The sequence below is a fragment of the Thalassotalea castellviae genome (genome assembly GCF_031846185.1).
Classification (GTDB): domain Bacteria; phylum Pseudomonadota; class Gammaproteobacteria; order Enterobacterales; family Alteromonadaceae; genus Thalassotalea_H; species Thalassotalea_H castellviae.
Window position 1 is genome coordinate 519,040 of the sequence record NZ_JAVRIF010000001.1, and the last position, 115,343, is coordinate 634,382.

General features: G+C 37.4%; 86 protein-coding genes (2 of these 86 only partly in view). 33 read left to right on the plus strand and 53 right to left on the minus strand.

Features of this window, described 5'->3' with window-relative positions; translation table 11 throughout:
- The 3 genes from arfB to RM573_RS02360 all read right to left on the minus strand — a co-directional run.
- Positions 1–301, minus strand: the 5' portion of a protein-coding gene (arfB, locus tag RM573_RS02350; RefSeq protein WP_311576628.1) for an alternative ribosome rescue aminoacyl-tRNA hydrolase ArfB. 119 nt of this gene lie to the left of the window's left edge; only the first 301 of its 420 coding nucleotides appear in the window; its start codon is at positions 299–301; its stop codon lies off the left edge, out of view.
- Between the two features lie 70 nt (positions 302–371).
- Positions 372–728, minus strand: coding sequence for a ribosome hibernation-promoting factor, HPF/YfiA family (gene hpf / locus RM573_RS02355; protein WP_311576632.1), 357 nt, complete (start codon positions 726–728; stop codon positions 372–374).
- 288 nt (positions 729–1,016) lie between these two features.
- Positions 1,017–1,526, minus strand: coding sequence for a GNAT family N-acetyltransferase (locus RM573_RS02360; protein ID WP_311576635.1), 510 nt, complete (start codon positions 1,524–1,526; stop codon positions 1,017–1,019).
- Positions 1,527–1,841: 315 nt separating this feature from the next.
- On the opposite strand from RM573_RS02360, the gene RM573_RS02365 reads away from it, so the two are divergent.
- Positions 1,842–2,171: a DUF3718 domain-containing protein gene (locus RM573_RS02365; protein WP_311576638.1), complete on the plus strand. Its 330-nt coding sequence runs from the start codon at positions 1,842–1,844 to the stop codon at positions 2,169–2,171.
- A 188-nt stretch (positions 2,172–2,359) separates the two neighbouring features.
- Entirely contained in the window at positions 2,360–3,469 is a 1,110-nt protein-coding gene (locus RM573_RS02370) for a 1-acyl-sn-glycerol-3-phosphate acyltransferase (protein WP_311576641.1), read from the plus strand.
- A 106-nt stretch (positions 3,470–3,575) separates the two neighbouring features.
- Here RM573_RS02370 and RM573_RS02375 read toward each other — a convergent pair whose 3' ends face one another.
- The 3 genes from RM573_RS02375 to RM573_RS02385 all read right to left on the minus strand — a co-directional run bounded on the left by RM573_RS02375 (position 3,576) and on the right by RM573_RS02385 (position 6,219).
- Positions 3,576–5,015: a zinc-binding metallopeptidase family protein gene (locus RM573_RS02375; RefSeq protein WP_311576645.1), complete on the minus strand. Its 1,440-nt coding sequence runs from the start codon at positions 5,013–5,015 to the stop codon at positions 3,576–3,578.
- 212 nt (positions 5,016–5,227) lie between these two features.
- Complete coding sequence (locus RM573_RS02380; protein WP_311576648.1) at positions 5,228–5,539, minus strand: AzlD domain-containing protein; 312 nt, start codon at positions 5,537–5,539, stop codon at positions 5,228–5,230.
- Positions 5,539–6,219, minus strand: coding sequence for an AzlC family ABC transporter permease (locus RM573_RS02385; protein ID WP_432280203.1), 681 nt, complete (start codon positions 6,217–6,219; stop codon positions 5,539–5,541). Before RM573_RS02385 ends, RM573_RS02380 begins: the two co-directional genes overlap by 1 nt.
- 229 nt (positions 6,220–6,448) lie before the next feature.
- Between RM573_RS02385 and RM573_RS02390 the strand changes: the two genes are divergently transcribed.
- Together RM573_RS02390 and RM573_RS02395 are read left to right on the plus strand one after the other, a co-directional pair.
- Entirely contained in the window at positions 6,449–7,198 is a 750-nt protein-coding gene (locus RM573_RS02390; protein WP_311576656.1) for an SDR family oxidoreductase, read from the plus strand.
- Between the two features lie 36 nt (positions 7,199–7,234).
- On the plus strand, positions 7,235–7,624 hold the full coding sequence (locus tag RM573_RS02395; RefSeq protein WP_311576660.1) for a ribosome recycling factor family protein: 390 nt from the start codon (positions 7,235–7,237) through the stop codon (positions 7,622–7,624).
- A gap of 99 nt (positions 7,625–7,723) precedes the next feature.
- On the opposite strand, the gene topA is transcribed toward RM573_RS02395, so the two are convergent.
- Positions 7,724–10,396 (minus strand): type I DNA topoisomerase, encoded by a 2,673-nt coding sequence (gene topA, locus RM573_RS02400; RefSeq protein ID WP_311576664.1) that lies wholly within the window; start codon positions 10,394–10,396, stop codon positions 7,724–7,726.
- Between the two features lie 403 nt (positions 10,397–10,799).
- Here topA and RM573_RS02405 point away from each other — a divergent pair, with 403 nt between their 5' ends.
- Positions 10,800–11,906, plus strand: a complete 1,107-nt coding sequence (locus RM573_RS02405; protein WP_311576667.1) for an arginase family protein — start codon at positions 10,800–10,802, stop codon at positions 11,904–11,906.
- 96 nt (positions 11,907–12,002) lie between these two features.
- Here RM573_RS02405 and RM573_RS02410 read toward each other — a convergent pair whose 3' ends face one another.
- A complete protein-coding gene (locus RM573_RS02410; protein ID WP_311576670.1) occupies positions 12,003–14,576 on the minus strand; it encodes a hypothetical protein in 2,574 nt (857 codons plus the stop codon).
- A gap of 174 nt (positions 14,577–14,750) precedes the next feature.
- On the opposite strand from RM573_RS02410, the gene RM573_RS02415 reads away from it, so the two are divergent.
- A complete protein-coding gene (locus RM573_RS02415; protein ID WP_311576673.1) occupies positions 14,751–16,094 on the plus strand; it encodes a dicarboxylate/amino acid:cation symporter in 1,344 nt (447 codons plus the stop codon).
- Positions 16,095–16,182: 88 nt separating this feature from the next.
- Here the strand turns inward: RM573_RS02415 and RM573_RS02420 are convergent, their stop codons facing one another.
- The 3 genes from RM573_RS02420 to RM573_RS02430 form a co-directional block, all read right to left on the minus strand.
- A complete protein-coding gene (locus RM573_RS02420; RefSeq protein WP_311576677.1) occupies positions 16,183–16,872 on the minus strand; it encodes a class I SAM-dependent methyltransferase in 690 nt (229 codons plus the stop codon).
- A gap of 11 nt (positions 16,873–16,883) precedes the next feature.
- Positions 16,884–17,939 (minus strand): protease SohB, encoded by a 1,056-nt coding sequence (gene sohB / locus RM573_RS02425; RefSeq protein ID WP_311576680.1) that lies wholly within the window; start codon positions 17,937–17,939, stop codon positions 16,884–16,886.
- A 151-nt stretch (positions 17,940–18,090) separates the two neighbouring features.
- Positions 18,091–20,493: a VolA/Pla-1 family phospholipase gene (locus tag RM573_RS02430; RefSeq protein ID WP_311576683.1), complete on the minus strand. Its 2,403-nt coding sequence runs from the start codon at positions 20,491–20,493 to the stop codon at positions 18,091–18,093.
- Between the two features lie 232 nt (positions 20,494–20,725).
- On the opposite strand from RM573_RS02430, the gene RM573_RS02435 reads away from it, so the two are divergent.
- Positions 20,726–21,463, plus strand: a complete 738-nt coding sequence (locus RM573_RS02435) for a YciK family oxidoreductase (RefSeq protein WP_311576685.1) — start codon at positions 20,726–20,728, stop codon at positions 21,461–21,463.
- Positions 21,464–21,552: 89 nt separating this feature from the next.
- Here the strand turns inward: RM573_RS02435 and fadD are convergent, their stop codons facing one another.
- The 9 genes from fadD to RM573_RS02480 all read right to left on the minus strand — a co-directional run bounded on the left by fadD (position 21,553) and on the right by RM573_RS02480 (position 30,398).
- Complete coding sequence (fadD, locus tag RM573_RS02440; protein ID WP_311576688.1) at positions 21,553–23,220, minus strand: long-chain-fatty-acid--CoA ligase FadD; 1,668 nt, start codon at positions 23,218–23,220, stop codon at positions 21,553–21,555.
- A gap of 216 nt (positions 23,221–23,436) precedes the next feature.
- Positions 23,437–24,348 (minus strand): alpha/beta fold hydrolase, encoded by a 912-nt coding sequence (locus tag RM573_RS02445; protein ID WP_311576691.1) that lies wholly within the window; start codon positions 24,346–24,348, stop codon positions 23,437–23,439.
- Positions 24,348–24,932, minus strand: a complete 585-nt coding sequence (locus RM573_RS02450; RefSeq protein WP_311576694.1) for a Slp family lipoprotein — start codon at positions 24,930–24,932, stop codon at positions 24,348–24,350. The genes RM573_RS02445 and RM573_RS02450 overlap by 1 nt, the downstream gene beginning before the upstream one ends.
- A gap of 105 nt (positions 24,933–25,037) precedes the next feature.
- A complete protein-coding gene (locus RM573_RS02455) occupies positions 25,038–25,703 on the minus strand; it encodes a M50 family metallopeptidase (RefSeq protein ID WP_311576697.1) in 666 nt (221 codons plus the stop codon).
- Positions 25,704–25,730: 27 nt separating this feature from the next.
- Positions 25,731–26,129: a hypothetical protein gene (locus tag RM573_RS02460; RefSeq protein ID WP_311576701.1), complete on the minus strand. Its 399-nt coding sequence runs from the start codon at positions 26,127–26,129 to the stop codon at positions 25,731–25,733.
- A gap of 57 nt (positions 26,130–26,186) precedes the next feature.
- Positions 26,187–26,885, minus strand: a complete 699-nt coding sequence (tsaB, locus tag RM573_RS02465; RefSeq protein WP_311576706.1) for a tRNA (adenosine(37)-N6)-threonylcarbamoyltransferase complex dimerization subunit type 1 TsaB — start codon at positions 26,883–26,885, stop codon at positions 26,187–26,189.
- Between the two features lies 1 nt (position 26,886).
- Positions 26,887–28,827 carry a DNA repair helicase YoaA gene (gene yoaA, locus RM573_RS02470; protein ID WP_311576710.1) on the minus strand — a complete coding sequence of 647 codons (1,941 nt, stop codon included), beginning with the start codon at positions 28,825–28,827 and terminating at the stop codon, positions 26,887–26,889.
- 97 nt (positions 28,828–28,924) lie between these two features.
- Positions 28,925–29,713: a tetratricopeptide repeat protein gene (locus RM573_RS02475; RefSeq protein WP_311576713.1), complete on the minus strand. Its 789-nt coding sequence runs from the start codon at positions 29,711–29,713 to the stop codon at positions 28,925–28,927.
- A 316-nt stretch (positions 29,714–30,029) separates the two neighbouring features.
- Positions 30,030–30,398 carry a hypothetical protein gene (locus RM573_RS02480; protein ID WP_311576715.1) on the minus strand — a complete coding sequence of 123 codons (369 nt, stop codon included), beginning with the start codon at positions 30,396–30,398 and terminating at the stop codon, positions 30,030–30,032.
- 493 nt (positions 30,399–30,891) lie between these two features.
- On the opposite strand from RM573_RS02480, the gene hisG reads away from it, so the two are divergent.
- From hisG to RM573_RS02535, 11 genes are all read left to right on the plus strand, one after another.
- Positions 30,892–31,791, plus strand: a complete 900-nt coding sequence (hisG, locus tag RM573_RS02485; RefSeq protein WP_311576718.1) for an ATP phosphoribosyltransferase — start codon at positions 30,892–30,894, stop codon at positions 31,789–31,791.
- A 37-nt stretch (positions 31,792–31,828) separates the two neighbouring features.
- Entirely contained in the window at positions 31,829–33,136 is a 1,308-nt protein-coding gene (gene hisD / locus RM573_RS02490; protein ID WP_311576721.1) for a histidinol dehydrogenase, read from the plus strand.
- Position 33,137: 1 nt separating this feature from the next.
- Positions 33,138–34,250 (plus strand): histidinol-phosphate transaminase, encoded by a 1,113-nt coding sequence (gene hisC, locus RM573_RS02495; RefSeq protein WP_311576725.1) that lies wholly within the window; start codon positions 33,138–33,140, stop codon positions 34,248–34,250.
- Positions 34,251–34,252: 2 nt separating this feature from the next.
- A complete protein-coding gene (gene hisB / locus RM573_RS02500; RefSeq protein ID WP_311576728.1) occupies positions 34,253–35,335 on the plus strand; it encodes a bifunctional histidinol-phosphatase/imidazoleglycerol-phosphate dehydratase HisB in 1,083 nt (360 codons plus the stop codon).
- On the plus strand, positions 35,335–35,958 hold the full coding sequence (gene hisH, locus RM573_RS02505; protein ID WP_311576732.1) for an imidazole glycerol phosphate synthase subunit HisH: 624 nt from the start codon (positions 35,335–35,337) through the stop codon (positions 35,956–35,958). The genes hisB and hisH overlap by 1 nt, the downstream gene beginning before the upstream one ends.
- 4 nt (positions 35,959–35,962) lie before the next feature.
- Positions 35,963–36,700 carry a 1-(5-phosphoribosyl)-5-[(5-phosphoribosylamino)methylideneamino]imidazole-4-carboxamide isomerase gene (hisA, locus tag RM573_RS02510; RefSeq protein ID WP_311576734.1) on the plus strand — a complete coding sequence of 246 codons (738 nt, stop codon included), beginning with the start codon at positions 35,963–35,965 and terminating at the stop codon, positions 36,698–36,700.
- Complete coding sequence (gene hisF / locus RM573_RS02515; RefSeq protein ID WP_311576737.1) at positions 36,682–37,458, plus strand: imidazole glycerol phosphate synthase subunit HisF; 777 nt, start codon at positions 36,682–36,684, stop codon at positions 37,456–37,458. The genes hisA and hisF overlap by 19 nt, the downstream gene beginning before the upstream one ends.
- Positions 37,452–38,072, plus strand: a complete 621-nt coding sequence (gene hisIE, locus RM573_RS02520; RefSeq protein WP_311576740.1) for a bifunctional phosphoribosyl-AMP cyclohydrolase/phosphoribosyl-ATP diphosphatase HisIE — start codon at positions 37,452–37,454, stop codon at positions 38,070–38,072. The genes hisF and hisIE overlap by 7 nt, the downstream gene beginning before the upstream one ends.
- Positions 38,073–38,229: 157 nt before the next feature.
- Positions 38,230–39,108 (plus strand): hypothetical protein, encoded by an 879-nt coding sequence (locus RM573_RS02525; RefSeq protein ID WP_311576742.1) that lies wholly within the window; start codon positions 38,230–38,232, stop codon positions 39,106–39,108.
- Positions 39,109–39,282: 174 nt separating this feature from the next.
- Positions 39,283–39,585: a DUF6559 family protein gene (locus RM573_RS02530; protein WP_311576744.1), complete on the plus strand. Its 303-nt coding sequence runs from the start codon at positions 39,283–39,285 to the stop codon at positions 39,583–39,585.
- An 80-nt stretch (positions 39,586–39,665) separates the two neighbouring features.
- On the plus strand, positions 39,666–40,133 hold the full coding sequence (locus RM573_RS02535; protein ID WP_311576746.1) for a GNAT family N-acetyltransferase: 468 nt from the start codon (positions 39,666–39,668) through the stop codon (positions 40,131–40,133).
- A 38-nt stretch (positions 40,134–40,171) separates the two neighbouring features.
- Here the strand turns inward: RM573_RS02535 and RM573_RS02540 are convergent, their stop codons facing one another.
- The 12 genes from RM573_RS02540 to RM573_RS02595 form a co-directional block, all read right to left on the minus strand.
- Entirely contained in the window at positions 40,172–40,564 is a 393-nt protein-coding gene (locus tag RM573_RS02540; protein WP_311576749.1) for an MAPEG family protein, read from the minus strand.
- A 160-nt stretch (positions 40,565–40,724) separates the two neighbouring features.
- Positions 40,725–43,034 (minus strand): CHASE2 domain-containing protein, encoded by a 2,310-nt coding sequence (locus RM573_RS02545; RefSeq protein ID WP_311576754.1) that lies wholly within the window; start codon positions 43,032–43,034, stop codon positions 40,725–40,727.
- Between the two features lie 13 nt (positions 43,035–43,047).
- Complete coding sequence (locus tag RM573_RS02550) at positions 43,048–45,675, minus strand: cadherin-like domain-containing protein (RefSeq protein ID WP_311576757.1); 2,628 nt, start codon at positions 45,673–45,675, stop codon at positions 43,048–43,050.
- A 22-nt stretch (positions 45,676–45,697) separates the two neighbouring features.
- Positions 45,698–46,849, minus strand: a complete 1,152-nt coding sequence (locus tag RM573_RS02555; RefSeq protein ID WP_311576759.1) for a FecR family protein — start codon at positions 46,847–46,849, stop codon at positions 45,698–45,700.
- 14 nt (positions 46,850–46,863) lie between these two features.
- The gene (locus RM573_RS02560) at positions 46,864–48,189 is read right to left on the minus strand and encodes a tetratricopeptide repeat protein (RefSeq protein WP_311576762.1); all 1,326 of its coding nucleotides are present in this window, start codon (positions 48,187–48,189) and stop codon (positions 46,864–46,866) included.
- Between the two features lie 367 nt (positions 48,190–48,556).
- Positions 48,557–49,201 carry an adenylate kinase gene (gene adk, locus RM573_RS02565; RefSeq protein WP_311576765.1) on the minus strand — a complete coding sequence of 215 codons (645 nt, stop codon included), beginning with the start codon at positions 49,199–49,201 and terminating at the stop codon, positions 48,557–48,559.
- Positions 49,202–49,490: 289 nt separating this feature from the next.
- Positions 49,491–51,452 (minus strand): molecular chaperone HtpG, encoded by a 1,962-nt coding sequence (gene htpG, locus RM573_RS02570; protein ID WP_311576768.1) that lies wholly within the window; start codon positions 51,450–51,452, stop codon positions 49,491–49,493.
- Between the two features lie 138 nt (positions 51,453–51,590).
- Positions 51,591–52,388, minus strand: coding sequence for a substrate-binding periplasmic protein (locus tag RM573_RS02575; RefSeq protein ID WP_311576771.1), 798 nt, complete (start codon positions 52,386–52,388; stop codon positions 51,591–51,593).
- Between the two features lie 56 nt (positions 52,389–52,444).
- Entirely contained in the window at positions 52,445–53,248 is an 804-nt protein-coding gene (locus tag RM573_RS02580) for a substrate-binding periplasmic protein (protein ID WP_311576774.1), read from the minus strand.
- A gap of 164 nt (positions 53,249–53,412) precedes the next feature.
- Complete coding sequence (recR, locus tag RM573_RS02585) at positions 53,413–54,018, minus strand: recombination mediator RecR (protein ID WP_311576777.1); 606 nt, start codon at positions 54,016–54,018, stop codon at positions 53,413–53,415.
- Between the two features lie 86 nt (positions 54,019–54,104).
- Positions 54,105–54,716, minus strand: a complete 612-nt coding sequence (locus RM573_RS02590; RefSeq protein WP_311576780.1) for a fumarylacetoacetate hydrolase family protein — start codon at positions 54,714–54,716, stop codon at positions 54,105–54,107.
- Between the two features lie 147 nt (positions 54,717–54,863).
- A complete protein-coding gene (locus RM573_RS02595) occupies positions 54,864–58,133 on the minus strand; it encodes a WD40/YVTN/BNR-like repeat-containing protein (protein ID WP_311576783.1) in 3,270 nt (1,089 codons plus the stop codon).
- 273 nt (positions 58,134–58,406) lie between these two features.
- Between RM573_RS02595 and RM573_RS02600 the strand changes: the two genes are divergently transcribed.
- A complete protein-coding gene (locus RM573_RS02600) occupies positions 58,407–59,660 on the plus strand; it encodes an MFS transporter (protein WP_311576786.1) in 1,254 nt (417 codons plus the stop codon).
- Positions 59,661–59,677: 17 nt separating this feature from the next.
- Here RM573_RS02600 and RM573_RS02605 read toward each other — a convergent pair whose 3' ends face one another.
- From RM573_RS02605 to RM573_RS02615, 3 genes are all read right to left on the minus strand, one after another.
- Positions 59,678–61,903 carry an ABC transporter substrate-binding protein gene (locus RM573_RS02605; RefSeq protein WP_311576789.1) on the minus strand — a complete coding sequence of 742 codons (2,226 nt, stop codon included), beginning with the start codon at positions 61,901–61,903 and terminating at the stop codon, positions 59,678–59,680.
- 181 nt (positions 61,904–62,084) lie between these two features.
- A complete protein-coding gene (locus tag RM573_RS02610) occupies positions 62,085–62,672 on the minus strand; it encodes a MarR family winged helix-turn-helix transcriptional regulator (RefSeq protein ID WP_311576792.1) in 588 nt (195 codons plus the stop codon).
- A gap of 89 nt (positions 62,673–62,761) precedes the next feature.
- Complete coding sequence (locus RM573_RS02615) at positions 62,762–63,679, minus strand: aldo/keto reductase (protein WP_311576795.1); 918 nt, start codon at positions 63,677–63,679, stop codon at positions 62,762–62,764.
- Positions 63,680–63,788: 109 nt separating this feature from the next.
- On the opposite strand from RM573_RS02615, the gene RM573_RS02620 reads away from it, so the two are divergent.
- The 3 genes from RM573_RS02620 to RM573_RS02630 all read left to right on the plus strand — a co-directional run bounded on the left by RM573_RS02620 (position 63,789) and on the right by RM573_RS02630 (position 66,431).
- Complete coding sequence (locus RM573_RS02620; RefSeq protein ID WP_311576798.1) at positions 63,789–64,685, plus strand: prenyltransferase; 897 nt, start codon at positions 63,789–63,791, stop codon at positions 64,683–64,685.
- 160 nt (positions 64,686–64,845) lie between these two features.
- Positions 64,846–65,631: a prolipoprotein diacylglyceryl transferase gene (lgt, locus tag RM573_RS02625; RefSeq protein WP_311576801.1), complete on the plus strand. Its 786-nt coding sequence runs from the start codon at positions 64,846–64,848 to the stop codon at positions 65,629–65,631.
- A 2-nt stretch (positions 65,632–65,633) separates the two neighbouring features.
- A complete protein-coding gene (locus RM573_RS02630; RefSeq protein ID WP_311576804.1) occupies positions 65,634–66,431 on the plus strand; it encodes a ribonuclease H family protein in 798 nt (265 codons plus the stop codon).
- 44 nt (positions 66,432–66,475) lie between these two features.
- Here the strand turns inward: RM573_RS02630 and kdsB are convergent, their stop codons facing one another.
- From kdsB to RM573_RS02655, 5 genes are all read right to left on the minus strand, one after another.
- A complete protein-coding gene (gene kdsB / locus RM573_RS02635) occupies positions 66,476–67,264 on the minus strand; it encodes a 3-deoxy-manno-octulosonate cytidylyltransferase (RefSeq protein ID WP_311576806.1) in 789 nt (262 codons plus the stop codon).
- Positions 67,265–67,299: 35 nt separating this feature from the next.
- Entirely contained in the window at positions 67,300–67,485 is a 186-nt protein-coding gene (locus RM573_RS02640) for a Trm112 family protein (RefSeq protein ID WP_311576808.1), read from the minus strand.
- A 102-nt stretch (positions 67,486–67,587) separates the two neighbouring features.
- On the minus strand, positions 67,588–68,685 hold the full coding sequence (gene lpxK / locus RM573_RS02645) for a tetraacyldisaccharide 4'-kinase (RefSeq protein ID WP_311576810.1): 1,098 nt from the start codon (positions 68,683–68,685) through the stop codon (positions 67,588–67,590).
- Between the two features lie 15 nt (positions 68,686–68,700).
- Entirely contained in the window at positions 68,701–70,407 is a 1,707-nt protein-coding gene (msbA, locus tag RM573_RS02650; protein WP_311577428.1) for a lipid A export permease/ATP-binding protein MsbA, read from the minus strand.
- 325 nt (positions 70,408–70,732) lie between these two features.
- A complete protein-coding gene (locus RM573_RS02655; protein ID WP_311576813.1) occupies positions 70,733–73,324 on the minus strand; it encodes a DNA internalization-related competence protein ComEC/Rec2 in 2,592 nt (863 codons plus the stop codon).
- A gap of 29 nt (positions 73,325–73,353) precedes the next feature.
- Between RM573_RS02655 and RM573_RS02660 the strand changes: the two genes are divergently transcribed.
- A complete protein-coding gene (locus tag RM573_RS02660) occupies positions 73,354–73,875 on the plus strand; it encodes a DUF2062 domain-containing protein (protein WP_311576816.1) in 522 nt (173 codons plus the stop codon).
- A gap of 141 nt (positions 73,876–74,016) precedes the next feature.
- Here the strand turns inward: RM573_RS02660 and lolE are convergent, their stop codons facing one another.
- Genes lolE through RM573_RS02675 form a run of 3 tightly spaced genes read right to left on the minus strand, consistent with a single transcriptional unit; the run spans position 74,017 to position 77,190 of the window.
- Positions 74,017–75,276, minus strand: coding sequence for a lipoprotein-releasing ABC transporter permease subunit LolE (gene lolE / locus RM573_RS02665; RefSeq protein WP_311576819.1), 1,260 nt, complete (start codon positions 75,274–75,276; stop codon positions 74,017–74,019).
- Positions 75,273–75,962, minus strand: a complete 690-nt coding sequence (gene lolD / locus RM573_RS02670) for a lipoprotein-releasing ABC transporter ATP-binding protein LolD (RefSeq protein WP_311576822.1) — start codon at positions 75,960–75,962, stop codon at positions 75,273–75,275. Before lolD ends, lolE begins: the two co-directional genes overlap by 4 nt.
- A complete protein-coding gene (locus RM573_RS02675) occupies positions 75,955–77,190 on the minus strand; it encodes a lipoprotein-releasing ABC transporter permease subunit (RefSeq protein ID WP_311576825.1) in 1,236 nt (411 codons plus the stop codon). The genes lolD and RM573_RS02675 overlap by 8 nt, the downstream gene beginning before the upstream one ends.
- A 281-nt stretch (positions 77,191–77,471) precedes the next feature.
- On the opposite strand from RM573_RS02675, the gene RM573_RS02680 reads away from it, so the two are divergent.
- Positions 77,472–79,544: a M13 family metallopeptidase gene (locus RM573_RS02680; RefSeq protein ID WP_311576828.1), complete on the plus strand. Its 2,073-nt coding sequence runs from the start codon at positions 77,472–77,474 to the stop codon at positions 79,542–79,544.
- A gap of 142 nt (positions 79,545–79,686) precedes the next feature.
- On the opposite strand, the gene RM573_RS02685 is transcribed toward RM573_RS02680, so the two are convergent.
- The 8 genes from RM573_RS02685 to ggt all read right to left on the minus strand — a co-directional run bounded on the left by RM573_RS02685 (position 79,687) and on the right by ggt (position 92,769).
- Positions 79,687–81,309, minus strand: coding sequence for an HD domain-containing phosphohydrolase (locus tag RM573_RS02685; protein WP_311576831.1), 1,623 nt, complete (start codon positions 81,307–81,309; stop codon positions 79,687–79,689).
- A gap of 10 nt (positions 81,310–81,319) precedes the next feature.
- The gene (locus RM573_RS02690; RefSeq protein WP_311576835.1) at positions 81,320–83,554 is read right to left on the minus strand and encodes a CHASE2 domain-containing protein; all 2,235 of its coding nucleotides are present in this window, start codon (positions 83,552–83,554) and stop codon (positions 81,320–81,322) included.
- Positions 83,551–84,393 carry an MBL fold metallo-hydrolase gene (locus RM573_RS02695; protein ID WP_311576838.1) on the minus strand — a complete coding sequence of 281 codons (843 nt, stop codon included), beginning with the start codon at positions 84,391–84,393 and terminating at the stop codon, positions 83,551–83,553. Before RM573_RS02695 ends, RM573_RS02690 begins: the two co-directional genes overlap by 4 nt.
- Positions 84,394–84,451: 58 nt before the next feature.
- Complete coding sequence (locus RM573_RS02700) at positions 84,452–87,916, minus strand: Ig-like domain-containing protein (RefSeq protein WP_311576842.1); 3,465 nt, start codon at positions 87,914–87,916, stop codon at positions 84,452–84,454.
- 58 nt (positions 87,917–87,974) lie between these two features.
- Positions 87,975–89,162, minus strand: coding sequence for a FecR family protein (locus tag RM573_RS02705; protein WP_311576845.1), 1,188 nt, complete (start codon positions 89,160–89,162; stop codon positions 87,975–87,977).
- A 10-nt stretch (positions 89,163–89,172) separates the two neighbouring features.
- Positions 89,173–90,483: a surface lipoprotein assembly modifier gene (locus RM573_RS02710; RefSeq protein ID WP_311576848.1), complete on the minus strand. Its 1,311-nt coding sequence runs from the start codon at positions 90,481–90,483 to the stop codon at positions 89,173–89,175.
- A gap of 205 nt (positions 90,484–90,688) precedes the next feature.
- Entirely contained in the window at positions 90,689–90,940 is a 252-nt protein-coding gene (locus tag RM573_RS02715) for a hypothetical protein (protein WP_311576852.1), read from the minus strand.
- Positions 90,941–91,017: 77 nt separating this feature from the next.
- Positions 91,018–92,769 carry a gamma-glutamyltransferase gene (ggt, locus tag RM573_RS02720; RefSeq protein ID WP_432280196.1) on the minus strand — a complete coding sequence of 584 codons (1,752 nt, stop codon included), beginning with the start codon at positions 92,767–92,769 and terminating at the stop codon, positions 91,018–91,020.
- A gap of 216 nt (positions 92,770–92,985) precedes the next feature.
- Here ggt and RM573_RS02725 point away from each other — a divergent pair, with 216 nt between their 5' ends.
- From RM573_RS02725 to RM573_RS02735, 3 genes are all read left to right on the plus strand, one after another.
- Complete coding sequence (locus tag RM573_RS02725; protein WP_311576855.1) at positions 92,986–94,299, plus strand: M24 family metallopeptidase; 1,314 nt, start codon at positions 92,986–92,988, stop codon at positions 94,297–94,299.
- Positions 94,300–94,532: 233 nt separating this feature from the next.
- The gene (locus RM573_RS02730) at positions 94,533–95,117 is read left to right on the plus strand and encodes a TetR/AcrR family transcriptional regulator (RefSeq protein ID WP_311576858.1); all 585 of its coding nucleotides are present in this window, start codon (positions 94,533–94,535) and stop codon (positions 95,115–95,117) included.
- A 146-nt stretch (positions 95,118–95,263) separates the two neighbouring features.
- A complete protein-coding gene (locus tag RM573_RS02735; RefSeq protein WP_311576861.1) occupies positions 95,264–95,866 on the plus strand; it encodes an MlaC/ttg2D family ABC transporter substrate-binding protein in 603 nt (200 codons plus the stop codon).
- Between the two features lie 206 nt (positions 95,867–96,072).
- On the opposite strand, the gene RM573_RS02740 is transcribed toward RM573_RS02735, so the two are convergent.
- Both RM573_RS02740 and RM573_RS02745 read right to left on the minus strand, forming a co-directional pair.
- Positions 96,073–96,843 (minus strand): tetratricopeptide repeat protein, encoded by a 771-nt coding sequence (locus tag RM573_RS02740; RefSeq protein WP_311576863.1) that lies wholly within the window; start codon positions 96,841–96,843, stop codon positions 96,073–96,075.
- Positions 96,844–97,185: 342 nt separating this feature from the next.
- Positions 97,186–97,965 carry a rhamnogalacturonan acetylesterase gene (locus RM573_RS02745; RefSeq protein WP_311576866.1) on the minus strand — a complete coding sequence of 260 codons (780 nt, stop codon included), beginning with the start codon at positions 97,963–97,965 and terminating at the stop codon, positions 97,186–97,188.
- Positions 97,966–98,224: 259 nt separating this feature from the next.
- Between RM573_RS02745 and RM573_RS02750 the strand changes: the two genes are divergently transcribed.
- The 6 genes from RM573_RS02750 to RM573_RS02775 all read left to right on the plus strand — a co-directional run.
- A complete protein-coding gene (locus tag RM573_RS02750) occupies positions 98,225–101,215 on the plus strand; it encodes a TonB-dependent receptor (protein WP_311576869.1) in 2,991 nt (996 codons plus the stop codon).
- Positions 101,216–101,315: 100 nt separating this feature from the next.
- Positions 101,316–108,497 (plus strand): pectate lyase family protein, encoded by a 7,182-nt coding sequence (locus RM573_RS02755; RefSeq protein WP_311576871.1) that lies wholly within the window; start codon positions 101,316–101,318, stop codon positions 108,495–108,497.
- Positions 108,498–109,133: 636 nt separating this feature from the next.
- Complete coding sequence (locus RM573_RS02760) at positions 109,134–111,869, plus strand: TonB-dependent receptor (protein WP_311576874.1); 2,736 nt, start codon at positions 109,134–109,136, stop codon at positions 111,867–111,869.
- A 211-nt stretch (positions 111,870–112,080) separates the two neighbouring features.
- Positions 112,081–113,487, plus strand: a complete 1,407-nt coding sequence (locus tag RM573_RS02765) for a glycoside hydrolase family 28 protein (protein ID WP_311576876.1) — start codon at positions 112,081–112,083, stop codon at positions 113,485–113,487.
- 107 nt (positions 113,488–113,594) lie between these two features.
- Positions 113,595–114,566 carry an AEC family transporter gene (locus tag RM573_RS02770; RefSeq protein ID WP_311576878.1) on the plus strand — a complete coding sequence of 324 codons (972 nt, stop codon included), beginning with the start codon at positions 113,595–113,597 and terminating at the stop codon, positions 114,564–114,566.
- A 244-nt stretch (positions 114,567–114,810) separates the two neighbouring features.
- Positions 114,811–115,343 carry the 5' end (the start) of a glycoside hydrolase family 28 protein gene (locus RM573_RS02775; protein WP_311576881.1) on the plus strand. The gene runs 916 nt beyond the window's last position, so the window shows 533 of its 1,449 coding nt (coding positions 1–533); it begins with the start codon at positions 114,811–114,813; the stop codon falls past the right edge of the window.

Genomic DNA, 115,343 nt, shown 5'->3' on the forward strand with positions numbered 1-115,343 from the left:
CGACGCTTTTAATTAACAAAACTAAACGTGCAATTGCATCTGCTTTATTTTTTTCTTGAGTACGAAATTGCTGTGCTTTAAGAACAATTTCTCCTTGATTATTTATACGTTGATCTTTCATCGCTAAGAGTCGCTCTTTATAAAAGTCAGGCAGCGATGATTGTTGAATATTAAAACGAAGATGAATTGCCGAAGACACTTTGTTAACATTTTGCCCCCCGGCTCCTTGTGCACGAATAGCGGTTAATTCTATCTCGTCAATGGCTAGCTCAACATTATTTGATATGGATAATTCAGACATTGCTAAAAATTCTCAGTTTGATCAAAAACAGGAACCTAAGTCCCTGTTTTCTTTGAATGGAAAAATGACCTTAACCAAGGTTTAATGCTTGTACTTTCTCATGGGCAATATCTGGACTTGTGGCAATAGGTTTAGCATGTAAGTTTGCTTTTAATTGTCCTTTTCTATGTTTTAAAGCGGCATCTAATTTTTTAGCTGCACTCGCAATAGCAGGATACATAACTGTATCATCACTTGAAACGGAGACTGTTGCTCCTTCATAGTTCGTGCTTAGCTCAACATGGTGTTTACCATGTTCTAAAGAAACAATAACTTCTAATGCAATAAGTGTTGGGAAATGTGTGGCGATTTTTGAAAACTTTTCTTCAATATGTTCTCTGATAGAGTCTGAAACTTCTACATGGTGACCAGAAAGATTTATTTTCATAGCTTTTCCTTTTTGTTGTTGCTCATACTAAGATTCGGGTGAAAAGCTGAAAAACGCAAGTATAAACCGTGAAAAAGTTGATAAATGTCATCAAGCGGTTATTTTTACAACAAAAATATATTAAATTTTCCACAACGCTTTCGTTTACTTCCCCAGAACATGACAAGTCGCCCGTTAAAATGAGCGCCATAAAAAATATCTACATGAAATAGAAATCCAAGAAACTGGCTAAACATACTCATTAAAAATATTTCTAGGGAAAAGCTTATAAGTTATTAATGAAAAATTTTAAATTGCTCTTTCAAATAAATTTACTTTTTGCGAAATTTGCTCAAGTGAAATTTGTTTTTTCAATGTAAAGCCAAGTTTTGTTAATAATACGGAAGACGCATGATTATCTGGATTACAAATAGCCTGAAGTGTATTTAATTTAAGCGCTTTGCTGGCATAGTTCAATACCGCTTTGGCAGATTCAAAACCATAGCCTTTTTGACAATATTTATTTAAAAATGCAAAGCCGATTTCAGGGTGTGCAATACCTTGCCTTTTTATTAAACCCGAAAGACCAATAACCTCGCCGCTATTTTTAAGCTCGCAACAATATAAACTAAAGCCAAGCGAATTCTGCATAGCTAAAGGGCCGTTTGAAATATATTCCCAAGCATCGGTTAAACTGCGAACATTTTTATCACCAATATTTTTAATAAATGAAGGTTCGTTTAATAACGTCAAAATCATCTGTTGATCATTTTTGGTAAGTAACCTCAATATTAATCTTTCTGTTTCAAGTATTATCATTTGACTTCGCGCGGTAGAGTTGAAATTTGAACGTTTAAAAGTAGTGAAAAGCTTACCCAAAAGTTATAAATATCCCAAGTGAATTCTACTCAACAAAAGTTAACAGCCAATCGCGTCACTTGAAATTTCAGCACAAAATAAAAAACCAAATTTTAGCCTTTTTGACCACTTCATTATTTATCCAACTTATTCAAGAGAAACAGAAAAACACACGAAAAACACACGAAAAACACGTAACCACATGATATTCATACAATTTAAAATATTGGCACTATGACTGCAATGCACCACTTAAGCATTCACAGGAGAAGCACTATGAAAACAGTTACTAAAATTTTAACCACTTTAACCATTTCTTTATCTTTGGCTGGTCTTGCAAACGCATCAACCCTTGTTGCAGCAGACAGTAATATTTCAACTGAATTATGTATGAAGGCGGCATCGGGCAGTCGAGTTGCTCTGAACAAAGCAATTAAAGAGTCGAGATTAAGCAACGCATACGTTGTTTATAACATCAAATGTAACGAACAAAATATTACTGACTTTGTTAGCAAATATGGCAAGTCACCTGAAAAAATGAATGCCTTACTTAACCGCGGACGCATTAAAGGGCATGTCAGTATTAACGATATCGCCGCTTTATAATTTATCCACTTTTATAATAATCTGTCATGACAATGCCGATTAAATAAGTTTTCTCCCACCCCTTATTTAATCAGCATTTATTATTGGTAAAACTTAGCTTTGCTATTCCCCTTAAAAACCCTTTTACGATATAATCTTTTCGAAATATTTAATCCTTATGCTATTAGGCATTTATATAGAGAACGTTGATGTTTGATGATATTCGACCTTATCGAGATGATGAGGTAAACCACGTACTTCATAAATTAATAAATGAAAAAGAACTGCAAGAATCTATTGCACAATTTTCACTGCCTTTTTTGAAAAAGTATCTTCCTGCGGTCGCTAATTTTATAGTGAAGTTAAGCTTAACAAGTCGTGTAAAAAACATTCATTGCATTAACGATATTCAAGCCGAAGTTGCTAAATATCTCGATAAAATCATTAAAACTAGCACCAGTGGTTTTACTTACAGCGGATTAGAAAACTTCGACCATACTAAACCTTGTCTGTTTATCAGTAATCACCGAGATATTGTTTTAGATGCCGCCCTAGTCAATTATGCGCTTCATAAAAATAATATTGATACCGTAGAAGCGGCTGTAGGTGATAATTTATTACACAAAGAATGGGTCGCCGATTTAATGCGAATTAACAAAAGTTTTATTGTTAAACGCAGCGAAAAAACTAAACGAGCAATGCTCACAGCTTCGAAACATTTATCGAGTTATATTCATCACAGCTTAACCGAGAAAAAACAAAACATTTGGATCGCACAAAAAGAAGGTCGTGCCAAAGATGGCATAGACAAAACTAATGCGGCGTTGATCTCAATGTTACTGTTAAATAAAAATAAAGAAACAAGTATTGCTGACTACCTTTGTGAGTTAAACATTATTCCTGTGTCAATTTCTTATGAATTTGATCCCTGTGATCACGACAAGGCTAAAGAACTTGCTCAAAGGCAAGCAACAGGTAGTTATCAAAAACATGAAAACGAAGATTTAAAAAGCATTACTCAAGGAATTTTAGGGCAAAAAGGAAAAGTACACGTTAGTTTTTGTCAGCCAATACAAGGCGAATTCGAAGACAGTAAGGCGATCGCACTCGCCATAGACAATCAAATAATCCAACATTATAAACTCTACAAAAGTAATTTAAGTGCATACGAACAACTAAATAATTCAAATAATATGACCAATTTAAATGATGCACTCAGCGAAAGAGTTCAACAATTAACACAAGAGCAGAAACATTGGTTACTAACGATGTATGCTAACCCTGTTTTTTCCAAAAAGTCACTAGAACAAGTGCTATAACAACTAGTTATTCAGGTAAGCTATTTAAGTTTATGCTCTTAATAATACTCAAAAAAAACCGCCAAATGGCGGTTTTTATTTCAGTACATTTTATTCAAGATTGAAATTATTTTTGACGATAAAATGCCGACATCGCTTTATACAAAGAATATAAGTCAACTTTTGAGCCAACGGCATACGGCGAATGTATTGAAAGGATTGGCACGCCAAAATCTATAACTTCCATATTATCATTCGACAAATCACTGCCAATCGTACCGCCAGACGCTTTACCTTTATAGGTTGATGTTTGCCACTTAATCTTATTGTTATCTAAATAATTGCGTGTCCACGCCATATACTCAGAGTTAGCGTTAAAGCCACCACCGTAAAGTTTTAAATTGATGCCATTACCTAAACGAGGGGCATTTCCTAATTCCCAAACATTCGACCAGGTTGGATTGACCCCTGGGTTCACATCAGCCGAAATTACTTTAGTATTACGTAAGACCTTACGGAGTAGATAATCATTATAATTGTCTGCTTTTTCGTTGTATAACATTCCACTTAGCAAATCGACTAAATAGGTCGAACTTGCACCAGTGTTATTTATATTGCCCACTTCTTCGTTATCAACTAGATAAGCAATTGAAGTATATTCTGGTGTTTTTTGCTCAAAAATAGCTTTAACCGCGGCAATAGACGAAGCTTTATCATCATGACCATATGCAGCAATTAAACTGCGATCTAAGCCAACATCACGCGGTTTAGTTGCAGGCACTAAGGCAAGCTCAGAAGAGACTAAATCTGCTTCAGTGATCCCGTATTCTTTTTCTAAATAGCTAACAACAATATCTTTCACTTTTTTATCAAAGTCTGGTTTTGCCGCAACAATGACATCTAGCTCTTCTTTACTGATAACATTTCGGCTTGTGCGACTTCTGTTGGGGTGATCAACATGTGGCGCTAGATCTGGCACCATAAAAATAGGATCATTCTCATCAAATCCAACCGAGATATTCACTACTGAGCCGTCTTTTTTATCAACACGTCCAACTAGCGCTAATGGAATATTCACCCATTGATAGGTTTTAATACCGCCATGAACATAAGTTTGAAACATGGCAAACTTTTGTTTTTCATAGACAGGACGACCTTTTAATTCTAAGCGCGGTGAATCAATATGAGCACCAACAATTCTTGTCCCTTGTTCTAACCCCTTTTTCCCTATAACAATCAACGAGATTGTACGGTCACGATTTACGTCATAAAAACGAGCCCCAGCTTTTAACTTACTTTTTTCGGTTAAACGTTTAAACCCTGCTTTTTCGGCGCGTTTAATGGTCTCTGTGACAAAAGTTAACTCTGTTGGTGTTTTGTAAATATAGTCTTTGTATTCTTCACCGTAAGCTTCAACTGCTGATAACTCTTTTTTAGAAAGGCTTAACCAACTAGACACTTGTTTCTTTTTCTCAGCTGATTTTACTTTTTCAAAAGCGTGACTTCCTGAAGAGAAAGCAACTGCGGTAATAATAGCAATACTCGATAATGTAGTTTTAATGTTCATTAAATTATTGTTCTCAAAATAAATCTCACTTGTATAATAAAAGCGATTAATTAGAGAAAACAAGAGCTAAACCTGAATTAATCGTTAAACGGTATAAAATAGATGTTAAATTGACAATACAACAATAAAATAACGTTTTATCTCCTTTAAACAATTAAAAATTCGATTTAAAAAGGTCTGGTAATTTTCTTTAAAAAACACAGAATAAAATGTTAGTAGAGCATTTTTAAAGTAATAAATAATGCGCCGCTAGTTAAAAGAATGAGGTAAATATTGACTTTTTTCGAGGCCAGCAATACAGCAACTGTTGCCGCTATTATATAAGGATTCGTCAATGAAAGCGCCAACTCTCCTTCACGAATAAAAATTATAGGCACCCAAATAGCCGTTAAAACAGCAGGCGCACTAAAACTCAAAAAACTTACTACTTTGGCATTTAAGCGTAACGGAATTTTCGGGTGTATAAATAAATATCGCGTTAAAAATGTGATCATTGCCATTAATAATATAGTCACTAATGTCATCAATTTTGCTCCTGCGATTTAGATTTAACTTTTTGTTGATAACGCAAAACATAATAACCAGCGAGCATTCCCATTAGCGCGGATAAGACGAGATCTAATTCCCAACTTAATAGTTTAAAAATCACAGAGCAGCTCCCAGAAACAATGACAGCAACCAGAATAGAACTGTTTTTAATCGAAGGGATCACTAAAGCAATAAAAGTAACCGCAATGGCAAAGTCTAAACCCAGTGACGTTAAATCCGGTAAATAACTACCCGCAAAAATACCGATAATATTCCAAAGTAACCAACAAATATAAAAACTCCCTCCTGAAGCTAAAGCATATATCAGCCTGACTTTTCCCTTAAACGCTCGGCTATGTGTTGATAAAGCAAAAAGTTCATCGGTTAACAAAAAACCTAAAGGATACCGCCATCGGCTTGGCAAAACTTTCATTTTATCTCGTAACGACAAGCCATAAAGAAAATGTCGAGAACTAATAATAAACGTGGTAAATAAAATAGTGGCTAAAGGCGCATTGCCTCCAATTAATTCAGTTGCTACCAACTGAGCAGAGCCTGCAAAAACAATCAATGGCATTAATAAGGCTTCAAGCACTGAAAAATCCCGCTGAATCGCCAAAGAGCCACACAAAATCCCCCACGGTATCACGGCTAAATTTAGCGGCATCATATCCATAAAGCCTTTGATGACAATACGAAAGACTGCATTAAAACCAATTGTGTTAGAAAAGGTGGATTGCTGTTTATTTGTCTCTGACATAGTACCTTAAGCGTGAATATTGATGAGTTAGCTGATCATGCAATGCGCTTGTCCATTAATAGTTTAACTGGTGAAAAATTAATGCTATTGATTTCATTGAATTTTTAATATTATTCATTTATCAAACATTCACGATAGGTAAATAATGAAAGAAAATATTGCGTTAATCACTGGAGCGAGTCGCGGGATTGGCGCTGCAACAGCAAAACTTCTTGCTCAGCAAAATTTACATATAATTGTTCACTACCATAAAAATCAAGAAGCTGCGTTAACAGTTGTTGAGCATATTATTGAACATGATGGCTCAGCACAAGCTATTCAAGCCGATATCTCTCAAGAATCTGATATTATTGAGTTATTTAATCAAATAGACAAAATTAACGGTAAGTTAACCATGTTGGTAAATAATGCAGGTATATTATTCCAACAATCGACCATAGCAGCTTTAAACGCTGAGCAAATCAGTAAAGTGTTAAACACTAATGTCACTGGCACACTATTATGCTGCAAAGAAGCGGTGAAGCGTATGGCAATAAAATATGGCGGCAATGGCGGTGCTATTGTCAATGTCTCTTCTGCTGCCTCACGTTTAGGTGCGCCTGGTGAATATATAGATTATGCGGCTAGCAAGGGAGCCATAGACACGATAACAATAGGCTTATCACTTGAGGTCGCAGAACAAAAGATTCGTGTGAACGGAGTGCGGCCAGGTTTGATTTATACCGAAATAAACGGTGATGGTGGAGAGCCAAATCGCGTTGATCGTTTGAGCCATAATATTCCTATGAAAAGAGGCGGCCAACCTGAAGAAGTTGCCCAAGCCATTGTCTGGTTATTATCAGACAAAGCCTCTTATGTCACCGGTAGTCATATTGATTTAGCCGGCGGAAAATAATGTAAATCGATAGCGAACTGTTTTAAAATAAAGACAATGAAACGATACCCTCATCAAACGAAAACGACCACGATTACTCTACCCTCATTTTTAAGACGGGTGATGAAAGCATACGCCATTAAAGCCATCATTCGTGAGGCAGGCTGCGAACTAGCGAGAATAGGTCGTTCTCGAAACTGGCGATTAACAGCAACACCAGAAGAAATTCATCAAGTGATTTCGTTAATAGAAAGTCAAGGTGAAGACAGTTGGTTATGGGTCGCTAAAAAATTAAAACAAGATGGTCAACAATTCTCTCACCGTTTATTAGTAGATATCGCGAAAAAAAATACGGGTATCACCGTTAATGAACTGATGGCTAAAACCGATTGTACGGTAATTCAAGCAAGAAAAGTGATTGACGAAATTGAATGGTCAGATGAATAAATCATTTAGCTTAACTGTGCAGCTACCGCTTATTTGAATAAAAATCACTCAAAAAAAAGCACTCAATTGAGTGCTTTAAAAATTATCTAAACCAAAGGGTTATGATTTCTTTTTCGGCTTTGCTTTTGCCTTAGCCTTAGGTTTAGCGGCTTTTTTCTTCGCTAAGTTTTCAACCCACTTGCCATCTTCGTATGTTGCTGTCCAACCGGTGGCTTTGCCCTCAATTTCAGTCATCACATACTGCGATTTATTTTTACGACTATATCGAACAACCGCTAAATTTCCATCAGGATCTTTTACCGGCGCATCGGCTAAATAATAAAATTTAGATGAAATTCTATCTCTAAAGCGTTGTAGTTCTTCAACCTTAGGTGCACGAGTTTCTCGTGAACGTGGAAAAGTATTCGCCGCTAAGAATATTCCAGCTGCGCCATCACGCAGCACAAAGTGAGCATCTGATTTTTCACATGGTAATTCTGGCAATTGCACAGGATCTTCTTTCGGTGGCGCTGCTTCACCACTCGCTAAGAGTTTTCGTGTGTTTTTACATTCACTGTTTGTACAGTCAAAGTATTTTCCGAAACGACCATTTTTCAATTCCATATCGGCTTCACAACGGTCACATTCTAAAACAGGACCATCATAACCTTTGATTTTGAATTCACCTTTTTCGATTTCGACACCATCACATACAGGGTTATTACCACACACATGCAATTTACGTGTTTCATCAATAAGATAACTGTCCATTGCCGTACTACATTTTGGGCAACGATGCATAGCACGAAGCGCTTCGGTTTCTTGATCTTCAGCTAAAACACTGACCGCTTCTTCACCTGAAGTCAGGTTCATGGTAGTGGTACAACGCTCTTTTGGTGGTAAAGCGTAGCCAGAACAACCTAAGAAAACTCCCGTTGATGCGGTACGAATTCCCATTTTACGCCCACACGTTGGACAATCAATATCGGTTAAAATAGGCTCGTTATTGCGCATACCGCCTTCATCACTTGGCTTATCGGCTAACGCTAACTGTTCAGTAAAGTTTTTATAAAACTCATTTAACACTTCTTTCCAAACTATTTTGCCCTCAGCAATTTCATCGAGCTCTTGCTCCATTTCAGCAGTGAAATTATAGCTCATCAAGTTTTTAAAGCTGGCATCTAAACTGTCGGTAACAATTTCACCCATTTTTTCAGCATAGAAACGTTTTTTATCTAAGCGAACATAACCACGATCTTGAATGGTGGAAATAATCGAAGCATAGGTAGAAGGACGTCCAATAGAGCGTTTTTCTAATTCTTTTACCAAAGATGCTTCACCAAAGCGTGCAGGTGGCTTAGTAAAATGTTGTGAAGGTTCAAGTTTAACCAACTCGAGTTTCTCCCCAACCGATAGATCAGGAAGATGAGTGTCTTTATCACCTTTAGACAATTGTGGATGTACTTTCGTCCAACCATCGAATTGCATGACTCGACCTTTAGCTTTCAAGTCAAAGCCCGCTGCGCTAACAGTTAGCGTACTAACAGTATAACGAGCTGCGGTCATTTGACAGGCAACAAATTGACGCCAAATCAAGTCATATAATTTTTTACAATCATCATCTAATTTTTCAATAAAGGCGGCTTCAAGTTTTACATCTGAAGGACGAATAGCCTCATGCGCCTCTTGTGCGTTAGCTTTACTACCATAAGTTTTTGGCTGTTCAGGTAAGTAATTATCACCAAAATTCTTACTAATATACCCACGACACATTTCCACGGCATCTTTACTTAAATTAGTAGAATCAGTACGCATATAGGTGATATGCCCTGCTTCATAAAGGCGCTGAGCTAAACCCATGGTACGTTTAACGCCGTAACCTAAACGTGTACTTGCCGCTTGTTGCAACGTAGAAGTAATAAAGGGTGCTGAAGGAGAACTTTTCGACGGTTTGTCTTCACGTTTACTCACTTCGTAACTAGCAGGCTCTAAAATAGCTAACGCGGCTTTGGTGTCTTTTTCATTGGTAGGTTTGAACGCCTTACCATTTTGATGGGTTACATCAAGCGCTAAGGTTTGGTTATCTTGGGTACTAGTATCTGCACTGATCTCCCAAAACTCTTTCGGATCAAAAGCTTTTATTTCACGTTCTTTTTCAACCACTAATTTAACGGCAACGGATTGAACGCGGCCTGCCGATAAACCTCGGGCGACTTTTTTCCACAGTAATGGGCTAACCATGAAACCAACAACACGATCTAAAAAGCGGCGTGCTTGTTGAGCATTTACGCCCGGCATACTTAACTCACCAGGTGAAGCAAACGCTTGTTGAATTGCGTTTTCGGTTATCTCATTAAAAACGACACGCTTAAATTTGTCGTCTTCACCACCGATAATTTCTTTCAAATGCCATGCAATCGCCTCTCCCTCGCGATCCAAATCGGTTGCGAGATATACAGTATCGGCTTTTTCGGCAAGCTTTTGTAATTCGGAAACAACCTTTTCTTTACCGGGTAACACCTGATAAGTAGCTTGCCAATCCTTTTCGGGATCAATCCCCATACGGTTTACTAACGCTTGTTTGTCGCGTTTAGCTTTATATTTAGCTTTCGCCTCGGGAGACATTTTTCTCACTTCTGCAGGAGATTTTGCCGCTACTTTTTTACCGGTACTACTATGTGGAAGATCACGCACATGACCAACACTCGACTTAACGATAAAATCTTTCCCAAGATATTTGTTAATTGTCTTAGCTTTTGCAGGAGACTCGACAATTACAAGAGATTTTGACATATATTTTTTTAACCCTACATTTACTGATTAACACATCAGTGTTTCATTATCTTACCTGTTGTATAAGCATGATAAATAAGTTTACAAGCGAGCAATATTCAAACGTTAGTACAACTCGATAATGTTAAAATTTAATTAATTTCTGAAATTACTATTAGATATATCTGTTAATTAGCAAGCTGACAAGCAATTATTTTTTATAAATTAACCTATTCGTATAATTTCGTTATAATAGCTTTGATAATTTTTCGGCGTAATCATAGTCGAGTTTTCACGAGAAATTAAGAGCTAATGCACTAATATTTTCGCCTTGCCTTAAAATTTCAACGTATTTTGAATATTTTCTAACGCACAACCCTAAGATTGTAGATAACTACAACAGCAAAACTAAAAGAGAATAATTATGACAAGCCAGTCTTTATTTTTAGACAAAATCAAACAAAGTTTATGCCCGCCTGGAAATGGCGTGTTTACAGTGAATACTGCAAAAGAGCGTAAAGAACAATTACATCAAGCATTGTACGGCCAAACAGATAACATCGAATCTATTTGGTCTGATAGCTTAAATAACCTTCCCGATTCTTCTGCTGCAGTTATATTAGGCATTGCATCAGATTGTGGCGGCGGCATATTAAGAGGTGCCAATTGGGGGCCTCTATTTGTTCGTTCGACGTTATTAAATCAACACTCAGGTTTAAATGTATTTGATATGGGAGATGTCAGAGTTATCCCTCACCTTTTACACGATAAATACTTAAATGAACCTACTATCGCCAACTGTCGTAAAGCCTTATATCAAGATAAAGATAGCGATTTAGCAGTAAGTCCATTAACGATCACAGAAGATGTCCTGCATGATTTTTATGCAGAGTTTCCAAACAAAGGCATTTTTGGCATAGGTGGCGATCATTCAATTAGCTATCCATTAACCAAAACCTATTTACAAGCGAAGAAGAAACAAGGAAAGCGAGCAGCTATTATCCATTTTGATGCACACACAGATTTATTAATAGAGCGTTTAGGCATCGACTTATGTTTTGGTTCGTGGTGTACACATATTTTAGATGACCTGCATGAAAAAAATCATTTAATCCAAATTGGTATTCGCTCAAGCGGTAAACCTAAAGAGCACTGGGAAAGCACATTCGGCGTAAAACAACATTGGGCTCACGAAATCAGAGAAAACGGCGTAGCACCGATTATAGCGAATATTTTAAGCCAACTAAAAGAACAAGCGATTGACGAGTTATATGTCAGCTTTGATATTGATGCGATCGATGAAGCTTATGCTTCTGCAACTGGCACACCAGAGCCTGACGGTTTAACGCCTGTTGAAGCGATGGATATTTTAAAAGCATTAGCTGAGCAATACCCTATAACAGGTGCTGATATGATGGAAATAGCACCATTTACTGACAGTTCAGGTCGTGGTGCTAGTAGCAGTGAAACGACTTTAAAAGTAGGTGGAGAGATTTCAGCATTTTTACTCAATGAAATGGCAAAAAATTAAAAGTATGTGTAAGTTGCTTATTACTATATAAGTTACTTTTAAAGATAAAAAAAACCGCTAAAAAGCGGTTTTTTTATTCGCAGTAATATAAGTTTCTTATTGAATAACAATATTAATGCCATTAAATACGGTTGTTACTCCACTTGGTGTTTCTACAACAATTTCTAATGGACCGCTAGTTGGCTCAGCCTCACCTTTAATAGCAACACCAAAACTGCTGCCTCCGTTACTGGCATCACCAGGCCAAGTATAAGTTCCTGTGCCAACAACAGAACCAACACTTGCAACAAAGGATACCAAAGTACCAGATGGCATAGGTTGATTATGTAAATCAGCAATAATAATACTTACAGTGCCCGTGCTCTCACCTGCAATATATAAAGATGTATCTTCACTATTATAGTTAGGATTTGCTACTTCAACTTCTGGAGTATTAGGATCATTATCATCATCTTGATAAACCGTTTGACTCACCGAATCATTTGTCGCTGTTAACGTAATATAAGGCGATGTACCCGACATAATAATAATGGTTGAGCCTCTAACATTGGTGGAAACTTTTTCTGATTTTTTCGTAGGATCAGGCTCATCATCTGGGTTAGCACAATATTGATTACTAATCGTGGAGCCAGGATTAGTCACATCATTTAAACCACACAAAACACCGTTATAAACGTTATCTTGAAGATCAAAAACCCCGTTATTATTAAAATCAACAAATTCTTCTAATTCACCACCAATTTCAGCGCTGGTTTCAACCGGGTTATATACAAAGTCTTCATTGTGATCAACATAAGCTTCTTTTAAGTCATAAGGCATATCACTAACATTTAAACCTTGGAATAACGTAAATTCACTTTCATCAAAACGACCATTGCCATTTTTATCGGGAAATGATTCTTCACCAATAGCCGTTGCTAATATTGATACACGACCACCATACTCTTGACCTAGGTAGTTTTTACCATTGGCCAAAGGTTCTCGAGCACAGAATATTGCCGGATTATTATTATCGGCAACCGTACAAAAAGAATTGGTTAGCGTTTGCCCTGCTGGTCTAGGGTTTTGACTTGTCCACATTACCGAACAAACACCATTTTGCGTAGTACAAGAAGAACCAATAGAACCGCCTTCTGTGGTAAAGTTCACCGCTGTTCCATCAGGAACTGGATTATTGAAAGCATCAGCCATTCGAACAGTAACAGGTACTTCAACACCATCTACGGTCCAAGCTTCTGGGTTAGCGTTCCCACGAGCGATACTAAAACTATCTTGATCCGGTAAACCTGTTGAAACCACTAATTGGCTCGATTGAGTAAACACCACTGTCCCATCTAAGGTCGCTGTTGAAGCAATAACACGAATAGTTGTAGGTACTGTGCCAGAATTAACAACCGTTTGTACTATCCCTTCGGCATTACTGGTTGCTTCATTTTGACTCAATTTAATTCCGCCAACATCGGTATTTAATGCAAAATTAACTACTCGATTATTATACGGATTACCATCAGTATCTTTAACTTTAAATACCACGGTTGAACTTTCTGAACCTGATACGATGCCGGCACCTAATATTCCAATATTTTGTGGCGTAGCTGAAACAAATTCAATACTGCCAATGTCAGCCGGTAAAACATTGATAGAACCCGAAGCCGATAGATTTATCCCACCAGCATTAGCGGTGACATTTATTGGGTCATCTCCAACACAGCCTTGTGCAAGATAAGTACTTGTTGCAATGCCGTTAGAGGTAGTAATTGGACTACTTAATTTAGCAACAGATTGTGTGGAACAACTAGAAGAAAAATTAACATCGACAGGCTCAGTAAATAAATTCCCCTGATCATCAATAATAGACACGGTAATAACGCTGGTACCACCTGCTGATATTTGATCGAGGCTAATCTCTGCTACGCCTTTAACAAAAGGCTCACCACTGCCCATTGAAACAGTTGATGAACCAACAACAAAAATTGATTTACCTGTTTCACCACTCGTTATGGTGGCTGTGACTTCACCTGCACCAAGATTATCACCGGCAAAAATATCAACAACCGCTACATTATTATCATCAGTTATCGCTGAAGCGATAGGAATATCACCTACAGTTGATGAAAAATTAACAATTAACGGTGAATTAATACCTTCAAGTGTTGCCACAACTCGACCAGGTTTTGATGCAGTAATAGTATTCGTTTCATTTCCATCTTCATCAATCAGTGAAACTGTTATTTTAATATCGCCACCGACATTAATATCATCACCTTGGGTATTAAACCCCAGTGGGACACTAGATGTTTCACCTGAACTTAACGAAGCGGTAATTTCTCCTGCGCCACGCACTGTTCCAGCAGTTAATATAATTGTTGCAACACCACTTTCATCTGTTAATGCCGATCCTGAGGCTGGTGAAAAAGCCCCTAAATCAGTTTCAAAAGTTACAGCTCTTCCTACGACAGGCTCTGTGCCTTGCATAACAGTTGCCGTGACATTAACTGGCTCAGCTCCTGTGACTGTCGTGTTTGAAATCGCTAACGTAAGTGTTATTTCATCAGTAGTATCCGTATCATTGTCAACGGTACCACCTGAACTAAGGCTACCATCTCCGCCACCACAGCCGATGAGACCAATGAAAAACATAATGAAACTTAAGCGTCTAAATAGCGCCATAAAAGCATCTCCCTGATGATGTTTTTGTTGTAAGCACCTTAATATTAACCGAAAAAAAACAAAAAGGTCACTAACTAATTAAAAAAAGCTTTTCTTATGAGGTTTTTAATCCACTAAATAGCTGATAACCTTAAGGCTGAAACACTTTTTAACTCAATAAAAAATTATAAAAATATGACAAATAAACATACTTCAAGTTTAACGACACGCATTGTAATAGGCATGGTGTCAGGTATTTTACTTGGGTTTTTATTACAAAAACTCATGCCCAATAGTTCTGATTTTGTGATCCCACTATATATTTTTGATATATCGATTCGAGCATTATTTGTCGAAGGTATTTTTAACGTAGGTGGACAAATATTTGTCGCCAGTTTAAAAATGCTAGTGGTGCCATTAGTGTTTGTATCACTAATTTGCGGAACTTGCTCTTTAAAAGATACGTCAAAATTAGGTAGGATTGGCGGGAAAGCTATTGCTTTATATTTGATTACTACTGCCATTGCAATTAGTTTTGCAATGAGTTTGGCATTGTTATTAAGCCCTGGTGAAGGGGTGAATATGACCGCTAACACCACGTTTGCAGCGAAAGAAGCCCCGTCGCTCGCTCAAGTATTTATTCAAATGTTTCCAAGCAACCCTTTTGCTGCTTTTGCCCAAGGTAATATGTTACAGGTTATTATCTTTGCTTTGCTTTTTGGTATAGCTATCGCACTTTCAGGAGAAGCTGGAGAGCGAGTGTCAAAATTATTCGAAGACTTAAATGTCGTTATCATGCGTTTAGTAACCATTTTAATGAATTTAGCCCCTTATGGTGTTTTCTGTCTATTAGCGAAATTATTTACGGACCTTGATATTAGTACGATCAAAAACCTTGGTATGTACTTTGGCGTGGTATTTTTTGCTTTAGTCATTCATGGCACTGTGACATATTCAGTAATATTAAAATTATTCACGGGACTTAACCCTCGCATCTTTATCAAAAAAATGCGCGATGCTATTTTATTTGCTTTCTCAACTTCAAGCAGTAACGCGACTATTCCGGTAACCATGGAAACCGCCACTAAAAAAATTGGTGTCGATAATTCTATAGCATCTTTCACCGTGCCTTTAGGCGCCACCATAAATATGGACGGTACCGCAATTATGCAAGGTGTTGCCACGGTCTTTATAGCGCAAGTATTTAATGTTGATTTATCGTTATCAGACTTTTTGATGGTGATTTTAACGGCAACATTAGCTTCAATAGGAACGGCAGGTGTGCCTGGCGTTGGATTAATCATGTTGGCTATGGTACTTGAGCAAGTGGGTTTACCGGTTGAAGGTATCGCGATTATCATTGGTGTTGATCGTCTATTAGATATGACAAGAACCGCTGTCAATGTTACCGGTGATTGTATGGTAACCACCGTGGTTGCAAAATCAGAAGGTCAATTTAATGAGTCAGTATTTTTAAATAAAAATGCTGGTCAAAAGATTGAAGAGATCGACTTTCATCATATTAACAAAGAGAGTTAATGCAATTAGTTAGCAAGCAATAGTCAATTTCAACGAATTAAAAAAGGTGCTTAATGCACCTTTTTAATTTTCTGCTAAACAAGATTAGTTATCGGGTAATTAAATATAATTTTTCTTTTAAATAACTCACCTTAAATGTTCGTTGAGCAAAGGTTTTATCCGCCAATTCATGCTCCGCTATACATTTCACATTAAAATTAGGAAATAAACGGTTAAGGTCATGCTCAAAAATAGCAAAAGGAGGGCCTGATAACTCCTGCTGTGGAAATTCTAGTGAGATCAAAAACAATTGCGTATGTTCACTGATAAACTCAGCTAAATGACTTGAGTAGCTCTGTTGCATTGTTTGCGGTAAAGCAATAATCGCTGCGCGATCATATATCCAATCAAAGTCTGGTAATAACTCTGTGGAAAGCTTAAAAAAGTCCCCTTGCCATAAAGTAATATTTTCAAAGCAATATTGTTTAAAGGTTTCTTGCGAATGTTTATCTTGAATATAAGTAGGCGTAACTGCTAGATTTTTTTCTCGAAAAAAGTCGCGACAAGCAATATCACTTAGCTCTGCCCCAACGACATCAAAATGTTCAGCAAGCCAGACCATATCATCTGACTTACCACATAAAGGCACTAAAACCGCTTGATTTTTATCAGTGTTGCTCTCAACATTTTTAGCGGATATCAAGGGTAATAAGTGCTGATAAAGAAAAGGGTGTACCGTCGTTTGGTGAAACCCTAAACTATTTTTTTCCCAGCAAGCATGCCAAAAAGAAGCTTTCATTAACGAACTTTTTAACTAGGAAAAATTCGATTGTTTTGCCATAACTTTCCTAAGAAAGATTCAGCAGATAAAGAAGCTGCTTTAGAAAACTTTTCAGCAAGGCCTTTCTTCGTTGCATATTTAATAGCAATCACTTTACTGGTTTTGCTTGCTTGGCATAAGTAATCGTCACTGGTGGTCACTACATCAACTAAGCCAACATCAATGGCTTTTTTACCCGACCATGTTTCGCCTGTCGCCACTTTTTCAATATCTAATTGAGGACGGTTTTCGCTGACATGCGCTTTAAATAAATCATGCATTTCTTCAATTTCTTCAACAAATTTCTCGCGGCCTTCATCGGTATTTTCGCCAAACATGGTTAATGTTCGTTTATATTTACCCGCAGTTAATTGTTCAAATTCAACATCATTTTTCTTTAAAATTTTATTAAAATTAGGTATTTGAGCTATTACGCCAATCGATCCTAAAATAGCAAAAGGTGCAGATAAAATTTTATCTGCCACACATGCCATCATATAACCACCACTGGCGGCAACTTTATCCACAGAAACGGTTAAAGGTATTTTTGCTTGGCGTATTCGTTCTAATTGAGACGCGGCTAACCCGTAACAATGTGCCATTCCCCCGCCACTTTCTAAACGAACTAAAACCTCATCTTTATCGGTCGCAACTAATAAAATAGCCGTGATTTCTTCGCGAAGTGATGAGACTTCCTTCGCATCAATACTGCCTTTAAAATCAATGACAAAAAGTTTAGGTTCATGGGCTAAATCGTCACCATCAGCCTGCTTTTTAGCGGCTGCTTTATCTGCCTTTTCTTTTTCCTTGGCTTGTTTTTTCTCTTGTTTTTCTTTTTCTTTTAATTGCTCTTTGTTTAACAAATGATGATTCATTTCATGTTCAATATCGTGTAATTGCTCAGAAATATCGGTGATTTCCAGCTCTCCTTTCTTGGAACCTTGTTTCATGGCAGATGAAGCGATCAAGGCAATAATGGCGGCGAAGGCCAACACAAACGTAATGGTTTTAGCAAAAAACAAACCATATTCATATAAAAATTCCAAAGTGACTCTCCAAAGTACGGGTAATTATTTAACAGGTAAAGGGACTACCTGTTTCTTTTATAACTATTAAATGGGGATGAAATATCATAAAAAAAGCCCTCTTGCTAGAGGGCTTTATAAACATGATCAAATAATCAAAAATAAGATAACCTTAATGAACGACTTCGGTATCCGTTACCATGATCATTTGACCGTCTGTCGCATAGAAGCCTGCCATTTGAGATTGCATCTCTTGAGTAGCACGACCACTTAATTCTGCATCAGGTGACGCATCATTAGGTCTTGGGTCTAAAATAGAACCATGATGACCATTGATAAATCTTACGGCACCTGATCCCATAGCAGTTTCAGAAACACTCGGTAAGCCAAGTAAAGCAATTGCCGGCTCAGTTCCACCAAGTGGTGTATAAGGAGCCGTGTTAGTCACGACTTGATCCGGCAAATTATCCATACCATTACCGACAACTTCAAACAATAACGTTGGCGTTTGAGTCGCCGCTAAAGCGCCTACATAGTTAATAGGATCACCCGAACCAGTCACTGTTTGTGCAATTAACGTAAATTGTGCAAAGCCAGCTTCTAAAGCTGCTTTTTGGCTATCATCTAAACTAGCATAAAAGCCTTCATATACTGCTGAAAGTTGATCTTGTGTATAACCTGCAGGAAATTGTGCATCTACAAACGCTTTAAAATCAGCAGATGATGCATAGGTTAAATTAGATTTAACTAACGATGAAAACGCTGGAGACGACACACCGAAGTTTGCCAACATTAAACCAGGCATCGCTAACACATTACTGGTGATTTTCGTTAACGCATCTACTTGAGGTGTCAATGGCGTATTCGCTAACGCTAACGCATTAATACCGTAAATAGCCCCTAACGAATGCCCTAAGAAATGCACTTTCGAGCTATTAATGTTAATTGGATTTCCTGAAGCATCAGCACCACCAAAGAAGTTAAGACCTAAGCGTAAACCCAAAATATCAAAAGCACTTTGACGTGTATTATCTCTCATGGTCAGTAAACTTGCTAAATTCACATAGTGTAATGCACTAACAGACGAAGCACTAATATCATCTTGACCATTACCTGTTAAATCAAACCCTCTAGTACCATGAAGAGGATAATCAATAGCCGCCGTAGCAAAACCATTAATTGATAACATACCCGTAGCTAATAACATCGCTTCTTTGGTTGAAGTGATACCGTGTTGCATAATAACAACAGGCCAACCATCAGCAGGTTCAGCGATAGGGTCCATACCGAAACTTGCTCGTACTGGATTTACCCAAGCTAAATCAGGCGTTGTCATTTGGACATCAATGGCCATTGAAGCTGTTTGTTTTGGTACTGGATTATATTTGGTTAAGTTACGTTCAGTATCAATTCCTAAATCACGTAAGCCTGGAGCTGCTAAACCGCTTGCTGCAGAAATAGCCATACACATAGCGTCAGTTTCACTGATTGGACTTGCAGGTATTGCAGCAGGGTTTTGAGCTGCTAATCCTGCTAGCATCGCACCTGAATCACAAAGACCTGTCCACCACGTATTGGTTGGTGCTAACGGGTTTTCAGCAGTTGGAACACCTAAATAGTAAGGTAAGGTAATACTACCTTTCATATAATTAGCTGCTGAATATAAAGGTACTGCTTCCGCCGGAATTTGTCCCGCTAAAACATCAGCAACCGATAATCCAGTATCCGCCATGCCTATTGATGGAAAAATACCTTGTTGTAAGTTATTCGCCATCAAACTTTTTAAGCTAAATAAGACGTCAGTAGTTGATTGTGTCGTCATTGCCATAGTGTAAATAATTGAATCATCTTCAACACCTGCACTGATAACGGCATCTTCATAACTATTAATCACTGCTTGTAAGCCACGTTGAGCATCATCACCCAAAGGTTGCGTGGCTGCATCTTGACGCATTAATTCATAGTAAGTAGAACCGGCAACTGGATTACCTTCTAAATCTTGCAAACTGTTTGTCATTGCAATCAAGTATGTAGTAGAACCTTTTAAAGGTTTTAAAGGGACAAAAGCAACATCATTACCTGATGCTTGAGTAATGAAATCTTCTGAGAACATGAGTTCTTTGACTATTTTACACGCTAAACCACGAGGAACCGCAGCACAATCAGCATCATTGCTGTCTCCGCCCATAATGGCTTCAAACACTCTTATCGAAGAGGAATTCAATGCAGAACTTGGATCTAATGATGAACCTTCAGGGAAATCAATACCTAAAACAAACGGTTGTGCTGTTGCCCAACCATCTAGTGCACTAGCAGCAACGAAAGGATCTGAGCCATCGGTAGGATCTTCCACAGGAATTTCTAATGTTCCATCTTTCGTGCCTTGAAAAATCAAATCATTGGGTACAGATAAGCCATCAATTCCTAGCGATGGGTCAAAAATAACACGACCTGGAATTACAACAGAAGAACCATTTTCTGCAATTTCATTTTTTACATCTTGAACCGATTCATCATCACAAGCCGATAACCCAAGGGTTGAGGCAATTGCGAGACTTAGAACTAGTTTATTCATTATTTCTCCCCAGATACTAGTCTTTATTTTTATTTATTATAGGTGATGATATTGAGCAAGCATCAACTAGTTAGACCAGTTAAACTTAACCCAAGAATTCACTTAGTGCTAGCGGTTTTTTAAATAATTGCTAAATTGTTCGCTTTTTTAAGGAATATCATCAACATTTTACTCGTCAGTGTTTATCTCAAAGAGTAGAATACCCCCACTATTTTTACTATTTATTTTTCATATGTTTAATTACACACCTTCCGAAAATTGCTTACAAAATAAAACGATCTTAGTAACTGGTGCCGGTAGCGGCATTGGCCGACAAGCCGCACTAACTTACGCAACCTTAGGCGCGACTGTAATTTTATTAGGAAAGACTGTTGAAAAGCTTGAAAGCATTTATGATGAAATCGTTGAGAATGGTTATGCTGAGCCAGCCATTATCCCTTTAGATTTAAAAGGTGCGACCAAACAAAACTACATTGATATGGCATCAACCATCGCGAATCAATTTGGTAAACTTGATGGCGCTTTATTTAATGCTTCAATGTTAGGTGAACTTACGCCTTATAGTCAGATACATGAACAAATATGGCATGACGTAATACGAGTAAATGTCACGGCTCAACATTTAATGGCACAAGCTTTGATTCCTACCTTATTGCTTGCTGACAACGCGTCTTTAGTGTTTACATCATCAGGCGTTGGCAGCAAAGGACGAGCATTTTGGGGACCATATAGCGTGTCAAAATTTGCGACCGAAGGTTTAATGCAAGTGATCGCTGATGAATATGATGAATCGACACTGAGAGTAAATGCGATTAACCCAGGCGCAACTGCAACGCCTATGCGAGCCAGAGCTTACCCTGCAGAAAATCAAGAAAAGCTATCAACAGCTGAGCAAATAATGCCACTGTATGTATATTTGATGTCAGACGATAGTAAATCCGTGACGGGCAAAGTACTGAATGCTCAGTAATGACATTGTTTTTTACACTTAAAAGAAAAAACCGACATTAAGTCGGTTTTTTATTATTCCATTATCACAGAGAAAAAGTAATTGGCTCGCTAACGAAGTTCTCTTCTTAAAATTTTACCAACATTACTTTTCGGTAATTCATCTCTAAATTCTACTTGTTTTGGCACTTTGTAATTCGTTAAATTAATACGACAATGCGCGATAATATCTTCTTTTGTTAATGACTTATCTTTTAAAACAACAAATACTTTTATTTCTTCACCGCAAACTTCATGAGGAACACCGATGGCCGCGGCTTCTAATACGCCTGTGTGAGAAACAATAATTTCTTCAATTTCATTTGGAAAGACATTAAACCCAGAAACAATGATCATATCTTTTTTACGATCGACGATTTTAAAAAAGCCATTTTCATCCATAGTGGCAATATCACCTGTTGCCAGCCAGCCATCTTTTAATATTTCATCAGTCGCTTCAGGGCGATTATAATAACCAGTCATCACTTGCGGACCTTTAACCCACATTTCTCCCGGTTCATCAATAGCAGCCTCACTACCATCATCTTTAACAATGCGAATATCTGTCGAAGATGCCGGTAAACCTATCGTGCCCGTATAGTGTTTTTGATTATAAGGACATAAGGTAACTAAAGGCGCACATTCTGTTAACCCGTAACCCTCCAATAATCGTGTGTTGGTAACTTCTTCCCATTTTTCAGCCACAGGACGTTGAACGGCCATGCCGCCGCCTAATGATACTTTTAAATAACTAAAGTCTAAATCAGCAAAACCTGGCGTATTTAATAAACCATTAAACAAAGTGTTAACACCGGTTAGTGCCGTAAATTGATATTTTGAGAGTTCTTTGACAAAACCAGGCATATCTCGCGGATTGGTAATAAGTAAATTTGTCCCACCTAAGGTAATAAACGTTAAGCAATTCGCGGTTAATGCAAAGATGTGATAAAGCGGAAGCGCCGTTACGACAAGCTCTTTTCCCTCTTCTAATTGAGGCTTAATAGCGGCTTTCGCTTGTTGAAGGTTTGATACCATATTACGATGCGTTAACATAGCGCCTTTTGAAACGCCTGTCGTACCGCCCGTGTATTGTAGAAATGCTAAATCATCTCCAGTAAGCAATACAGGTGTATAGGGTAATGCCAAGCCTTTACTTAAAACGTGATTAAAACGAACGGTGTCAGCAAGCTTAAAACTAGGCACCATTTTTTTCACGTATTTAACAGCAAAATTGACGATAGCACCTTTTACCATACCTAAACGATCACCCAGTGAGGTTAAAATAACATGCTCAACAGGGGTTTTATCAATCACTTGCTCTAAGGTATTAGCAAAGTTTTCAATAATTAATATGGCTTTCGTGCCTGAATCTTTTAATTGGTGCTCTAACTCTCTTGCTGTATAAAGCGGGTTCACGTTTACTACCGTGAGCCCAGCTAATAAAGCGCCAAATAACGCGATCGGATATTGCAAGCAATTAGGCACCATAATGGCAAATTTATCGCCTTTTTTTAACCCCATTTCTTGTTGTAAATACGCGGCAAAGGCTTTGGCTTGTTGCTCTAATTCTGCGAAAGTTATTTCAGCACCCATATTAATAAAAGCAGGACGGTTTGCGTAAATACCTACATACTTATTAAACAACTCAACTAAAGAAGCATACTTATCAGGATCTATTTCATGTGGAACTCCTGGTGGGTAACTTTTTTCCAACCAAATTTTATGAGCGGCACTTTGCACTTGCTATCTCCTCTTCGTATTAGCAACTTCAACACTAGACTTTTATTAGTGAATTTTTGTCAGTATAGTTTAATCACTTAACAATTTATTATAGTAATGTTTAATGAGTCTAGGCTTTATTATTTTTAAACGCTTGTTTGAATCATGAAGTTTTACTTGAATACTGGTCTAATGTCTATAATTTTTCCACGCTTTCTCAACATTCGTCAGAAAAAACTAATGATCGTCCTGATTTTCAATAAATGACTCAATAAAGACTGCTGTTTTTTTAGCTTGTTCCATATGAATATGGTGACCTCCGGTTAATTTATGAGCTGTAAAACATTTAAATAAAGGGGCAAAATGTTCCAACCCTAGTTCAACTAGCTCAATTCCTTTATCACCATATATAAGTTGTACTGGCGTGGTAATATCTTGGATAAATTGTTTTGCTTGAGAAAAAGTTAATCGATAAGGCGAGGTATTTCTTAGCCGACTATCGGATCGCCAAGTAATACCTTTATCGAGCGTGATACAACCTCGCTCAACAATTAATTTTGCATCTTGATAACTAAGATCAGAAACACTTCTACGTGCTGTAATGGCTGACTCAAGATCACCATGAAGTGGTTTTCTTTTTGATTTCAGCTTTAACCGACTTAACATACCTTTACGTAATTGTTGGGTAGTTTCTGCTGACTTGGCACTTATAAAACCGATGGAATCAATTAAAGTTAAGCTTTTTACTTTTTCTGGAAAAGCCGCGGCAAAAGCGGAAGCTATCATGCCCCCCATAGAATGCGCAACGATATCAACCGACTGCCATTGATTAAATTCAAAAAGTAACACTAAGTCATAAACATAATCGATAAAATGATAATGGGCATCTTGACTACGATGGGCAGAGTGTCCATGCCCTGGCCAATCAATCGCAATGATTTGATAATCATTGAGCTCAGTCATTAACGGAACAAAGCTAGCCGCGTTATCTAACCAGCCATGCAGACATAAAAGAATAGGTTGACACTTATGCCCTTTCTTTAAACCGCGCAATTCAATTTCAGGCATTGAATATCGAATATCTTCGATAGCTTGATTATGTTCGATTGTATTGAACGGGGATCGATTGTGCTTCGATTGATTAGTCATTAATTACTTTTTTTCGTTGAACTTGCCTTTTTTACATTTTTATTAACGGGATAAAAGATAGGAGAATAATGGCGTGGGCGAGGATTATACCAAAGCGATGGTGTATACCACATAGGTTGATGGGTAATTTTCACATCAATTTTCTTAATTTCTTTCCATAAATGTATCTTGCTGGCCTTTAATACAGGGTAATCATATTCATGTTCGCCAATTTTTCCGGCTTCAGTTTTAGCAACTTTACCTATCGCGGTAATGCTACGTCCTTCTTTATAAATAATCGGATCGAGAAACCCTTGATAATAGACTTTAAAGCGGCCTTGTGTTTGATCTTTTTGTAAAGGTCGAGTTGAAGAACTTAATTGAAAATGAACCACTTCAAGCATAGTGTTTTCAGCATTATTTTCAATTTTGGCGATAACCCCACCCCAACGAGCATCATTGCCTAAATGAGCAGAATTATTATCCCTGACATCGATAAAAGACGTTAAAGCAACATTGTCTTCCACACGCACTGACTCAGGAATATGGACACACCCAGAAACAAAAATAGTAAGCGACAATAAAACTAACAGCTTCTTTAACATAATAAATTCCTTTGATTTTAATGCGTCTAGTATTAATTAATAAAAAATATAAATAATAAAAGAACTAAATAACAAAACGATTAAATACTTTACTGAACACTATTTTTAACGAGGTTTTAATTGCGTTAATTTTAGCACCCCAATACCACCGAGAGTAAACCAGATACAAACCCAAACAAATTCGGGTATTCCCGTTAATTGAGCTAATGAAGCGCCATCACCTATTGAACGGCCATCAATCAAATACCACGGACTTTTCAGACTATTTAATAAAACGCTTGTGCCAATCAATTGCAATAGTATTTGAAAATATTGTAAATTTTCGAGCTTAAACTTTAACACTATTACCACCAATAAAACCGCCATAATAGCAAAACTAAGTAAATCTCTAATCCAAAAAATAATGGTTGATAGCAATAGTATCAGTATTACCGCACTAAATATTTGCGCAATACGTTGATGCATGGCGGCAAAATAATAAATAGCTACGCCCCAAAACACAGCACCGGCATAACCAAAAAAGCTAATTAACAACCGATTTCCACCTTGCGTAGTACATAAACCAGCACCATTTGGAAACAATTGTATGTTGATAATACTACCACCCGTCACTAATGCTGCAATACCATGACTTACTTCATGAAAATAACTTTCAAACCACTTTAACGGTAAAGAAACAATAGGAACTTCAAGCAAGAGTGCCGCTGAAAGGAAAATAATCCAAAAGCGATATTGATTAAAAAAAGAAGTTGATGGTAACTTTTCAGACATGAAGTAATGTAGAATTAACGCAGTGCATTAAGCATATAAGTCAACACCAAACGTTTCTTGAATGCTGTCTCTCTGTGCAATTCCACCAATCGACTGATATGCAGATACTGCCGTTAAATTTTGTTGGGATGGTTGATCATAGCCCGCTTTTTGTGACTCAGGCGCTTGACTTCGACTTTGAACATTATTGTCAACATTGGCATTTAGCTGTTGACTTTGTTCAACGAGTTCAATAGCCGCTGGATCAATATCCAAACGTTCATTGTCATTATTTTGCTGAGTATTTTGTGTGTTCTGTTGACGTGCTTTTTCTTGCTCTTGTTGCACCACTAAACGATCACGCTGTTCATTAACGCGAGATTGTTGTTCTCCGCCTATATTCAATGCGGATTGTGGGGTAAATGAACTAGCACTATTAATTTGCATAACTTAAATTTATCAAATTTTCGAAAGAAAACAAAATATAATCATAAAATAATGGTTTTATTCTCTGCCCGGTAATTTCTTCCAAGACACGGTATCGCGAACATAAACAGGTTGTGCATACTCCGCACTAACACCATTCCCTGCTTGAAACTCATGTTTAGCAATAGTTAGCATAGCGCTGGCATCGGGAAATAATATTTCTGGAGAGTCTGGATTCGTTTTTAACGATGATAACTCAGCTGGATAAGCATCCCAACCTGAACCCACGCCATAAGATTTTTGTGTATGCGCGTTTAGATATTCAGCTAGATCTGCAGGAGGTAAGACTTTTTCGTCAACAACAGGAGTCATAACACCGTGCTCATTTAATTGATAAAAACCGGCGTAAACTTCAGACATTCTCGCGTCAATTACCGCAATTACTTCAGTTTGTTGATACTTTTCATACGCTTGTTGTGCCATTGTTTGTAGCGTTGACACACCGACAACTGGTAATTCTGCAGAAAATGCCAAACCTTGCGCAACACCTACACCAATACGAACACCAGTAAAACTTCCAGGGCCCCGACCAAAAACTAAACCATCAAGTTCAGCTAATTCTATTTTTGCTTGCTTTAATAAACGATCAACCATAGGTAACAAAACTACACTATGTGATTGCGGGCATAATTCAAATTCGCTGTGCAAATGATTTTCAAGGTTTATGGCAACTGAACAAGCTTCTGTAGAAGCATCTATCGCAATATATTTTGACATACTATTCTTTTTCAATGGTTAAATTATTTGAGGTAAGGGTCGCTAAAAAATGACTCGCTTTTTCAATATTTCTGCTTCGTCTCATATCTGGTAAGCTTTTTAAAAAGACTTGCCCGTATGGACGAGTTACTAATCTATCGTCACATATTACCATGACACCTTGGTCGGTAACATCACGAATTAACCTTCCAACTCCTTGTTTTAATGCAATGACCGCTTGAGGCAACTGAATTTCACTAAAGGGATCACCGCCTTGACGACGAACATCTTCACTTCGAGCTTGTAACATAGGATCGTCTGGAGACGCAAAAGGTAACTTATCAATAATAACACAGGTGAGCTTGTCCCCTCTGACATCAACACCTTCCCAAAAACTGGCTGTTGCTAATAATACCGCAGAATCCCTGGCGATAAACTCATCAAGAATTTTGCGTTTGCTCATTTGCCCTTGCACAAGTAAAGGGTTTTGAATGTGCTCTGATAATATTTCCGCGACTTGGTTTAACATTCGATAACTTGTGAACAAAAAGAAACAAGCTCCCTGACTTGCTTCAATTAACGGCATAGCAATATTAGCAAGTGCTTGAGCGCGTTGAGGGTGATTGGCAGCAGGTAAATAACGTGGCACGATCAGCTGGGATTGATTGATATAATCAAAAGGACTATCTACGAGTAATGTAGTCGCTTGTGTTAACCCTAATTGGTCTGAGAAATGTTCAAATCCGCCATTAACAGCAAGTGTTGCCGAGGTAAATACCCAACCAGCATTTGAATCTTTAATATAATCACTGAATTTTTCCGCGACACTTAATGGCGTTAAATGTAACACAACATGACGACGAGTAGTTTCATACCAAAAACTCATACCGTTTTGCTCAACATTAGCCATTATCTCGTATTTTGACAGTATATTCACTGCACGTTCAAAGCAATTATCAATCGCTTCATTTCGAGATAAACACAATTTAATGACCTGATATAAAAAATCTAGATCGGTTTTTAAATTCTTAAAAGCCTGATTAAATCGAGGCAGATTAATTTTTTCACGCCAATTACCACGCTCGGGATCATGATTAAATAACAACCTAAATTCTTGGGCTGTTTTTTGGCATTTTTCCGCCGCTTTTCCTAATTGTTTCACATCGGTTAATTCCGTATGAAACTGCTGAATAACATCAGAGCATAAATCTAAGATCTGACGGGTAGAAAACGCTTCGCCAAAATACTCACTTGCAATATCAGGAATTTGGTGTGCTTCATCAAAAATAACAACGTCAGCTTTAGGAATTAATTCACCAAACCCAGTATCTTTTAAGGCCATATCAGCAAAAAACAAATGGTGATTTACCACAACCACATCGGCATCTATTGCTTTTTTTCGAGCATTAATTAAATAACAATCATCAAAATGCGGACAATCTTTCGCTAAACAATTATCGACAGTACTTGTCACATATGGAAAAATCCCAGAATCTTCAGCCACATTCACCAATTCGCCAATATCGCCGCTGGTGGTTGAATTGGCCCACTTTCGAACATTAACAAAATCAGCCAGCATTGCAGCATCAAGTTGACCGCGCTCTTTGACATAAAGTTCCAGTCGATAAATACATAAATAGTTAGCCCGCCCTTTTAATAAAGCAATTTGCGCGTTAGTTGCCATGGCTTTTCGTATGAGGGGAATATCTTTATGAAAAAGTTGTTCTTGAAGGTTCTTGGTTCCCGTAGAGACAATTATTTTTTTTTCAGACAGTAATGACGGGATCAAATAAGCGAATGTTTTCCCTGTGCCCGTGCCTGCTTCCACAATTAAACTTGCTTTATTTTCAATCGCTAAATCAACTTCCACCGCCATATCTATTTGAGCTTGACGAGGTGAATAGCCCTTAAGAATTTTAGCCAATAAGCCAGATTGAGAAAAAGCGTGTGCTACAAGAGACATATCGTGAGGTTAACTCATTCGATAAAATATTTGTCGTCATTATACTGATTCCAACAAAAGTTGCATCGAATAACCTCTGACTCCATACATTTAAATCTCATGAAGAGGAAAGTTTAACGGGCATTTCTCTAACTTTTAAATTCACCCCGCTTTCAATTAAAAATTGATAAAAATCAACCAAGTTACAACTTTCAACTTGTTGACAAACAATACCATATTTAATAATTGCTCTTTTGTTACTTTGCAATGCCGCTTGTTGCAACCAATATAAAGCAAGGTCTAAATTCTTATCTGTTGCAAGCCCTTCAAGATACATTTGTGCTAAACGAATTTGCCCTTTTGGGAATCCTAATGTTGCCGACTGGGTAAAATATTGGAATGCTTTATGTAAACCTTGTTCGTCATACGGATCTTCAAAATAAGCGACACCAGACAAATATTCTTTTTTACCCAAAATAAAGGAACTTGAGTTTTCAGGAGGCGTTGCGGGACTGATGAAGTTACCAAAAACTTTGTTTTGCCAAGGTCGTTTGACTAGATAAATAGCGCCAGCGTTTCTTAATGCTTGAATTTCTTGATGTGAAAAGTTAAAGCGTTCGGGCTGAAAATATTCATTGTATCTTAATTGACCAAAGCGAATACTATCTGCAGCTTTATGCTTACTTGGAAATAATAAATCACCGTAACGTAATGTAATAATATCACCGGTGATATCAAAGACCTTGGCAATTCTATATTTTTCTTTTGGTCTTAAACTTTCATTAAATAAACGAAAATCTAAAAAATAAATATCATCAATTTTAGGTGATAAAACGAGCTGTTCAGTAAGCGATTGTTCAACGTGATGTTGTTGATACTTGAAAGCAATTAAAGATGCTACCAGCATAAGAACAACGAATTTAAGCAGGTTAGCGATAAAGGTGTTGGACGAAAAAAAGTTTGTTGAAACATAGATATTCAAAATATATTTTTTCAGTTGATTGAAAAAATTATCCATTGTTTCATTTGTTTGATAGTTCACCACAGTAACTAATCACCATTATCGTTTAATTATTAAGCTATTAATATCAGTAATTAAACGTAACATCAATATAAAATACTAAGTCTTTCGTATAAGGTTAAATTATTAAAATAAAAGTTGTTAACGTAAAAGTTAAGTGATGAGATAAAGTAAAATGATTATTGATGATTAAGTGTTCAGATCAAATAAAAATATCTAAGTGTTTGATATCTTCTTCATCGTCGTCATGAGGTTTGTTTGGATGTAAAATTTCCTGCTTATCTGTGATGACCGATTCAGATGGAATAATATTTTCATCATTAATGTCAGCATTGTCAGAATGCACATGAGTTGTAGATTCTTTGGTACTTTGCTTTGCTTGCCGATTATCTTGTTTTGAGTTGTGTTGTTTTTTTCCTTGAATAAAATACAAGTCATGATTTTCTAAATGATCATGATCTTCTTTTAACTTCTGAGTTTCCGCATCTTTATCTAACGCTTTTACCCTAAGCTTTTCCGGCTTTATCGGGTTTGGTCTTACTTTTGCCAGCACGGTTGTAAAAATATCCACTAAATTCACCTTACCAATTAGTCAGTGATTGTCTCAAATAACCTTTCTACTTTGACTCTGTATCGGCAAGTATAATAAATAACTTACACTTAGACGATAAATTCATAAAACAATCACATTTAACACTTGCCCTAAATTAAAATTACCAGTAATGTAAAAAGCAATTAAAAGTAATGACAAGACGAAGCAAGCTTAATTCGTCAGTCAACGATACAATACAAAGACAACAAACGAGCGTTAAATATTATGAACCTAAACAGCATCCATCATCACCACCATCATACGGATTAGCTGCTCAGGTTTATTCGCTGAGGGGCTATTGACCTTTCAGTGGATTAGTTAGTAAAAATATCAGTTTCTAAACCCCCGAAAGAGTCAAACTCTCTCGGGGGTTTTCGCATTTTATGGCTTTGAAAATTGTATATACACATATAGATTTGAAAGATTAAAAACAGGTTTTCACCAAATTAGCATTAATAAAGGAAGTAGTAACATGACAACTGAACCAAGATTACGTATCGCGATGCAAAAGTCAGGGCGCTTAAGCGATGATACCCAAGCCTTATTGAAAAAATGTGGTTTAAAACTTAACGTATCAGATCGTCGTTTACTTGCTCATGTCACCAATTTACCCATAGATATCATGCGAGTACGTAGTTCAGATATCCCTGGTTTAGTGATGGACGGAGTCTGTGACTTAGGTATTGTCGGTGATAATACGTTAGAAGAAACCGCGTTAGAACGAGAATTAATGGGGCAAAAACACCAATATATTCGCACTTCTGGTTTAAATTTTGGCGGTTGTCGCTTATCAATTGCGATGCCAGAAGGTTTTAATTATCAAGGTATACAAAGTTTAGATGGTTTGCGCTTTGCCACCACCTACCCACAATTATTAAACCGTTTTGCCAAAGCCAATGGCATTAATATTGATTTTTGTTTATTAAAAGGCTCGGTAGAAGTCGCGCCTCGGGTTGGCCTAGCTGACGGCATTTGTGACTTAGTTTCTACCGGCGCAACTCTTGAAGCGAATGGTTTAGTTGAAGTAGAAGAAATCTTTAAATCAAAAGCGTCATTGATCCAAACAGCTACATCGCTTTCACCTGAGAAACAAAATATTCTCGATACTTTATTGCCTCGTATTCAAGGGGTTATGAAAGCAAAAGAAAGTAAATACATTATGCTACACGCGCCAAAAGATAAAATTGCCGAAGTGAGTGCTTTAATGCCAGGCAAAGAAACGCCAACTATTTTACCGCTTGCTGGTCGTGATGATTTAGTTGCAGTGCACGTTGTGGCAACGGAAACATTTTTCTGGGAAACCATGGAAAAACTTAACTCCCTTGGCTGTAACTCAATTTTAGTTATGCCAATAGAAAAAATGATGGGCTAATAGTCACACTATTGATAGTAGTTAGGAACTGGAAATAATGAAAAACGAAATGATCAACTGGCAGGCCTTATCAAAGCAAGAACAGCAAACCGCCCTTGCTCGCCCTGCCATAAGCGAAAGTCGATTACTGTCGCAACAAGTTGAAAATATATTATCGAATGTACGAAACAATGGAGATAAAGCACTTTTTGAATTAACTGAAAAATTTGATGGGGTAAAACTCACTAAATTATCGGTTAGCCAAGCACAAATTGATGCCGCCAAAAAAGCATTATCGACAAAAAGATACCAAGCAATAAAAACGGCTTATCAACAAATTAGACGATTTCACCAAGCGCAAATCGCTGAAGATATCACAGTAGAAACCACGCCCGGTGTACGTTGTACCTTAAAAACAGAGGCCATTGAAAGTGTTGGTTTATATATACCAGCAGGCAGCGCACCATTACCGTCAACGGTATTGATGTTAGGTGTTCCAGCACAACTTGCCCAATGCCCTCGTACGGTTTTAGTTTGCCCACCCGATCAGCAAGGAAACTTAGCTAACGAAGTACTCGTAGCTGCAGATTTATGTGAAATCGATGAAATATATAGCGTTGGTGGCGCGCAAGGTTGTGCTGCGTTAGCGTTTGGCACTGAGACTATTCAGGCGGTTAATAAAATTTTTGGCCCAGGAAATAAATACGTTACCGAAGCAAAAAAACAACTTTCCCAACAAGTAAACGGTTTTGCTATCGATATGCCAGCAGGCCCTTCTGAAGTGTTAGTGATTGCTGATGAAAAAGCAAATGCTGCCTTTGTTGCTGCAGACTTATTGTCACAAGCGGAGCACGGCCCTGATAGCCAAGTAATATTATTATCTGACAGTCCAACGCTTATCGAAGCCGTACAAAGTCAATTACTCGCGCAAGTGGCTATTTTATCTCGTCGCTCGATAGCCGAACAGGCATTAACACAAAGTCGCTTAATTTTAACTGCCGATTTAGCTGAAGCGGTTGAAGTATCTAATCTTTATGGCCCAGAGCATTTAATTATTCAAACTGAAAATGCTCAAGCTTTACTCAGGAAACTGAGAAATGCAGGTTCCATTTTTGTCGGCGCTTATACCCCTGAGTCTGCCGGCGATTATGCTAGTGGCACAAACCACGTATTACCTACCTATGGTTATTCAAAAGTTATCTCAAGTTTATCATTAGCCGATTTCTCTCGACGATATACTGTGCAAGAAATCACAAAAACCGGTTTATCTAATTTAGCCGAGTGCATCACTGAACTTACCGATGCAGAAGGTTTAGATGGTCACAAACGTGCCGTGACTATTCGACTTGAAGAGCAAGGAGTTTAAGATGACTATTGCGAAAAAACTTGCCAGGGAAGAACTTGTTGATATGGTGCCGTATCAATCAGCACGTCGCTTGTATGCCGGTGGCAGTGAGTTCTCGTCTAAAATCTGGCTGAATGCAAATGAAGCGTCGGGGACTGGAAGTTATCAAGTAAGTAGTGACTGTATTAACCGTTATCCTGATTTTCAACCAGACAATTTAATAAACGCTTACAGCGACTACACAGGGCTAAACAACAAAAATATTTTAGCGACTCGCGGCGCAGATGAAGGTATTGAGTTATTAATTAGAACATTTTGTAAAGCTTATCAGGACAGTATATTAATCTGCCCTCCCACCTATGGAATGTATGCTATTAGTGCTGAAAATCATGGCGCTGATATTATTAAAGTGCCTCTTATTGCTGAAACATCGCAACTTGATTTAACCGCATTAAAAGCCCAAGTAGGCAAAGTCAAAGTCGTTTTTTTGTGCTCACCAGGTAATCCAACCGGAAATTTGCTAACCGAAAGCTTAATTAAATCTGCGCTTGATATGTTTGGTGACAGCGCCATCGTAGTTGTTGATGAGGCTTATATTGAATTTAGTCCTGAAAACACAGCTATCAAATGGCTTGAACAGTACCCACAATTAGTGGTGTTAAGAACCCTTTCAAAAGCTTTTGCATTAGCAGGCTTACGTTGTGGTTTTACTTTAGCAAATGCCGATATTATTGAGATGTTACGTAAAGTCATTGCTCCTTACCCTATTGCTGCACCTGTTGCTGAAATTGCCAGTTCGGCGCTAACTTCACAAGGGCTAAAACAAGTCAGTAATCGAGTGCAAGAAACCAACCTTTTACGTGAGCAATTATCAACCTGGTTAAAAGAGCAAGCTTGGTGTCATAAAGTATATCCCAGCGATGCAAATTTTGTGTTATTTAAAACAGTCAATACTGAAACAAAAGCGTTTATTTTTAGCTGCCTTGAGCAACAAGGTATTTTAATTCGCGATCAATCTAAGCAATTACAACTGGCCGACTGTTTACGAATTAGTATCGGCAGTGAACGTGAGTTATCCATTTTAAAGCAAACTATCGCCACGGCGATAAATAACAAATTGAAAGAAGAGAAATAATCATGGCACTGAACGCTAAAAACCAAAATATATTATTTATTGATCGTGACGGTACCTTAATTGAAGAGCCCATCACAGATAAACAAGTCGATAGCCTAGAAAAACTTGTGTTTGAACCTAACGTAGTACCGGTTTTGTTATCATTACAAAAAAAAGGCTTCCGTTTAGTGATGGTTTCTAACCAAGATGGTTTAGGAACAGACAGCTATCCACAAGCCGATTTTGATTTACCTCACAACAAAATGATGGATATATTTACTTCACAAGGCGTGCAATTTGACGAAGTACTACTTTGCCCTCACTTTGATGAAGATAACTGTAGCTGCCGCAAACCTAAATTAGGTTTGGTCAGTGATTATTTACAACAAGGAAAAGTGAATTTTGCCAATTCATTTGTTATTGGCGACCGAGAAACCGACATGCAATTGGCTGCCAATATGGGCATTCAAGGCATCAAATATAATCGCGACTCGCTTAATTGGACTGACATTGCCGAACAATTATTAACTCAATCACGTACCGCTAATATTGTCAGAACCACAAAAGAAACCGACATCAATGTTGCGGTAAATTTAGATAAAGTGGGTCAAGTGAATATCAAAACTGGTTTGGGATTTTTTGACCATATGCTTGAACAAATTGCGACACACGGTGGTTTTTCAATGGAGATCAGTGTTGATGGTGATTATCATATCGACGAACACCACAGTGTAGAAGACACCGCTCTCGCGCTTGGCCAAGCGTTAAAAGAGGCATTAGGCGATAAACGTGGTATTGGTCGTTTTGGTTTTGTTTTACCTATGGATGAATGCCGAGCAGAATGCTCAATTGATTTGTCAGGTCGTCCATGGCTTGAGTTTGATGCAAATTTTACCGATAAAAACGTCGGTCAAATGTCAACGCAAATGGTGTCGCATTTTTTCCGTTCATTGGCTGACTCTATGGCAATAACGCTACATTTATCAACCTCTGAAGGTAATTGTCATCACCAAGTTGAAAGTTTGTTTAAAGTATTTGGTCGCGCTTTGCGTCAAGCAATCACGGTAAGTGGCGACGTTTTACCTAGCTCAAAAGGAACGCTTTAATGGCGAAGACTGCAATAACACAACATAAGATCGTTATTGTTGATACCGGTTGTGCCAACCTATCCTCGGTGAAATTTGCCGTAGCACGTTTAGGTTATCAAGCGACGATCACTGACGATACAACACTGATAAAACAAGCAGATAAAGTGATATTTCCCGGCGTAGGTAGTGCAAAACACGCCATGGACAATATCATTAAAAAACGCTTAGTTGAAACGTTACAGCAATTAACGCAACCTGTTTTAGGCTTTTGCTTAGGCATGCAATTGATGACCAATTCATCGGCAGAAAATAGTAATGGCGAAACCGTAGAGTGCTTAAAGTTAATTCCCACAGAGGTAACGCCACTTAATGCCCAATCATTACGTTTACCTCATATGGGTTGGAATACGTTAACGTCAGTCAGTGATCACCCTGTCTTTGCTGGTATTAATGTCGGTGATTATTTTTACTTTGTTCATAGTTTTGCCGCACCAGTAAGTGAATATACCGTAGCAAGTTGTCAGTATGGCTCAGAGTTTTCCGCGGCTATTGCCAAAGACAATTTTATTGGCTGCCAATTTCATCCTGAACGATCAAGTGAATTAGGCAGTAAAATAATTAAAAATTTTTTAGAGATATAACATTATGATGATCCCTGCAATTGATCTAATAAACGGCGAAGTTGTTCGTTTATTTCAAGGTGATTACGCACAGAAAACCAATTACCAATATACCGTACAAGAACGTCAACAAGCTTATGCAAAATCTGGCGCTACTGTTATGCACTTTGTTGATTTAGATGGTGCGAAAGATAGTACTAAACGTCAACTTGAAACCCTGAAAACCGTGGTAAAACATCCAAGTATGACCATTCAAGTAGGCGGTGGTGTTCGTTGTGAAGACGACGTCAAACAACTACTAGATTTAGGGGCAGATCGAGTCGTTATCGGTAGCTTAGCCATAAAGCAACCTGACTTAGTCAGTGAATGGCTTAAAACGTATGGCAGTGAAAAAATCGTTTTAGCACTTGATATAAAAATTGATGAACAAGGAAATAAAACCTTACCGACTCATGGCTGGATAGAAGACAGTGGTGTTAATTTAGAGGACTTATTAGCGCAATACCAAGACGCAGGAATCAAACATGTGCTTTGTACTGATATCAGTAAAGACGGGACATTAACAGGCACAAATGTCGAGTTATATCATGAAGTTTGTAAAAAATATCCTGACATACAATGGCAAGCTTCTGGTGGTATAGGCAGTTTAGACGATATTAAAGCTTTGATCCCTACAGGAGTTAGCGGCGTAATTTTAGGTCGCTCTTTACTTGAAGGTAAATTTACCCTTGAGGAGGCAATCGCATGTTGGCCAAACGCATAATCCCCTGTCTTGATGTGAGAGACGGAAAAGTAGTGAAAGGTGTGCAATTTCGTAACCATGAAATTATTGGCGATATAGTGCCACTTGCACAAAAATATGCTGAAGCTGGTGCTGATGAATTGGTTTTCTATGATATTACCGCCAGCTCAGACGAACGTGTTGTTGATAAAAGTTGGGTCAGTAGAATTGCAGAAGTGATTGATATTCCTTTTTGTGTTGCCGGGGGGATTAAAACCGAGCAAGATGCTAAAGAAATATTGATGATGGGCGCGGATAAAATATCGATCAACTCACCTGCTCTTCGCGATCCTTCCTTGATATCTCGATTAGCAGATGTTTTTGGACAACAATGTATAGTGGTCGGTATCGATAGCTTTTATGATAAAGCAACGAACGTTTATCAAGTTTATCAATTTACTGGTGATGAACATAAAACACAGCAAACCAAGTGGACCACCTTTGATTGGATCAAAGAAGTTCAACAACGTGGTGCCGGTGAAATTGTGTTAAATTGTATGAATCAAGATGGCGTTCGACAAGGATACGACCTTGAGCAATTAACGAAAGCTCGTAAAGTTTGTAACGTGCCTTTAATCGCTTCAGGTGGTGCGGGTGAAATCCAACATTTTATTGATGTTTTTAAACAAGCTGACGTCGATGGAGCCCTAGCGGCAAGTGTCTTCCATAAAGGTATTATTCCTATGGATACTTTAAAAGAAACTTTAAATCAAAATCAGGTAGAAATTAGACTATGTTAGTAACCCAAGAGAACCTTCAAACATTAGCATGGGAAAAAATGGCCGACCTGATCCCAGCCATAATTCAACATCACAAAACCGGCGCAATCTTAATGCAAGGTTATATGAACCAAGCCTCATTATCACAAACGTTAATCACAGAAAAAGCCACATTTTATAGTCGCTCAAAACAAGCGCTATGGGTGAAAGGTGAAACGTCTGGGCATTTTCTCAACGTAAAGCAAGTATTAACCGATTGCGATAAAGACAGTTTACTCATTGCTTGTGAACCAATTGGGCCAAGTTGTCATTTAGGCACAGAGTCTTGTTTTCCAGAACAGTCACTTAGCCAACAAAACTTTTTAAGTCAACTTGAAGAAGTCATAAAAAGCCGTAAAAACGATGCGCCAGAAGACAGCTATACCGCACATTTATTTTCTCGCGGTACAACAAAAATGGCACAAAAAGTCGGTGAAGAAGGTGTTGAAGTTGCGCTTGCAGCTGTGGCTGAAACCAAAGAAGATCTATTAGGTGAATGCGCTGACTTGTTCTATCACACACTGGTTTTACTGCAAGATCAAAATATCGACATGTCAGAAGTTATGGAAGTCTTACAAAAAAGACATCAAAAATAACCTATCATTTGAGCTTGGCAAAATATCCCAACAAAGGCATCTTCGAGATAAAAGAAGATGCCTTTATTTTTTTGCAAGGCTATACTGCTAGTTACCGCTTGGGATTTAACAAACATTTAATACATTCTTTTTACTCAAATCGACTTTAAGTTATTTTATGTTAATAAAACTTACCTCAAAATTCTGTTTTTTCATTCCCTGCTTTGTGCTGCAAAGTTTAGTTTTTTCTTTTCAAAGTCATGCAGAAAAAGTGACTATTTTTATTCGTGATGATGTTTTTTATGATTATGAGCAGTTTGTCGATGGCAGAGATATTTTATCAATTAAAAATTTTTCAGGTAAAACAATCCGTCGTGATGTGGTAGATATGATCATTGCGCAACAAGCCCTGAAAATAGGCGGCTTTAAACATACTTTTGAATACATTCCAGGAAAATTAAACTTTAGAAATACCAAGTTACTAGAAGAAGGAAAGTTACTAATAAGCTTTGACTCTTATTGGTTATCAGATGCAAAAAAATTGGTCAACGATGTCCATATTTCACTGCCACTAATAAACAAAGGTGAATATATTGCCGGGATCTATACCAACCCCAATAACAAAGCAGTGCTCGAGATAAAGTCACTCGAAGATTTAGCTCAATTTACAGCGGTTTCTACTCCCCGATGGGCTACAGACTGGAAAACCTTACAAGCACTCCCATTAAAAGATTTGATCCATGAAGATGAATGGCTTAGCCAAGCAAGAATGGTAAATTTAGGTTGGATTGATTTTATGCTTATGGCGTTTCATTCCACAAAAGATCAATCTTTTACCATGAATAAAATTCATTTAGTGCCGGTTAAAAATATCGGGATTGAATTAAAGGATAGTAGACATTATGTGATCAGCAAAAAACACCCGCTGGGCGCTGAGGCAATTAAGGCTATTAATATTGGTTTACAAGCACTTAGAAAAGAAAAGCACATTAGCCGCGCATACCAACAAGCGGGATTTTTTGTTGATAAAAATACAATCCATATTCTCAATAAATAGTGCATTGATAAACCCGACATAAAAATTCATGCTCCTTTTCAACCTTTTATTCTCGGCTTCATGCCTTGCTTCAATTTGTCACATTTTCATCAAAAATTATTGAACTTTTATTAACATAATTGTAATATATGCGCCCTAGAATTTATGGAACTAACTAACCGCTAAGGAATAGCAATGTTTAAATATTGGTCCCTAAAAAAATACGGTACAAAATTACTTCCTTATTTAGAAAAAAGGTTTGGCAAGCGCGACTTTTATAGTGCTTCTGAAATCAGAACTATCGTATATCAACAAGACTTTAACCCTAAATATTTACCACTCGGTTATATTTTATTTCTCGATCCTAAAGCGATTGAATCTACTTTTCATAATGAATTTCCACAGTTAAATATTACTGAATACAAACAAGAAATTTTGGGTTATATAAATAAAAAGCACTTTCAAGGTGCTCTTAAAGTATTACAACCCGCTTCTTAGTAATAAATCATTTGCTTTTATCTATACAAAATGAAGAAAACATGATGAAATAATTTTTTATTATTTGATCATGTTTCATTATGTCTACCTCTCACCATTGGCAAGTCAAAACCTTTAAACAGCTCACTTTAGATGAATTATACGATGCATTAAAATTACGTATTGACGTTTTTGTTGTAGAACAAACTTGTTTTTACCCTGATTTAGACAATCTCGATCGACATCCAGAAACTCGTCATATTTTTTTATATAGCGATCAAGGTGAAATGATCGCCTATTCCAGAGTTTTAGCTAAAGGTGTTAGTTATCAAACGCATCCTGCAATAGGACGTGTCATTATTGCCGAACAAGCTAGAGGAAATGGCATTGCACATCAATTGATCGAAAAGTCATTAGATGTATGCGCTGAGTTTTTTCCGAAACAAGGCGTCAAAATATCTGCCCAAGAACACCTAGAGCAATTTTATAATCGCCACGGATTTAATAAGTGCTCAGAAATGTATTTAGAAGACGGTATTGCACATATATCCATGACAAAGACAGCTTAGCTGAAAAGTAAGCTGTCTTTTATTTTCCATTAATGTAGCTACACAAACATAAACAGTCGAATATTTTCAATAGCTAAAACAATAATTGAAATAAAACTCGACAACATCCCTAGAGTACGAAATTTACTTGGCCCAATTGAATGCGTTATGCCAATGCTATGTAACACTCTTCCAATGAAAAATGCACCGCCGATAACATGTAGTAACATTTGCCCACTACCATTAATTTCAGCACATGCCAGTAATAAACAAACGATCGGCGTATATTCGGCAAAATTGCCGTGCACTCTAATCGCTTGTGCCAAAGGCTCATGGCCACCGTCACCAATGCCGGTTTGAAATCGAAAGCGAAGTTTTATAATCCGAACCGCTAGCACGATATAAAGTAAGCCCAATAATGAAAGGTATAACCCTGTTATAGATAAAGTCATTTTAAACTAAGTCCTACAAATGATGTCCATTGAAAAGCAATAGATCCTTTATAGATAATAACGAATTTAACGTGAAGAAAAATAAATAATTGCCGAGAATGACAGAAAAATGCGCTAGTTTAGAATGAGGTATTAACTATTAACTTGAGCAGATGTGAAGTTATTTCTTTATATGTTGATAACTACCATCCCAATGTTCATTCGGTGGTTCACATTTATACGCTTCGATTCTTTTTAAATAAATACTGACAAGTGGGGAAAAATTAAAGTCAGGGTTAATCTGATTAAATGCCTGTTCAGATAGTTCAAACTGTTGATTAAAATAATATTTTTGCGCTAAAGAAAAATATTTAAAATCGTCTGATGTTACCTGTTGTTCATCCTTGAGCACCGTATAAATGAATATCGGTGTACTTTTACCAACGACCTTTACTTTATCAACCAGTAAATAATTAAAGTCTGGGGCTTGTTGCTGAGTAAATTCACTAACCAATAACTCAACTCCATAGAATTTTGTTAACCCCTCTAAACGAGAAGCTAAATTAACCGCATCTCCAATAACCGTGTAACTTCTTCTAAAGTCAGAGCCCATATCACCGACATTCATCTCTCCGGTATTGATACCAATTCCAATACTCACACTTGGTTTGCCTTGTTGAATAAACTCCTCATTTAACTTGGTTAAGTTCGATAACATTTCAAGTCCAGCATGAATGCTTTTCTGGCTATGGAGTTCATCAGTGATAGGGGCTCCCCAAAATGCCATGATCATATCGCCAACATATTTATCAATAGTGCCGTCTTTTCGCAATATTTCATTGGTTAGCGGAGAGAAAACACTATTTAGCCAATCCTTAAGTTCATTCGCTGGCATAGATTCAGAGATCGAAGTAAAGTTTCTAATATCGCAAAACATCACCGATAATGTTTTCCTTTCTCCTTCAAGATTAATGGCCGTTGAGTCGGACAACAATTTATCAATATGCGCACCAGGAACATATTGAGCAAACATAGATTTAATCACTTTTCGTCGATTTGATTCGCTAAAAAAGCCATAACCAATGAAATAAGTTGCAAATATCAAGGTTTGTAATAGTAAAACTACGATTGGTAAATCTATCCTGTAAATTCGCCAAAGGGATAAATTTACCGTAATAACACTAATTATAATCAGCACGGTGAAAACAACGCTGAACAAGGCATCTTTATGAGGAAATACCAGCAAACACAGTAAACTAATGATCATTAATTGAATAAATATTGCCCCTTTCCACCAATCAGGCCGATACGGTATGTTGTTTGGGGACATTAGTGCATCGAATACTGTTGCATGAATTTCCACTCCTGGATAATTCACACTCACGGGCGTAGTTTGTAAATCAGCTAAGCCAATGGCTGAAGTACCAACAAAAACTACCGCTTGTTCAAAACGGTTATCCGTTATTTTTCCTTGAATTAAATCGGCAGCAGAAGTGTAGGTATAGTGATTTTTTTGACCACGATAAGGGATCAATATCTGTGCAGAGTCATCAGTAGGTATAGTGACATTTCCTATGGTTACCCCTTCAAAGTAGGCATTGTTTGATTGCTCCCATTCGATGTTTATCTGATCAACTAAGCTATAAACGCGAAAGGCTTCTAACGCTAGAGAAGGAAATAAATGTTGCTCATATTCAATAACTAAGGGAGTACGCCTTACAACACCATCAAAATCAGTTATGGCATTCATAAAGCCCTGACCTGCAGCTACTTTTGAAAAACGGGTGATAGGATTTGTATAACCAGTGAATGTCACAAAGTTTTCTTGTAGCGTGTTGCTATTCTCTGATGAACTAGTGCTTTTAACTAAATGACTTCTTTTAGCCATATTATCGGCATCAATACTCTTTTGCGAAATACTCTGATCAGCAAACCTGTTTTGTGAAGCATCATTCATTACCCGGCTTTTTTTTACAAAGCCACCTACTTTAATTTTGTTGTGATAATGAAATAAATTGGCAAGTACTATGTCATTGTTTGCCATTGATAAAGCAAAAGCGCCATCATAATCAAAATAATCATTGAGAAGCATTTGCTCATTCTGACTTAGTTGCGGTAAAACACGAGTAATATCTTTTACAGGGCTATCTTGTGATTCAGAAAATAGAATATCGTAAACAATAACAACGGCGCCTTGCTCAGTAAGAGTTTGGGTTAATTTAGCAAATTTTTCGCGTGACCAAGGCATACGACCAAAGTGTGCAATACTTTCTTCGTCAATATCAACAATTTGAATATTGGTTAAATTTGTAGTTTGTGGGGCCAGTAATTTAATTTTTAAATCATAAACCAGACCATCAAGTCGATTAACAACCTGAGCAATAATAGCAGGGCTAAAAAACTGCAAACTAACCGTTAAGCAAAAAATAAGCGCTGCTACAGCTAAGAAATGATGTTTAGTTAACGTTGAATAAAGTTTTATCTGCGGCACCTTCTAGCTTGTTTCAATTGACATTTAATACCACAGTTGCAGAGCTTACCCCGCCATTTTGATCATGACATAAATATACAAAGCTATCTTGGCCGGTAAAATTATTTTCAGGTGTGTAAGTAAAACTGCCATCACTTTTTAGTACGACAGAGCCATGACTGGGCTGTTGTTTTATCTCTGCAATAAATTTAGGTAATTCGCCATTATTATCGAATGTTAATTCAAAAACTTCACCCGTATTTGCACTAAGCCAAACTTGGCTACCGTTATGACTTAATTCAATACCGCTCACTTGTGCCACTCCTTGTGGCAAATTAATATTACGGAGAAAATCGCCTGTCGTACTATATTCAGCAATAACATTTTCGATGCTGCTGATCACATATAAATTTCCGGTAAGGGGATCAGATGAAATATCACCAAAATGAACACTGAACGAATGCTCCGTATTACTCAATTCAAAAGTATTTATCACAACACCTGTTTGAGCATTAATTTCAGCAATGGTATTACTACCAGACGCTGGTACCCTATCTTGTAACAAAAATAAACTGTTCGTTTTAGTATTGTAGGTACCACCAACCACATGACTGTTGCCAAAGGCTGTTGTTAGTTGAGCTAACTCAACACCACTGACCGGATCTAAGGCGTATATTTCAGCAACATCAGTTTCACCATTGATAACTAAAATAGCCCCTTGAGGGATAAGAGTATTGGCTATCATTAAACTTTCAGCAGCCACCTCAAGATCAAAATCATCTGCGGGCTCTCCGGGAATAGTTAATGCGCGTAATTGCGTGCCACTTCGATCATAAACATAAATACCTGCCCCTTGTGACGGATATAAATACGTTAACTGACGATATTCGTCATATCCCAAGCCGACTAATGCGCCCATTGTAGGATTAAATTGACTATAAACCTTAAGCTGATCCCCCACGACAGCTACATCATCATCTAGGTCATTCAGTAGCACACCCGGTTGAGCAATAGTTAAAGGTGTATTTATCGTTAATTGGTATTGATCATCAAACGCTAAAGGTAATTGATTCGCACCTGTGCCTAACGATGAATTAGGAATATCAAATGTCAGTTGGTTAAGTGACGCCACTAATTCGCTTCCTGCATTTAATCCTGTTTGGCCAATCGTGCATGCTTGTCCAGGTGGCAAATTTTGACAAGTTTCATCATTATTAATGGTTGCGCCAAAATTGATGGATTCGCTAAAAACAGGCTCAGGAAATTGACCAACAATGACTCCTCCACTTTCAGGAAATAGACTTAATTGGAAAATAGCGTCACCAACATCAGTAAATGATAAAATATTACTACCAGCGGAAATAGAGTGCGCTAAAACAGGTGATACTCCGACCCCACCATATGTCATGGTAAATGCATACTGGCCTTGTGTTCCACCAGTATTATTCTCTACATAGTCACCGATAACAGTACATATAGTATCGATATACTGTACACAATTTCCCAAAGAATAACGTCCTGTTCCAATACTACTGCCTTGTGGTAATTCTTCCCCTAATCCCGAATATCTTAATTGACTATTAATTGTTATTGAGTGACCAGATATAGGAGCTTTCAATGCCGCAACGTCTATTGAAACGTTTGCTTGTGCACTACCTCCCGTATTGTTTGCTATTTGATAAGTAAAATTATCACGTCCTAAAAAGTTAGCATTCGGTGAATATTCAAATGCGCCTGAAGTTTGTAGGGTAACTTGGCCGTTTTGAGGTGCTTGCACAAGATTAACATCGACAGTAATTGTTTGATCCAGAGGATCATAATCATTTAATAATAATCCTTGATTCGCTTCAATCAGAAGTGTGGTATTTTCTATTGCATCATATCTATCAACAACAGCGACTGGAGGTTCTACAGGAGGATCAACCGGAGGCTCAACCGGCGTATTATTTGGAACCACCTGTTGTTCTTCACTAAAAGCACTTTCCCCCGAGCCGTCAATGCCTGTCACTAAAACATAATAAGTAACATCTTCTGATAAGTTACTAAACTCAATCGGGCCTTGAACAACTGCTAACCGTGCTTGCCCTTCGGCTAAATCATTAAAGTTACTTAGATTAACGCCGCTGGTTGCAGCAAGATAAACATTATATCGATTCAAGTTTTCATTTTTTGTCCAATCGACCCGTATAGTACTACCGTCAGAGCTGCGACTAATATCAAGCCCTGAAATAATTTTAGGTTGCCAATTGATCTCGATAGTTGCGACTTTCGTACTTTGCCCATTGGCATTAAATATCCATAAACTGACTTCCTGTAAACCTGTATTTGCACCATAGTTTCGAGGGTTAATACCACTAACAGTATCGCTTAGTTTCGTTTGACAATCACTCTCGCCTTGGCACAGTGCAAAACCCGATGTGTTGTTGCCAAAGCGTAATTGAACCTCTGTAATAGTTTCTGTGGAAGTTACCGAATAAGTGATTAATAAATTGCCTTGAACAACTTCACCAGGTAATGGGTTTGTAAAACTCCCTTTATTGATGATATTACTCGCCTTTTCTCGTAATGTTCCTACTTGCTGGTTGTTTGAGTCGTTGTCACTAGCACCGCCACACGCATTTAACATCAAAGCGAGCAGTAAAATAGTTGCTATACGAAACATAATAAAATCCTCTTTCACCAGCTTACTCATGACTATTTAAAAGAAAACTGCCACCGGCATTAACCTCAGGGTTAAGTAACTCCGCCAAAGTAAAGCTCCCTAAGACCCCGTGCCCTTGATTAATTAAATAACCATTAATTTCACCACTCGCTAATGCATTATTATGAGATGCAAAGTTGATACTTAAATCTAATTCACCTTGTTCTATAATACCGTCCATCGCTGCAAACCATTCACCACCATTATCATTGAATGAAATTTGACCATTTGACACTCGAGCCGTATCAAAATTAATATTCATTGAAATCGCAAGATCACTAATTTCGCCACTACTGCTAACAACAGAGGATTGTTCTAACTCAGAGAAGAGTATTTCACCACTGCGACTTATTTCAGGCTCTAATCCTAAAGTTGAAACTTGAAGTTCATTGCCAAAAAAAGTTTGTGCGCCTTTATTTTCTAATGCGGATGCATAATAAATCTCATCCCCAATGAACAAACTATCCGATGTAGGTAAAATATCATCTGTCCTTACGGTCATTACTGTATTTTCGGCTAAATCATGACTATGACCTTCTGAAAATACAGCAGGGACGGTTAATAAAAACTCAACACTGCCGTCTACTCGGACAATAGCAAATTTATGAGGCAATTCTGGACCCAAGGAAAATTGTTGATTTTCGGTGCCCGCAAGCACATCGATATCAATGATGCCTTCCCAGGTAGCTAAATATAAATCACCGTCAAGCAACTCAGCTTCATAATGTGTTCCTCGAACCCCAATACTCGCCACAGGTGTCTGCATGGTGTAATTACCAGAAGCCTTGTTTAAAGATCCTGTGATTGTTCGTAAACCTCCTTTAATCAATGACATAGAAACATTGCCATGATGAGTTTCTTGATTAAATTCATATTGGTTAATCGCTAATTGACTTTGTTGTTGAATAGATAATAAACCACCGTCAATCATTCTAAGTTGCGTCGCACTATTTATCGCTGTTTTAACTAAATCTTCAGTAAAAATCGGCGATCGTCTGGATAATTCACGGATATTTTGATTCATTTCAGCATTCACCGATCCTTTGGCCATAATAGTTTTACCCGCATTTTCGCTTGCCTGTAAAACAGGTAAAAAGAATACATAAGTAGTAAATACAACGAGTAGCTTATTCATAGTTAACTCCAACACTAAAAGTCATATTGCCCACCTATCCAAAATTTATAGCGGCTAAATTCATATAACGAAAGATTACTATTATTGTTTAAATAACTAAGTTTAGAGAACAAACGCCATTGGGTATTATATTGATACCCCAACTCTAATTCGGCGCGAAAAAAGCTATCATCGCGGACAATATTAAACACTTTGTCTGGGGCATTATATTCTCCCGTTAAATAATCAATAGAAGCTTTATAATGCCATAATGGTGTTAGCGTTTGCTTCAGACTGTACCCTACCCCCCAAAAATCTCTACTTGAAAAGTCATTGACTGATTGCTTGGCATTTTCTTTTCCAAATCGAGCGGTAAAACGATGAGTGCCATTATAAAATGGTTGTTCTAGCCAAGCTTCAATTAACGATTGCTGTTTGTTAAGAAGGGTTTCTTGATTATAATCTTCAAAAGCGTGTGAGTAATCGACGCCTAATCGACTGTCTTGCCATATTATCTGGTTAACACCAATTTTTCCGCCATAATAATTCAGAAAGTCTTCGCTATCTAACCATAGTGGTCGATAAAAAAGACTCGCATTTATCTCATAATTTTTTATTCGAGTTTGATAGCCAGCAAACAAACTTGCAAAGCTTTTAGAAAAGGCTGATTGCTCGGAAAATTCAACATGTAATATTGAGGCAGATGCATACCATTTAGCTAGTTGATCTATCGGTTTTACATACAATGTTTGTCCTTGAATATTATAAAATGAACTGCTTATTTCTCTACTATTCTCAAATAAACGTATTTGGCCTAGCAATGGCAATGTAATAAATTCATCTGAACTACCATTATTTGCATTACTGTCTGTACCAAATCCTGCTCTTAACCAATGACGCCAATGGCCATTTGATTCACCTGTGCGTTTTTCTATTGCCGCAAGATATTGATTCACAATGGTTAATAATTTTGCAGTGAGTTGCTGTTTAGAGAGTAGAGAAAACTCTGTTTTTGCACCTTGAAAGTTTTTCAGATCGTAATAACTAATTGCCAAGCCTAATCTAGCATCAATTGAGTTGGGTTTTACAAACAACACCCGCTCAAACGCGTAAACGGCTTGATTAAACTCCCCCACCGCTCGAGCCGCCAATGCGAAGGCTAAATCAAATTGAGGATCACCTTCATGTTCACTCGCAGCCTCGGTGGCTAGCTGAAATGCTTGAGCTGATTGTTGAGATTTTAATAACGAAAGTATTTTTTCAGGCGAGGTCGCATTTGCCATCACAAAGTTGCTATCAAGCGATAACAATAAAAATAGAACCAGCCAAGATCTGTTATTTTTATAATAAAGTTTATTCATTTGCTTAAGTTACTTGCGTATCTAATAAATGATTTTTATTAAAAAAAGAATAGTCACTACAATGCTATTAAGCAAATTAACATACTGGTAACATATTTATGAGGGAATTTTAAATGACCAAATCAGGAGAAATTATGAGTAAACTCCCCCGTTAACCCTAGTTATTCATACTTTATTTTATTGGGTTAAGATAGAGAAACATTCTCATCCTGCAGTTCAAAATTTTGACAATCGTTAACTTTGCTATGATCAGCATCTTATAAGTTCAATCGTCAAATTTCATCGATAAAAAAAGCTTGCCAAAGCAAGCTTTTTTCAAATTGATAGGCATAGTTTTACCGCAACTATCGCGTGGGATATATTGTTGTTAGCCTAATTTTTTCGCTAATAAAGCACTTACTTCATCAACAGGCTGAGTGCCATCAATAGTCAAATATGAGCAAGCACCTGATGAAGCTTCAGCTTGATAATAATCTACTAAAGGTTTTGTTTGTTCGTGATAAATACCTAAACGTTTACGAACGGTTGCTTCTTCATCATCTGGACGGATAGATAATTCTTCACCCGTTTCATCATCCTTACCTTCTTCTTTCGGCGGATTATAAACCACATGATATACACGACCAGAGCCTGCATGAACTCGACGACCTGCCATACGCTCAACGATAACTTCATCCGGTACGTCAAATTCAATAACACTATCGACAGCAACACCATTTTCTTTCATGGCATCCGCTTGTGGGATAGTACGAGGAAAGCCGTCTAATAAAAATCCTGCTTTACAGTCATCTTCTGCAATACGTTCTTTTACAAGACCGATTATTAATTCGTCAGAAACTAATTGACCTGAATCCATCACGGCTTTCGCCTTTTGACCAAGTTCTGTACCTGCTTTAATGGCCGCACGAAGCATGTCGCCAGTTGAAATTTGTGGAATGCCAAATTTAGCCATTAAAAATTGTGCTTGAGTACCTTTACCAGCGCCTGGAGCACCTAACAAAATTATTCGCATAGAATGTTACCCTATATGTTTAATATACTTATTTGGCTGTAAAACTAACGTTAAGAAGAAAATACTCAGGTAGTTTTACCTAATAATTTAACAGCCAAATCAGTATGCTTTATTCTTTTTAAAAGTTGCCACACTATACATATTCACTTGTTGTCTAACAAGTAGCATTTCATGGTATACAACAAAAAAGGGGCAAAAAAGCCCCTTTTATCTACTAAAGTCTAATCAAACATTTGTTTGATTTTTACTTTTAATCCTTTAACTAAAAAATGAATAGTTTTACGCTTGATTATTTCGTTAAACTTAACATTAATTTATTTAAGCGAGAAACAAAGCTAGCGGGATCTTTTAAACTACCTCTTTCTGCTAACATTGCCTGCTCAAATAATACTTCAGTCCATTGCTTGAATTTGTCATCGTCAGTTTCATCAGCAACGTGCTTAACCAATTCGTGTTCAGCATTAATTTCAAAAATCGGCAAGGTTTCCGGAACTTCCTGACCTACCGATTGCATTAATTTAATCATTTGACTACTCATATCATGCTCATCAGCAACAATACAAGCAGGCGAGTCGGTTAAACGTTGCGACAATTTAACGTCTTTCACTTTACCTTCTAATGATGTTTTAATGCGCGAAACAACGGAATCAAACTCTTGTTCAAGTTTTTCTTGTGCTTCTTTTGCAGCTTCATCTTCCATGTCACCAAGATCTAAGCCACCACGAGTCACTGATTGTAATTGCTTACCGTCTACTTCTGTTAAGTGGCTAACTAACCATTCATCAATGCGATCAGACATTAATAACACTTCAATGCCTTTCTTACGGAAAACTTCTAGATGCGGACTGTTTTTAGCCGCTTCAAAGCTGTCTGCAACCACATAATAAATCTTGTCTTGGCCTTCTTTCATACGCTCAATATATTCAGGAATTGAAACATTTTGAACGGCTGTATCTGTCTCTGTTGAAGCAAAACGTAAAAGCTTAGCAACTTGTTCTTTGTTTGCGTGATCTTCAGCTGGACCTTCTTTTAGGACTTGACCGAATTCATTCCAAAAGATTTGATATTGCTCTTTATCTTTATTGCCTAATCTCTCAAGCATTTTAAGTACGCGCTTTGTACAGCCTTTACGGATAGCTTGAGTAATTTTATTATCTTGTAAAATTTCACGAGAAACGTTTAATGGTAAATCATTTGAGTCTAATAACCCTTTAACAAAACGTAAGTAAGTTGGCATAAACTGTTCAGCGTCGTCCATAATAAATACACGTTGAACGAATAACTTTAAGCCGTGCTGTTTTTCACGGTTATGCATATCAAATGGCGCTTTACTTGGAATATAAAGCAAAGATGTATATTCAGTTTTCCCTTCTACTTTATTGTGCTCCCATAAAAGTGGGTCACCAAAGTCATGAGAAACATGCTTGTAGAATTCTTTGTATTCATCATCAGATACTTCTGATTTTTCACGTGTCCATAATGCAGTTGCTTTGTTAACCGCTTCCCAAGTAGCAGGGATCGCATCTCGCGCTTCAACGGCAGGTGTAGTTACATTACCTTCTTCATCTTTAACTTCTTCTACCGCTTCAACCGCAGGAACTTCCGGCGTTAACATTTCAACTTTTACTGAAATGTGATCTGAGTATTTAGTCACAATAGACTTTAAACGCCAATCATCAGCAAACTCTGACTCTTCTTCTTTCAAGTGAAGAATAATGTCGGTACCACGGTTTGCTTTTTCTATTTTAGCGGTAGTAAATTCACCTTCACCAGCACTTGTCCACTCAACACCTTCACTTGCAGCCACGCCAGCAGCACGAGAACGAACGGTGACATGATCAGCAACAATAAATGCCGAGTAAAAACCAACACCAAATTGACCAATCAATTGAGAATCAGACGCTTGGTCGCCAGAAAGTTGTGAGAAAAACTCAGCAGTACCAGATTTAGCTATCGTCCCTAAGTGCTCAATGATTTGCTCTTGGGTCATCCCAATACCGTTATCTGAAATGGTAATGGTATTATTTTCTTTATCGCAACTGACACGAACACGTAAATCACCATCTCCTTCATATAAATCTGCTTGAGATAGCGCTTTAAAACGAAGTTTATCAGCAGCATCGGCAGCATTTGACACTAATTCTCTTAAGAAAATCTCTTTATTTGAATATAATGAGTGGATCATCAATTGAAGCAATTGCTTCACTTCAGTTTGAAAACCATGCACTTCTTTTTGGTCTGTGTCTGACATATGTAAAACTTCCTACATTAACTATTTTAAACGATTGGTTAGCGCGAATAAGTTATTAAACGCGTTGATAGTTAACATGTGGGGTTTAGGAAAGTTATTTCAAGGAAAAATTATAGGTATTTAGCTAGTTTCTTAAAATTAATGTGGATACAAAGCTTTATGTGACTGTCTAATTTTCTCGACGATATAGGCAGGGGTTTCTTTACTTAACGCCATACAGATGGGCGCTTGGTTCATTTCATCAAAAGTATAGACTTTTTCAACTGTGTCTTCAGGTAAACCAAGTTCTTTTATTAATTGAAAAATAGCCATTTCTGCTTCAACAATCAAGTCCACTCTATTTTTAAGAAGCATCAATATATTCGAGTCATTAGTTGCGGTTAGCTGAAGGTTTACCCCTTCTTTCATTCCTTTACTTATAAAAAATTCATGAGGAAAAGTGCCTCTGGTTAAATTAATAGTGTAATTTGCCAGATCATTAGCCGCGTCTATTTTTATATCTTTTCGTTTGGCTAGTTTATATACAGAATGAACCGGTCTTTTAGCAATTGGACATATCCAATGTAATAAATCTTCTCGTAATGGCGTGCGAAAAATAGAGTAAATTAACGTATTTTTATGGGTTCTGGCATAAGAAAAAGCCCGTTGCCAAGGATAAAGGTTAATTTCATAGTCGATATTAGCATGATCTAAAATCGCTTTGACTAAATCGGTAGAGGTACCAACAATCTCTTGATTTTTATCAAAATAATTAAATGGAAACCAAGTTTCTGTCACAACAGATATAGTATAATCATCAACTTGATTTTCGTGAGTTTCTTCATGTCCAAAACTAGATTGAACAAAAAGCATTAAAGTTAAGACAGCATAACGCCAAAACAGTTGTTGAACAGTTTGGTTTTTTATCTGCTTATTGATTTTCGTTGTTTTTTGCAAAGGATACCTTTTATACTTATTTTGTTTTACTCAAGTTTGTGATGCTCATTATTGTGTTAATTCAGTAAGAAAAATTGACTATTTAACTGAGACGTCACACCTTGGCTTGATAACTGTTTTAAAGCTTGTTGAAACTGATACACTTTACTTTGTTTGCTTAATATATATTCGCGATTGTCGAGTGATTTTACTCGCTTAGCATCAAAATCATCATTATAACGTTCATCAGCAAAGCTAGATTTTCTTGAAAAACCTAAATGAAGAGCCTCATAACTTTCGTTCAAAGGATACACTTTAATATTTTCATAAGGGTGAAGTGCTAAATAGTAATGAATAGCATCTTCGTTATAAAAATAAAAATCTACTTGTTTTTTACTAATTAATTCTACAACTTGTGCAATCGATAAATCGTAACCTGAGCGCATAAATACGCCATATTTTTCACCATCAATCGGTTTAGCGCCATGTGCAATGAGTAAGGTTTTTCCTTTCATTTCAGCTAACGATTGCACAGACTTAGTATCAAGATGTGAAATCACAGCAGATCGGCTTTTCAAGCCGCTGTCAATAAAATGCAGATACGTTTCCCTTTCATCGGAAAACCCTAACCCTGGATAAAAATCGACTTCACCTGTTTTAAGCATATGTAAAATACGTTTTTTAGGCGCTCGAATGACTTTAAGTTGACAGCCAATATTTGCTAATGCTTTGCTATATAAAGCATAGTAAAGTCCTTGATGATTCGGCGCTTCGGCAATAAAAGGTAAACGCTCTGAGGTTCGGTACCCCATCAACATTTCACACGCTTGGCTCGATGTAGTTAATAAAAAGATTAGTAAAAAACAGTATTTTAAACGCATACACAACATTTATGTACAATCTCATCTTTAAATCATAGAATAATTTGCCGTAAAGACAAAGCTTAACACTGAAGTAAATTCACATTATCAAAGGTCAACGTAGTGAAATTAACGGGCAAATAACTTACCTTGCTAGCCAACATATGCAAGTTAAAGATAATCACTTAAAAATGATAATTTTTCCGTCCAGACAGCGCATGTGAAAGTGTATTTCCATCAACATATTCTAGCTCACCACCTACAGGTACACCGTGGGCTATACGTGATATATTCACTTGGTATTTTTTGGTCAATTCAGCAATATAATGTGCAGTAGCCTCACCTTCTACCGTTGGATTTGTCGCTAGAATAACTTCTTTAAATTGGTTTTTCGCAAGCTGAGATTCCAAAATATCAAGCCCTAAATCATCGGGGCCTATCCCATCTAACGGAGATAAGTGCCCCATTAAAATAAAATATAACCCTTGAAATTCGCCTGTTTGTTCTATCGCAATAACATCAGCCGGCGTTTCCACTATACAAAGTTGTTCGCTGATTTTTCTTTTGGGGCTTAAACAAATATCGCAAAAGTCAGCTTCGGTAAACGTTCTACATTGTTGACAATGGCCAATGTTATCCATAGCTAAAGCTAAAGACTCCGCAAGTTTTTTACCACCAATACGATTTCTTTCCAATAAATGAAACGCCATTCGTTGTGCAGACTTTGCACCAACGCCAGGTAAACATTTAAAGGAATGGATAAGCTCTTGTACCAAAGGACTAAATTTCATAAACATCAACAACGTTTGATAGAAAAGTCGATAGTCTAACTGAGTTTGACGATAATATTAATCATTTTACTTGGTGTAATCGATCTTTATTGAGCCAACCACTTTTTCGAAACGAGTATGTTATCTTCAACAAGTATTTTACCTTCAAACGTATCACCTTGATTAACAACACCAACGCCTTTAGGCGTGCCTGTCATCACTATATCGCCATCCTGTAAAGTCATAAACGTCTGAATTTCAGATAAAATTTCATTCGGTTTAATCATCATAAGTTCAACACCACCTTGTTGAATTATATGGTTATTGATTTTAAGTTGTACGCGCAAAGTTGGTGCTATTGTGTCGATGGCAATAAATTCACTAAAAACCACCGAACCATCAAAGGCTTTAGCTCGTTCCCAGGGTAGTTTGCTAGCTTTTAGCTGGCTCTGCAAAGCTCTTTTTGTTAGATCTAACCCCACGCCAACCGCCGAAAATCGACCTTGTTGATAGAGAAAACAAATTTCTGCTTCATAATGTAAGCATTCTTGATGAAAGGCTTTTAAAGTGGTTGAAATCGCTGAATTAGGCTTTAAAAAAACAACCATTTCATCAGGTACCTCATTGCCCAGTTCAGTAATGTGTTCAACATAATTGCGTCCCACACATACCACTTTGCTTGGTATGATAGATTTATTCTCAAGTAAAATACTGTTCATGTTTCCTCTTTCATGGAAGGCTACCGCCGATAACTCTCATGCTTGTAATTTAAAAAATAAAAAGAGCTGGTAAACAGCTCTTTAATTATTTGGTAATGGCTTATCACACTTAACTTTGTATTTTACTTAAATCAAGTGTCGATATCATTATTTACTTAAATCGATAGGCTGTATTTGATTTAATAACGTTAAGCCTGAATCAGCAAAAGACAGCTTAAATTCAGCCATGTCTTTTGCTAAAAAGTTATTTACTTTTTCTACCCCTTCAGACAGTTTTGTTTTAGCAATAGCTAAATAAGCTTGAGCAGTGGCGGATGGTTTGCCATAAGCGGTACTGATATACCAGTCTGCCATGCCAATATGGTTTTGAACTCTAAAACTATCATCTACAATTCCTTTCGTTTTAGGTTGCGAGCGCAATAACTCATCCAGTGATTTAATTTGTGTTAATAAAGCCTTGGCGGAGTCAACTAATTTACTTGCAACATGCCCTTTTTTGTCACCGTCAATTTTATCTAAGGTATGTTGAGCAACATTTTGAATTAATTCGACATCTTTTTTACTGTCACTTAGCGCCGTTGCGGCATCTGACAACACATTCCATAATTGAGTAACTTCACTGAGCATAGCAAAGTTTTCTTCCAGCTCTGCTTGGCTAACCTTGTAGCGAGGATCGGCTATGACTTTGGCATTAGCCATAACTTTATGCTCATTTAAACGAACCGTTATCTGATATTCGCCCGGCACGACTTCATAACCGGCAGGTAAAATGTCTTTATCTTCTTTCGGCTCATTACCTGGCAAACGTTTAGCACCATCGCTTTCTAATCCCCAAACAATACGGTTTACGCCTTGTTTTAATTCGTGGGTAAAGGTACGAACTAACTGACCTTTGGCATTTCTCACTTCAACGCGCGCTTTGTTTACGCTTTTCTCCTGCTCGTCTTTTTGTTGATTCGAAGCTGCCTTACTTTTTGCACGATTATGACGTTTTGCAATTTGTTGCGTTTTGTGTTTTTCGGCATCAGGGTGTGTTAAAAAGTCGCCACTTGCCATGACTGTTAAAACAACACCGTAATCTTCATTTTCACCAACAAAAGCAGCGTCTCCCCAAAAACGAGTTGAAGGAGCACGACTTGCTCTATATTGTTGTCCATCAGTAACACTTAGTAGCGCTAAATCAGCGTTAAATGATTTTTCTGATAAACCTCGTAAAGCACTATAATCATCAATAATAAAAATAGATCGACCATGTGTTCCTAATATTAAATCATTTTCTCGACGCTGAATGGCCATGTCCATAACCGAAACCGTCGGAACACCTTGATCCCACTTAAACCATTGCTCGCCATGTGTTGTTGAAACATACAAGCCTAATTCTGTTCCCAGAAACAATAAGTTTTCGTCAACATGGTCTTGCTGAATTGACAAGGCATAACCACGTAAATTTTTATCAACTAAACTTTTGAATTTTTTACCGTATTTTTCCGCTTTATACACATAAGGTTTCATATCACCTTTACGATGATTATCTAAAACGATGTAAGCACTTCCTGCATCATGCTCAGAAGGCGTAATATGAGGAACAAATGCGTTTTTAGGTCCTTTTCTTACTTTATTTTCGACACTTGTCCATGATTTTCCGCCATCTTGAGTAACATGGATGCGACCATCATCGGTTCCCACCCAAATAACGCCTTGCTTTAGTGGGCTGGGGGCAATGGTAATTATCGCTGTATAATTTTCTGCTGCGGTGACATCAGGGGTAATACCGCCTGAATCTTTGTAACGTTGCCATTGTTTTTTATTCGTCGACAAATCGTCAGAAATAATTTGCCAAGTATCACCTTTATCTGTTGATTTATGAACAAATTGGCTACCGTAATAAATGGTATTTTCATCAAATGGGTCTTGCGCTAAACCTGCGTTCCAATTGAAACGTAATTCTTCACCTTTTGGCGGATTCGGCATAATTAAGCGTTCTTCACCGGTCGTTAAGTCATAACGACTTAACGCACCACCTTGCGATTGGCTATAGCCTTTTGTCACATCATTAGGAAAAGGCATGGCATCAAAACCGTCACCAAACCCTATTTCTTGCCAATGTAGGTTTCGAATGCCAGCCGTTTGCCATATTTCCCCTGGACCACGCCATGAACCATTATCTTGTAAACCACCATATATATGATAAGGATGAGCGTTATCAACACGCACATGATAAAACTGTGAGATAGGTAAATTTTGCACAAAACGCCAGCTATCGCCAGCATCTTGTGTGATTTGAACACCGCCATCATTCCCTAAAACAATGTGTTTAGAGTTTTTAGGATTAATCCACAAGCTGTGATTATCAATGTGAACGGTATTGCCTGTTGCACAACAATTGACTTTGTCGAGCACAGAAAATGTTTTACCACCATCAATGGAACGACGCAGTAAAGTCGCAATATTATAGATAGTATCGGGATCGTTCGGATCAACTTCAATTTCTGAATAATAAAAGGGTCTATCGGCAACATTAAAATCACTATTAACCGTTTGCCAAGAACTACCGCCATCATTAGAACGAAGCAAAGCACTTTTATCCGCTTCGGCTAATAAGTAAACAACATTCGGATCGCTTTGTGCTATTGCCGTTGTCAAACGCCCTAAGTCACCTTCAGGTAGGCCATCTTCTTGTGTTTTTCGCTGCCATGTTTCACCGCCGTCGATAGATATGTACAAACCAGAGCCCGGTCCTCCTGATTCAAAACGATAAGGTAACCGTGAAAATTCCCACATGGTTGCATATAGCTTATTAGGATTTGTTGGATCCATTTTAATATCGCTAGCGCCGGTCGTGTTATCCACGTATAAAATATTCTGCCATGTTTTACCGCCATTTACGGTTTTAAATAACCCCCGCTCTTTATTTTTTGACCAAAGCGTGCCTAAAGCAGCGGCATATGCAATATTTGGATTGGTTGGATGTAAGGCGATTCGATTGATCCGTTCAGTTTTTTCTAAGCCCATTTTCTGCCAAGTTTTTCCACCATCCATCGATTTATAAATACCACCACCAATCGACGTTGAATTTCTTACATTACCTTCACCAGTGCCAAGCCAAACAATATCAGGAATTTGTTGATTAATAGCTAAAGCGCCAGTAGAGGCATAATCTTGATCATCAAAAATAGCTTGCCAATTCAAACCGGCATTGACAGATTTCCAAACACCGCCTGATGCCGCACTGGCATAAATAATACTCGGGTTTGAGATAACCACTTCTATATCAGAAATTCGGCCACTGGTAGTTGCTGGCCCAATATTTCGTGCTTTCATTCCGGCTAATAAGTCGGTATCAATCTCTGCATATATTAAAGTTGAGATTAAATAACTAGCAAATAGTAAAGGAAGGTATTTAAATTTTTGTATCATGTGAGTATGCCTTTGTTTATTTTTATTACATTAAACTGAACAATGAACAGTTGTTTAAGTTTACGGCTGATAAAACTCTATAGTTAGTTTAAGACTCAGAGAAAACTTTGTATAGCATGTTAAAAAGATAGCTCATAAATAGTGCTGAAAAATGTCGCTGCCAATCAATCTATAGTAAACACCTATCAAGAAAGTAAAGTTTTATTAATAAATGACTGAATAAATAAATATTTATGAGGTAATATCTTTGTTTTATTAAAATAGCCGGCCAACATGCTCATTAATATTGTCATCACCTTAGCCTTATTAATACTGACAACAGTCGTTTTATCACGAATATTTTCATTGCCGAAAAATGTCTGGGTTTTGTTTTTAGTTCAACCTTTAGTGATGGCGGCATCCCCTGTGATTGTATTTATTGGCGGAATACTTTCTAGTGAAATAGCTGAAAACCCTTCATTAGCAACGCTACCAGTAACCGTTATGATATTAGGTGTAGCAAGTGCCGCAATACCGGCGGCTTTATTAGCTAAAAAACTCGGCAGAAAGCTAGCTACTTATGTAGGTTTTTCGCTCGGACTGCTCGGTTCATTCATCGCAATGATTGCCACACAACAAGCCGACTTTAAGTTATTTACTTTAGCAAGTTTATTTTTTGGAATGAGTACAGCATTTATCCAACAATTACGTTTTGCTGCTATTGAAAGTGTTAACGATGAAAACGAAATCCCAACGGTATTATCTGTGTTAATGTTAAGTGGCATTTTTTCTGCTTTTTTAGGACCTGAAATTGCCGTGGTTGCGAAAGACTGGCTTGCTTCACCTTATGGCTATACCGGATCATTTGCTTTTATTGCCGGGCTTAACTTAGTTGCCATGGCAGTATTGCTTTTCTTTCAAAATCCACTAAAAGTGCAAACCACACAACAAGGTGATGCTCGCCCATTACCTGAAATCATTAAACAACCTATTTTCATTATTTCAATATTAACCGCAGCAATTGGTTTTGCCTTAATGAGTTATTTAATGACCGCAACGCCATTAAGTATGCATCATATGCATGGTCATAGTTTAATGGATACAAAATGGGTGATACAAAGTCATATCGCTGCGATGTTTATTCCGTCCTTATTTACCGCTTGGTTGGTGAAGAAAATAGGGCTACAACAGATTTTATTACTCGGAACTTTGATATACAGCATAGTTACTATGATTGCTTTTTCTGGCGAACAAGTCGTGCATTACTGGTGGGCTTTATTGTTATTAGGTATTGGTTGGAATTTCTTATTTTTAACGGGGACTAGCCTCTTACCACAAAGTTATCATCCTTGGGAACGTCACAAAGTTCAAGCGCTTAATGATTTTGTGATTTTCGGTTTTCAAGCCATCGCCTCTTTACTCGCGGGTTGGATGCTATTTCAAGCAGGTTGGCATGGCGTGGTTTTATCTAGTATCCCGTTTATTATTATTTTATATGTAGTGACCTGGTTGTTTTATCGTCATAACAAAAATACCCACTCAACATAAACCACAGATATTACGGGTTATTTCTTTAGTAAAAATTCATAAAGCGTTTGATATAGCATATTTTGCTCAGTCGGTTTGGGGATATAGGCGTTAAAGCCTTTTTGTAAATAGACTTCAACATCAGTTGTCATTACATTCGCAGTTAAGGCAATAATTGGCGTTGTATGATCTTGCTCTCTTATTTGCTGGCAAGCACTAATACCATCTAATACCGGCATTTGAATATCCATAAATATCACATCAGGCTGACAGGCTTTATGTTTATCTACCGCTTCTTTTCCATTATTAGCCAGTACAAGGTTTGCTTGTGTTGGCGCTAACATGGTTTTAATAATCGTTTGATTAATTCGATTATCTTCAACGATTAGAATAGTTTTATTTAATAGATTTGGGGTTTTTATTTCTACAGTAGTTTCTTTAACGTTTATGGTTTTTTTCAAAGGTAATATAACAGTAAAGGTACTACCTTCACCCACTTTACTAGCAACAGATATTTCACCTGCCATCAAGTCAACTAACGACTGAACAATAGAAAGGCCAAGTCCAGTACCACCAAATTTTCGAGTGATTGATGAATCTTGCTGTTCAAAACGAGTAAAAAGCGATTTTTGGCTTTCTTCTGTCAACCCTATACCTGTGTCAGTTATTTCAATTATGATACTTGGGATGTCGTTTTTTATTTGCTCTTGGCACTGAATGCTTATGCTACCTTCTTCTGTAAATTTAAAGGCATTAGATAACAGGTTAATTAAAATTTGCTTAATTCTAATATCATCGCCCAGCCAATATGAATGCATATCACCTATCGACCAAGAAAAATTCAAGCCTTTATCTTTAGGAATGTGTTGTACATTTTTAATAGTGGTTTCAAATAATGCAGCAAAATCGAATGGCTTAATATCTAACATTAATTTGCCAGCTTCAATTTTTGAAAAGTCTAAAATATCATTGATAACCACAAGTAAGCTTTCTCCTGAAGAGATCGCATTTTCAACGTATTCCTGCCCTTTTTCAGATAACTTCTCTTGTTTTAATAATTGCAATGAGCCGTATATCCCATTTAACGGAGTACGAATTTCATGACTCATATTAGAAACAAAGTCACTTTTAGCTTTGCTTGCAGATTCAGCATTTGTTTTTTCGATTTGCAATGCTTCATTTTGCAAAGCGATGACTTCAATTTTATTCGCTAACGTATCATTCGATTGCTTAAGTTCATTTGTCCTATAAATAACCAACTTTCTCAAACGTTTATTAAATAACAAGACAAAAGTGAGCGATAACGCTAAAAATATGATAAAAAACAATAAATAGTAATAGAGTTGTCGATCTTTATCTGCGCTTGCTTTTAAATAGTCATCGATTAATAACCCCGATACCGACGCGTCATTTGGGACCATATTCAAATCTCGATAAATATTGGCAATCCGTTGAAACCTTTCAGGGAAAGTAGTACCAATAGGTATGGTTAACGGTTTGATCATACGCGTAGTATGCTTGGCTTCATACTTTAAATGTTCAATAGATTGTTGGTTTTGATATTTACTTTTAATTAAGGCGATAATTTCATCTTGATTATTCAAGGCATATTGCCAACCTTTAATACTGGCTTCTTTAAATGCGAGTGCTTTTTCAGGCGAGTCTTGAATATATTGCTCACTGGTAAACAGCAGATCACCATAAAAGTCGACACCATAATTCACGGGGTCCATGATGTTCACTTCTATGCCTTTTTCTTCAAACCACTTAGGTTGATTTGTTAAATACACTGAAAGTGCATCTATTTCACCTTCCAATAAAGTTTCATTCTTAAAAGTATGAGGGACATGAGTAAATTGTTCGTTGCTTATTCCTACGGTTGAAAACATCGCGGTTAATGGCGCATCATCAATCCCTTTTTGATACATCACTCGTTTATTAATTAGATCTTCTGGTGATCTTATTTCTGATGAAGATAACGATAAAATAACAAGTGGGCTATGTTGAAAAATACTGGCAAGTACCACCACTGGCTGATTTTTCATTCGATATAAAACAATACTTGAATCAGAAATACCAAATGTGGCGCGCCCACTTAGTACTTCTTGTGCAGGAGAAGAATTTTGAACATGCTCTCTGATTTCAACATCGAAGCCAGCTTGCTGATAATAACCTTTTTCTACGGCCGCATAAAAACCGGCAAATTGAAATTGATGCTTCCATTTTAATTGCAAGACCACAGGATCATTAGCGGAAGATTTCATTGAGAGAAGTATAAAGAGAATGAAAATCAGGTTTTTCAGCATGAAAACAACTTTTCCAGATTAATTAGAATTTCACGATACCTAAATAATAGAACAAAGCCCGCATTAATCATCATTTAATTTAACTTTAGCTATAACTTTAGTTTCTTATCAATGAAAACCCTATGTACAAGAGCTTTCATTAACTAGAGCTTTTTTTATACCATCGAATTAATTCTTTTTGATCAGCCGGGGCATCAAAACCTTCAAGGATCAACTCAGTAGCTTGCTGTGCTAGCAGTTGCTCTGCTTTATTTTCAACTTTTTCTAGCATACTATACAAAAGCCGTAACTCATCTTCAGATAATACGCTTTCTAACTGTTTTGAGCGTGCATCCATTGCACTGACAACTTGCTGATAAATCGCTTTACCTTTATTGTTTAACAGTAAATTTTTAACATTTTTTTTATGCGAATCTGCTTGAGTTTTAATTAGGTCTAATGCCAAGAGTTTTTTTACTGCGCGGCTAACGGTATAAGAGTCTAACCGTGATTGATAAGCAATATCAGCCGACTTAATCGGCATATAAGAACCGATATTGAGTAACACACGTATTTCCCTTGGATCAAGTTCACAAAGGTTTCTGATTTTCCAATCACGGTTTAAGGCAAGTAAGTTACTAACAACAGCAATTCGAAAAGGTAAATGATTTGACAGATCTAAGGGGTTATCATTTTCTTTTGTTAATTCAAAGGCTTGACTTCTAGCGGTTGGTTTAATAATAATCACCTTTCATTACTTTGTTGTTAAAGGTTTACACTGTATTAGCGAAACAACCTGCTCAGTTATTCATAAATAACCTTATGTGTCACCTTAATTTAAGGAACCGTTTCACCATTTCTTGCTTCGAATAATCGATACCAATCTTCACGCGAATATTGCAAATCTAAAGCAACTTTCGCAGCAGCAATACGTGACGGTGTAGTGGAACCAATAATTGGAAAAATGCCCGCTGGATGCAATAACAACCAAGCTAATATCACCTGCCAAGGTTGACATTGATATTTTTGCGCTTGTAGTTTTAATTCAATTTCAATACGTTGTTCATCTTCACTAGTAAAAGTATTTCCCCACGCAGGATAGGCTACTCCACCTAAAGGACACCAGGCTATAGGCGTTATTTTATGTTGTTGGCATTGATCTAACGTACCATCGATTAACGTATCAATGTTATGTATATTAATTTCTACTTGGTTTGCCACCAAAGGCATCGACATAACCGAGCGTAAACTTTCAACTTGGCTAGGTTTAAAATTACTTACGCCAAAATGTTTCACTTTGCCACTGGCTTTTAAAATAGCAAATGTTTCAGCAACTTCATGCACATTCATTAAAAAGTCAGGGCGATGCAACATAAATAAATCTAGCTGTTCAACCCCTAGTCGACCTAACGAACCATTCACACTTTCTAAAATGTATTGCTTAGAAAAATCATAACGTGTTGGCGAATAATCACTGTGTTTTTTTTTCGGTCTAATACCCGCTTTTGATGTAATCAGAATATCGTCTCTTAGACTCGGAGATTCTTTTAATATTTCGCCAAATAAACTTTCACACTCGCCACCACCGTATATATCAGCATGATCAAAATGGTTATAACCGGCTTCAATCGCACTATAAATTGCCGCTTTTCCTTTTTTACGATCCGCCTCACTATTCTCTCCTGTGATACGCATACAACCATAAATCAATCTTGATGAAGTAAATTCAGTATGTTTTAAATGCTTAAATTGCATGACAATCCTTGATATTTTTGTGGCGAATTTTTGTGTAAAGTGTTTTGATAAAGTTATCTCAATAAAACAATCACATATTAACGTAAATAACCAAGGTTACGCTATACGTATGAAAAATTTAATTGCTTGTCTTCCTGCAATAAGAGCCCCTTTTTTATTACTGGCACCAATTTGCGTGTTCTTAGGTTTGTCGATATCACATTATCATCACGTTGAGTTTCAACTGGTAAGTTTTATTTTAACTTTGATTGCCGCCTTATTTTCAGCGATTGCGGTAAATTGTTTAAATGAATATCAAGATTTTCATAGTGGTTTAGATTTAATCACGACGCCAACGCCTTTTAGTGGTGGCAGTGGTTTATTGAAAACAAGTCCTCATTTAGCCAGTAACGTTTTAAAGATAGCTAACTTTGCAGCCACAATAGTGTTACTCGTTGGTTTATACTTTACGCTGGTCATTGGTAGTAAAGTGATACCTTTAGGAATGTTAGGGGCCGTGATCATTTTCACTTACACCAAATGGTTAAATAAAACCCCCTTTTTATGCCTAATAGCGCCCGGCTTGGGGTTTGGTTTGTTAATAGTCAACGGAAGCTATTTAACGCAAACATTAAGCTATTCAAATGACGTTTGGCTAATTTCACTTATCCCCTTCTTTTTAATTAATAATTTGCTATTAATTAATCAATTTCCAGATATACAGGCAGATAAAAAATCTGGTAGAAATCATTTGCCAATAAAATATGGCACTAAAATCGCCAGCGTTGTTTACCTGTTATTTGCGATATTTTCTGCCATTCTTTTAGGTGTATTGATAATGAAAAAAGTCTTACCTTTCATTTCAGCCGTTTGTTTTCTTCCGCTATTATTAAATTTTATCGCTTTTCCTCACTATTATTTATTCGGTGAAAAGATTGCAGAACATCCAAACGCAATGATCTTAAATGTTCTATCCGCCAATATTACCCCCTTGTTATTAGCCATCAGCTTATTGATTGCCGGTTAATGTTATGCGATTTAGTGATTCGAAAAACTCTGATTAAGCTTAAAATCCCTCCTATATTTTAAGTTTTTTTCATGGTTAGCCAAGATAGTCCTGCACATCGCATGAATAGCTTGATATATTAGCCGCCATTAAAATAAAACACTTTTTAAAAGGCTGTATTGTGGAACATTTTGTTTGGAACATAGATCCCGTTATGCTCGCACTTGGACCTATCACTATTCATTGGTACGGTGCAATTTTCGCAAGCTCAATTTTTGCGGGCTTATCTTATATGAAGTGGATATATCAACAAGAAAATCAAAATGTTGAATCCCTCGACAATTTATTAGTCTATGTGGTTATTGGTATAATTGTAGGTGCTCGTCTTGGCCACTGTTTCTTTTATGAGCCGAGTTATTATTTTGCTAATCCATTAAAAATACTCGCAATATGGGAAGGTGGTTTAGCAAGTCACGGTGGTGGTTTAGGCGCGATCATTGGCAGTTATTTTTACACGAAAAAAAATCCAATAAGCTTTATTTGGTTACTCGACCGATTAGCCATAGCAACAGCCCTTTTCGGTATATTTGTGCGCAGCGCTAATTTTGTCAACGCAGAAATAATCGGAAAAGCAACCGATGTACCTTGGGCGGTTATCTTTCAACGTGTTGATAATGTTGCTAGGCATCCTGCTCAACTTTATGAAGCACTCGCTTACAGCTTAATATTTATCAGCTTAACCATAATGTATAAATTGACCAAAGCGAAAAACTATCAAGGTATGTTATTAGGTGTGTTTTTGATCATGACCTTTACGGCTCGATTCGTTATCGAGTTTTTTAAACAGCAACAAGCCACATACACCATTGAAAGCTCATTAAATACCGGACAAATGCTTAGTGTGCCGTTTTTCCTTGTTGGCGTTGTGCTTGTTATTTGGTCGATAAAACATAAGGTTAATGATTAAAAATGGCAAAAAAATACTATGTGGTATGGAAAGGCGCTAAAACGGGCGTATTCGATAATTGGGGCACAGTTCAAAGTGTCACCGCAGGTCGCAGCGATGCCCAATTTATGGGTTTTCCTTCTCAAGCAGAAGCAAAAGCCGCCTTTGCAGAAAGTTATACTAAAGCGTTAATGAAACGCTCATTATCAAAAGGTGGCAGTTCTCCAGCAACCAGTAAACCTGCATCGAATAAACCGACGGTAAATAAATCACTAAGCTCATCAAGAAATGTCAGTAACGATGCCGATATCAACATATACTGTGACGGCGCGTGCTCGCCTAACCCAGGAAAATCAGGCACTGGTATAGCTGTTTATCAACAAACAACGCTGACTGAGCTTTGGTATGGTTTATATGAAGCTAATGGCACAAACAACACTGCCGAATTAAACGGTATGCTTGAAGCATTTAAACTCGCGAAAACCTTTATTCAACAAGGTAAGAGTGTACAAGTGTTATCAGATTCCAAATATTCAATTGATTGTATTACTAAATGGGCAGCAGGTTGGAAAAACAAAGGTTGGAAAAAAGCCGATGGCCAACCAATTAAAAATCCAGAACTCGTTCAAGCCTGTTATAGCCTTTATCAAGAAATAAAAAACAACATCATTATCAAGCACGTAAAAGGACATGCCAATATCGAAGGCAATGAATTGTCTGACAGAATGGCGGTGTTAGGGAGAATGAAACAAGAAACGAAGTTTCTCAAATTTACCGGCACGTTAAATATTAAAGAGATATTGGCGATGCCGTCAGGTTAAAAATTTTGAAGGTCAGCTGTTGCTGACCTTTTTTATTAGATAATTTAGCTGCCGGTTAAGTTTTTAGCAAACTCTCGCGCTTTTTCTAAATCTTCAGGTGTATCAACCCCTTCTACCGGTAACCGCGACTGGGCAACATCAACATGTATTTTCTCGCCTTGCCAAAGTACTCGTAACTGCTCGAGTGACTCAATTTGCTCTAGCTGACTTGCAGGCCAGTTTACGTAATCTTTAATAAATCCTGCACGATAAGCATATATACCAATATGCCTTAAGTAAAAATCGCCAATGTCGGTGATATGGTCATTATTTAAAAATCGCTCACGATCATAAGGAATAGTGGCTCGGCTAAAATACAAAGCATAACCATCTTTATCACATAACACTTTAACCGCATTAGGGTTTAATGCTTCTTCAACATCACTAATATGTACAGCAAGAGTAGCCATTCTAGCTTGTTGTTGGTTAGTCCTTTGTTGATTAGCTAAGTTTTTAGCCACTTGCGCAATGTTTTCTGCCGGAATAAATGGTTCATCTCCTTGCACATTAACTATCACCTGATCATCATCAAATTGATAGTGTTCCATCACTTCAGCTAAACGCTCTGTACCTGATTGATGATCTGCACGGGTTTTACAGACTTCACCACCAAAACCTGTCACAGCTTTAGCAACTTCATCATTATCCGTTGCAACGATCACTTTTTTAGCGCCACTTTTTTCAGCTTTTTCGACAACCCACTGGATCATCGGTTTACCTTGAATATCAGCCAGCACTTTTCCTGGTAAACGAGATGATTGATAGCGTGCAGGGATCACAACAACAAATGACATAATTATTCCTATTTTATTAATTGGCGAGAAAACGATTAAACGTTTTCATCTTCACTCACTCGGCGTGCTTCGCTTTCTAATAGCACAGGAATATCGTCAACAATGGCGTATGCTAAACGGTCAAAATTACAGATCAACTCTTTCTGATCTTTTTTATAATCGAGTTTACCTTTGCAAACAGGACACGCTAATATTTCCATTAACTTAATATCAAAAGCCATTATATTTTCTCATTTTATTGGTTCAATTATTTCATGTTTAAACATCGAGTCGCTTAAGGTGATTATCAATATTTAAATTTAAGGTAATAAACACAGTATTCATCATTTAGTCGGGTTCAGTAAACTCATCAACTCAGTGATCAATAACGCTTTAGATTGCTCGGTAAAACATGCATCAACGGGTAAATACCACCAATGATCTTGAGCAAATTCAGTACATTTTACCGCATCTTTTTCCGTCATTAACAGCGGTATTTTATGGTGGTCGTTTTCTATTTGTTCAGTGTTTTCTGGGTATATTGGCTGATCAATGTCATCAAACAGCGATGGCTGATACGCTTGATGATCAACAAAACCTTGTTGTTTGTTAAGCGAAAAACCCAGCTCAGCCACATAACTAAAAAAACGTTGCGGATCACCAATTCCCGCCAGAGCATTAACCTTGGGTTGCGCTTGAATAAAGTTCGCTAGTTCTATCACTTCACCACTTTTCACATTGACTATTCGACGCGCACTTAGCTGCATAAAGTGTTTAACGGTTTTACTCTTTATCAAACTATCATTTACGCGTTCGCAACCATCAAGACTTTTAACCCCGTTTACGATAATTCCATCTACGCTATTTAATCGTTGTGTGGTTTCGCGTAAAGGTCCGGCAGGTAATAATAAACCATTACCAAACAAGCGGTTACCATCAACCACTAATAATTCGTAATCACGTTTTAATCGATAATGTTGCAAACCATCGTCACTTATGATGATTTGACAACCTAGCTCGATTAATTGCTTTGCTGCTGCTATTCGATCAGCCCCCACCACAACAGGTACCTGACAACGTTGATAAATAAGTATTGGTTCATCGCCTGCTTCACGTGCAGTACTTTGCTCTGTTAACAAATAAGGATAATAAGGCGCTTTACCGCCGTAGCCACGACTTAACACCCCTACCTTAATCCCTTGCTTTAAAAGTTGTTCAACCAAAAATAACACAACCGGCGTTTTGCCATTACCACCAACACCAATATTGCCCACCACCACGACTGGGCAATTAAGTCGAATACTTTTTTTTATGCCGAGGGAAAATAATAATCGACGAAAAACTGACACCCCCCAAAAAAGTATGCTGAGCGGTAACATTAACGGCACTAACCACCATTTGGCGGCGTGACCTTGAAACCAAACTTTTTCTATTAAACGCATAAAGTTATTATCCGTTTAGTCATCCGCTGAGCCAAATTGAAAACGGTGCAATTGTGCATACGCACCATCTTTTGCCAACAAGGTTTTATGATCGCCTTGTTCGATGATTTTACCTTGCTCCATGACAATAATTTTATCGGCACTTTCAATGGTTGATAAGCGATGAGCAATCACCAAACAAGTGCGATTTTTTTGTAATTCTGTCAGTGCATCTTGAATATGTCGCTCTGACTCAGTATCTAATGCGCTGGTGGCTTCATCTAAAATTAAAAAAGGTGCATCACATAACAAGGCTCTTGCAATGGCGACTCGTTGACGTTGCCCGCCAGATAATAATGCGCCATTATCGCCAATGTTAGTGTCTAAACCTTGCGGTAAGTTTTCAGCAAATTCTAAGACATGTGCTTTTTTAGCTGCTGCCGTTATCTCTTCTATCGTGGCTTGTGGTTTACCGTATGCAATATTATTGGCCAAAGAATCGTTAAACAGAACGACCTGTTGAGACACATAAGCAAATTGTTTGCGTAAATCTTTTAAGCGATAATCAATAATATTGGTATCGTCAATCAATACTCGACCTGATGTCGCATCATAGAAGCGCAACAATAAGGCACTTGCTGTAGATTTACCACTACCAGAACGCCCCACTAGCGCGATAGTTTCCCCCGCATTTGCAGCAAAGTTAATATCCGTTAACGCTGGTTTTTCATCGCCAGGGTAAGCAAAATTAACCGCGTCAAACACTAACTTACCTTGGGCTTTTTGAATGGCGATAGTGCCACGATCTTTTTCTTTATCTTCATCTAAAAGTGCAAAAATGCTTTCTGACGCTGCCATTCCTTTTTGAAATTCGCTATTAACATTCGTGAGTAATTTTAGTGGCCTAAGTAACATAGTCATATAAGTGACTACGCCCATAAAAACACCTGCCGTTAAGTTTTCAACAAACCCATCAAGATTTGCTAAATAAAGTACAAAGGCTAAGGCAAACGACGCAATAATTTGGATCAGTGGCACACTAGCAGATTTAGTCGCTACCATTTTCATTTGTTGTTGACGATTGTGTTTATTAATTTGACCAAAACGTTCATTTTCACGTGTTTGACCATCAAATGTCAGCACCACTTTATGACCATTAAATGTTTGCTCGGCAGCTTTGGTGACTTCGCCCATGGCATTTTGAATATTCTTACTGACTTTTCTGAAACGACGAGAAACTATGGTGACAATAACCGCAATAATAGGTGTTATCACTAAAAAGATCGCAGATAACTGCCAACTTTGCCAAAACATTAAGACTAAAAGGCCAAAGACAAATGCCCCTTGTTGCACTAAGGTTAATAGTGACTTACTACTCGCTTGAAGGACTTGTTCTGTATCAAAAGTAAGTTTGGAGATCAGCGTTCCGGTTGAGACTTTGTCATGATAAGCCACCGGCATTGACATCACATGCTCAAATATACTTTGTCTTAGGTCGGTCACCACATTATTCCCCACCCAAGCTAAACAATAATTACTTAAAAAATGAAAAATGCCGCGAAAAATAAAACACACCACCACAAAAACCGGTGCCCATTTCATAAACTCAGGGTTAGCCCCAGATAAACCTTCATCAATTAGTGCCGGTAATTTGGAAAGAAAATACACATCAATTGAGGCATAACCTAGCATGGAGAAAATAGCAAAAATACCGGCACTTTTATACGCTTTGGCATAGCCCATTAAGCGTTTAAAATTTTGCCAAGTATGTTCTTGGGTATTTTGTAGGTGACTACTCGTGTTATCTGAGTGAGTATTTTCTAATTTAGTGTCAGCTTGACTCGACATTCAATTCTCAATGACTTAAATATTAATTACTTAGCTATTTTAGCCTTAATTGCTGCTGCAACCAAGGCAAGATTTCGCTGTGATCGGTAAATTTATCAAAAATGCCGTAATATACATGATGTAACACTCATGCAGATAAACTACATAAGTTTACTACTGTGCATTTTGCCGCACAGAACGATACCGCAAACCTTATTTAGACAACCTTATATAGAAAACCTTAGTTAGCAAACCAGAAAGGCCATAGATCTTGCCGTTGCGTTTTCACGGTTACCTTCTCTGGTGTAATAACAAATTGGATCATGCCAAGTTCGGCAGTATTGAAGGTAGTTATATTTTGTTGGTGGTATCGTTTTACCACATCTGCAACGGGCATATTCCAGCGATTTAAAAAACCAGCACTAAAAACAGCATATTGTGGTGACACATCTTTAATAAAAGCTATAGAGGAGGATGTTTTTGAGCCATGATGTGGCACAATCAAAATATCTGCATCGAGCGATGTTTTGTTATCCGAACTTTTTGATGCATGAGCGCTGATTAACGCACGCTCAATCTTTTGGGAAATATCACCGGTTAATAACACACTTGTTTTACCATCAGATATTTTGATCACACATGAATCATCATTATCTCTTGCTTTTACAATATTAGGCCATAGAAATTCAAGGGTTAAATGCTGCCATCTCTGCGTTTCTCCCGCCAAACAGCGATTTCTATGAATGCTAATCTTGGACGTATTAAACGCTTTGCTGAGCGTTTTAACCTGCTCAACGCTATTATTTTCTTTATTGTAATAAAGCGCTTTAATGACAAACTTATCTGTTAGAACAGGTAAGCCACCTGCGTGATCATTATCATCGTGACTGATAATCAACTTATCTATGGTTTGATAACCTTGGCTGATTAAAAACGGTTCAATCACAGCCTCAACCATTGAAAAGCCACTTGGGAAACTAGCGCCAGTGTCGTAAACCATCACTTGGTTTTGCTTTTCTTGTTCTATGCTATTTCCGTGTTGCAAAAAAATGGCATTTTTTTGGCCGATATTGGTTTCAATGATCACTGAAAGCCCTTGTCCTACATCCATGACATTAACTTGCCAAAATTCATCTTTTCCACCTTGTTTTGCAAATGTGATACATCCTAACAGGATGAACATACAGCAAAAAAAACGTAACAGTTGCTTGTGAATATCAACAATTAAGTAACAGAAAATAAAACAGATAAATGCCAATAAATACCCCCATTGTGTCACTGAAACATTCATAGCTGCGAGTGAAAAATCACTTAGCCAAGTTAAGTATTGCCAAAGTAACGATAAACTAAGCAATGAAGCATGGATGAAAAACTCAGAGATTAGCTCGCTAAACGGCGCAAACACCACCGCTAATAAACTAAAAGGGATCGAGGTTACGCTCATCCAAGGCACAGCAACTAAATTTGCCGGCAATGCTAATAATGATAATTGATGATTAAACTGAACCGTTATAGGTATCATCAAAAAGATCAGGCCAACTTGTAAGTAAAACAGCGATAAGAACCATTGTTTACCTTTCGTTAATTGCTTTGTCTGTTTTTCTCGCTGTTTTAAAAAACCCTCCCGAAACCTCCATAACAAAATAAAAATAGTCGTTACCGCATATAAAGATAACCAAAAACTACTTGAAAATAAGCTAAAAGGCGTAACTAGAATAATGATGAAAATAGTTAAGAGAATGAGCCTTGTAACGCTTAATCTAATAGCTAATACTTTTGCCGCCCAATATAACAAAAGCATGATTAAAGCCCGTGAGGTAGGCACAGAAAAACCGGCTAAATAACTATAAAAAAAGACCAATATTAAGGTCAGAAAAATAACGATGAATTGATAATTGAGCAATAAAGCTTTTCGTTTCAGCTTTAACGGCAGCATTAAACCTAACGGTAAAAGAGTAATTAGCCCGCTAAAAAGCAGATAGCCTCCCCCTGCCACTAAACCTAAATGTAAACCAGAAATAGCAATAAGGTGTTGTGTTGCGGTATTTTTTAAAACTTGCCAATGTGCACTGCTCAGCTGGCTTCTTTCACCAAACATTAATGCTAAAGCAATTGGAGATAATTTATGCGAAGGCATCAGCAATGATATTTTTTGATAAAGCCGATGGCGAAGCGAAATATTGTTGTCGATTAAGATATTTTTTTCGATCGCAACATTATTGGTTAATAGTACTTTAGAATGGTTTGTTTTCTGCAAACATTTAGTTTCATGCAAACATTTAGTTTTAGCAGTTATCTTATCGTTCAACACATAACCCGTGGCAACCAATTGTTTTTTTCGTAACCAGCTTTGATAACTAAACCCTCCAGTGTTTGCTAAACCATGAGCGGGTTTCAGTCGAACTTTTAATTGCCATTGTTGCCCTTGAGACAAAATAGTAGCGTGACGATCAGTCGCATTTTTCCAAGCCAGTCTAACCTTATAATTATCTGCTAGCCTTTCGTTATTTATATGTGAAATATCAAAGTTAAAACGTTGTGTGTTGTGACTAAGTCGAGGAATGGTAGAGACGGTTCCTTTGACAATTAGCGCAGCACGAGCACTATTTGTTTTTGTGGGATAAAAGCTCAGTTTACGCTCTTGATAAATAGTCCCGTGATACAATAACCAAGCTAAACCTAAAAATAATCCTGTATATTTACGTGTTTTTGGCCAGTAAAATAATATGCTAGCAACAACTAAACTAAAAACAACGCAAAATATAGTTGGCACTGTTGTCAAAAACAGTGACAATAGCGCACCAAGAAAAAATGTGATTAACCACCAATCCATAGTGATTGCTTTCCATAATTTGTGAGTGTATGCCTAAAAAAATCATTAAAAAGTTTATGCCTGATCACCATACAATCAAAAATAATAAGCATTTACAGATATTTGGCGATCTACTTCACAACGGAAATTTATGGCATTTAAACAGACGTTCAGTCGCAAAAGCTTTTGCTGTCGGTTTGTTCTGTGCTTTTATTCCAGTACCGTTTCAAATGGTTTTAGCCGCAGGCATAGCCATTATAGTACATGCAAATTTACCCCTTTCAATTGCCTTAGTTTGGATCACTAACCCATTGACAATGCCAGCAATTTTTTATTTTTGCTACGTTGTGGGCACTTGGATCCTAGGCGCATCAGAAAAAGCCTTTGTTTTTGAAGCAAGTTGGCAATGGCTTGTTGAAAGCGTTTCAACCATTGGCCCTGCTTTTATCTTGGGGTGTGGTGTGCTCGCTACCTTGTTTTCTATTATTGGTTACTTTGGAATACATGCGCTTTGGCGTTATTCAGTTGTCAAAGAATGGAAAAAACGACTCACTCGAAAAGTGACCAAGTAATAAGCATCCAAGTAAATTCTCACAATAAAAAATAGCGAGTTTTAATTTTCAACCAGCATAAAACTAGCCCCTAGCATGAGGCGCTTTAATGAATTCTGATGCATTTCGTTATTGAACTGTCCTGCAAATAGATAAAAATAGTTAAAGCTGCCCTAGCACTTGCGCGGGGTCTACTTTTGTAGCACGCCATGCTGGATAAAGCGTCGCTATGAAAGTTAAAAATAGTGCGGTTGAAATGGTGATCATCACATCACTTTGATTAACATAAGTAGGTAGAAAATCGATAAAGTAAACATCACCAGATAAAAATTTTACACCAATAAAGCTTTCAATCGCCGTCGAAAATTCGGTTAAATTTTTCGCTAAATACACCCCTAAACTACCACCTACAACACAACCGAGTATGCCATTGGTAATGCCTTGTAAAATAAAGGTCAGCATTATAGTAGAAGAGCGTGCTCCCATGGTTTTTAAAATAGCAATATCACTTTTTTTCTCATTAACCGACATGATCAACGTTGATACGATATTAAAACTTGCCACCGCTATCACCAGCACTAAAACGACAAACATCACCATACGAACCAGTTGAATATCGTTATATAAATGCCCTTGCGTGCGCGTCCAATCATAAATATATAAATAATTATCAAGGCTGTAAGCAACATTTCGCGCAATGACCGGCGCATTAAAAACATCATCAACTTTTATGCGTATACCTTGTATTTCGCCATTTTTAAAATGAAGAATATCACTGGCTAGCTTTAAGGATACATAAGCTTGATTACTGTCTATTTCACCACCAAATTTAAATATTCCAACGATGGTTAAGTTTCGTTTGGTCAGTGCACTTACCTGTTGATTGCTCTGTTTGCCTTGTTTCAATGGCGGTAATAACATTTGTACACTGTCGCCAAGTCCAACGTTTAACTTCTTCGCGATCCCTGCACCAATTACCACACTGTTTTCTTTATTTAAATCTTGCCAAGTGCCTGTATCAATATAACGACCGATACTTGAAACAGTTAATTCTAACTGAGGATCTACCCCTCTTAACTCCAACCCTTTTAAATGTGCCCCTTTTTGCATCATCCCCTGCATTTTAATTACAGGTGCAGCGCCGAGCACGTTAGGATTTTCATTGACGTTATTAATCACGTTTTGCCAGTCTTCCATCGGGTCATTGACAGAAATTAATTCACTGTGTGGCACAATAGAAAGTAGGTGTTGTGCCAATACTCTTTCAAAACCGTTCATAGCGGAAAGCACTAATATTAAAATCATGACACCTAAGGTAATACCTAACGTTGACGAGGCGGAGATAAACGAGGTGAACCCTTTTCCTTGTCTATTGGCAATATATCTTAGCCCGACAAAAACACTTAACGGCTTAAACATCATTCATTATCCACTAATGGTTTTAGCTGACCGTGATCGAGTTGTAACTGTCGGTCCATTTTTGCCGCTAACGTTAAATCATGAGTAACAATAACAAAACTGGTTTGTACCGTATTGTTGAGCTCTTTTAATAATTGATAAATTTGCTCTGCGGTATCAAAGTCTAAATTACCTGTAGGCTCATCTGCTAACACTAAGGCAGGTTCAGTCACCAATGCTCTACCAATAGCAACACGCTGTCTTTCTCCTCCAGATAATTCAGCTGGACGATGATGACTTCGATGCGCCAAACCAACCTTTTCTAACATATTAGCAGCTACAGCTTGCGCCGATTTAACACTATCTCCTCTGATTAATAGAGGCATGGCAACATTTTCTAAGGCAGAAAATTCCATCATTAAATGGTGAAACTGATAAATAAAGCCAATGTGCTGATTACGAAAAGACGCTTTTTCTTTCTCAGATAACTGGTGAATATTGATATCGTTGATAAAAACCTCACCAGATGTTGGGCTATCTAAGCCGCCCGCTAAATGTAAAAAAGTACTTTTACCACAACCTGAACTGCCGACGATAGCCAGTAACTCACCTTTTTTAACGGTTAAATCAAGGCCATGTAAAACAGGCGTCTCTACTTTTCCTTGAAAATAGGATTTTTTCAATTGTTTACAATGTAAACCGTTACTCATTACGAAGTACCTCGGCAGGTTGAGTATTGGACGCTCTAAACGCCGGATATAAAGTCGCTAAAAAGCTCATTAATAGTGCCGAACTAGCAATAATAATGACATGATTAACTTGTAAATCTATGGGTAATGCTTGCGTGGTATACCCTGCACCTAGGACATTCATGCCCAAAAAGGACAACAGTGAATTTAAATTCAACGTAATTAAAATGCCAGCTACAGTCCCTAACAAAACTCCCCACACACCATTGATCACACCTTGGCTAATAAATATTTTAACAATGCCGGCTCTGTTCATGCCAAAGGTTTGTAAAATAGCTATTTCACCTTGTTTATCAATCACCACCATGACTAAAGCAGATACAATATTAAATGCCGCAACGGCGATAATTAAGCTTAACATCAGCCACATCATATTTTTTTCCATTTTTACAGCAGAAAATAACACCCCTTGGCTTTCATTCCAGGTAGTAAAATTAAACTGACTTAACGGTGGCAAAATATTATCAACCACCTGCTTTGCTTGAAACGCATCATCTAAATACAACCTTAATTGGCTGATTTCATCAGGCTGCTTTCGTAAAAGCTTAGTCAAATCACGGCCATGAACATAAACGACACTATCATCAACTTGCGAACCCACGTTAAATAGGCCAGTTACAGTAAATGTGCGCTGCATTGGAATACGTCCCATGGGGGTAAACGTTGTTTTATTCGGCAAGACCACTCGTATTTTATCCCCATAAACTACGCCTAACTTACGGGCTAATGCTTGGCCAATCACCACAGAGTAAGGTGATTTTTCTAGAGATAAAAACGTCCCTGCGATCATACTTTGACTAACAAGACTGTGAATTTCTTGCTCGGGGAAAACGCCTTGAACTATCACACCTTGTAATGTGTTATTAGATAAAACTAATGCTTCATTTTCAATAATAGGCGTGACACGTTCAACATGCGAAAGAGTGGAAAGTTGCTGTTTGACCGTTTGCCATTGTTCAATAGGTTTATGAGCTTCTTTATTACTCACAATAACATGAGGCACTATGCCTAAAATTCGCTTTTTAAGTTCACCTTCAAAACCGTTCATCACTGAGACAACAGTAATAAGCGCAGCCACACCAAGCAAAATACCAATAATAGAAAAAAAGGTGATAAAAGAAACGAAACCAGAAGGATTTCTGCTTCTACTATAACGAAGACCAATAAAAAAACTAACAGGATGAAACATTGAGTAATCTTTTACTTTATTAACGTTGTGTTTTTAATACAAATTTTTGATGACAAAAGCATATCACAAACCAACATTTATTAACGAATTATTCGTTTAGCGAGATTTTTATATTTGGCTGAAAGTATTGTAAATATTGATGTACATGTCGACCAAACATATATGTAACTAGATATGTCACAAGGTAGCTTTAATGTTTATAGCCCTTTATTATTTAGCGCTATTTTCCTATCAAAGATACAAATATTCAATTTTATTTGCCCATTAAAAGAGTAAAAACAATGAAAAAAATAATAACAAGTGCCGTCTGTTCTTCTCTATTGTTTGTTGCTGGATGTAGCACAAAATCAGAAGTCACTGAAACCGCTTCAGTTGAAGCGCCTGCCGTGAAAAAAACAGTATTAGCCTCTGGAATTGAACAAGCCAATATGGACACCTCTGTTCGCCCACAAGATAACTTTTATCAGTACGTCAATGGCGGCTGGTTGAAAGCAAATGATATTCCTGGCGATAAAACATCCATTGGTTCATTTATGGATTTACGTGATGAGGCTGATAGTAACGTAAAAGTGATAATTGAAGAGTTAGCCTCAACGGCTAATTTAGTACACGGCAGTGATGAGCAAAAAGTCGCTGACTTGTTCCGTTCATATATGGACACTGAAACAAGAAATGCCGCGGGTATTCAACCTATTGTTCCTCTTTTAACAGCCATCAATAATTTGAAAGACAAAAGTGCTGTGGCGCGTTTTATGGGTGAATATCAAGCTAAAGGCGTGGCTAGCCCGTTAGCATTTTATATTAGTGTTGACGCAAAAGACTCAAGTAACTATGCCAGCCATATTTGGCAAAGTGGTTTAGGCTTACCTGACCGCGATTATTACTTTAATGAAGCAGAACGTTTTGCCCAAATTCGTGACGGTTATACCAAACATATCGCAAAAATGTATGCCTTAGCAGGTTTAGACAATGGTGAAACGGCGGCAACCACTATTATGGATATGGAAACAAAACTTGCTGGTTTCCATTGGACACGTGTTGAGTCAAGAGACAGTAATAAACGCTATAATAAATTTGCCGTAACTGATTTATCAACATTAACCGATGCTTTTGATTGGCAAGCATATTTAGCTGGGCAAGGTGTTGCTCAACAACAAGAAATCATTATTAATCAACCAAGCTTTGTTAAAGGTTTTGGTGAAGTATTTGCTAATGCTTCTTTAGCTGATATCAAAACATATTTAACCTTCCACACCATCAGTGGATTCGCAGGGTATTTATCTAACGAAATTGACCAAGAAAATTTTGATTTTTATTCAAAACAGCTTCGTGGTCGTAATGAACAACGCCCGTTGTGGAAACGAGGCGTATCTGTTGTAAACCGTAATTTAGGTGAAGTGATTGGTAAAGTGTATGTTGCCAAACATTTCAAACCTGAAGCTAAAGCACGAATGAGTGAGCTGGTTGAAAACTTACGTTCCGCTTATGGAAATAGCATCAATGACCTAGAATGGATGTCAGCGGATACTAAGCAAGCCGCTCAAGTTAAATTAGCCGCTTTTACGCCTAAAATTGGTTATCCTGACAAATGGCAAGATTATAGCTCGCTTGAAATTAAAGCAGACGATATTGTCGGCAATATCATTCGCGCCAACACCGCTGAGCATCATAAAGAAGTGGCTAAATTAGGTGGTCCAATTCAAAAATGGGAATGGGGCATGACACCTCAAACGGTAAATGCGTATTACAACCCTACTGTAAATGAAATAGTTTTCCCTGCGGCTATCTTACAACCACCATTTTTTAATATGTCTGCTGACGATGCTGTCAATTATGGCGGCATAGGCGCAGTTATCGGTCATGAAATGGGTCATGGTTTTGATGATCAAGGAAGCAAATATGACGCGGAAGGTAATTTAAAAAACTGGTGGACTGATAGTGATTTATCTGCCTTTAAAGAGCGTACAGATGCTTTAGTTGCTCAATATGACGCTTATCAAGCGTTCGATGATTTACATGTAAATGGCAAATTAACCTTAGGTGAAAACATTGGTGATTTATCCGGTTTAAGCATTGCCTATAAAGCTTATAAAGCTTCATTAAAGGGGAATGAAGCTCCAGTAATAGACGGATTAACGGGTGATCAACGCTTTTTTATGGGTTGGGCTCAAGTATGGCGTTTTAAAATGGTTGAAAAATCATTACGTAACTTGATTGCAACTGACCCACATTCACCCGGTAATTATAGAGCCTTAGGTATTTTGTCAAATATGCCTGAATTCTATCAAGCCTTTGACGTAAAAGAAGGTGATGCTATGTATATTGCCCCTGAGAAACGAGTGAAAATTTGGTAGTTCATGATTGAACGGCTTCATTTCCATAAAAATGCCAGCATGAAAGCTGGCATTTTTATTTTTCACTATTAATTTAATATTCAACTGAATTTAATTTAACACTCAACTGAATTCGTGTGAAATGATCAATTCAACGTTGAAATTATTTTAGGCGAGTCAAGCCGGGAATATCGGCAAGATCAAAATCATCGATCTGTTCTGGTGAAGAAAACTTATTAATATAGCTTTCATACACCTTTGAATGAACAAAGATATCGAATAAATCAGGATCTAAGCAATTTCTCTTCACCATATTTCCCATAATAGTTAAACATTCACTAACTTGTTTTGCTTTCTTATACGGTCTATCCGCAGATGAAAGCGCCTCAAAAATATCTGCCAATGCCATTATTCTTGCAGGCACCGATAACTGCTCTTTCGTTAACCCTCTAGGATAACCTTTGCCATCCATGGTTTCATGATGACCTAACGCGTATTCAGCAACATTTTGCATGTGTTTTGGAAATGGTAAACCTTCTAAAATATCAAGGGTTACATCCATATGCCTTTGAATAACTAATCGTTCTTCGGTATTTAACGTGCCACGCTTTATCCGTAAATTATAACTTTCGTCTTCATTTAATAATGGCTGAGTTTCACCGTTAATACTTAGATGATATCGCTTAGCTAGGGTTAATATGCGCTCTTCATCTTCATCATGTAGAAATTCACCACCAATGTTCACGGTTTGTAAAAAGTTACGATCACGGTTTAGTTGCTCTTGCTCTGTGGCTTGTGCTTGTTCTAATGCCGCTAATTCGTCTGTTTTACCGGCTTTAAGTGCATTAATAACTTGCTGTTGATATTTAATGTCAATATCACGACTGACGATTTCAAGTTTTGCTAAGACATACTCTATTCGATCAAAAATCGCTTGAAGTTTTGTTGATTTATCAATGACATGATCTGGTGTCGCCACTTTTCCGCAATCATGAAGCCAGCCGGCGATCCCAAGCTGATACATTTCATTATCAGAAAAAGATACCGAAGCCAGTGGTCCCTCCGTTTCTTCATGCACTGCTTTAGCAAACATTAATGTTAACTCAGGTACTCGTTTACAATGCTCTCCGGTGTGTGGAGATTTTTCATCAATCACGCGGGCAAGCGTCTGAATAAATGATTGAAAAAGTTCTTCTAGGTTTTCAACTAACGATTTATTCGTTAACGCTATCGCGCCAACAGAAGCAAATGAAAGACATTGATGTTCAATTTCTTTTGAAAAAGGCACGATCCCATGCTCATTTTGTGCGTTAATCAATTGAATAACGCCGACAATTTCATTGGCATGATCTTTTAAAGGAAAAGTTAGCATTGATTGGGTGCGATAACCGGTTTCTTTATCCATTTTTCTTGCGGCACTAAAATCAAACGGTAAGGTGTCATACACGTCGTCAATATTAATAACCTTGCCACTCGTCACCGCATTAACCACGATGGCAGCAGTATTTGGTTTTCCATCAACCATTAAAGGAATGCCCGAAAAATTAACCGGGTTATTTGAACTACCGCCTAAATGTAAGCCTAAAGTGTGATTAATCACCGTTTGGAACTCTAACGATTCATTACCATTCACTAAATAAATGGTGCCAGCATCGGCATTAGAAACATCTAATGCCGCTAAAAGAATTTTTTCTAACAGCAAATGAGTATCTTTTTCACCGTTAAGTTGTACGCAAATATCAACTAACTGTTCGTGAGCTGATTGATATTGATTATTCTTTTTCATAACTAACTCGCTATTTCGTTAGATGGCTATATGTACCATCCCACTCTGTATCTAAGATACTTTCCTTCAATTCTGAAATCCTATCGATATAAATATCATATAAATGGTTTGATAACAGACTCTGATTTTTTAATTCAGAAAATATCTTTATTGCACTATCCCATTCTTGGGCTAAATAGGCTCGAATACCTGCATGGTGTTTGTCGAGCATTAAACATATTTCGTTAGATTGATCTGCTTTCAATCCGATAGGTTCATAAATAGTGGTCGGTTTTTGTTTACCTTTTACTCTGATAGTATCAACCTGTCGGCACAGCATCCCCTGTTTTGTCACGGCCTGATAGGTTTGCTCTGAAATTAAGAGACTAACCCCATAAAATTTAGTTAAGGATTCTATTCTAGAGCCTAAATTAACTTCATCACCAAGTACAGTATAGGCTTTTCTGTATGTAGATCCCATATCACCGACTATCATATCGCCGGTACTCACTCCAACACCAATATTAATTGCAGGCCAACCTCGTTCTTTAAACTTTTTCGACATGGCCTGTGTTGTTGCAATCATTGCAAGTGCTGTATCCACAGCATGTATTTCATGTTGATCATCATCAAGTGGAGCATTCCAAAATGCCATCACCATATCACCGACATATTTGTCGATGGTTCCCTGCTTTTCAAAAATAATACGCGTGTTTTCTGAAAGGTATTCGTTAATAAATTCACTGAGTTCATCAGGAGTAAAATTTTCTGATAATTGGGTAAAATCTCGAATATCCGCGAATAATACTGACATCACCCTTCGCTCTGGCGTTAATGAAATGCCCTTACCTGTCGCTAATAACTTATCAATGTAAGCGGGTGGCACGTATTGATCGAACACCCCTTTTATATGTTTACGACGATAGTTTTCGAGAAAAAAGCCAACGCTACCAAAATATAAAGTTAACCAAATAATGACAAGTAATAATTGCGATTGCGGCAAACTGACTTTAAAAAAGAGCCATAATGACCAATTCACAGCCAAATGAATAATTAGCGCAGCAAAGCAAATATAAAAAATGCGCATTGGCCCTTGGTTATTCATTAAAATAGATAAAACTAACCCAGTAATAAACAATAAAATAAATTGTATCGCTAAAGTGATATCTGGCTCGACAGGAATAATTTCAGGGTGCATTAACCCTTCAAAAACATTGGCGTGTACTTCTACTCCGGGATACTGAATACCAACCGATGTTGCTCTAAGATCAGCAAGACCTATCGCAGATGTACCGACAAATGCCACCGCCCCTTCCAACTTTTCAGCGGGTACCCGATTTTCAATGACGTCGGTGGCAGATATATATTCAAAACTCTTTTGCCCCCCTTTGAAAGGGATCAACACTTGCCCTTTTTCATTGGTGGGAATTTTATGATCACCGAAACTCAATGATTGTAGCCAATAATTACGGTTGTTTAATTCACTTTCTGTATTGATTTGATCACTTAAGGTATACACTCTCGCCGCCTCTAGTGCGAGTGACGGATATAATTTACCTTGGTAATTAATCACGAGTGAGGCTTTACGAATAAAACCATCACTTTCAGGTACAGAATTTATAAAACCCGAGCCAGATGCATTTTGACTAAGGACATCAATATTTTTCAACACCTTATTATATTGCGCAATATCACTAACACCATCTACTGGAATTTCCCAATTCACATGACTGGCTATACTGTCTGTTCTTTCCGTTGCCTGTGAGTTTGATGCATTTTCATCATCGAACATCATTCCAAGCACAACTTCCGCATTCGTAATAGAGTGTGACAGCTGTAAATCAGCATCAACACTTTGTTTTAACGTAATGATTTCTTTAAGGAACTGGGGTGTTAACTGTTTATTTTTGTCAGTAATAACATCGACAGGATTGTCTTCTGGCTCAGGAAATACAATATCGAACGCAACAACAACAACGCCATTTGCCATTAAATTATCGACTAACTGACTAATTTTGCTTCGACTCCAAGGATATCGTCCTTGTTCGGCTAAGCTCTTTTCATCAATATCGATAATAATCACATTTTCATCAAACTGGCGAGGTGTTTCCGGCAAAGTCGCCAGTAATCTAATATCGTATAAAATACCTTCGATTCTTTGAAAAAGTTCTTGGACATCTTTTATCGCTATAAACCCTAAACTGATCACTATTGCGGTAATAATTAGCCCATTGAGAAAATGTTTATAGCCTTTATTTGCAATCATACAGTATTCGGTAATTCAACTTGAGTGCCTTCACGTGCAAACTCTATGGCTAATTTATCCTGATATTTTGTACGAAGTGTTGCTTCAAGGGCTAATAACTCATGATCACTTCTAGCAGGGTCGTGACTTATAAAGTAAAGTCGTTTTACTTTAGCTTGCAATGCCAATTCAACAACTTGGTCAACCGTACTATGCCCCCAACCTTGTTTTAATGGCATATCTTTTTCAAGATATTGCGCGTCATGAATAAGCACATCTGCTTGATCAATAAATGCTAGCCACTCTTGCCAGCTTGTAACGGGCGGACTAACAGGAGAAAGTTCATTATCGGTGACATACGCCACTTTTTGATTATCAGCATGTAAACAATAAGCGGTGCCACCATCGGGATGAGATAACGGCTGGGTCGTTATTTCAAAAGATGCTAACGAAAAAGCATCTTGTTTTGCAAGTTCCGTGTCTAGCTGAATAATTGAAGGTAAATCTTGATATTTTACCGGATGAGTTGAGCCAGACATTTGAGTAAGGATGGCATCTTTGTCGTCGTAATCAACATTTCCTGTAACAATAGATATGTGACGATTTTCTTGATAGATAGGTAAAAAGAAAGGGAATCCTTGGATATGATCCCAATGGTTATGTGTTAGCAATAAATTAATATCATCAGACGTATTTAATAGTTTTTTACCTAAAGCGACAATGCCAGTGCCTGAATCTAATATAAGCGAATCACCCTTATTTGAGGTGACATAAACACATGACGTATGACCGCCTAAAACAAGGGAATCTTCACCTGATACAGGTGTAGACCCCCTAACACCATAAAATGTTATTTTCATACATTTCCTTAGGCTAATTTCTCATTTTTTATTGGTAGACGTATCACTTAGCATTATATTAGAGCGATATTACAGCAATTGTCACGGTTGCTGTTGACTTACCAGCACTAGGGTTTTCATCGTCATAGATTTCATAAACAAAACTATCTGTCCCTAAAAAACCAAAGTTAGGCGTGTATTCAAAACTACCATTTTTATCTAATTTAGAAAGCTCACCATATTTAACATTCGTAATAGGTGTTTCAGTGACTTTTAAATCACCACCTTCTGGTTCAAAGTCATTATCTAGGACATTCCCTTTTAATTTATCTCCAATACCAAGTACCGTAATAATGGTATAACTATCGTCAAAAGCTATCGGAGAAACAATACTATTCAAAACATTAATCGAAACAGTTGCTTGAGATGTTGCTCCTTCAGGGTCTTTTACTTCATAAACAAAGCTGTCTGTACCGTCAAAATTTAAGCTCGGTGTATAAACAAAGGTTCCATCTTCCTTTAAACTTAAAATACCGTTTGAAACGTTATTTACTGGAGTAGTAGTCACTGTTAATTTGTCATTATCCTCATCTTTATCATTTAACAACACCGAGGAACCTGACAATATTGCATTTTCATCCATCTCAAAACTATCATTACTAGCGATAGGAGCAACGTTAGTAGAAATAATATTGATATTAACGCCCGCTTTTGCCGTTCCACCTTGGCCATCATTTACTTCATAGATAAAGCTGTCCGCACCGTTAAAGGTCGGTCTTGGTGAATAACTAATGTCACCATTACTATTTAAATTTAACGTGCCATTAGCCACATCTGAAACCGGAGTGGTAGCAAGTGTTAAAGTATCATTATCCACATCGCTATCATTTAATAAGACATTTATCCCTTCTATTGCACTATTTTCAAAAACACTGAGAGTATCATCAACCGCATTTGGCAGGTCATTTATCGCATTAATAACTAAACTGACACTCGCTTGATCAAACCCACCTTGGCCATCACTGATGCTATATGTAAAACTATCATCACCATTAAAGTTACTGGCTGGTGTGTAAACAAAGCTTCCGTCAGAAAAAAGTGTCAATGCACCATGACTTACATCATTTACCGGCGTTGTTTGCACCGTTAAAACATCATTATCTTCATCACTATCATTTGCCAAGACTGATTGGCCATCAAAGACAGTATCTTCATTTAAACTAAAGCTATCATTAACGGCGATAGGGTCATTATTTATTTCAATGGTAGTATTTACGGCCACAATCACATTGGCCGTTGCCGTTAAACCATCGGGTTCGGCAATCGTGTAGGTAATGTTGGCAACACCTGAGTAATTTTCTTCAGGTTGGTAAACCAACTTTTTATCGACAATAGAAACAGTCCCCGTATCAACAGTGGCACTTTCAATGGTTAATTGGCCGCCATCTAAATCAACATCATTAGCTAATACATCAATAGTGACTGAAACGCCTTGATCGGTTGAAGCGAAATCATCCAGTGCTAGCGGTGCGTCATTTTTAGCACTCACCGTTAAGGTCACTTGTGCCTGACTCGTTAACTGACTCTCATTCATAATTTGGTAAGTAAATGAATCGACACCATTAAAGTTTGCTACTGGCGTATATTCAAAACTACCATCGTCGTGAAGCACCACGACTCCTTGACTAGGTAAATTAACAACGACAGGATCCACAGCAATAGAGCCACCATCTGGATCTGAGTCATTAATCAGCAAACCCTGCTCAGCATCTACAAAGAGAATCTGGTCTTCTTCAAGTTGATAATTATCATCATTTGCAAGCGGCGCATCAGGCTGAGATAAAATATTAATCGACACCGTCGCTTGTGCCGTTTTACCTGTAGTACTGGTTATTTGATATTGAAATTGATCAACCCCAACATAATTACTTTCCGGTATATAAGTAAATGTACCATCTAGCGATAAATTTAATTGTCCGTGCTGAGGTTCAGTAATAAGCGTGTCATCTAGTTGAAATTCAAATCCATTCGGCTCTTGATCATTACCTAAAATGCCATTAATTGTTGTGTTCACTACTAAAGTAATATCTTCATTGGTTTGGTAACTATCATTGTTGGCAATCGGCGCAGCAAATTCTGCTGAAGATAAAATAGTTACCGTGGCACTATGAGTCCCCCCTTGTCCATCAGAGATTTGATACTCAAAGCTATCACTGAGATCAAAGTTGCTATTAGCAACATAAGTAAAACTACCATTATCATTCAGATTAAGACTACCGAACTCAGGAGCAGTAATGGGCGTCGGTTCAACGACTAAAGTATCGCCATCAATATCACTATCATTACTTAAAATACCAGGACTACTAACAGCAATATTATTATTGGCTGATAAGGTATAAACATCGTTCAGTGCAACAGGAAGGTCATTGACCGAATTAACGGTTAAGGTTACTAAAGCTTCACCTTCTAACCCTTGTTCATCAGAAATAATATAGCGAAATGAGTCATTGCCAAAAAAGTTCTCTCTAGGGGTATAGGTAAACTCCCCAGATGCATTTAATTCAAGTTCGCCTTGTGTTGGCGGAGTTGCGGCAAGTTCAACGGTTAATTCGCCCCCTTCAGGGTCTTCATCATTAATTAACACATTGCCCGATAACGATTCATCTTCATTAACTTGAAATGAATCTACCCTTGCTATCGGCGGTAAATTCACTTCAACAAATTGGCTCGGGATTACGATAGGCGCTGTCATACCGCTTTCACCGCCATTATTAATTGCCGTGACGATAACATAATAAGGTTTATTTTCATCTTGATCCGTAAGCTGAATATTAGTCGCCGTTTGAGATAAAAATTGCACGCCATTATCGAGTTCAAGGACATTGGCTCGAGTAAGATCTGCATCAGTTGCTGCATAAATATTATAACGTTGAGCTGAATTTGCAGCCCCCCAAGTTAAAGAGATAGTCCCGTTTTCTCTCACCGCACTTAACGAGGGAATAATAATAGGTTGCCAATTAACACTGAGCGTATCCGCTAACGTTTCATTGTCTTGACTATCTTTTACAATTAATTCAATGCGTAAATCGCCAGATTGCTCACCTGATAATTGAGGATTTAATCCTGTCACGGTAATTTCTGAATTTTCAAGACAAGAATCAGTACATAAAATAAAAGATCGATTGATCTTAGGAAGATATAAAGAGAGTTGTTTAATACCATCTGGATCTTGCGCTGTGACCCCTAAGGTTAAATTTCCTACCACAGCTGCAGAGCCAGTTGCACTTCTAATCGTGCCTTGTGCATTCGCAAAACTAGTTTTAACTACCGCACTTTTGGTAAGCGCCTGTCCTTCTACTTGTTGTTTAACCGGTTTATCTTGTCCAGACATGCCAGCTAATGACACAGTATTTTGTAGTTCTACCGGTGCTACAGTTACTGGAGGCTCAGGTTGGATATTATTTTCTTGCGCAGTTTCAGACGAGCCGCCACAGCCCACTAAACAGACTAACGATGTAAGGGTAATGATACTTAATGTACGCATAAAGCTACCTCTTGTTCGGTTTTATTCAAACGATAACATCACGTTTGAATACTAATATTTATGGTTTTATTTTAAATGTGCCATCTGCATTGACACTAGCATCATCAATTTCAGACAAGTTAAAGTTGCCTAACAATTCATCGAGTCCATTTGAAAATGCCGCTGAAATATTACCTTGCACTTTATTATTGCCATGTGAAGCATAATTAACACCTAATGAAAGTTGGTCAATATTAATCAAGCCTGAAAAGGTTGCCAACCACTCACCTTGAGCATCATTAAAACTTAATGAACCGCCTGGCACTGAAGCATTATCAAAATCAACCGTCATACTCATTTGAAAGTTACTCGTATCACCTACCGATGAATTAATTGAGCTTTCTACAATTTGATCAAAAGTCACTGAGCCACTTCGTTGACTAATTAAATCAGCGATAGATTCATCACTTATCGCTTGTAATGCTTCCTCTTGATAAACAGATGCATCGAAGGCTACATTCACTTCTTCGTCAACAACAGTTGGGGAGGATGGCTGCTCTGTTTGCTCTGTACTTTCGCTAATCGTTTCTACAGCATCGCTGACAAAACCTTTTGATAAAGCGATGGGGGCTTGAGTGTACGTGGTAACTTGACCTGAGCCATCGACAGTCGCGAAGGCAAAATCTTCGGTTTCACCTAATGATAAAGTTTGGTCACTACCGGTTAAATCCACATCAATATTGCCGCTGTAAACGCCAAAGATCACATTGTCATCAATGACTTGCACGACAAAATGTGTACCGCGAATACCAATACTACCGACGGGGGTTTTTACTTTATAATCACCACCTTTTGCTTTGATTAAGCCACTGATTGAACGCAGACCACCATTCACTAATTCAAGCGTGGCTGAACCTTGTTCTGTTTCACCGTCATATTGATAATCGCTGATCAGAACTTTAGTACTTTCTTTTAAGGTGATTAAACCACCATCTGTCATATTAAATTGAGCTTTACTAGATTTTCCAGTGGTAATCTCATCGACATCAAAAATTTTCGAACGACGTTTTAATGCCCGAACTTCTGTGCCTTCTTCACCGATCGCTAGTACTTCACCTTTGGCAAGAATAGTTTTACCGGCAACACTTGCGTAACTAGAAGACACCAAACAAAACGACAAGGTAAATAATATCAGCGATTTTATTTTGCTCGATATACCCGTTTTATCATGCATTGGTCTTGAATTTTTCATCTTACTTTTAATCATATTAACTCCCCTAGAAACTCATCGTTGCTGACAAATTAATGTCTGTACGTCGATAAGAAAACAAATCTAAGTTACTGTTTTTATCCTGCATATTGACAGATAACCGATACGAAAAAGACTTTGACATTTGATATTGCACGAAAGATGACGCTAACCAGACATCATCTTCTCGTTGCGCAAGGTAATAAGGATGTTGTCCTCGATACTCTTGCATTTGATAACTCAAATCAACGGCGGCTAACCATTGCTGATTAATCAACCATAAACTACTTAATGAAATCATATCAATCGTTCGGCTGTTACTATCAACCTCACCATCTTCTTCAAGCCTCTCAATGCTCAAAGAATAGCGTGAATTGTTTTGATAATAATGACTTGTAATAGCAACAGAATAATCATCGGTATCTAATAACGCTTGCCTTTGGTTACTGGTTTTTCTCAGCATTAACCGACCGCCAAGAGTAAAATTATCAGATAGTGAGGTTTGTACCCCCGTTAAAAGAGACGATTGAAGACGGTAATAATCGCCATCAAACCAAAGTGGCGTAATACGTCCACCAATATTAAAATCAAAAGCATCAAATGATTGCATGTATTGCACGCCAACTTGCGCTGATAAACGATTGTAGTCGGTTTCATCGGCAAATTGTTGTGCGCTTATTTGACTATTAATACTGAACTTTGAAGTTTGTGTTAAAGCCGTGTTACGACGAAACTGATAATTTAACTTAAGATATTCATCGCTTAATTCACGGCTATTCTCATCTAAATTAACGTAATCATTTAAAAATGGTAGAAAAATACGTTCTTCGTTGGTACCAGCATTTATATTGCCATCAAAACCAATATTGGCCGATAATTGATGTTTAGTACTGGTAGCTTGTTGCGCTAACTTATCTCGCGTGCTCGAACATAAAGCATTTGCCAATTGGTTGAGGTTTTCAGCGATTTTTTCACTGGCTAATATACTATTGCATTGTTCCAATGCGGCTTGGTAATTTGATGATTGATAATATGCTTTTGCTAAATATAACTTGGCATCTAACCAGTTTGGTTTATTCGCGACTACTCGTTCAAAGGCAAAGACACTCACATCAACTTGATCACTTTCTAAGGCGGCAATACCTAAAAGAAAATCAAATTCTGGAACACCTAAATACTCATCTTTATAATTTTGTGCAATAGACAGGACATTAGCGTAATTTTGATTATCAATTTCTGACTTTAATGTATCAAGTAAATCTTTTTCGCTGTAATTATTCGCATGAGTAATCAGCGAAAATGGAAGGAGTGCGGTGATTAATAAACCATATCTATTCATTCGAAACCCTGTCTAATTTTTAATTTTATACGACTTAGATTAAAACTATATAACTAGTACATCACGAAAAATATCACTAAACTTACCGCGTTTTCGTGACAATGTTCATGCGTTAGTTAAACTTTATTTCTTTCCTTATGACAAACTAAATTCACATTACCCAAAGGGGTAATTTAATCTAAAATAAGAAAAAAGACTAATTTATTTACTTTATATATACTTTAGCACTGATTATTTTATAAGCACCAACTCCTTGAATGATTAATTCTCTGGCGAATAATTGTTGGCAATTAGGGCAATGACAAGGCCTTTGAGTATAGTCAGAAATGATCCGCTCTTTGAAACATTTCACCAAGGCACCTTTTCCACCTTTTCGATATTTATATAACAGCGTTTTACATTGTCGGCAAAAAACCTCGACTGTTTGTGTTGGGCCTTTTTTGTTAGGTTTTGCCATATTAACAAATGTGTCGAACCCCATGTAAGCAATAGATTGCGAACATGGGCTTGATAAAACGAAAGATGATGAGGGTATTAATAACCTACAGCTTGTCCGTCTTTACGAGACTCTGATGCCCCATAATACACTTTTTCTTTATCATCCCACATTATCGCTTGATAACCGCCGTAACCACCTCGGTCAAAACCAATTTTATGGCCTTTATTCATCAATGCTCGAATGGTTTGATAAGGTATATCAGATTCAATCACTAATTCACCTCGACTGGTAAGTTGGTCGCCATTTAACTGAGTAGGCTCTGTAGAACCATAATGTTGCCAGCGCGTGGCATCACCGGCTTCTTGCAAGTTCATACCAAAATCAACAATATTAGTAATAATTTGCACATGACCTTGAGGTTGCATTGCGCCCCCCATTAAACCAAAACTCATAAAGGGTTTATTATCCTTCATCACAAATGCAGGAATAATGGTATGAAAAGGACGTTTATTAGGCGCATAAACATTGGCATGATTTTCATCTAACGAAAATAGTTGGCCTCGGTCTTGAAAAACAAAGCCTAAACCTGGCACAACGACTCCAGAGCCCATACCTCGATAATTACTTTGAATGAGTGACACCATGTTCCCTTCACTATCGGCGGTAGATAAATATATGGTATCTCCTTGATACATTGCAGGATTGCCCGCATCAACGCGCTTAGCCGCTTTTTCACCAATGAGTTTATTTCGTTCTATCGCATATTGTTTGCTAATTAACCCTTTCAGTGGAATATCAACAAAGTCAGGATCGGCATAAAACTTCGCTCTGTCTTCAAAAACGAGTTTTTTAGCCTCTGTCATAACATGTAAAGTTTCAGGCGTTAAAAACCCCATCGCTGGTAAATCATACAACTCCAAAATATTTAACATTTGCAGCGCAGCAATTCCTTGACCATTAGGTGGTAATTCAAACACATCATAACCACGATAGTTGGTTGATAGCGGCTCAACCCACGTTGAGGTATGTGAAGCAAAATCCTCATACCTTAAATATCCACCATTAGCTTTCATAAAGGTATCAATACTTTTGGCTATATCACCTTGATAAAAAGCATCTCGGCCCTGCTCTGCTATCATCGACAAAGTATTGGCAAGTTCAGGATTTTTAAATACTTGTCCCTTTCGAGGCGCTTTACCGTTTATAGTAAAAGTCGTTTTAAAACTGCCTGCTTGAGGTGATAAACGCGGCACACTTAAGTTCCAATAATGGGCAATTAATTCAGAGACTGGAAAGCCTTTATTGGCATAATCGATCGCAGGTTTTAACAGGCTTTTCATTGGCATTTGACCAAATTTATTATGCAATTCAAACCAACCATCAACTGTTCCGGGCACAGAGATAGGCAGCATGCCGTAAGGAGGAATAGTGTCTCGGTCTAACGCGTTAATGTCAGATTTTAACTGTTTTAAACTTAATAATTTGGGTGATCGGCCACTGGCATTAAGACCATAAAGTTTTTGTGATTTGGCATGCCAAACAATGGCATATAAATCACCACCAATCCCATTACCAGTGGGTTCCATTAATCCTAACGCGGCATTCGCAGCAATGGCAGCATCGATAGCATTACCGCCTTTTTTTAATACCTCGAGACCAATTTGACTCGCAAGCGGCTGACTTGTTGCCACCATACCATGCTGTGCAATAACTTCAGAACGCGTGGCAAACGTTTTACCCGTGACTCTATCTGCATTCGCCATGACAGATGTTATAGGTAGCCCGCTACCAATTGAAATAAAGACAAATACCCGTGTTATTATTTTACTTAATGTGCGATTTCTCATTAGTTATCTCATCAGTTGCTAGCAATTCAATTTATTATTTTAGCTAAACCGTTACGTTACTCTACTAAAATTACCATATAAATCCCGCTACTATATGTAAAGCAGCTTCATCTTAAAAATAGTGGTTTTCATCTGATAAAGCCTTGCTCAGGCCATAGAAAAATTATAGCGTAAGCAATATAAATCATATCAAAAATAGTAAGCTAGGAAGACAAAATGACAATCAGTAAAAGAAAGTTTCTCAAGCTCAGTACAGCAGCAATGGCCACCTTATCAATAGGAAAGGTGGCCAGTTCATCGCCTTATAATACGGCGAATCAAGCGAGTAATGACTTTGAAAAAAAAACGCTAACCAATATCACTGATACTGTTTCCCCTATTACAGCTAAAGAGCGCTTAAAACGTATCGAAAAAGCGCAACAGTTAATGAAGCAACATAATATATCGGCAATGGTCATCGAACCTGGGGCGACGATGGATTATTTCTCAGGTATTCAATGGTGGAGAAGTGAGCGACTGACAGCGTTAGTTATCCCTCAAGTCGGTGATGTTGCGGTTGTCTGTCCATTTTTTGAAGAGCCCAGTATTCGTGAAACTTTAGCTGTTGGGAATGATGTCAGAGTATGGCAAGAACACGAAAGTCCATTTGAACGCGTCAAACAAATTTTAAACGATAGAAACATTAAAACCGGCAATGTCGCCTTTGAGCATTCTGTTAGATACTTTGTATTACAAGGAGTGATGTCGTTATTGCCAGCCATGCAAGATGTTAGTGCCGATGTCATTACACGTGGTTGTCGAATGATTAAAAGTGATCATGAATTACAATTAATGCATAAAGCCAATGAAATTACCCTTTCTGCTTATGAACACGTTTGGTCAAACCTTGAATTAGGCATGACACAAGCTGATGTTAAAACCTTGATGCATAAAGCTCAAGCAAGCTTAGGCGGTAGTGGCATTTGGAATATGGCTTTATTTAACCAAGCCAGTGCTTATCCTCATGGCACCAAACAGAAACAAACATTAACGGAAGGCTCTGTAGTATTAATGGATTGCGGCTGCAGTGTTCATGGTTATCAATCGGATATCAGCCGAACTTTTGTTTTTGGTGACGCGAGTGCAGAGCAAAAGAAAATTTGGCAAACCGTTAGACAAGGGCAAAGCATCGCTTTTGAAAAAGCACAACTTGGCACAGAAGCCGGTTTAGTAGACGATGCCGTGCGCCAATATTATGAAACTTTAGGATTAGGGCCAGATTATAAATTACCCGGTTTATCGCACCGAACTGGTCATGGCATTGGCATGAAAGGCCATGAAGGCATTAATTTTGTGCACGGTGAAAAAACTAAATTAGCAAAAGGTATGTGTTTTTCAAATGAACCAGGCATTTATCTACCAGAAAAGTTTGGCGTGAGACTTGAAGATTGTTTATATATGACAGAAAAAGGCCCACAATGGTTTACCATTCCGCCAGATTCAATTGATGCGCCAATTGGCAAGTTAGCAAAACTACAGCCCGTAAAATAAGCTAAAGATAGCCAGTTTTAACGGTTAACTTAAAACAGCCAATATTTAACGTTAAAGCAGCAACTCACTAAAACATATGGCTCAATAATTTGGGTCATATGTTATTTATCAAGTTATAAACAACTACATATCTAATTTTTTAAAGTGATTTATATTCAAATGAATAAAAATATTGCTAGTCACAAACCGTTCGGTTGGTTAATATAGCTTTATCGAATGAAGAGGTTTTCGATATGAGAGATGCAGAGCAAACACGTCAGAAAATTTTAGAAGTTAGTGCCGATGAAATCCATCACAATGGATTCACCGCTACGAGTCTTTCTATCATCCTTAAACGCTGTAATATTTCTAAAGGCTGTTTATATCACCATTTTGAAAACAAGATGGAGCTGGGCTATGCCGTCTTTGAAGAGATCTATACGCCGATGTTTCTATCAATGTGGGCACCAGCTGTTGAAACTGACGATCCTATTGAAAGCCTTTGTGATTTTTTTGAAAATATGTCTAAAGAAATGAGCTGTGACGAAGTGATTTGTGGTTGTCCGCTAAATAACCTTTGCCAAGAAATGTCGGGGATCGATGAAGGATTTCGTTTAAGAATTCTTAATATGCAACAACAGCTCAATCACTTAATTGCCGTAAACCTGCAACGGGTTGCAAACCAATTAAGAGACAACTTAGATTTTAATCAAGTGGCTTATTTTATTGTTTCTTGCTTCCATGGCTCGTCAAGTTTAAGCAAGAGTGCGAAAAACAAGGAGTTGTTTAGTAAGGTCAATGCCGAATTGTGCAATTACATCCGTCAATTAAAAAAATAACTCCCATCTTATAGCCACGCCTAGATAGCTATATTCTCTTTACGAATAACAAAGTAGAAATTAAATATGAAAAAAACATTTACAGACCGAGTGGTCGGTATGTAGAATACACTATATTAACTCACTGCAATTTCAAAGGTCACATTGTGAAAAAATTTACGGCTCTAGTTATTATATTGTTAGCTTTCAATCTACAAGCAGCTAATCAACCACAATTATCGCCCTATCAAGAAATTAAATCGGTAGGTGAAAAGTTATTCGGGCGCATAGCGAGTAGTCAGCAAGAATTGACAAAATTTCCGGAATTAATGCGTGAAATAGTAGAACAAGAGTTAATCCCTTCTGTGGATTACAAATATGCTTCATACAAAATTTTAGGTAAGCACTTAAAAAGCTCAACCAAAGAGCAACGAAAGAACTTTACTGAATCTATGCGTCATTACTTAGTTAGAACTTATGCCAACGCCTTAAATCAATATAAAAATCAGAAGGTTATTTATGAAAAAGGCACTATCAAAAGCACTGCCAAAATGGCCTCAGTTAATGCAACCATAGTAGATAATAACAAGCCAGATATTCACCTGACTTTTCAAATGCGAAAAAACAAAAAAACAGGTCAATGGAAAGCATATGATTTAATTGTTGAAGGCATTTCATTATTAAGCAGTAAGCAAGCTGAATTTAAAGGCCGAATCGCCAAATATGGTATTGACCAAGTAACGCTAGAATTAGCGTCAATTACTAAGTAAGTTTTGACGATAATTAGGCCTTTAAACAAAGAATAAACTATTAAATTTATCCACTACAAGCCCACAATTTATAATGTGGGCTTGCCATTACGGTTATTTTTTAGCGTCTATTGAAAAATTGAAATACTAAGAACGAAAGTCTGGTGTGTGAGATCACGGTAAAATGGTGATACCTCACTTTCTCTAGCAAAGTAAGGTAGAGCATTTTAAATATTCATAAACCAATCGTAATCTGCTTTACTCCGTAATTTTTGTGATAAATAAAGGCCGAGTTCTTTGAGCTGACTTTTATTAGAATACTTAGGTGTTAATCTTTTAAGTTCGGTCAATGCTTTTTGACTATCCCCTGTGCCATCCATTGCAAGTACATAGGTATAGGCATACTGTGGGTTTTGTGAAGCAAGGTGAATTGATTTAGCAAAGTATTCAATCGCTTTAGCAAGCTTTTGTTGGCGAACAAGATGTAAGCCATAAGAGTAAGTAAGCGCACCAGATAACGGGTTATTCTTCATTCCTTGACGAAGCACTGAACTCACTAACGATGAGCGTTGTTGACTTCGGTATAAATCAGCTAAGTTTATATAGCCCACATCAAAATATGGCTCTATCTTTATTGCTTGCTTGAGTGAAGCTTCTGCGCCTAAGGTATCGTTAACTTCTAACGCTATCACGGCTTGATTAATGCGTCCTTCTCCTCTCCAACTGTTTACCTCGCTTGCTTTAGTTAATTCTTCAAACGCTTTTGAAAATGAAGTTTGGTTTTCGCTGGAAATTGTCGTTGACACCAAACTCCTCGCTGCTGCCACCCTAATTGCTTTTAACTTATCGTTTAACAACGGGCTAAGGTGTTTTTCTCTCTCAACTGGCGATAGTAACAACCCAACTTTTGCTGCACTTAAACGTAATAGTGCTTCACTGTTTGTGAGATAAGGTACTAGTTTATTTGCAGGTATAGATTGCGTCGTGTAACTCAGCATTTGTAAAGCGCTGGCGCGACGTTTGAATTTACTAAACCCTAGAGAAATCGAGGGTTAGAAAAAGAATGGCGGTGACGGAGAGATTCGAATTCCGTCGCCGTATTTCTTATTCCTAACTATTCCATATTTTATAGATACTTATAAATCCAATCTCATACTATTTAGGATTATCAACGAATAAAAATGATCCAATAGTGATCCAAACCACAACTAACTTATGAAAAACTTCTATCTCGCTTTCGCCCCCATACCGAGATATGAATAATATATTCCTAACAATTATCACTTCAGAAAATGTAAAAATGAATAAACAAGTCAGTAAAATGACGGATTGTTATTTGATTAATAACTATATTTTAAATGCTTAGAATCAGCCGTTCTCAATACTTTAATCAAACTATGGTTTATTTTTCTTAACTCTGACAAAACCAATTGTGCTACTTCTCGTGCACCTAAAGCATTTAAATGAGTATTGTCTTTAATTCCATTAGGGTAATTAGGATGTAAATTAGCTTTAATATGCATAAATCTTAATGCTGATTTTTCATCACCTAAACCTTGAAAATAATCTTGAGTTATTTTTTCCATATCAATAAAAATCACCTTAGTTTCATCTGCAACTTCTCTTACTAAGTCGGCATAAATAGGATGTGTATCTTTAATTTTTCCATCTTTAGAGAAATAACGTCGCGTTATTGGAGTCATCAAAATTGGCATAGCATTTTTACTGATTGTTTGATTAATAAAAAGCGTTAAATTTTCTTTAAAATCAACTGGCGACGTATATCGATCGGTTTTATGTTTTGATTGATCATTATGGCCAAATTGAATAATTACATGATCACCTGCACTTAACTCCTCGGTAATCTCCTTCCATAAACCTTCACTGATAAATGTTTTTGTACTACGACCATTTCTCGCTCTATTTTCAACAGCTACAGATTCATCAAAAAAATAACTAAACGGCATTCCCCAACCAGTTTCAGGATAATCTTTAATATCTTTATTAGACATAGTTGAATCGCCAGCCATAAATATTTTCGTAGTTACTTCCACAGCCATTAGTTTCTTAATTCCTGTAAATAAACAGAATATAGTAAATACAATAACGATAATTTTCATTTAATTATTTCTCATTAATAATTTTTCACATTAATAATCTCTTTTTAATCAGATACCTTATTACTTAAATGCGAGTTTAAATTTTTATGTAAAAAATAAGTAAAAATTTATTATTGATTAAAAATTGACATCCTCATTTGAATGATGCTACATTTTTATGCCACCGGTGGCAAGGCATAAATAATGGTGTGACTACTTAGAAGTTATAACTCCGGAAAATTTAATATAATAAATACAATAGGCTATCAAAGGATCAAACATGACCAGCATGAAACTAACTACTCTAGCAACGGCGTTAGCAATAGCAATACCTGTTTATGCTCAAAGTGCGGATACACCGCCTAATAACCAACAATCAACACCCCAAGAAAATGTTAAAAATAAATCGACTGAACCAAATGCGAGCAGTGAAAATGTCGACGCTATCGAAGTTATAACGGTACAAGGGGTTTTTCAAGCAGACTTAAAAGCAAGAGCAATGGAACGAGACAGTGACAGCTACAGTAACGTAATTGCCACTGATGACTTAGGTAATTTTGTTGATCAAAACATTGCAGAATCATTGCGTCGTGTACCCGGTGTTACTTTAGAGCGAAGTGAAGGCGAAGGTAAATACGTAGCTGTACGTGGACTAGGCCCTAAATTTGTTGCCGTAAGTATGAATGGAGCAGAATTATCCGGTATCGGCGATGACCGAAAAGTTGGCTTAGATGGCGTATCAGGAGATTCTCTTGGAGCCATCGAAATATTTAAAACACTCACCCCTGAAATGAATTTAAACTCTATTGGCGGCGCAGTAAATATTAAGGCTATTTCAGCCTTTGATCGAAATAAAGACACCTTAAAAGCAAAATTTCAAGAATCATATAATGAGCTAAAAGGTGAGTTTTCTCCTAAATTCAGTATTGACGGCACCAAATTACTATTAGATGAAAAACTAGGTGTTGGCTTTGCTGTTTCCTATGAAGATCGTAAAACGCAAGTCGATGAAAACCGCCATCATAGTAATCGCGAGTTAAATTTCTTAAAAGGCGGGATAGGATTAAGTCCTGATGAATTAGCTGTAGCTCCAGAAATATTGATCCCTGCTCAGGTCGAAAACCGTCGTGAATTAGCAAGAAGAAAACGCACTAATGCGACACTAAATATCGAATTTAGACCAGATGAAGACAATAGCTATTACCTACGCGGTAACTATTCAAATTATACCGATGACGATATTGCCTTACGTGAATATTATAATTTCTATAATGGCGATCAAGATGACGAAGTTATCTTTGTTGATGGCCAAACAAAAGCTTTCGCAGTTTCCGACGTTGACGTAATGAACCAATACTTCATTCAAGAAGGCGAAAAAACGACTAAAAACTTTAGTATTGGTGCGCAACATTTTATTGCAGAAAGTTGGACGCTGGATTATGAATATGCTCATTCTGAGAGCGAAGATCTTGGTGTAGGTGACCGAAGAGTTCAATTTAGAGAAAGGGAAAACATCGTTTATGGCCAAGCATTTAAAGATCATATAGAAGCACGCGTGCTTACCCAAGCAGAAGCAGCAACTCTAGGCGGTTTTGAGTTAACTCCAGACTCAGATGTATTTAGCGGTGAAGCTGATGGTGATATTTCTACATTATCAAATATGGAATTTGATAATTTATTTATGGAAGACAGTGTTAGATTGGACAAAATAACCAGTATAAAAGCTAATTTGCGCAAAGACTTTTATTGGGAACACCTAAACTATATCAAAACTGGTTTTACCTATAACGAACGTGAACATAATAATAATAAAGACCGTTGGAGTTATGATCCAAGCACTGAAGATTGTCTTGGTAATGAAGCTTGTATTAATACCGTGAATTCTAATATTACAGATTATGGCCATGCGATCCCTGACGATCATTTTGATTACCCATTAGCCTATCGCAATGAGGTAGAATATATTGTTGATAGTTCAGTTATTACACGCGAAAATGCCACCGGTGGCGAGAGTTCAATTGATAGTACTAAAGATGATTACATTCTTACTGAAGATACCTATGCTGCATATATAATGGCCGAGCTTCCGCTGAGTGACCAGTTAACTGTTATTACAGGTGTTAGGTATGTTAATACTGAGTTTTCTTCAACGGGAAATCTTTCATTAGAAAATGACGATTGGAATTTTGGTGGCTCTCACACCTTAGATGTTTCAGTCCCTTTACCGGAAGCTTCAATAGAATACAGCGAATATTTTCCTAGCTTACATTTAAGATATGAACCTGCAGATGACTTATTAGTTCGTGGCTCCTTATGGACAAGTTTCACCCGCCCTTCGTTCAAGCAAGCTCGAGGTTTTGCTAAGTTTGATGATGACATTACTCTTTGTGATCCAACCATTGAACAAATTGCTGAACAAAATGGTCAAGAAGGCTGTTACGCATCACCAGAAGGACAAAGTGCTATTGAATTGCAAAATTATACCTTAGGTCAAGATAATGCTGTGCAGGTAGGTAACCCTAATTTAGTCGCGATGACTTCAAATAATTTAGATACTTCAGTAGGTTGGTATCCTTCAAAAGACTTATTCGTTGAAGTCGCCTTATTTTATAAAGACATTGATAACTTTATCGTTGATGTAAAAGGCATTCAAAGAAGTTTGGATGATTTACCACTAACCTTACCCGTTGATTACGTCACCGATTTTGTTATCCCACAAGATCTAGCCTTAAACCAAGTTGATATTACCTTAAATGGCGATAAAGCGACGGTTTACGGTATTGAACTTAGTTATAACCAGTTCTTTGAAAATGGCTTGTTTTGGCAAAGTAATATGACCTTTGTTCACAGTGAAGCGGAATTAGACTCAACTATTCGAGATGAAAAAATGCGTTTACCTGGACAAGCCGATATTACTGTCAATGTCTCATTTGGTTGGGAAGAAAATGATTTATCATTGCGATTAATTGGCAATTATCGCGATAAAATTCTTGAAGAAATAGGCTCTTGCCCTGCAGGGGTTGATGTAAATGATCCACGTTTATGTAAAAACTGGATGGATAGATATCAAGACGATCTGGTCACTGTTGACTTCAAAGTTAAATACGATATTTCTGACCGCATGACCGTATATTTTGATGCCATCAATATCACCGAACAAGCTGATTTACGTTATTTACAAGGCAACAGCTTATCGGGTGGTAACGTCTTATATCAAAAAGAAAAGTACGGTTCTACTTACCAGTTAGGTATTAATTACAAATTTCATTAGTAACTAAAAACATTATAAAGACAATAACTTAGATACTAAACCATACTTATTTTTAATAGAGAACTGTTAGAAATAATCAATCATTCCTAGGGGGGAGTGTATGAAAACAAAAAATAAACTTGCGATGAGTATATTTACCGCCATAGCCCTAATTGGCTGTGGTGCAGAGTCAACCGTAAATGTAAAAGAAGCGCCATTACCGCCAATACAAGGCGTTATCGTTGATAGCCCAATAGCGGGCATTAGTTATAGCAGTGATTCTGTGAGTAACGGAACAACAAATGCTGATGGACAATTCGACTATTTTCGTGGAGAAGCCATCACCTTCTCTATCGGTGAGATAATTTTTCCTAGCGTTGCTGCAACTAATATCATTACACCATTAGAAATTTTTAATACTGATACGGCTTTTCATCCAGCGGTGATTAATGCGCTACGTTTATTACAAACACTTGATAGCGATGGCGATCCAAATAATGGAATTTCAATTAGTGATGCAGCAAAAAATGCAGCACAATTAAACTTAGCAGAAGGTCAAACGGTCACTGAATTTTTCAGCCAAGACGCTGTCGATTTTGATGCCGCAATCCACACTTGGCTTGCCGACGCTGGCACAGTAAATTCAGCGCTTATCTCTGCTGATCAAGCAATATTGCACTTTGTTGATTATATATTCGAACAATATAATAGTACTCAGCCAAATGCTTTTTCGACGGCCAGTTTTAACGGAGAAGTGTTTAATCCATTTTTATCTGGAAGTACAGCCAGCCTTGAACAATTAGTTTTTTCACCTACTGATGATACTAACCAGTCAGGCACATTTTCGCGCCAAATTGAAGGCGAAGAAATAGCGGCCGGCAGTTATGAGTTTTTATTTGGTAATAGAGTACTTGCATTTACTCCTAGCGATTCATCAGAAACTCAATATATTATTTCTCGTTCACATAATACAGTAAATGATGCTTATAGTGTTTGTTATACCACGGATGCAAGTGCCCTTGCCTCACTCGTGTTAACTTGTGATAACGATGAAGATGCAAAAGATAACATTATTGTTTTCTCTCAAGAGCAAGCAACAACCGAGTTAGAAAAGCTAGTTGAACTTGCCGATCAAGTCGGTATTGCCCTTTCAGAAGATTTTGATACCGATACCGAAAACTTCTTCTCTTCAAATCATAAAAAGCTTTCAGATGAACAAGGTGCTGGCGCACTTTATTTCAAAACTGGCGGTAGCCCAAGCTTAGATGAAACCTTAGGCCAACTTACCTTAGCTGGTGCCCGTTTTAGTATCGGTAACACCACGCCTGAAGTTGAGACAAAAAGTAGTAACACCTCAAGTTCAGGTATTTATAATATCAGTGAAGGTTTTACCATCAGTTTTGATGTTATTGATCACAATGGTTCAGGTTCACTCTCCCTCTATGTTGATAATAACACTACAAGCCAAGGGAATTCTGCACATGGTGATGCCTCTAAGTTCTACGGAAAATCTATCAATGAAGAAAACACGCCAGTAGGCCAGCGTTTTTCCTATACTTATGTCCCGGGTGAAGATGTAGTTACCGGCAGTGATTTAACTTCTCCAGATGCGCGAGGAGTACTATCCGCCAGTATTCAAACATCGTTTTTTCAACTGCGCACCGACAGCGCAGCTTCAATCATAATAGACAATTTAACCATTGAAACAGTAGCGACAGACGTTCCTGATATTGAACCACCCGTTGATCCTCCTATAGAACCGCCAGTTGAGCCACCAGCAATAATCCCTAATGTTGGCTTACCTTTTTCAGCTGACTTTATTGGCATTACAGCCGATATATTTTCTGTCGATTACCAAACAATTGTTGATGCCGATGGTTTAGAAATACCGACTTATACCCGTACAGGTGGTTCGGTCAATGTTGTTGCTGATGGTCTAGAAATTAGTAGTGGCCGCTTTACTATTGGTAACACCACACCAGACGTTGATACCACCGGTGATGATACTAGCACCACGGGTGTTTTTGACTTATCTCGTCCTTACAATGTCGTCATGGATATTATAAGTGTCGATGACCCTGACGGTGACAATAATTTCCAAATTTACGTTGATAACAACACGTCAAGTAGTTCAAAATCAATTCATGGTGGTGATTCTAAGTTCTACAGTGAATTAATTAATACCCTAACGCCTGGCACAACCTTAACCGTACCAGGGTTTATTGCCACTAAAAATTCATTTTTGCAGTTACGCACAGAAAGCGGCGGAACAGTGGTAGTAAATAACATTCGCATTGAATACATTGATGAAAATTTATTATTAGAAGAAACATTTAACGGCACTTCAGCTGAAACGTTCTTTACAGCAGAATACAAATCTTTACCTAGTGATGCCACAGCGCCTTTATACAATATAACTGGCGGCGGCAGTGCCATGGTATTTGCTAATGATCAATTAACCTTAAGCGGCAGTCGATTCACAATGGGTGAAACCAATCCGGGCACTGATACTGCAGATGGTGTAATGCCTGAAGGCGCACTTGATTTAAGTAAGCCTTATAAAGTATTTGTCGACATTGTTGCTATTGATAGCGCAAGTACAATGACTAAAGACTTCCAAGTTTATGTTGATAACAATACTAGCAGTAGCTCTAAGTCTCACCTAGGTGGTGATTCTAAATTCTTTGCTTCAGATCTTGCTGATTTAAATGTCGGTCAAACATTAGAAATTGAAGGCTTATTAGCTAGCACTAATTCTTTCTTACAATTTAGAACTGAAAGCAGTGCAACAGTAACCATAGATAATATTCGTATTGAGTATCTTGATAATAAAGAAATTCACAGTGATGATTTTGAAACAACTACTGAGTTATTCTTTACAGCTGAATACCTTAGTTTACCTGATGATGAAACCACACCTCTTTATAAAAAAACAGGTGGTACGGTAGTGATTGAAGAAGGTCAGTTAAAATTAGACAGTGGACGTTTTTCTGTTGGTAATACCACGCCAGATGTAGATACTTCAGTAAACGATACTGTTACAACTGGCATATTTGATTTATCTCAACCTTATAACATCACCTTCGATCTACTTTTAGCCGAAGAACCTACTGATGATAAAGGTAACAGTTTTCAAATATACGTAGACAACAACACCTCAAGCAGCTCTAAGTCTATTCATGGCGGCAGTTCTAAATTTTACAGTACACCAATAGCTGATTTAACTCCGGGTAAAATGGTCATTGAGGGGTATATAGCCACTGAAACATCGTTTCTACAATTTCGCACAGAAAGTGGCGGCATTGTTATGATCGACAACTTAAAAGTTGAATATTTAGCAGACCCTGAAGACGATACCTTCAGTTGTGCTAAAGCGACCGAGTTGTATTTTTGTGATGACTTTACCAGTGGTAATTTAAATAATTGGCAAATACTTGCTTCTACGAATGGCTCAACGGCTGAAGGCTCATTTGACATTCTGACATTGGAAGGTGGCAACAAAGCCATGCGCTATACCGCCGGCGGTGCAGGTGGTGAATTAATTGTCGCATCTGATACGGCAATGGCTAATGTACCTGATAGTGGTAATTACTTTGTAGAAGCCACTATTCGTCCACGTCAAAACAGTACAACCGCTAACAAACAGTTATACCTTTTAGGACGTTATGATAGCGCAGGTAATTGGTATGGTGGAGGTTTGAACCTTCAAAATTCGTCTAGTAGTACCCAAGTTGAAGTAGCAATTTCATCGGATGGCTCTATTTCTCGTCCAGTACAGACGAAATCACCATTATTACTCGGTGAGAAAGACGGTATAGACGATGGTGTATGGTACACCACTCGTTTTGAAATGATCGATGGCGATTTAACGGTTTATTTAAACGGCGAAAAAATGGGTTCAATAAATGATTCAACTTATACCGCCAAAGGATTAATCGGTATTTTTACGAACAATCGTTCGTTTGAATTAGATAACCTAAAAGTGGGTGATCCAAGTGTTAAGCCTATTCAATTAACACTTGATTATAAAGACCCTACTTGGGAAACAACCACAACAACTGAGGCATTAATAATCAATGTTTCAGCATTCCAAGATGATGGTTTAACCGCTGACTCATTTACCGTGACATCGAGTAATCCAAGTGTGGTAGAAGTATCGATTGACGGTAACGTTATTACACTTACACCAACAGGTGAAGGTGAGGCAACTGTTATTTTTGTCTCTGGATCTGATTCAAACATCGTACGTACAATCGATATAAGTGTGGCATCAGGTTTTGTTATGCCGACTGCAGAATATGGTGATATAAGTGATTTAGTAACACCTAAAATAAGTAGTATTAGTCAATACATTGATACGAACTTATCAATCACTTTTGATTCAGCAATAACATTAGGTGACTTAGGTGAAGTACGTATTTACAAAGAGTTCGATGATTCAATTGTAGATCTACTCAAAGTTGATAATAAAAAAGGGACAAATGTCGATGTGATTTCTGCACCAGATAAAACAAGATCATTAAACTACACCCCTATTTCTATTGCCGAAGACGGTAAAACACTCAATATTGATCCACGCAACGATGTATTAGAATACGGTGAAAGTTATTACGTTGTCATTAGTGACGATGTCGTAAATGGTGCACAATTGAACGGCATTGACTTTGCCGGTTTAGGTGAAAATAGTAATTGGACATTTACCACGAAATTCACAGCGCCATCTGGTAGCGATATTTTAGTAGATGATGACGGTATTGCTGACTTTAGAACACTTCAAGGCGCTTTAAGTTATGTGATGAATAATATAGCTAAAGATGCCCCTGCGACCATTTCAGTTAAAGATGGCATTTATAACGAAATGTTGTACTTACGTAATCAAAATAACATTACTATTCAAGGTGAGAGTCGCGAAAATACCATTGTTCAATATGACAATTATGAATCATTTAACGGCGGTTCAAGTGGGCGTCCAGTATTTTTAGTCGAGTCAGCAGATATGCTTGTTCTCAACAACTTTACCTTAAAAAATTCACATATTCGCAGTAATGAATATTCGAATCAGGCGGAAACTATTTACTTTAATAGTAGCGATCGTTTAGTGGCAAATAACATGAATTTTATTAGTGAACAAGATACGTTATTAATAAAAGGTTATAGCTGGTTTTTCAACACGTTAGTTGCTGGTAATGTCGACTTCATTTGGGGTTACCCGGTTGCTGCATTATTTGAAGAAAGCGAAATTCGCACTATTGGCGACTCTAAAAATGGTGCGACAGATATTCCTGTTAGTGGTGGCTACATTTTACAATCACGGACACCTGTTGAAACGGATCCGGGTTTTGTTTTCTTAAATGGCGAATTTACCAATGGGCCCGGTCCATTAGGTAACACCGTTGCTGACGATTCTACCTATATTGCTCGAAGCGCAGGCAAAGCTGACGCATTCGATAACGTTACCTTAATCAACAATAAGTTAGATACACATATTATTACGCGAGGTTGGTATGAATCTCCCACTGCGAACCCTGAATTTCCAACAGCTGCTAGTGGCTGGAGAGAATACGGTAGCATGGATATTAATGGTAATCCGTTAGATTTAACCAGCCGTATTGATGGGTATGAATTATCTGAAAATGAAACAACAAGCTTTTTGACTCGCGCAGCTATATTCACTTCTTATAACAGTGGCTCAGGTTGGGAACCTCAACCTTTAGACATTCCTATTTTACCTGACGAGCCTTCTGGTGGTGCAGACATACCAGAAGCAAATGTAGGCTATGGCTTTGCTGGTTATAATTTTGAAGTAACCGGTGGCGCTGGTGGCACAACGATCACAGTTGATAATGGTGCTGATTTAATCTCTGCCTTATCAGATGCTAAATCAAGTAACACACCTATAATTATTTATGTTGATGGCACAATTACCGACGCCAATAGCGGTTCGAACGGCACAGCAATAGATATTAAAGATATGGATAATGTCTCAATTGTCGGTGTTGCTGATCGAGGTGAATTTGACGGCATTGGTATTTCAATTCGCCGTGCTAACAACATCATTATTCAAAACTTGAAAATTCATGAAGTATTAACGCAAGGTAAAGATGGTATATCTATCGAGGGTGATGATGACGGTTCCACTACATCAAATATTTGGATCGACCATAATGAGCTATATGGATCATTAGATGTTGATAAAGATTATTACGACGGTTTAATAGACTCGAAGTCTGGCGCAGAAAACATCACTATTTCATACAACTACCTACACGATAGCTGGAAAACATCATTGCATGGTCATAGTGATAATGATGATAGCCCAAATAAAAATCGTCATATAACGTTTCATCATAATCGCTTTGAAAACCTAGAATCTCGCGTACCATTATTCAGATTCGGTAAAGGCCACATCTATAATAATTATTACAACAATATTAATTCAACTGCGATAAATTCACGTATGGGCGCAGAATTACATATTGAAAATAACTATTTTGAAAATACGCAAAATCCGATAGTTTCATTCTATTCATCGCAAACAGGCTCTTGGAATACTTCAGGAAACTTTTTTGGTGAAAATGTCACCTGGTCAACCCCAGATTCTGGAGATTTATCTGCTGAAGATGGTACATCAACGAGTAGCTATGAAGCACCATACGATTATGTGTTAGAGGATGCACAAGATGTTAAAGCGATTGTTATTAGCAACGCCGGTGTCAATAAAGTTGACCAAAGCGACTTAGACATTCCTGAGATAACGGATACTACGCCTGTTGATCCTCCTATTCAAAGTACCCTTGACTTACCTTTTGAAGAGAATTTTTCTGCCACTGATGCAGATGAGTTTTTCAGTAATAGTTACCGGGATCTTTCAGGGGCAGCTGGCAGTGACACACCTTTATTTCATCGAGTAACAGGAAACGTGGAAGTATCTAATGGTGAGCTTACTATAACTGGTGCGCGTATCAGTATTAGTAATACAACACCTGAAATATCAACAACAGATGCTGACACAACAACAACTGGGCTTCTTGACTTATCAGTGCCTTATCAAATATCGTTTAAAGTGGTTGCAGTGAATGGTAATACGGATAAAAACTTCCAAATTTATGTCGACAACAATACCTCTAGCAGCAGCAAGTCTATTCATGGCGGCGCCTCTAAATTCTATTCTGTCGCATTAAAAGATCATGTTACTGGCCAAACATATGTCGTCGATGGTCTTGTTGCTTCGTCAACATCATTTATTACTATTCGCTCAGAGAGCGATGCCACTATTACGATAGATGATTTAACTATTAAATAACTGACCAAATTTTTTAATAGCAATCGTCGTAATAAGTCATGTAACCTGAACTCCCTACGGTTACATGACTTACCTTTTTATTTGAATAAATAATTCCCTCCCTTAAATATCACCTGAAAACTCATAATCGGTTTATGTGCCTATTGGTTATAATAGCTGTTATAGCAAAAGTATTACCTAGTTCACTCAAACCTTATATTGAGCAAAAGTACAAAAATATAATTTTCATATCTAAACGAAAATGTAATGACTTATAATTAAATATTAAAATAATAATAAATTTTTAAAAATTTTTTCGGTTTTATCACCCAGCAGACCTGCCACCGGTAGCATCTCGATTAACTTTCAGGTAATAATTTAACTATAGGCTACGTATTTACTAGCAATACAGCTTAAATTTTTCTTATATAAATTATTTGACAACTTTAACGTTACCGTGTAGTTTTTAAGCTGTGCCACCGGTAGCATTTATCGAAAAATGATAATAATTCGCATATTTAGTTTAATAACTTTAAAAAATACGTTATTAACTTTAATCGATATGCCACAGGTAGCAATGTGTTAAAAGTCTAAAAAAGACAAAGGCAGTACTTAAGTAATGTCTCATTAAATAAAAACATAATCTCGGGGAAAAACATGGAAACTAATCAGAAGAATTTTAAACTCAATCGCTTGCTAACCTGTATGCTATTAAGTAGTACTATTTCTGGTGCTGCGTATGCAGCTGGACAAAATACAGCAACTACGCAAGAAAACAAACAAGGAGCTGATGAAATAGAAGTGATTGAAGTAACCGGTGGCTTTAGAGGTTCACTCAGTAGAGGCCTTTTCGAAAAGCGTAATGCAACAAATTCAAAAGACACCATCATGAGTGAAGATGTCGGTAAAATGCCGGATCTTAACCTTGCAGAGTCGCTGCAACGAGTGCCTGGTGTTGCTATTACACGTGAAGGTGGTGAAGGACGAAATATTACCGTACGTGGTATGGGAGCAACTTACTCACAAGTTACCTTAAATGGTATGCAAATTCCAGCTTCAACGGGTGGTTTAGATTCTTCAGGTGGTGTTAACCGAGGTCGCTCATTTGACTTTAATATGTTTGGTTCTGAATTGTTCGGCCAAATGGATATTAACAAAACCTATACGGCAAGTTTAGAAGAAGGTGGTGTTGCATCAACAGTTTCTCTTCATACTTTACGCCCATTAGAGAACCCAGGTTTTCATGCTACGGGTTCTCTTCAAAGTTCATACAACGTACAAAATGGTGATACAAATCCCCGTATTAATGGTTTTGTTAGTAACTCATTTTTAGATGACACTGTAGGTGTTTTAGTCGGTGTTAGCACCAGTGAACGTTCTGTTAAACAAGAAGGTTTTGGTACCGTTCGTTGGACTGGGGCTCATGTTAAAAACGAACATTGGGCAGATACCAGTGCTACAACAATTAATGGTACTCCTCAGCCACAATTAAATAATCCAGATTTTAATGCCGCTACAGATGATCCTCTAGATTCTATGTGGGTACCCCGCTTACCTAGAACTGACTCATTTAACCAAGAACAATCTCGTGATAGTTTCTTAATTTCTCTTCAGGCTCTACCTATGGAAGATTTAGAGCTTGGTTTAAATATTTTAGATTCTAAACGCGATGCAGATGTTGAATCCTATAACTTCTTTGCACAAGTACGTAGTAAGTTTGGTTCAATAACTCCTCAGTCTGTAACCCTAGACCCTTCTGGTCGTTATATTCAAGCTGGTACCTTTTCTGGTGTAGAGCCACGTTCTGAAAGCCGTGGGCAATATGCAACAAGTGAATTCAACCAAACTGTTTTCAATGCTGACTATCAATTAAATGATACTATTGCACTTAGTTTTATGGTGGGTAAAGCAACTTCTGAGCATCATGAAGAACAATACCGTTATAACTTAACAGGTAATGCAACTACTTTTTCATATGACTTTACGGGTAATGATAACCTTCCAACTATGGATTACGGTTATGATATTACAGATGTATCTAACTTTGCTTGGACTGGTCCACATCACCGTAGCGATACCGTTATACGTGAAAATGAAACTGTACGTGCTGATATAGAATGGGAATTTAACGATGAAGGCTCAGTATTAAGAGCTGGTTACACTTCAAATACTCGTTCTATCGATTCAACTCATACTCGTAAAGCAGATGGTTTAACAGATCCAAACCCTGCTAGCACATCTAACACTAATAACTTAGGTTCAGTTGTTTCTGACTTTGGTGACTCAATTGGCGCGCCAAGCGGCATGTTCACTGATTGGTTAGTAGCTGACATTAATGTTGCTCGTAGTGAGTATAATGCTGGTAAGTTCTTACCTGATACACGTAGTGGAAACTATGTTGTTACAGAAGAAACTGAAGGTTTTTATATTGACGCTGATTACTTCTTAGGTCCAGTAATTATTAATGCTGGTGTTCGTTACGTAGAAACTACTGTTTCAGGTAATGCAAGTGACTTAGAAGAAACGTATGACAACACCTTACCTGCATTAAACTTAACATATAACGTGAATGAAGATATTCTTGTTCGGGCTGCATGGTCTGAAAACGTAGTTCGTCCAAACCCTCAATCACTTACTGGTGAAGTTAATGGTACGCCGATCAATGCAAGTGCTTCTGTTGCTAACCCAGGTGTTGGTCCTGAAACCGTTACTTCATTTGATTTAAGTGCTGAATGGTACTTTGCTGATGAGTCGTATGTTGCTGTTGTTTATTTCCAAAAAGAAATTACTGACGCGATTACAAGCAATACAGCTGCAGGTGTTACATTACCTAAAGAATACGCTGACATCATAGCTACTGATCCAATCTATAATGTTGGTAGCCCTTCTTATGACCCATCGGCTGTTGACCCATATAAAGCAAACGCTTGGGACTTAACAACTTCTACAAACTCTACTGAAACTGACGATATCGACGGTTTTGAAATTGCAGCTCGTTACATAACTGAGATGGGTGTTGGTTTTGATGCTAACTACACTAGAATCTCTAGTGACAACATCGTTCAAGGTTTATCAGAAAATGCTTATAACTTAGGTGTTTTCTATGAGAATGATACTTTTGGTGCCCGTTTATTTGTAAACGCTCGTGACGACTATCAAACTGGTGGTCCAAAAGATGGTAATGAAAGCCAAAATAACACAGGTCCTACTCGTGTTGACTTCGCTTCTTCGTATATCTTCAATGAAAACGTAACCTTTACTGTAGATGTTATTAATTTAACAAATGAAGAAGAGCGTAACTTTACTACAGGACCTACAGGTGACATGAACTTAATTCGTGAGTTCAACACTACTGGTACTGAACTGGTATTAGGTGTTCGAGCTTCATTTTAAATTTAGCCATATAGTTTAATAAAAAGCTCGACTTTAAAACGTCGAGCTTTTTTCTATTAAATTAACATGTTAAGTCTCGATAACACATGTATTTACTCACCTTATATTTGAAATAAATATTTTTTAGCATTCGCTGAAATCCAAATAAGCAACGAATAAGATCAATAAAAAATAACTACAATTCAAACCCAAGCAGAAGGTTTTAACTTCTATGAAAAACTTTTTATTAAAAAGCACAATATCGAATATATTGATATTAAATATATTTTTAAGCATATCGGTTCATGCCAATAATGATATATCCAAAAATATCCAAAAAAGTGCTTCAAAAAATGATTGGGCAATGATGGATAACATAATAGCCAATATTCAACTACCCAACATTAAATCACAAGCCTTTACTATTTCAGATTTTGGCGCAACTCCTGGTGGTGAAAAAGATGCAAGATCAGCCATATTGGCAACCATTGCATATGCCGTAAAACAAGGTGGCGGAAAAGTCGTTATTCCCCAAGGTGTTTGGTTAACTAACGGCCCTATTGTTTTACAATCCGGTATTAATTTACACCTTGCGAAAGGAGCTACCTTATTATTTAGTGCCAATGCTGAAGACTATTTACCTGTGGTGAAGAAACGCTGGGAAGGCACAGAAATGTTCGGTTATTCACCGATGATTTATGCAAATAATGTTGAAGATGTCGCGATCACCGGTAAAGGTGTGATTGACGGCAATACCAATAGTGACTTTCATACATGGTACAAAAAACAACAGCCAGATATGCTCGCTTTAAGAACCATGGGAATAAAAGGCGTACCGGTAGAAAACAGACAATTTGGCAAAGGTCATTTTTTACGTCCAGAATTAATACAACTTTTTGGTGCTAAACGTGTGTTACTTGAAGGTTATACTGCTAAAAATTCACCTTTTTGGGTTAATCATTTAGTGTATACAGATCATGCAACTGTGCGCGATATTCGTGTAGATAGCCATAGAGGTAACAACGACGGAATAGATATTGAGTCAAGTACTTATGTATTAGTAGAGAATAGCCATTTTCGAACAGGTGATGATGCAGTTGTGGTTAAGTCTGGGCGAGATAAAGATGGTCGCGATATCGCTAAACCCAGTAAATACATTGTAGTGAGAAATAATGACATGGGTGGCGAAGATGGTATTGCACTTGGCAGTGAAATGTCTGGCGGGATCAGTCATGTATATTTTACCGATAATATATTGAGAAATGGCAAAGCAGCCATTCGTTTTAAAGGTTCACTTGATAGAGGTGGCTTGGTAGAACACATTAGAGTTCGCAATATGACGATTGCTGAATTTGACGATATTTTTTGGTTTCAATTAAACTACCCCGGTGTTATCGAAGGTGGGCACCCTTCTATTTACCGTGATATTGTTTTTGAAAATATTACAGTAGAAAAAGCCAAACGAATCGTCTTTGAAGCGCATGCCTATAAAGACTTTCCTATTGAAGATATCATTTTAAAAGACGTTACAATAAAAGAAGCAAAGCAAACCTTTATATTGGATCATGTAAAAAATTTAGTATTTGATAATGTGTCAATTAATAATAAAGTAATCAATAAAACGTATAATCAACATTAACTTTTAGTCCATTTAAAACAATATCTGATGGGTTTCAAATTTGAGTACTATTAATACCAATTTGAACCCATTGGCTCACCAATCACTCCTATTAGATATCAAATAAAATGACCTCATCTGATAATATTTTTTCCCTTTTAGATATAGCTTTTAGTGTCACCTCGCCAATTTTTATTATTATTTCCCTTGGTGCATGGCTTAATCACATTAAATTTATCAATGAAGAATTCATTCGTATAGCTTCAAAAATCATATTTAATATTGGCTTACCGATCATGTTATTTACCAACACAGCAAGTCATGACTTTAATAAGCTAATCAACCTTACTCATTTAGCGATTATTTTAGCTACAACCATAATCGTATTTATTGTTAGTCAACTTACCGCGAGCCAATTTATTGAAAATAAACGCGACAAAGGTGTTTTTGTTCAAGGTGCTTTTAGAGGTAACTTAATCATTCTAGGGTTAGCGTTCTGCTCAAGTGCATATGGCGAAAAAGGCATTGCTATTGCCACCCTCCCTATGGCGATTATTATTATTGTCTACAATTTATTATCAATTTATACCCTCAATGCAAGTTTACTCACGCAAAGTTTTTCATTGAAGAAAAGTATCGATGACATTATTAAAAACCCGTTAATAATTGGCATAGTGGCGGGCTTATTAGTGAATTCTACTAAGCTACCAATACCTAATGTAATAATGAAAAGTAGTCATTATTTATCACAAATGACCTTACCTTTGGCCTTGTTAGCCATTGGAGGTTCACTCAACTTTTTACAAATGAAGGAAAACCTAAAACCAGCAATAGCAGCGAGTGTCTTTAAAATTGTTTTAAGTCCAATTATTATGATTACTTTACTACTGCTATTTCCAATAGAAAAAACAGCTGCTGGTGTTTTATTCTTTTTAGCCGCCTCTCCTACCGCAACCGCAAGTTTTATTATGGTGAAAGCCATGAATGGTAATAGCGATTTAGCAGCAAAAATTATTATTCTCTCTACATTCGTTTCAATCATCACGGTAACATTTGGCTTTGCCATGCTCGTTGCTTTAAATTTAATCGCGTTAAACTAATTGATTATTTTATTAACGTTTACGATTGATGAACGATAGAAAAGTACTATTAATAACGACTATTTTATCAAAGATACCGAATAATCAATTATAAACAAAAACAATTGCCACCGGTGGCAATTGTTGGTAAAGTTTAACCAAAGAATTAAAAAACTAAACTTATACCTCAGCTAATAAAGTTATTTATCTATTAGCTAAATTTCATTGTATGAGTTAAACCAGCTTTAAAAAGAGATTCGTTTAAATGGATAATAATAGAAGATTTGTACTGAAAACATTAGCGTCGAGCTCTGTGGCTTTGGCTGGATTGTCAGCATGCACAAACAACCCCCTAACCGACATACTTGTTACTGATACCCCACCGGTAGATGATTGGTTACAAGCACAAAAAATTCGCGCTGCTATTATTGTTCCTCAATTTGCTAATCAATTATTCAATATCGAAGAGTTCGGTGCTATAAATGATGGCACTTTCGACTGTACCTCAGCAATTAATCAAGCCATTCAAGCTTGTCATCAAGCAGGTGGAGGAAAGGTGTTAATTCCTGATGGAAAGTTTTTTACCGGCGCTATTCACCTACTTTCAAACGTAAACTTACATCTTTCTGATAAAGCGACACTCAGCTTTAGTACCGAGCCACGTCATTATTTACCTGCGGTATTTACACGATGGGAAGGTTTAGAAATGATGGGTTATTCCCCGTTAATTTATGCTTATAAACAAAAAAATATCGCTATCACAGGTAAAGGTACATTAGAAGGTAATGCCGACAACCA

Coding starts and splice junctions, on each gene's coding strand:
- RM573_RS02555 (WP_311576759.1), bottom strand. CDS start 46,849: ATGAATAAGCTACTCGTTGTATTTACTACTTATGTATTCTTTTTACCT.
- hisG (WP_311576718.1), top strand. CDS start 30,892: ATGACAACTGAACCAAGATTACGTATCGCGATGCAAAAGTCAGGGCGC.
- hisH (WP_311576732.1), top strand. CDS start 35,335: ATGGCGAAGACTGCAATAACACAACATAAGATCGTTATTGTTGATACC.
- RM573_RS02715 (WP_311576852.1), bottom strand. CDS start 90,940: ATGGCAAAACCTAACAAAAAAGGCCCAACACAAACAGTCGAGGTTTTT.
- RM573_RS02385 (WP_432280203.1), bottom strand. CDS start 6,219: ATGGATATGATGCCGCTAAATTTAGCCGTGATACCGTGGGGGATTTTG.
- RM573_RS02695 (WP_311576838.1), bottom strand. CDS start 84,393: ATGAAAATAACATTTTATGGTGTTAGGGGGTCTACACCTGTATCAGGT.
- RM573_RS02360 (WP_311576635.1), bottom strand. CDS start 1,526: ATGATAATACTTGAAACAGAAAGATTAATATTGAGGTTACTTACCAAA.
- RM573_RS02560 (WP_311576762.1), bottom strand. CDS start 48,189: ATGAATAAACTTTATTATAAAAATAACAGATCTTGGCTGGTTCTATTT.
- RM573_RS02700 (WP_311576842.1), bottom strand. CDS start 87,916: ATGCGTACATTAAGTATCATTACCCTTACATCGTTAGTCTGTTTAGTG.
- RM573_RS02395 (WP_311576660.1), top strand. CDS start 7,235: ATGAAACGATACCCTCATCAAACGAAAACGACCACGATTACTCTACCC.
- RM573_RS02540 (WP_311576749.1), bottom strand. CDS start 40,564: ATGACTTTATCTATAACAGGGTTATACCTTTCATTATTGGGCTTACTT.
- kdsB (WP_311576806.1), bottom strand. CDS start 67,264: ATGTCATTTGTTGTTGTGATCCCTGCACGCTATCAATCATCTCGTTTA.
- RM573_RS02680 (WP_311576828.1), top strand. CDS start 77,472: ATGAAAAAAATAATAACAAGTGCCGTCTGTTCTTCTCTATTGTTTGTT.
- ggt (WP_432280196.1), bottom strand. CDS start 92,769: ATGAGAAATCGCACATTAAGTAAAATAATAACACGGGTATTTGTCTTT.
- RM573_RS02750 (WP_311576869.1), top strand. CDS start 98,225: ATGACCAGCATGAAACTAACTACTCTAGCAACGGCGTTAGCAATAGCA.
- RM573_RS02590 (WP_311576780.1), bottom strand. CDS start 54,716: ATGAACAGTATTTTACTTGAGAATAAATCTATCATACCAAGCAAAGTG.
- yoaA (WP_311576710.1), bottom strand. CDS start 28,827: ATGTCTCTTGTAGCACACGCTTTTTCTCAATCTGGCTTATTGGCTAAA.
- lolD (WP_311576822.1), bottom strand. CDS start 75,962: ATGAGTAACGGTTTACATTGTAAACAATTGAAAAAATCCTATTTTCAA.
- RM573_RS02630 (WP_311576804.1), top strand. CDS start 65,634: ATGGCAAAAAAATACTATGTGGTATGGAAAGGCGCTAAAACGGGCGTA.
- RM573_RS02405 (WP_311576667.1), top strand. CDS start 10,800: ATGACAAGCCAGTCTTTATTTTTAGACAAAATCAAACAAAGTTTATGC.
- RM573_RS02450 (WP_311576694.1), bottom strand. CDS start 24,932: ATGTTAAAGAAGCTGTTAGTTTTATTGTCGCTTACTATTTTTGTTTCT.
- RM573_RS02725 (WP_311576855.1), top strand. CDS start 92,986: ATGACAATCAGTAAAAGAAAGTTTCTCAAGCTCAGTACAGCAGCAATG.
- RM573_RS02390 (WP_311576656.1), top strand. CDS start 6,449: ATGAAAGAAAATATTGCGTTAATCACTGGAGCGAGTCGCGGGATTGGC.
- RM573_RS02705 (WP_311576845.1), bottom strand. CDS start 89,162: ATGATTAAAAGTAAGATGAAAAATTCAAGACCAATGCATGATAAAACG.
- RM573_RS02640 (WP_311576808.1), bottom strand. CDS start 67,485: ATGGCTTTTGATATTAAGTTAATGGAAATATTAGCGTGTCCTGTTTGC.
- RM573_RS02675 (WP_311576825.1), bottom strand. CDS start 77,190: ATGTTTCATCCTGTTAGTTTTTTTATTGGTCTTCGTTATAGTAGAAGC.
- RM573_RS02435 (WP_311576685.1), top strand. CDS start 20,726: ATGTTTAATTACACACCTTCCGAAAATTGCTTACAAAATAAAACGATC.
- hpf (WP_311576632.1), bottom strand. CDS start 728: ATGAAAATAAATCTTTCTGGTCACCATGTAGAAGTTTCAGACTCTATC.
- hisD (WP_311576721.1), top strand. CDS start 31,829: ATGAAAAACGAAATGATCAACTGGCAGGCCTTATCAAAGCAAGAACAG.
- RM573_RS02365 (WP_311576638.1), top strand. CDS start 1,842: ATGAAAACAGTTACTAAAATTTTAACCACTTTAACCATTTCTTTATCT.
- hisA (WP_311576734.1), top strand. CDS start 35,963: ATGATGATCCCTGCAATTGATCTAATAAACGGCGAAGTTGTTCGTTTA.
- adk (WP_311576765.1), bottom strand. CDS start 49,201: ATGCGAATAATTTTGTTAGGTGCTCCAGGCGCTGGTAAAGGTACTCAA.
- RM573_RS02530 (WP_311576744.1), top strand. CDS start 39,283: ATGTTTAAATATTGGTCCCTAAAAAAATACGGTACAAAATTACTTCCT.
- RM573_RS02755 (WP_311576871.1), top strand. CDS start 101,316: ATGAAAACAAAAAATAAACTTGCGATGAGTATATTTACCGCCATAGCC.
- RM573_RS02595 (WP_311576783.1), bottom strand. CDS start 58,133: ATGATACAAAAATTTAAATACCTTCCTTTACTATTTGCTAGTTATTTA.
- hisIE (WP_311576740.1), top strand. CDS start 37,452: ATGTTAGTAACCCAAGAGAACCTTCAAACATTAGCATGGGAAAAAATG.
- topA (WP_311576664.1), bottom strand. CDS start 10,396: ATGTCAAAATCTCTTGTAATTGTCGAGTCTCCTGCAAAAGCTAAGACA.
- RM573_RS02535 (WP_311576746.1), top strand. CDS start 39,666: ATGTCTACCTCTCACCATTGGCAAGTCAAAACCTTTAAACAGCTCACT.
- hisF (WP_311576737.1), top strand. CDS start 36,682: ATGTTGGCCAAACGCATAATCCCCTGTCTTGATGTGAGAGACGGAAAA.
- RM573_RS02580 (WP_311576774.1), bottom strand. CDS start 53,248: ATGCGTTTAAAATACTGTTTTTTACTAATCTTTTTATTAACTACATCG.
- hisC (WP_311576725.1), top strand. CDS start 33,138: ATGACTATTGCGAAAAAACTTGCCAGGGAAGAACTTGTTGATATGGTG.
- RM573_RS02660 (WP_311576816.1), top strand. CDS start 73,354: ATGCCTAAAAAAATCATTAAAAAGTTTATGCCTGATCACCATACAATC.
- RM573_RS02765 (WP_311576876.1), top strand. CDS start 112,081: ATGAAAAACTTTTTATTAAAAAGCACAATATCGAATATATTGATATTA.
- recR (WP_311576777.1), bottom strand. CDS start 54,018: ATGAAATTTAGTCCTTTGGTACAAGAGCTTATCCATTCCTTTAAATGT.
- RM573_RS02415 (WP_311576673.1), top strand. CDS start 14,751: ATGACAAATAAACATACTTCAAGTTTAACGACACGCATTGTAATAGGC.
- lpxK (WP_311576810.1), bottom strand. CDS start 68,685: ATGCGTTTAATAGAAAAAGTTTGGTTTCAAGGTCACGCCGCCAAATGG.
- RM573_RS02685 (WP_311576831.1), bottom strand. CDS start 81,309: ATGAAAAAGAATAATCAATATCAATCAGCTCACGAACAGTTAGTTGAT.
- RM573_RS02770 (WP_311576878.1), top strand. CDS start 113,595: ATGACCTCATCTGATAATATTTTTTCCCTTTTAGATATAGCTTTTAGT.
- RM573_RS02550 (WP_311576757.1), bottom strand. CDS start 45,675: ATGTTTCGTATAGCAACTATTTTACTGCTCGCTTTGATGTTAAATGCG.
- RM573_RS02615 (WP_311576795.1), bottom strand. CDS start 63,679: ATGCAATTTAAGCATTTAAAACATACTGAATTTACTTCATCAAGATTG.
- RM573_RS02655 (WP_311576813.1), bottom strand. CDS start 73,324: ATGGATTGGTGGTTAATCACATTTTTTCTTGGTGCGCTATTGTCACTG.
- RM573_RS02605 (WP_311576789.1), bottom strand. CDS start 61,903: ATGAAATCTTCCGCTAATGATCCTGTGGTCTTGCAATTAAAATGGAAG.
- RM573_RS02410 (WP_311576670.1), bottom strand. CDS start 14,576: ATGGCGCTATTTAGACGCTTAAGTTTCATTATGTTTTTCATTGGTCTC.
- RM573_RS02460 (WP_311576701.1), bottom strand. CDS start 26,129: ATGCAAATTAATAGTGCTAGTTCATTTACCCCACAATCCGCATTGAAT.
- RM573_RS02370 (WP_311576641.1), top strand. CDS start 2,360: ATGTTTGATGATATTCGACCTTATCGAGATGATGAGGTAAACCACGTA.
- htpG (WP_311576768.1), bottom strand. CDS start 51,452: ATGTCAGACACAGACCAAAAAGAAGTGCATGGTTTTCAAACTGAAGTG.
- RM573_RS02445 (WP_311576691.1), bottom strand. CDS start 24,348: ATGACTAATCAATCGAAGCACAATCGATCCCCGTTCAATACAATCGAA.
- RM573_RS02420 (WP_311576677.1), bottom strand. CDS start 16,872: ATGAAAGCTTCTTTTTGGCATGCTTGCTGGGAAAAAAATAGTTTAGGG.
- RM573_RS02380 (WP_311576648.1), bottom strand. CDS start 5,539: ATGACATTAGTGACTATATTATTAATGGCAATGATCACATTTTTAACG.
- tsaB (WP_311576706.1), bottom strand. CDS start 26,885: ATGTCAAAATATATTGCGATAGATGCTTCTACAGAAGCTTGTTCAGTT.
- RM573_RS02730 (WP_311576858.1), top strand. CDS start 94,533: ATGAGAGATGCAGAGCAAACACGTCAGAAAATTTTAGAAGTTAGTGCC.
- RM573_RS02760 (WP_311576874.1), top strand. CDS start 109,134: ATGGAAACTAATCAGAAGAATTTTAAACTCAATCGCTTGCTAACCTGT.
- RM573_RS02525 (WP_311576742.1), top strand. CDS start 38,230: ATGTTAATAAAACTTACCTCAAAATTCTGTTTTTTCATTCCCTGCTTT.
- hisB (WP_311576728.1), top strand. CDS start 34,253: ATGGCACTGAACGCTAAAAACCAAAATATATTATTTATTGATCGTGAC.
- RM573_RS02745 (WP_311576866.1), bottom strand. CDS start 97,965: ATGAAAATTATCGTTATTGTATTTACTATATTCTGTTTATTTACAGGA.
- msbA (WP_311577428.1), bottom strand. CDS start 70,407: ATGGGCTATGCCAAAGCGTATAAAAGTGCCGGTATTTTTGCTATTTTC.
- RM573_RS02475 (WP_311576713.1), bottom strand. CDS start 29,713: ATGCTGGTAGCATCTTTAATTGCTTTCAAGTATCAACAACATCACGTT.
- RM573_RS02375 (WP_311576645.1), bottom strand. CDS start 5,015: ATGAACATTAAAACTACATTATCGAGTATTGCTATTATTACCGCAGTT.
- RM573_RS02620 (WP_311576798.1), top strand. CDS start 63,789: ATGAAAAATTTAATTGCTTGTCTTCCTGCAATAAGAGCCCCTTTTTTA.
- RM573_RS02710 (WP_311576848.1), bottom strand. CDS start 90,483: ATGAATAGATATGGTTTATTAATCACCGCACTCCTTCCATTTTCGCTG.
- RM573_RS02455 (WP_311576697.1), bottom strand. CDS start 25,703: ATGTCTGAAAAGTTACCATCAACTTCTTTTTTTAATCAATATCGCTTT.
- lolE (WP_311576819.1), bottom strand. CDS start 75,276: ATGATGTTTAAGCCGTTAAGTGTTTTTGTCGGGCTAAGATATATTGCC.
- RM573_RS02740 (WP_311576863.1), bottom strand. CDS start 96,843: ATGCTGAGTTACACGACGCAATCTATACCTGCAAATAAACTAGTACCT.
- RM573_RS02690 (WP_311576835.1), bottom strand. CDS start 83,554: ATGATTGCAAATAAAGGCTATAAACATTTTCTCAATGGGCTAATTATT.
- RM573_RS02430 (WP_311576683.1), bottom strand. CDS start 20,493: ATGAATAAACTAGTTCTAAGTCTCGCAATTGCCTCAACCCTTGGGTTA.
- RM573_RS02600 (WP_311576786.1), top strand. CDS start 58,407: ATGCTCATTAATATTGTCATCACCTTAGCCTTATTAATACTGACAACA.